Raw genomic sequence first — 96,500 nt, forward strand, 5'->3', positions numbered from 1 at the left:
CCCACCCCACCCGCCCGCCGCCTGCGCCCGGATGCCGGTGTCAGGCAGGACCTGCAGCTCTCTCGCCGAGCCCACGATCACGGAGCGACCTGGCGACCTGGCGACCTGGATCGCTACCTTCCGTGGCCACCCTCTCCAACCCCACAGCCCTACTCGCCTCCTTTGCTCTGCTTCAACCCACGCACAACTTCGCTCTCCGTGGTGATCGGTAGGCCAACCATCCTGGACGCCAATCGCAAAAGCACAGGTGAAGAGCTATTGCGCGGGTTGAAGCAGAGCAAAGGGCTTGCAGGTGATGGAGGGTGGCACGAGAAGAACATCACGCTCTGCAACAAGGCGAGATGGCGCCCGCAATTACCCGCGGTGATGTTCGAAGCAGGTCTCGGCACTGAGGTGACGCAATACGGCGGCGTGGATCAAGTGCCTGGAAGACCTCGGCTGCCGACGGTGCCGGGCCGCATCGGAAAGGCTGCGCTGGGGGCAAGGCAGGGAGTGCCAGGCGGGGAAGGCCAGGCAGTGTGAGGGCCAGGCAGTGAGGGCGAGACGTCGGAGGGCAAAGCGTCGGGGGCCGAGAGAGAGGGTCGAGGGAGAGGGCCGGGGAGGGACAACAAGAACGGGCGCCGGCCCTGGTGGGGGCGGCGCCCGTTCTTTGGGTACGGAGGGTCAGCGGCGGTCGATGTCGCTGGCCACGTCCTCGGTGTAGCTGGCGCCACCGTCGGACTCGCTGGTCAGCGGCTTGGAGCCGCCCTCGGGTGGGCCGGCGATGGTCTGGCCGGCTGCCAGCTCGGGGAACTTCGCGTCGAAGGCGGGGCGCTCGGAGCGGATCCGCGGCATCCGGTCGAAGTTGCGCAGCGGGGGCGGGGAGCTGGTCGCCCACTCCAGCGAGTTGCCGTGGCCCCACGGGTCGTCGACCTCGACCACCGGGCCGGCCTTGTAGGCCTTCCAGCAGTTGTAGAGGAACGGCAGCGTGGAGATACCGGTGATGAACGCGCCGATCGTGGAGATCATGTTCAGCGTCGTCCAGCCATCGATGGCCTGGTAGTCGGCGTAACGCCGGGGCATGCCCTCGTTGCCGAGCCAGTGCTGCACCAGGAAGGTGGTGTGGAAGCCGATCATGGTCAACCAGAAGTGAATCTTGCCGAGCCGCTCGTCGAGCATCCGGCCGAACATCTTCGGGAACCAGAAGTAGATGCCGGCGAAGACCGCGAACACGATCGTGCCGAAGAGCACGTAGTGGAAGTGCGCCACCACGAAGTACGAGTCGTGCAGGTGGAAGTCCAGCGGCGGGGCGGCCAGCAGCACGCCGGTCAGCCCACCGAAGAGGAAGGTGACCAGGAAGCCGATGGACCAGAGCATCGGCGTCTCGAAGCTGATCTGGCCACGCCACATGGTGCCGATCCAGTTGAAGAACTTCATACCGGTCGGCACGGCGATCAGGTAGCTCAGGAAGCTGAAGAACGGCAGCAGCACCTGGCCGGTGGCGAACATGTGGTGCGCCCACACGCTCATCGAGAGGCCGGCGATGGCGATGGTCGCGGCGACCAGGCCCTTGTAGCCGAAGATCGGCTTGCGGGAGAAGACCGGAATGATCTCGCTGATGATGCCGAAGAACGGCAGCGCGATGATGTAGACCTCGGGGTGCCCGAAGAACCAGAACAGGTGCTGCCAGAGCATCGGCCCGCCGGTGTCCGGGCTGTAGACCTGGGCCCCGAGCAGACGGTCGGCGGCGAGCGCGAACAGCGCGGCGGCCAGCAGCGGGAAGACCAGGATCACCAGGAGGCTGGTGACCAGCATGTTCCAGGTGAAGATCGGCATCCGGAACATGGTCATGCCGGGGGCGCGCAGGGTCAGGATCGTGGTGATCAGGTTGACCGCGCCGAGGATGGTGCCCAGACCGGAGATGGCCAGACCCATCACCCACATGTTCCCGCCGACGCCCGGGGCGTGCTCGGTGGTGCTCAGCGGGGTGTAGGCGGTCCAGCCGAAGTCGGCCGCTCCGCCCGGGGTGAGGAAGCCGGCGGTGGCCATGGTTCCACCGAACAGGTACAGCCAGTACGCGAAGCTGTTCAGCCGCGGGAACGACACGTCCGGCGCGCCGATCTGGATCGGCACGATGTAGTTACCGAACGCGAACACGATGGGCGTCGCGAAGAACAGCAACATGATCGTGCCGTGCATGGTGAACAGCTGGTTGTACTGCTCGGGCGACAGGAACTGCAGCCCGGGCCGGGCCAGCTCGGCCCGCATGATCAGGGCCATCAGACCACCGATCATGAAGAACACGAACGCGGTGACCATGTACATGATCCCGATTTGCTTCGCGTCCGTGGTCCGCAGCATCCGCGCGATGGCCGACCCCTTGACCGGCTCCCGGACCGGCCAGGGCCGGGTCACGACCGGCTTGGGTGCGACGGTGGTCACGAGTGGCCTCCGGTTCTGGGTTGTCCCGCTCGGCACGCTGTCGGGGCGGCCGTCATCCGCAAGGAGGATAGTCCCCGGCAGGTGGCAGCGCCGCGTGGGGTCACCGGGCGTGGATCACAAGGGGCCGAGTAGCAACCGATAGTGCTCGCCGAAGATGCGGTCGCCGCGTCCGCGCAGCAGCGGATCGCGCAGCGCGGGCGGTACGTCGCGGGTGCGGTTGCGGTCACGGGTCCGATCCCGCACCCATCGGGTACGCGGCCGGCGGCGACTCTCGTACGCGGTGAGGGCGGCCTCCACGCTGTTCGCGGCGTGCAGCGACTCGGCGAGCACCACCGCGTCCTCCAGCGCCATCGCCGCCCCCTGGGACAGGGTCGGTGCGGTGGCGTGGGCAGCATCACCCACCAGCAGCACCCGGCCCCGGTACCAGCGTCCGAGTTCGACCTCGTCGGTGGTCGAGACGTGCACCTGGTCGAGTGCGTCGAGCACCTCCGGCACCGGCCCGCCGTAGTCACCGAACAGTTCCACGAGCCGAGCCCGGGGATCCGCCGGCACCTCGGTGCCGGCCTCGTCGGCGTAGCAGTGCAGTCGGCCGGCGCCGATCGGCACCACGAGGAAGCCGCTGCGCTGCCCGAGCAGCGCCGTCCACTCGTCGACCGCCGGGCCGTCGCGCACGATGCTGCGGTACACCACCTGCCCGGCGGGTCGGGGCGGGCCGCCGAGGGCGGCCAGAGCGCGGATCGAGGAGCGTGGCCCGTCCGCGCCGATCACCAGGTCGTACTCCGACCAGGTGCCGTCGACGAAGGTGACGCCGACACTTGTCGGCAGCAGGTCGATGCTGCACACCTCGGCGCCGTGCCGGACCGCGCCGCCGGCTCCGCTGAGCAGCACCCGGTGCAGGTCGCAGCGGGACAGTGCCCGACATTCGCCGACCCCGGCCCACAGCGCGTCGAGATCAACCTCACAGAGCGGCAGCCCGGCCGCGTCGAGGAAGCGTTGCCGGTGGATGACCTGACCGAAGGGGCGGACCGGGCCGTCGAGATCCAGCCGGTGCAGCGCCCGGGCGGCGTTGCCGGGTAGGTAGAGACCGCCGTCGTCGAGCTCGTTCGACGGCGCCTTGTCGGTGACATCCGGCCGGAAGCCGGCCAGGCGCAAGGCCCGGGCCACGGAGAGACCAGCGATGCCTGCGCCGACGACAAGGATGCGCAGGGGGGAGCCACGCATGGGGGTGTACGCCTCCCGGAGGGGATTCGGAACGCGTCGGAGGCAAGACACTACTCGGCGCAATCGCCGCACACCAGAGGCAATCGGATTCACCACCGGCGCTCACCGATGGGCCGCGCCGCCCTTCAGACCCCTCCCGATCCGACCAAGGGACAGCGGCGACGCACCGCTCGGACGACGCCTGACACACCTCACTTTCCACCTCATTCTCCCTCGTCGGTTGCGTCAATTGGTCGAGGGATGTAAATGTGACGATGAACATGGGAGCGCTCCCGGACCCCACCACCCGTCGGCGTTCCCCCACCGCTTCGGTCCGCACCTCCCGTCCCCGGCGTCCCTGCGACGCCGCAGCGCAAGGAGCACCCATGAGACGTACCCTGCGAGCCCTCGCGGCCGCCGGCCTGCTCGCCGCGAGTTCGATCGTCGCCGTGGCTCTCGGCGGCACCGCCGCCGCCGACACGGTGATCTGCGAGCAGTACGGCAGCACCGTGATCCAGAACCGCTACGTGGTGCAGAACAACAAGTGGGGCACCACCGCCCAGCAGTGCATCAACGTCACAAGCAGCGGTTTCGAGATCACCACCCAGAACGGCAGCAACCCGACGAACGGCGCCCCGACGGCGTACCCGTCGGTTTTCCTCGGCTGCCACTACACCAACTGCTCCCCCGGCACCAACCTGCCGATCCAGGTCAGCCAGATCAGCAGCGCGACAAGCAGCATCAACTACCGGTACGTGAGCAACGCCATCTACAACGCCTCGTACGACATCTGGCTGGACCCGTCGCCCAAGCGGGACGGGGTGAACCAGATGGAGATCATGATCTGGCTGAACCGGCAGGGCTCGATCCAGCCCATCGGCTCCCCGGTCGGCAACGCCAACATCGACGGCCGCAACTGGGAGGTCTGGCGGGGCAACAACGGCGGCAACAACGTCATCTCGTACGTCGCCCCTTCGGCGATCAGCAGCGCCAACCTCAACCTGCTGGCCTTCATCAACGACACCCGTAACCGGGGTGCGATCACCAACTCCTGGTACCTGACCAGCATCCAGGCCGGCTTCGAGCCGTGGCAGGGTGGCGCCGGGCTCGCGGTGACCAACTTCTCCGCCGCGGTCAACGGCGGCGGCAACAACAACCCGCCGCCCGTCACCACGCCCCCGCCGTCGGGTTCCGCCGCCTGCGCGGTGAAGTACACGGGCAACTCGTGGAACAACGGCTTCACCGCCGACGTGCAGATCACCAACACCGGGTCGAGCACCATCAACGGCTGGACGCTCGCGTACTCGCTGCCGTCCGGTCAGCAGGTGACCAACTCCTGGAACGCCACGGTGAGCCAGAGCGGATCGTCGGTGACCGCCCGCAACGTCGGCCACAACGGCACGATCCCGCCCGGCGGCACGGCCAGCTTCGGCTACCAGGGCACCCTGAACGGGGCGTACGCCAACCCCACCAGCTTCACCCTCAACGGCACCGCCTGCTCGCGCTCCTGACCAGACCGGCCGGGGGTGCGGCGGTTGCCGCGCCCCCGGCACGGTTCAGACCGTGCCGAGGGCGTCGATGTCGCGCATCTCCTCGGCGGTCAGCGAGAAACCGAAGACGTCGGCGTTGGCCCGGATCCGCTCCGGGGTCACCGACTTTGGGATGACCACGATCTCGTGGTCGAGGTGCCAGCGCAGCACCACCTGGGCCGGCGAGACGTTGTGTGCGGTGGCGACCCGGACCAGCACCGGGTCGGACAGGTCGCTGGTCTTGAACGGGCTGTACCCCTCCAGCACCACCCCACGGTCCCGGTGCTCGACGTGCCGCTGCCGGTCGTACAGGAACGGGCTCCACTTGATCTGGTTGACGGCCGGGTTCTCCTCGGTGGACTGGATCAGCTCGTCGATCTGCCCGGTGCTGAAGTTGCTCACGCCCACCGCGCGGGCCAGCCCTTCGTCGCGCGCGGCCAGCACCTCCCGCCAGACCGGGATCAGCGCTCCCGGGTCGCTCGGCGGCCAGTGCACCAGCCAGAGGTCGACGTGGTCGACGCCGAGGGCACGCAGGCTCTCCTCGATGGTCCGCCGTTCCTGGCCGACGCGCTCGGGCGGCAGTTTGGTGGTGAGGAAGACGTCCTCCCGACGCAGTCCACTCTCCCGTACCGCCCTGCCGACCTCCTCCTCGTTGCCGTACATGGTGGCGGTGTCGATGTGCCGGTAACCGGCGTCCAGCGCGGCGAGTACGGCCTTGAAGCCGGCCTCGCCGGTCGCCTGCCAGGTGCCGAAGCCGAGCAGGGGGATCCGGACGTCGCCGGAGAGAAGTGCGGTGGGATGGTGGGCATGCTCCATACTGCCCGTTTTACCCCTGATTGCAGCTACCTCGTGCGGGAACGGAGACGCCAGCCGGATCGCAGGCGGCAACCGGCACCCCATCGGGGTGGGGACGGGCCGAACCGGGCACAACCGGCCGGCGTGGCGGAGAATGCGGGTGTGGCTGACCGGCCCGCACTGGCAGACCCCGCCGTGGTTTCCGGCACCGCGGCGCGTCGCATCGAGGCGAGCTGAGACGGCGAGGAGCATCGTGTACCTGACCCATCTCGAATGCCCGGGCTGCGGCCGGGAACACGACGCCGACGTACCGCAGAACCTGTGCGACTGCGGCTCGCCGCTGCTGGCCCGCTACGACCTGGCCACGGTCGCCGGGGTGCTGCAACCGGAGCGGTTCGGGTTACGTCCGGCCACCCTGTGGCGCTACCGGGAGTTGCTGCCGGTGGCCGACCCCGCCCACGTCACCACCCTCGGCGAGGGGTGGACGCCGATGCTGCGCGCCCCGACGTACGGCGCCTGGATCGGCGTGGACGAACTGCTGGTCAAGGACGAAGGGCTGACCCCGACCGGCTCGTTCAAGGCACGCGGGGCCGCCGTGGGCGTCAGTCGCGCCCGCGAGCTGGGCATCCGCCGGATCGCCATGCCGACCAACGGCAACGCCGGTGCCGCCTGGGCCACCTACGCGGCCCGAGCCGGGCTGGGCGCGATCATCGCCATGCCGGTGGACGCGCCGAGCATCTGCCGCCGCGAGTGCGTGGCCGCCGGCGCTGACCTGCGCCTGGTCGACGGCCTGATCGGCGACGCCGGGCGTCAGATCGCCGCGCTGGTCGCGGCCTCCGCCGGCACCATCTTCGACGCCGGCACGCTGCGCGAGCCGTACCGGCTCGAAGGCAAGAAGACGATGGGGTACGAGATCGTCGAACAGCTCGGCTGGCAGGTGCCCGACGTGATCATCTACCCGACCGGCGGTGGGGTGGGGCTGATCGGCATCCACAAGGCGCTCGGCGAGCTGCGCGAACTGGGCTGGGTCGAGGACCGCCTGCCCCGCCTGGTGGCGGTGCAGTCCACCGGCTGCGCGCCGATCGTCCGGGCCTTCGCCGCCGGGGAGGACCGGGCCGATCCCTGGCCGGACGCGCACACCGTGGCGTTCGGCATCACCGTGCCCGCACCGCTGGGCGATCAACTGATCCTGGCCGCGCTACGAGCCAGCGCCGGCACCGCGATCGCGGTCGACGACGCCGAGATCCTGGCCGACCTGCGCGACTTCGCCGCCCGGGAGGGCCTGCTGCTCTGTCCGGAGGGGGCCGCCTGCCTGACCGCCGCCCGCAAGCTGCGGGCCGGCGGATGGATCCGCTCCGGGGAACGGGTGGTGGTGCTCAACACCGGGGCGGGTGTGAAGTACCCGGACACGGTGGATGTCTCCGACGTGCCGGTGCTGCCCCGCTGAGGCCGCTCACTTCCCGTCCGACTCGGTCAACCGCCACGCGGCGTTGATCAGGCCGATGTGCGACAACGCCTGCGGCGTGTTGCCCAACTGCGCCCCGCTGTCCAGGTCGATCTGTTCGCTGAGCAGCCCCAGATCGTTGACGTGGCCGGAGATCTGCTCGAACAGCCCCGCCGCCCGCTCCCGCTCTCCGGCCATCACCAGGCACTCCACCAGCCAGTACGAGCAGAGCAGGAAGCCGCCGGGTTCGTCCTGCCAGCGGCGGATCAGTCCACCGGGACCGCTCAACTCCCGCTCCACGGCCGCGATGGTGGCCCGCATTCTCGGATCGTCGGCCGGCAGGAAGCCCATCACCGGCAGGTACAGCGCCGAGGCGTCCAGGTCCGGCGAGCCGAAGGCGACGGTGTACGCCCCTCTGCGTTCGTCGAAGCCCTCACGCAGCACCGTGGCCCGGATCTCGTCCCGGATGGCCGCCCACCGGCGCACGTCGGCACGTTCCCCGAGGTGCGGGGCGAGTTGCACCGCCCGGTCCATCGCCACCCAGCAGAGCACCTTTGACGACAGGTAGTGCCGCTCCTGGTCGCGCGGCTCCCAGATGCCCCGGTCCGGCAGCCGCCAGGTGGCAGCGACCTGCTCGGTCAGGCCGACGACCATCTCGAGCATCTCGTCGTCGAACTCGTCGCCGAGGTGATCACGCAGCAGCCAGGCCGCCGAGACGATCTCGCCGGGCACGTCCGACTGTCGCTGCCGCCAGGCATCGTTGCCGACGCGTACCGGTGTGCTGCCCGCATAGCCGGCGAGGCGGGGACATTCGTGCTCGTAGACGTCGCGTTCGCCTTCCAACCCGAACAGCACCGGGATCGGCTCGGCGCCGATGCGCCCGATCGAGCGGGTCGCCCAGGCGAACAGCCGCGACGACTCGGTCGGGCAGGCCGCCACCCACAGCGCGCGCAGTGTCATGGCGAAGTCCCGCAACCAGGCGAAGCGGTAGTCGTAGTTGCGGTCACCGCCGATCACTTCCGGCAGGGAGGTGGTCGCCGCCGCGGTGACCGCGCCGCTGCGGGCGTACGTCAGGCCGGTGAGCACCGTCGCACTGCGGCGTACCAGATCCTGGTAACGGCCCTCGTACTGGTGCAGCTCGCGGAACGCCTGCCAGGCCTGCACGGTGTCGGCCACGGCGGCGACCGGGTCCAGTTCGGCCGGAGGATCGCTGTAGGCGCCGCCGTACGCCAGGTCGAACCCGAGTACCTGTCCCTCGGCGATCTCGAAGGTCTGTCGTACCCGGTCGTCATCGGCGCGCAGCCGCAGGCCGTGGCAGCGCAGCACCAGGTCGACCGAGCCGGCGACCGCCAGCACCGCGCCGTCGGCCCGTTCCTTCAGGTACGGCGCGGTCAGGTTGTACTGCGGTCGCGGCCGGTACTCCACGGTCATCGGCACCCGTCCGGACAGTCCCTCGACCACGCGCACCAGCACCGCAGGTGAGTTCATGCCGAGTTCGTGAGCCCGCACCCCCGGCTCGCCGGCCAGCGCGTCGGTGACCGCGACACTGCCCTCCGGGGTGTCGTGCACGGTGCGCAGGACCAGCGTGTCCGGCAGGTAAGACCGACGCACCCGGTGCCCGGCGGACCCGGCGGCGGCCGGTGCGAGCCGCCAGTGGCCGCCGCCGGGGTCGAGCAGTCGCGCGAAGACCGACGGGGAGTCGAACCGCTGCGGGCACCACCAGTCGACCGATCCGTCCGTGCTCACCAGCGCGCTCGAACGAAGGTCGGAGAGGAACCCGTAATCGGAGATCGGCGGCTGCATCCGGTCTGCGTACCCGGTCTCCGGGACGCTTCACGTCGGAGCCGGACCGGTGCCGGCCGATGCCGAGAGACTCCTGTCTTCGGTCAGGAGGTCGGGGGTTCGTCCTTCCCGGCAGCCTCGGCCGCGTCGGCCTCCTCCTTGGTCCGGTGCACCGCCTGGTCGGCATGCTCCGGCGGACCGTAGACGGTGTAGAGCACCAGCGGGTTCGGGCCGGTGTTGACGAAGTTGTGTTTGGTGCCGGCCGGTACGACCACCAGGTCGCCCTGCACGACCTCACGCTTCTCGCCGGCGACCCGGGCTTCGCCGGTGCCGCTGACGAAGGTGAGGATCTGGTCGATGCCCTCGTGGACCTCCTCGCCGATCTCACCACCGGCGGGGATAGTCATGATCACCAGCTGGGTGTTCTTCCCGGTCCACAGCACGCGGCGGAAATCCGGGCTCTTCTCGGCGACGGTCGCGATAGTGAAGTGCTCCATGCCTGGGCACATACCCCGTCAGCGGCCCTGCCACGCCGGGACTGGCAAATGGTGGAAATGACCACGGATCGAGGGTTTGCCACGCCATCGAACGGGGATCGACACCACGGCCGGCAAGCTCCGGCGATGCCAGGTCCCCGCTGACGTACCGCCGTTGGGCTGCGGTGGCGGGAGACGGCCGAGCGCGGCGACGTTTCGATCTCCCGTCGAACGGCGCCGCGCGCTCGTGTGCGCCTACCGGCCCGGCAGGTCAGGAGAGTACGGCCAGGTGGAACGGTCGGTCGGCGGAAACGCCGGCGCTGTCGTGGGTGGTCACGAATACCGCGTTCGGGATGCCGGTGCGGCCGGCGACGGTGATCTGCCCGGTCGGTGCGAGGCCGATGCTGCCGGACAGTCCGACCGTGCCGACGCAACTGGCCCCGGTCACGTCCTGGTCGAACACCACCTGGTACATGCCGGTGCCGAGGCGGTTGGCGGTGGCCGCTCCCAGCCCGCGAACCAGCACCCCCTGGGCGTTGACTACCGCGAACAGCACCCGGGCGGTCAGTGGCATGCCGGCACCGGCACAGGTGGTGTGTTCGGCATCAGCACGGTCCGTCGCGCCCTCCTTGGGCACGGGTTGCACCCATGACCTGCTTCTTGCTTTCGCGCTGGACATCAGACTCCTCTCCGGCCGGCCGCCGCCTTGGCGGGATGTGTGGTCTGAACGGAAACCAGTTGTTCCTCCCAGCCGTCCGGCCGGGAGGTTCAACGCTGAATAGAGGGTCAGGCGCGCCCCGACACGCCTCGCCTTTCCGGGGCGACCAGGGACAATCGCACCGTTTCCGTCTTCCGAAGGTATGTCGCTCCACCGGCTGGCAGCCACGCGAGGAGCTGTCCGATCAAGGACACCAACCCGAGATGATCACGCCCTTGACCTGGGCGTACGCCCTAGTCGTCGGTCTCCAGGACCGGCACGCCGCCCTGACAGCGCAGCGACAACTCGTGCTCTCCGGTCGGGCCGACGAACGTCACCTCGGCGTCGTCGTCGGGCCCCCGGTCGTAGTCGTCCACCCGGTAGCCCTGCCGCGGCGTCCAGGACACCAGGTACACCCCACCCGGCACGCACTCGGCGACGACACTGCCACCGGGACTGCTGAAGCTGCGCCGGCTACCCGCGTCGGCGCTCGGGCTCACCGTGCCGGGCACACTCGTCGGCGTACCGCTCGGGTCGGTCGGCGTACCGCTCGGGTCGGTCGGCGTACCGCTCGGGCTCGGCGGGGCGGCGGTCGGGTTGGCGGACGGGACGACCGGCGGCGGCTCGGCCAGGGCCCGCGCCACCTCCTGTTGGCTGCGCACACCGCCGGGCGTCCCGGTGAGGCTCTCCCCCACCAGTTGGATCGCGGCGACCCCGATCAGCGTGGCGACCACCGCGGTGGCCAGCCATCCGGCGGCGGCGAGGAAGGTACGACGGCCCATGACCCGACTATCCCCGATCGCCGGTTGGGATGAGCTTCGGGCAACCCTAAGAGTGGGTTAACGCGACCGGCCGTGCGGCGCTGACAGGGATACTCTGCCTGCTGTGGCCCGCCTGCTGCTGATCGAGGACGACCTGACCATCCGTACGCCACTGGTGCGGGCACTGCGTGAGCGGGGCCACGCGGTGGCGGCCGCGTCGACCGCGATGACCGGTCTGCGCGACGCCCTCGACGACCGGCCCGATCTGGTCGTCCTCGACCTCGGCCTGCCCGACCTGGACGGCCGGGAACTGCTGCGGATGCTGCGGGCGGTAAGCGCGGTGCCGGTCATCGTGGCCACCGCCCGCGACGACGAGCGGGAGATCGTCCAGGTCCTCGACGCGGGCGCCGACGACTACGTGGTCAAACCGTTCACCGCCGCCCAACTCGACGCACGGGTACGGGCGGTGTTGCGCCGTGGGCCCGGCGGACCGGCCGACGAGGACCCGACCCTGGTCGTCGGGGGCCTGCGGATAGATCCCCGCTCCCGGCAGGTCAGCCTGGACGGCGCGCCGGTCGAGCTGACCCCCCGCGAGTTCGACCTGCTGCGGCACCTGGCCACCAAGGTCGGTGAGGTGGTGACCAAGCGGGAACTGCTGACCGAGGTGTGGCAGATCCCCTACGGCGGGGCGGACAAGACGGTCGACGTGCACCTGTCCTGGCTGCGCCGCAAGCTCGGTGAGAACGCCCAGCAACCGCGCTACCTGCACACCGTACGCGGAGTCGGGGTGCGCCTGGTCGCCCCGGAGGTGGGCGGGTGAGGGCGCGGCTGGCGCTGCTGGTGGCGGCGGTGAGCGTACTCATCGTGATCGCCTTCCTGGTGCCGTTGGCGCTGCTGCTGCGTACCGCCGCCGAGGACCGGGCCACCGTACGCGCCACCGGGGACGCGCAGAGCCTCGCCACGGTGGTCGGCACCGCCGACCCGGACACCATCCGGCTGACCGTCGACCAACTCGTCGCCGAGTCCGGTCGCCCGGTCAGCGTGTTCCTGCCCGACGGCACGGTGCTCGGCTCGCCCGCCGAGCCCACCCCGGCGGTGCAGTTGGCCGGGCGAGGTCAGAGCCTCACCGCCGATGCGTCCGACGGCCGGGAGGTGGTGATCGCGGTACAGGGCCGAGCGGACGGCACGGCGGTCATCCGCACGGTCGTGCCGTACGCCGAGATGACCGCCGGGGTGGGGCGGGCCTGGCTGGTGCTGGCCCTGCTCGGGGTGGTGCTGGTGCTGATCGGTTTGGCCGTGGCCGACCGGCTGGCCCGGACCCTGGTCCGGCCGATCGGTGAGCTGTCGGCGGTGTCCCACCGGCTGGCCAACGCCGAGTTGGACGCCCGGGTGCAGCCGGCCGGGCCGGCGGAGCTACGCGAGGTGGGCGGCGCGCTCAACCATCTGGCCGGCCGGATCCAGGAGTTGCTGCTGCAGGAGCGCGAACAGGTAGCCGACCTGTCCCACCGGCTGCGGACCCCGCTGACCGCGCTGCGGCTGGAAGCGGAGTCACTGCGCGACCCGCAGGACGCGGCCCGGATCACCGAGGCGGTCGACGGGCTGGAACGGGCCGTGACCGGGTTGATCCGGCAGGCCCGCTGGCGTACCCCGGCCGACGGTGCAGTCGCCACCGACGCCGTGGCGACGGTGGCCGAGCGGGTCGCCTTCTGGTCGGTACTCGCCGAGGACACCGGCCGCGCGGTCGACCTGAACCTGGCACCCGGTCCGCTGCCCGTCGGGGTACCCGCCGACGAACTGGCGGCGGCGGTCGACGCGCTGCTCGGCAACGTCTTCGCGCACACCCCGGACGGCACCGCCTTCGCGGTACGACTCGCCCCCACCGGTCACCACGTCGCGCTCACCGTCGCCGACGAGGGCCCCGGCATCGCCGCCGACTCCGTCCGCCGAGGTGCCAGCCAGGCCGGGTCGACCGGCCTCGGCCTGGACATCGCCCGTCGGGCCGCCCAGGCCAGCGGCGGTCGCCTAGAACTGGGCGAACGCCCCGGCGGCGGCGCCGAGGTGACCCTCCTGCTCGGCGCCCCCAGACCCTGACCTCGGGGCTGGCGCGTGATCGCCTCCGTTGCGCCGAAACGGCGGTATCCCACCGCCTCGGACACCGCCGGTTCGGCGATATGGCGCGCGCAGACCTACCGCCGGCCTACCGCCGGTCGCTCTTAACCCGGCCTTAGCGTTCGGACAGCGCGCGGCTATCCCGTCGGCACCGATCCTCTATGCAAGAACCGAGGAAGGGTGAAGACGATGAAGCGCAACCCCCTGATGTTGGCGTCGGTCGGCGGCGCGGCGGCAGTGCTCGCCGCGACCGGAGTGTTCCTGGGTGTCACCGCCGCCGACAGCGACCGGACCCAGCGGACGACGCTGACCGCCGCGACCAGCGCCCCGACGACGGCAGGGGTTCCGGACGACGACGCCAGCAGCGCCGCGCCCGCCCCGCCGGCCACGCCCAGCGACCCGACTGCCACCGGCACCCCCGTGGCGCCGCAGTCCCCGGCGACGCCGACCGAGGGCGCGACGTCGGGCAGCCAGGACGCGGTGAGCGCCGAGCGGGCCGGTGAACTCGCGCTGGCCAAGGCGGGCGGCGGTCGGATCACCGAGATCGACCGGGACCGGGAGGACGGCCGACCGGTCTGGGAGGTCGAGATCGTCAACGGCGACGTCGAACACGAGATCGACATCGACCGGGAGACCGGTGCCGTGCTCAAGGCCGAGCAGGAGCCGGTCGACGACGATGACGACCAGGACGACGACTGACCGGACCGTCTGATCCGGCCCTCTGATCGGGCCCTCTGAATCGCTGACGCCCCGGCACGGCTCCCGCCGTGCCGGGGCGTCTTTCGGTCCGTCCCACCGGGCCGTGTCCCTGCCCCAGACGAATCCCTGCGGGCACCGGCCCGGTCAGCGACCTCGGTGCAGCCAGGCGAGGAGGTCGGGTGGGGCCAGCGCGGCGGCCCTCGCGTGGTAGCGGGCGCGGTCGGCCGCGCTGAGCAGGGCGCTGCCCTGGCCGGAGCGGCCGGTGCGGAAGAACGCCTGCCGGTCCTTCAACACGCCGGCCGGGTCCGGGGCGAGCAGGTCGGCGTGACTGCGCATCCGGTCGAAGGTGGCGGCTTCCACCAGATCCGGGCCGGGCGGTTCGAGATCCAGCGCCCCGGCGAGGCGACGCATCTGCCCGGCCAGGTCAGCACGGAGGTCGTCGTAGTGGACGAGGTGGACGTTGGGCTTGTCGCGTCGCGCCCAGGCGTCGCGCAGGTGCCACAGGACGCCGGGCAGCGAGTCCAACTCCTCGCGCGGGTCGGGGTCCGCGTCGATCCAGCGTACGAGCGCCTCCTCGACGGACGGGCGACGCCGGTCCGGATCCGGTGGCCCGGGGTGGCCGGTGAGTTCGGCCAGGCGGGTCCGATCGAGGTTTCCGCTCTGGTGGTGCAGGGAGACGGCCATGTCCAGCGGATGGCGGGCCACCACGAGATAGTGCACCGACGGATCGGCCGGTACGCCGTCGAGTGGGGTGTGGGTCTTGATGAACCGGCGGTGCCGCTGGGCGGCCAGCCGCGCGTACACCTGTTCCGCCGGCTCGACAAGCCAGTCCAGCCAGGGTGAGAGCGTGGTCAAGGGTGCCGGCAGATCGGGGGTACGCAACACCAGCAGGGCGCAGATCATCTGCATCCAGGTCGTACCGCTCTTGGACCGAGTGCTGATCACGATGTCGCCGGGGCGCAGCGGGAAGTCGCGCCAGCGGATGCTGTCCTCGTCGGCGGACCGGTAGCGGGTCAACGGATCGGGCACGCGGTGACGATAGTCCGGCAGCTGACAGCAGTCCGGGTATTTCCCCGCCGTTTACCCTGTGAGCTGGGAAATTGGCTGGCTACATTGAATTATGATGCCCGCCCGCGGAGGCCGGGTGACAGAGCCGGTCTACCGTCCGGTGCTCGCCGCCCGGCGCGGTGAGTTGGAGGCACTCGGTCACCTCGACGGCGTCCACGTCCCGCTCGTCGCTCCGATTTTTCAATTGTCCACAACAGATGTGTCAACGGTGGACTCGCTCGGTCGACTGCCGGCGGGTTTGCTGCCGGCAGTCGACGTCAGCGCCCTGCCCGACGGGGCCGAAGCCGAACTGGCCCACTGGGGTGTGCCACTGATGCCGGTGATCTGCCTGACCGACGGTGAGCGACGGCTTGTCGCACACGGGATCACGGCCAGGGCGTACGCCGGACGGGCCGTGGTACGGCTCCGCATCGGTCAGGACCGGGCCGGCCCGCACGCTACGAACGCGGTAGTGGAACGGATCTGGCGGTACGCGCGCCTGACCCCTGAGCAGTGCGATCTGCTTGTCGACTGCGGGGAGGTGGGTTGTCCCGCCGACGTGCGGGCGGTCGAGCCCCGGGCCCGCCGGGCGCTGGAGTGGGCGCGTCGGCACGCCTGGCGCTCGGTGAGCGTGGTGGCCGGGGGCATGCCACCGGCCCTGTCCCGGCTGCCCATCGACGAGCCGGTGCGGTTGTGTCGCTGGGACTGGCTGCTCTGGCAGCGGTTGGCCGACCTCGGCGTCGGCTTCGGCGACTACGGCGTGGCGTCGGCGGCTCCCGACGTGGAGCCCTCCGCCGATCGGCTGCCGACGGTCCGCTACACCGGCGACGACGCCTGGTGGATCTACCGCTGGTCGCGGCGAGGTGGGCGGGGCGACCAGCGGGTGGCTGACCTGTGCCGGGCGCTGGTGTCGGCGCCGCACTGGCCGCCGGCCGGGGCGAACTTCTCCTGGGGCGACCACGAGATCTTCCGGCGGGCCCGACGGGTGGCCGGGGCCGGGTCGACGGCGAACTGGCTGGCCTGGAGCACCTCGCACCATCTCGCTCAGGTGCTGACGGCGCTGCATCGGCCGGCCCGGGGCGGGGAGCCACGGTCCGGCCCGCCGCCACCGCGCAGTCGAGCACCGCGCGGCGGTCAGCCCCGCCCCCGCCGCGTCGGTTGAGCTGCGGCCCTACTGCTTCTCGGTGAACCCGAACTGCACGATGCCCTCGTCGTCGACCGAGGCGTCGACGGAGGCGTCGCCGAGCAGGTCGGCGGCGTCGGAGTCGAGGAAGATCCGGGCGCCCTGCGTGTCGACCACCTGGTCGCCCTCGACGGGCTCGGCGACCAGCTCGACGGTGAGCGATCCGGCCTGGGTGTCGGCGGCGATGCGCACCCCACCGCCCTCACTCACGTCCTGCTGGGCGGCGAGGTCACGGATCACCAGGACTGCGTTGTCGGTCATCGTGAGCATGGTGGGACTCCTCGTTGGCTTTCACTCGGCTCCGGCGCGAACGCGGGCTGCGTCGCCTCGCGGGCGGATCACACCACCACCCACCCCGGAGTTACGTCGGCGGCCGGCGCTGACCACTGCCGGAACGGTCGCCGGACAGCGACCAGCCACCGTCGCATCGGGGCAGCTCAGGGCCCCTTCCACTGCCCACGTTGCCCCTCTGAGGGACATCCGTCAAATAGGCAGTCGCCGATAGAATCGCCGAGTTTGAACCCGCCGCGAACGGGTACCACAACCGGTTCGGTTCAGGCCGGAGTCGAGTTCAGGCCGGTGTCGAGGGCGGCAGCGGCGCAGCGGGGTCGCCACGCTCGATCAGCGCGGCGATGTCGGCGTCGTGCAGGCCGCGCAGCGCCAGCACCCGGGTGCCCCACCGGTGCAGGCGGCACGGGTGCGGGCTGGCGTCGTTGCGGCAGACCGTCCCCCCGGACCACCTCCTGGGGGCGTGCACCACCACGGCCCGTACGGCGAACTGTGCATCCTCGGCGGTCACGTACGGCGGCAGCGGGATCTCCCGCATGGCCGCTCCGGCCGGCTCGCCGGTAGGCGCGGTCGGACGGAGGGTACTGCTGCTTGGCATCGGCCAAACCTCCACTCAGGACGGTATAACCCGGACAGCAGCACGGTACGAGCCGTTCACCGTTGCGCGACGGACAAACTGTCCCGGTAGCCGATCAACTCAGACGCGCTCCAGCACCACCACCGGAATGTCCCGCTCCGTCTTCGCCTGGTACTCGTCGTACGCGGGCCAGATGTCGGTCATCATCGGCCAGAGCCGGGCCTTCTCCTGCGGCGTGGCGGTCCGCGCCCGCGCGGTGAACCGGTCCGCGCCCACCTGCACCTGGGCGGTCGGGTCGGCCTCCAGGTTGAGATACCACGCCGGGTGCCGAGGGTCGCCGCCCTGCGAGGCGACGATCACGTACGCCTCACCGTCGCGCCCGTAGATCAACGCGGTACGGCGCAGCTTCCCGCTGCGTCGGCCCCGCGTGGTCAGCAGCAGCGTGAAGACGCCCGGCTGCCACTCGTGCCCCTCCTCGCCGTCGGTGGCGACGTACCGGTTGATGTGCTCGGCAACCCAGCCCGACGGGCTGTCCAGCACCTGCTCACTCGTGCTCATCGGTCCCCCTGGATGATTGTCGTCATCCCGCACACGCTACTGGGGATTCGACATGTCGACCGGCGGACCGGCGATCACCGCAGCGCCATCGCCTGGAGCCCGACGTTGCCGCAGTGTGGGGTGAACGTCTCCTCCACCGTCCAGGTGAACACCAGCCGGGTCCCCTTCGGCGCCTGGTAGCGGACCGTGACCTGGGTGGAGATGCTGGTGTGCCGTTCCTCCAGCCGCACCGTCCGACCCGGCCCGCCACCGGACATCCGCACGTCCAGCCGACCCCGGGCCATCCACACACCGAGATAGGCGGTGACGGTACGCGGCTGACCGTCGGCGACGACGGCCAACTGGAAGCCGTTGCCCCGACCACAGACGTAGACCCCGTCGGGTGTGGGGTCGGCGGACCTCACCGGCGCGCCGTCGTGCCACCGGAACAGTTCCTGATTGCCGTCCCAGCCGCTGCGTTCACCCTTGCCACCCAGGTCGCGTAGCTCGCCGGAACCGTCGCGCTTGCGTACCGCGACGTCGGCACCGCCCCGCCCCCAGTGCAGCCAGTCGCGCCGGCCGGACCGGGTCAGGTCCACCGTGTCGGGGATGTCCGCCCGGCTCACCGCCAGGGTCATCGGCGCGGCCACCGGGGTCGGGCTGTCGCTCGGACTCGAACTCGGACTCGGACTCGGGCTCGGTGACCGTTCGCGGGGTTGCAGGCCGGGCACCGCCATGGCGGTGGGCACCGGGCTGGGCAGGGTCGGTCGACCGACCACCGCCGGCAGGCCGTCGGGCTCCGCCGGATCCTCCACGGCGGGCTCCGACCACCTGTCGACGAACGCGACAAGGGCCAGCAGCCCGGCGAAGGCGGCAAGGACCTCCACCGCGTACCGGCGGCGTCGGCGGGCCCGCGCCATCCGGCGAGCGACCCGGGTGGCACCGTCCGGCCTGGGTTCCTCGGCCACCGACTCTCCACTTCTGCCGGACCGGAATCCCACCGGCATCCGCGACCCGGATGCGGGGCCGACTCACGTAGACATTACGGACACCTTTCACGCCAGTCGATAGGAAGCGCCCGATACGTCAGGCCCGCACGTCGAACCCGAGCTCCTGCGCCAGAGCCATGGCCTGCCCGACGTCCACGATGGTGCCAACGCGCTGCACGGCCGTCGGATCGAGCCCGGTCAGGTCGCTGCCGCGAAGATCCGCCCGGGTCAACCGGGTGCCACGCCACTGCGCGCCGGACAGGTCACTGCCACTGACCGTCGCTCCGGTCAGGTCGGCACCGGACAGATCCGTCTCGCGCATCCGGACGCCTGTGAAACGGGTGCCGCGCAGGTCGGCCCCGGCGAGCGTGACGAAGGACCAGTCTCCGCCGGTCACGGTCAGGGGACGCATGTCGCAGCGGTCGAAGGTGCTGCCGATGAACTTGCAGCCGGTGAACTCGGCCTCGAAGAGGTTGCACCGGACGAACGTGCAGCGGGTGAAGGCCGAGTCGGTGTGCCGGGACACGTTGAACCGCACGTCGCCGAAGGTGCAGCCGGAGAAGGACGCGCCTCGACTGGTCGCCTCGGTCAGGTCGACCCGGTGGAAGTCGCAGTCGACGTAGTGGCGGTCGCCCAGGTCCTCGGCGTACCAGTCCTCGTCGTGGAAGGTGACACCCTCGATCGGCTCCGGCATTTCCGCAGGCTAACCAAACCCACCGACAGGCACCTTCCCGACGCCAGGGCCGGTCGGTAGGTTCGACCGGGTGAGTATCGCGCGCAGCATCGACCCGGCACAGGTCGGCTTCGACCCGGCACGGTTGGCCCGGATCGACGAACACTTCGGCAGGTACGTCGACGACGGCCGGTTGGCCGGCTGGCAGGTGGTGGTCACCCGCCGCGGCGAGGTCGCGCACTGCTCGACGTACGGGCTACGCGATCGGGAATCGGGTGCGGCGGTGCAGGCCGACACCCTGTGGCGGATCTACTCGATGACCAAGCCGATCACCTCGGTGGCCGCGATGATCCTCTGGGAGGAGGGTCGGTTCGAGCTGACCGACGAGATCGGGCGGTGGCTGCCCGAGTTCGCCGACAATCGGGTCTACTCGAAGGGGTCGACGCTCAAGCCGTACACCGTCCCGGCGGTCGAGCCGATCCGGGTCTGGCACCTGCTCACCCACACCGCCGGCCTGACGTACGGCTTCATGCAGACCTCGGTGGTCGACGGCCTGTACCGCGCCGCCGGCTACGACCTGTACCCGCCGTCGGACGTCGACCTGGCGCAGGCCTGCCGGGCCTTCGGCGAGCTGCCGTTGCTGTTCCAGCCCGGCACCGCCTGGGGTTACTCGGTCGCCACCGATGTGCTGGGCCGGCTGATCGAGGTGGTCTCCGGGCAGAGCCTGGACTCCTTTCTCACCGAGCGCATCCTGCGCCCGCTGGGCATGGAGGACACCCGGTGGTACGTCGACGGTGCCGACGCCGCCCGCCTCGCCGCGCTGTACGCCGCAGACCCGAAGACCGGCCGGGCGGTACGCCACGACGCGCTCGGCGCGTTGGCGTACGAGAAGCCCACGCTGCTCTCCGGCGGTGGTGGCCTGATCTCGTCGGCCGCCGACTACCACCGCTTCACCCAGTTGCTGCTGCGCGGCGGCGAGCTGGACGGCGCCCGGCTGCTCGCGCCCCGCACGGTGCGCTTCATGACCCGCAACCACCTGCCCGGCGGGCGCGATCTGGGCGCCCTGTCCACCGGCGGGTTCGCCGAGACGACCCTGGACGGGATCGGCTTCGGTCTCGGCTTCGCGGTGGTGGAGGACCCGATTCCCAGCCGGGTGCCGAGCAGCGTCGGTGAGTACTACTGGGGCGGCGTGGCCAGCACGGCGTTCTGGGTCGACCCGGTGGAGCAGATCACCGCCATGTTCTTCACCCAGCTGATGCCGTCGAGCACCTGGCCGATCCGTCCCCAGCTGCGGCAACTGGTCTACTCGGCGCTGGTGGGCTGAGCAACGGTCGGTGCCGCATCGGCCGCCGGGCAGCGGCCGGTGCGGCACCGGATCGGGCGTTCCGCCGACGGTGACCCGGCCTGCTCCCTAGCCTGGGATCGTGAGCGACATCGTCGTGTTCGGGGCGGGTGGCACCGCGGGTTCGCGGATCGTCACCGAGGCGTTCAACCGGGGTCACCGGGTGGTGGCCGCGGTACGGCGGCCGGAGGCCACCACCTACCTGCCGGCCGGGGTGCGGGTGGTCACCGGCGACGCCACGAGCGAACGCAGCGTACGGGAGTTGGCGCCGGCAGCGGACGCGCTCGTGGTGGCGATCGGCGGCGGCGACCGTACGCTCTGGCCGGACGCCGCCCGCGCACTGATCGCCGGGCTGCGGCAGATGCCGGCCGCACCCCGGATCATCCATGTTGGTGGCGGGGCGACCCTGCTGTCCCCGTCGGGACGCCGGCTGCTGGACGAGCCCGATTTCCCCGCCCAGTACCGTGACTCGGCGCTCGGCCAAGCGGAGGCGCTGGATGTCTACCGCTCAGATGCCGACGGCGTGAGCTGGACTTACGTCTCGCCACCGCCGTTGGAGTTCCATCCGGGTGAACGTACCGGGCGATATCGCATCGGAACCGACCACCCGGTTACCGACACTTCCGGACGATGCGCACTCAGCTATGAGGATCTCGCTGTCGCCGTCATTGACGAAATCGAAAATTCGCAATTCCCGAATTCTCGTTTCACCGTCGCCTACTGACCCCTGATCTTGAGTAACGGCAGCTCGCGAGTTAGATTCAAGCCTCCTTGGTCCGGGTCGCAAACCCCCTGCGCCCGGTTCCGACCTCAATTCAGGAGGCGCAGTCTTGTCTTCATTCGACGACACCGTGACACCCTCGCACGAATCGTCCAACTCCATCGGGTCCGGGTTCCTCAATCGTCGCCGGGTGCTGACCGTCGCCCTCGGTGGTGCCGCTACCGTGGCGCTGCCCGTGCCGGCGTGGGCCGCCAACGACAAGCGGCCGGGTTCGCACAAGCCGCCGAAGCTCACGCCGGACGACCGGAAGGTCGTCGCGCAGATCTCGTCGCGCCGGGCCCTGGAGCACCTGGTCAAGCTGTCGGAGGACATCGGGCCGCGCATCGGTGGCACCAAGTCGGAGCGGAAGGCCGCCGACTACATCGCCCGCCACTTCGACAAGCTGGGCTACGACACCACCCTTCAGCCGTTCACGGTCGCCGACAAGTTCACCGGCCAGATCAGCACGCCGGCCCGTGGCCGCAAGCTGCCGAAGGACCTGAACTGGCAGACCGGGGCCAGCGCCCACGCGGCGTTGGACACCAAGGTCACCGGTGACGTGGTCGACGTCCGCGCCGGCGCGGCCAGCGACTACCCGGCCGACGTGCGCGGCAAGATCGTGCTGGTGGACTACGTCGCCAACCGGCGCGAGCAGGTCGTCGCCACCGCCGTCGCGGCCGGTGCCGCAGGCGTGATCCTCCTCGCCGCCGACGCCGCGGCGCCGCGTCTGGCCGGGACCTTCTCGCCCACCCTGCCCGGCTCGGCCAACAACCCGGTGCCGATCCCGGTGCTCGGCGTCGCGCAGTCCCAGAAGAACCGGCTGCGTGAGCTGCTGGCCACCGGTCCGCTCACCCTCACCGTCGCCACCACCGCGCACCGCAACCTGACCTCGAACAACGTGCTGGCCGAGCGGCGCGGGAAGTCGGGTGCGAACGGCCCGATCGTCATGATCAGCGCGCACTACGACACCGTCATCGGTGCCCCGGGCGCCAACGACGACGGTTCCGGCACCGCGCTCTGCATGGAGCTGGGCCGGGTGCTGAAGTCGATCCCGACCAACGCCACCATCCGGTTCGGTCTGTGGGGCTCGGAGGAGCAGGGCCTGATCGGCTCGCGCTACTACGTCCGCCAGCTGCCGCAGGCCGAGCGGGACCGGATCCTCGCCGTGTACCAGAACGACATGGTCGCGACCAGCTGGGACCCGGCCACGAGGTACTGGCTGCTCTCCTTCGACGGCCAGGACAACCGGGCCACCGCCGAGGTCGCCGCATCGGCCCGCCGCCTCGGCTACGAGCCGCAGATCTCCCCGGTGACCCAGCGCGGCTCCAGCGACCACCAGTCCTTCCAGGAGGTCGGCATCGCCAGCGCCAACTTCTCCTGGCGTGGCGAGGAGTCCCCGGCGCTGCTGGAGCCTCCGTACCACACCCCGGAGGACACCATCGCCAACAACATCAGCCTGGAGCGTCTCCAGGTGTCGATGGAGCTGATCGGCACCGCAGCGTACGCGACCGCGCGGGCCTGATCTGTTCGTGAGCGGGGGTGCGGCCGGTCGGCCGCACCCCCGCTTCGCGTCTGCCGTAAGGCACCGGCCGCAAGACACCCGCCGCGAGGACGCCGTCCTCAGTCGGCCAGCCGTGCCGGGAACCCGCCGGTGGCCACCGGCCCCCACGAGGTGATGGTGACCCGGATCAGCGACTTGCCCTGCCGGATCATGGCCTGCCGGTACTCGTCCCAGTCGGGATGCTCACCGGAGATGCTGCGGAAGTACTCCACGAGCGGTTCGAGGGCATCCGGCAGGTCGAGCACCTCGGCGGTGCCGTCGACCTGCACCCAGGGGCCGTTCCAGTCGTCGGACAGCACGCACGCCGACACCCGCGGGTCACGACGGATGTTTGCCACCTTGGCGCGTTCCGGATAGGTGGAGATGACCAGGCGTCCGGCGTCGTCCACCCCGGCGGCGACCGGCGAGGACTGTGGTCGGCCGTCGGCGCGGGTGGTCATCAGCAGCACCCGGTGCCGGGGGCGGAGAAACTCGACGAGGCCGTCCCGGTCGACCCGGGTGTTGCGTGCGATCATGCGTGCCATCGCTCGTTTCTACCAGCCTGAGCCAGCGGTACGGTGTACGCAGCGCGGTCGCGTGGTGATCAGCCGGCCCGGCCGGCCGAGGTCTGGCTGGGCACCCTCGGCCGCGCCGACGGCCGCCAGGCCCGGCCGTTGGCGTAGATGATCCGGAAGCCGAGGTACGACGCCAGCGGCGCCCAGTGCGCCGAGCCCATCCGCAGCTCGGCGGCATTGTGCCGCTGGCCGTTGGCGAGCACGTCGAGCAGGACGGTCTCGAACGCGGCGGACTCGACCCAGTCCACCTCGCGGGTGAAGCCGCAGATCAACGCCGCGCCGGTGACGGCGAGGAACTCGCGCAGCGCCGACTCGGGGGCGCGCAGCACCGAGCAGCTGCCGAAGTAGAGCCGCCGCCCCTCGCAGCGCCCGGCCATCCGCTCGGCCACCTCGGTGAGCTCGACGGAGTGCCAGTCGGTCAGGCAGAGCCGGTTCGGCTCGCCATGCATGGCGAAGAAGCCCAACCGGTGGTCGGCGTACTGCTTGAGCAGCCAGCGATCGACGAAGTAGAACAACTCGTCGCGGGTGGCGGCGTCCTTGTGGATGAAGCGGATCTTGCCGAGCCGTTCGAGCAGTTCGAGGGTGGGCAGCACCGAGCCACGTTCGTTGAGATCCCGGTGCCACTGACCCTCGACACAGAAGATGCCACCGCGCGCCACGCCGCCTCCCCGTCGTAACCCGCGCTGACGTTACCGGGATCACTGCGGTCAGGGAACCGCACAAACCCGGTGACCAGCTGCGATGTTCCGCACCGGAAGAGCCGCATCGGGCCGTACCGGGGTCGATGTCCGGTTGCGGAAAAGCGACCAATTCTCAGCAAGTCCCCAGGTACAGCGAATCATGAGGACAATTCTTGTTAATAGCCGCGAACCCTCCCGTCGGGTGTCAGGGTGGATCTGCGGGACCACCCTGACCAAAGGCCCGCACGCCACCCCAATCGCTCTTATCGGGAGGACTTCTGTGCGCGTACACAGCTTGAAACGGGTTCTGGTCGCCCTCGCCCTGGCCGTGCCGGGCGCCGCGATCGCCTCCGTGGTCGCCGCGCCAGCGGCCCATGCCGACGCCTGTTACACCTGGGACCGCACCCTCTCCCAGGGGCGTTCCGGCAGCGACGTGCGTGAGCTGCAACTGCGGGTGGCCGGCTGGGCGGGCAACCGCGACATCGTGGAGCTCGACGGCCGGTACGGCCCGAAGACCGCCGCCGCGGTACGCCGCTTCCAGTCCGCGTACGGCCTCACCGCCGACGGGATCGCCGGCCCGCAGACCTTCGCGAAGCTGTACCAGATCCAGGACAACAACTGCACGCCCCGGCACTTCAACTGGGCCGAGATGGACGACGGCTGCGGCCGGGGCGGCTGGACGGGTGGCCCACTGACGACGGCGCAGACCCGGCAGAACGCGTTGCGCACGATGTGGAAGCTGGAGGCGCTGCGAAAGAGCCTCGGCGACAAGCCGCTGATCGTCACCAGCGGCTTCCGCAGCCGTACCTGCAACAGCCAGGTGGGCGGCGCGTCGAACAGCCAGCACCTCTACGGCAACGCCGCCGACCTGATCTCACGGGACCGGTCGCTGTGCGACGTCGCCCGCGCCGCCCGCAACCACGGGTTCAGCGGCATCATCGGGCCCGGCGTGTCGGGTCACAACACCCATGTCCACGTCGACTCGCGGCGGGAGAACAACCGCGACGGGGTCACGAACAACACCTACTGGGCCGCCCCCAACTGCGGCATTCCCGCCGGTAACCGCTGAGGGGAGCGACGCCGGCCCGGGGTCAGGCGGGGGGAACCAACCCGCACCCCGGGCCGGCGTCGTACCGCCGGCGGGCGAGCCCTCTCAACTCGCCCGTGGCCAGCGCGGCGCGGTGGCGGGGGGTGCCACCGGCCGGCCGGTACCGGCGGTGCGGGCGCCGGCCCGAACCGGGGGAGCCGCCACCCGGGGAACCGGGACACGCGCCGGATGGCCGGCGGCGAGGCCCTGGCGTGGCGGATACCCGGCGGCCCGGTCGGCGGTCCGCCCTGGGTGGGAAGCGGTCCGGTCGCCGCCCGGCGGACGCGCCGCCGGGGTACGTCCCGGGTTGGGTCCGTTCACCAGAAACGGGAACGGCACGTGTACGAACGGGTTGCCGTGCCGGATGAGGGCGTCGAGCTGTCGCTCGTTGAGCCCGTGGTTCAGCAGCACCTGTCGACCCCAGCGGTGCAGGCGGCAGGGGAACCGGGATCCGTCGTTGCGGCACAGCGCCCCGGAGGGCCACTCCTCGGCCGCGTGTACCACCACCGCCCGGACCGCCAGCCGGACATCCTCGGGGGTCAGCGGCGTCGGCACCGGCAACTCACCCAGAATCTGATCGATGGGATCCGTCGACTGCTCATCAACTCGCACGGCAGGCCTCCCGCAACTGAGGTGGCGGTGCGCTTGAGCAGCGCACCTCAACCATTGGTACGGCCCCCGGGGCGGGATAGTTCAACGCCGTTCACCGGCCTTGGCCGATTTCGACTCAGACCAGTCCGGCGTCGTGCACGAGCAGCGCGACCTGCACCCGGTTGTTCAGGTCGAGGCGGGTCAACAGCCGGGAGACGTACGCCTTGACGGTGGCGACGCTCATGAACAGCTCGGCGGCGATCTCGGCGTTGGTACGCCCTCGCCCGAGGGCCACCGCGACGGCCCGCTCCCGTTCGGTGAGCCCGGCGAGCAACTGGGCCGCCCGGTCCCGGCGCGGATCGGCGGCGGTACCCGCCGTGACATGCGCGATCAGGGTGCGGGTGACCGTCGGGGACAGGGTCGCCTCCCCCGCCGCCACCCGGCGTACCGCCCGGACGATCTCCGCGGGCGGCGTGTCCTTGAGCAGGAAGCCACCGGCACCGGCCCGCAGTGCCCGCAGCACGTGCTCGTCCGCGTCGAAGGTGGTCAGCACGAGCACCTCGGGCGGCCTGGGCAGTGCCCGCAGCAGCTCGGTGGCGGCCAACCCGTCCAGCCGGGGCATCCGGATGTCCATCAGCACCACGTCGGGCCGGCAGGCCGCGGTCACGGCCATCACCTCGCTGCCGTCGGCCGCCTCCCCGACGACCGTCAGGTCGGGCGTACCGCCGAGGATCATCGACAGCCCGGCCCGGACCAGGGCGTCGTCGTCCACGATCAGGATCCGCACCGGCCGCAGCGCGGTGTCCGGCGGCTCCGACCGGGCCTGCTCGCCCACGCCTCCGCCGGTCACGTCGCCGGCCAGGGCAGCCAGGCGGCCAGGCGGAAATCGCCGCTGCCGTCACGGCCGTGTTCCAGCCGCCCGCCGGCGAGATGCACCCGCTCGGCGATGCCGATCAGGCCGGTGCCGGCACCGGGGATGCCGTCGGCGTCCGGCTCGCCCACCGGCCACCGGTTACGGATCTCCACGCTCAACCCGTCGGCCGGTGCGCCGCGCAGCCCCACCGTGACCGCCGCGCCACGGGCGTGTTTGCGGGCGTTCGTCAGCCCTTCCTGCACGATCCGGTAGGCGGTCCGGCCGGTCGCGGCGGGCAGCTCGTCGGCGGCGGACACCTCGTCGCGCAGATCGACCCGGACCCCGGCGGCTCGGGATTCGGCGACCAGGGTGGGCAGGTCCGCGATGGTGGGCTGGGGGCGTTCCGGTTCCGTGGCGAGCGAACCCTCGGCCCGCAGCACGCCGATCACCTCGCGCAGGTCCTGCAACGCGGCGTGGGCGCTGCTGCGGATCACCCCGGCCGCCCGCGCCACCTCCTCGGCGGGCGCATCGGGACGGAACTCCAGCGCACCGGCGTGCAGGCTGAGCAACGAGATGCGGTGCGCCAGCACGTCGTGCATCTCCCGGGCGATGCGGGTGCGCTCCACCTGCTGGGCCTGGGCCACCCGCAGTTGCTGCTCGGCCTCGGCCCGCTCGGCGCGCTCCCGCAGCGACAGCACCAACTGCCGGCGGGCCCGCACGAACATCCCCCAGGCCAGCACCAGCAGCGTGATCACCACCCCCCAGGTGGTGGTCGGCCAGTACGCCAGCTCGGGGTCGGGACGCACCAGCGCGAAGAACATGTTCGCCACCAGGCCACCCGCGGTGACCGCCAGCGCCACCGCGGTACGCCTGTGCACCACGACCGTGAAGTAGATGACCAGCAGCGAGACCACGGCGGTTATCGAGAACACCGACAGTGGCAGGGTGGCCACGGCCAGCCCGACCGGCCAGCGGCGGCGGAACCAGAGCGCCACCGCGAAGGCCACCCCGATCACCGCGTCCGCGGTGATCATCCACGGGTACGGCAGCCGCTCGGCGTAGCTCGGTTGCGGGGAGGCGGCATCCAGGGTCGCCGCCACCACCCAGCCGAGGGCCGCCACGAAGCAGAGGCTGTCGACCAGCCAGTCCCGGGCCGTACGCCGGGAGTGCGGGCCCGTCGGGTCGAGCGCCCCGGGCAGCAACCCAGGGTGTTCGAGGACGGCGGCGCTGGTCACAGGCGCAATGGTAGGCAGCCGCCGCAGGGCCGACCAGCTACCAAAGTCGAGACCTCGGCGTCGACCTTGGTCGAGGCGACGGCAGACCCTCGGCCGCTGCGCTCGACCGGATGGCCCGGGCAGGCTGACCGGCATGATCGCGGTACAGCAGCTCACCAAACGGTACGGACGGCACACCGCCGTCGACGACGTGTCGTTCCACTGCGAGCCGGGCACGGTGACCGGCTTCCTCGGCCCCAACGGCGCCGGCAAGTCCACCACGATGCGGATGATCTGCGGGCTCACCCCGCCGACCTCCGGCACCGCCACGATCGCCGGGCACCCGTACCGCCACCTGCCCAACCCCGGCCGTACGGTCGGCGTACTGCTGGACGCCTCCGCGCAGCACGCCGGACGGACCGGGCGGGAGGCGCTGGCCCTGTCCGCCGCCACCATGGGCGTGGACCGGCGGGCCGTCGGCGAGTTGCTCGACCGGGTCGGCCTCAACGGGGCGGCGGCCAGGCGCCGGGTGCGGGCGTACTCCCTGGGCATGCGTCAGCGGCTCGGCCTGGCGCACGCGCTGCTCGGCGATCCTCAGGTGCTGGTGCTGGACGAGCCCGCCAACGGGCTGGACCCGGAGGGCATCTTCTGGATGCGCGGGCTGCTGCGCGACTTCGCCGACCGGGGTGGCACCGTGCTGCTCTCCTCCCACCTGCTACGCGAGGTGGAGGCGGTCGCGGACCGGCTGGTGGTCATCGGGGGTGGCCGGGTCGTGGCGCAGGGCAGCAAGGAGGAACTGCTCGCCGGCAGCGGCACACTGGTGCGCGCCCGCGACCGTGCGGCGCTGCGCGGCGCGCTGGAGCGAGCCGGTCTGCCGGTCGACGACAGCACCGACGGGCTGCTGGTGAACGCGGACAGCGAGGCGGTCGGGCTGGCCGCCGCCGCGGCCGGGGTCGCGTTGACCGAGTTGCGCCCGACCGGCACCGGTGGCCTGGAGCAACTCTTCCTCACCCTCACCGCCGAGACCGCCACCGGCCCGGCCTCGGCCCGGTCCGCCGCCGTCCCGCCCACCGAGGAGATCGTCCGATGACCGCCACCATCGCCCCCGCCGTGGGCCGGGATGTCGCCGCCGGGCAGCCCCGACCGCCGATGAGCCGACTGACCGTGGTCGAGCTGCGCAAGCTCGTCGACACCCGGGCCGGACGCTGGCTGCTGGTCGCCATCGGGCTGGTCGCCGCCGGCATCATCGCCCTGCAACTGGCGTACGCGCCGGACGACGAGCAGACCTTCGCCAACTTCTTCGTCCCGTCGCTGTTCCCGGTCGGGGTCCTGCTGCCGGTGCTGGGCATCCTGTCGATCACCACCGAGTGGTCGCAACGCACCGCGCTGACCACGTTCGCGCTGGTCCCCCGCCGGGAGCGGGTGATCATCGCCAAGCTCCTCGCGGTGGTGCTGGCGGCGTTGGCCTCGGTGCTGGTCAGCCTGGCCGTCGCGGCCGTCGCGACACTTATCGCCGAGGCGACCGGCGGGGCGGGCACCTGGCGTTTCGACGGGATGCTGATCGCGCACGCCGTCGTGCTCCAGGTCTGCACCGCCCTGATCGGGGCGGGCTTCGGCCTGCTGTTGCTGCACACTCCCCTGGCCATCGTGGCCTACCTGGTGCTGCCGATCGCGTGGTCCATCCTGGGCGCTCTGGTCCAGCCGCTGTACCGCGCCGGGGAGTGGCTGGACACCAACCGGACCATGGAGCCGTTGTTCACTGCCGAGATGACCAGCGGCCAGTGGCAGCGACTCGCGGTGTCGTTGCTGGTGTGGCTGGTCGTACCCTTGGCCGCCGGGCTGGTCCGCACGATGCGCCAGGAGGTGACGTGACGGCGTACGGGGAACCGACGGTGGTCGGCGACGGTGTCGGGGAACTGGTGGTGCTCTGGGGCGGATTCCCGATCGTCGGTGCCGCGGCAGGTGGACTGCTGGCCGTCGGGGCGGGCTGGGTGGCGGGCCTGGCCTGGGCACCCGCCCAGGGTCTGTTCCGCCTGGTCGACGGCCTGCCCGACGGGTACGCCCTGGGCGGCGGCGTGGGGCTGGGAGTGCTGGCCGGACTGGTGGTCGCCGCCATGGGCACCGCCGACCGGGTACTGGTCACAGTAGACAGTGCCCGGATCCGGCTGCGTCACGGTGGCACCGAGCAGGAGGTCGCGCGGTCGCGTACCCGGGTGGCGTTCGTCGACGGCAAGGATCTGGTGCTGCTCGACGGCGACGCCGGTGAGCTGGTCCGGCAAAGGTCCGACCTGCCGGCCGACCGACTGGCCGCGGCGTTGAAGGAGCACGGCTGGCCCTGGGCGGACGCCGATCCGCACCGGGACGAGTACCGGCGCTGGGTGCCCGACCTGCCCGGCCTGCCGACCGGCGCGGACGCGCTGCTGCGGGCCCGGCAGGAGGCGTTGGAGCGGGACCGGCGCGACGAGGCTCGGGAGTTGCGCGCGGAACTCGGCCGCTACGGCGTGGTGGTCCGCGACGACGCCAAGCGCCAGTACTGGCGGTTGACCCGCTCGGACCGGTCACCACAGTGACGGTCTGCGCCTAGCGTTACCCGAACGCGTTAAAAAGGGGCCCCTCCTCTGCCGCAGGCGTTAAGAAGGGGCCCCTCCTTTCGAGCTGAGCCGGCCTACTTCCAGTGGTGCTTGTGGCCGTGCTTGTGGTGGTGGTGGTGCTTGTGCCCCTTGCCCTTGCCCTTACCCTTGCCCTTTCCAGGTGCCTTGCCCGGCACGCCGTTCACGGCCGAGGTGTCGAAGGCAAAGGTGATCACCGAGGCGGCGACCGCGTCGGAGTTGACGTCGAGCGCGAACACGTTGACGTTGCCGTGGAGCTTGTACTTCTTGCCCAGCGACTTGTACACCGCCGCGTCGGCCCCGTCCTTCACCGGCGTACGGCTGTCGCAGGCCAGGTGGTAGCAGGGGTCGTAGGCGACTCCCGCCACACCGCCGAAGAGGGCGGCTTCCTCGGCCGTCTTGACGCCTTCCGCCCCGGTGAACAGACCACCGGCGGGGATGTTGACGTCGATGAACGCGCCGTAGTCCGAACGACCGGTGAAGTCGGACGCCACCGTGGGCAGCTTCCGGGAGGCGAAGAACTTCTCGAAGACCTTCTCGATCTGCGCCGAGCCCTCCGGCCCCGGGCCGGAACCCTCCTGCGCCGAGTCGTCACCGTCGTACACCCCGAACACGTAGTTCGGCGAGCCGATCATGTCGAAGTTGAGGTAGAGGGCGATGTCGGCGACCTGCTGCTCGCTCAGGCTGTCCACGTAGTACTGCGAGCCGATCAGACCCGCCTCCTCCGCGCCCCACCAGGCGAAGCGGACCGCGTTGTACGGCTTGACCTTCGCCATCTGGAGTGCGACCTCCAGCAGCGCGGCGCTGCCGGTGGCGTTGTCGTTGAAGCCCGGGCCGGCCGGGTCCGAGTCGAGGTGCGCCCCGGCCATGACGACGTTGTCGGTGCGGCCGTGCTTGCTCTGGGCGATGACGTTCTCGGTGCTGCGGATCTCCGAGGTGGTGTCGGCCTCGATCCGCAGGGTCAGGCCCGGCGTGGTCGCGAACTGCGCACCGGTGTCGTAGGACACCGAGACCGTCGGGATGCCGACCGGGGCGCCGAGGGTGCCGGCGAACAGGTCGTAGCGGTCCGCGTTGGCCTCCGGCGTACCGTTGCCCTGGTTCATCACGATGGCGCCGATGGCACCGGCGGCCTCCGCGTTGACGACCTTGTCGCCGAAGGCGCAGGTGCCCCGCTGCACCAGAGCGATCTTGCCGACGACGTCCACGCCGGCGAAGTCGCTTGCCTCACAGCCCGACGTCGACGCGCGCGGCGGGTCGAGGGCGAGGTCCACCGGGACGACGAGGCCCTGGGCGACGCCGGCGCCGGAGTAGTCCATCAGCGTGTAGTCGACCCCGTCGACGTACGTGGTGGCGGTCGGCGCCACCTGCGCGAACGACGAGCCGAACTCCTCGTAGAACGCGAAGTCGAACTGCTGCCGGCTGACCTGGTAGCCGGCCTTCTTCAGCAGCCCGACCACATAGTCGGCGCTCGCGTCGTAACCCGGGGTCCCGGAGGCACGGGTGTTGTTGTTGGCGTTGGCGATGTCCTGGAACTTGTCGAGGTGCTTGAGCACCCCCTTGACCGTCACCGCCTTGGTCAGCTTGTCGACGGTGTTGTTGTTCGGGCTGGCCTGCGCCGGGCCGGCCAGCGCCATCGTGCCGAGGAGGGTGCTGGCCGCGATAGCGGCGACCACACGCCTACCTGAGAAAGGCACCACGATGTGCCACGTCCTTCCTCTGTGGATATCCGGCTCCCCGCACCCCCGTGCGCCGGATTGTTCGTCAATCCTGCTGCACCGGGGCGGCACCGCAAAGCACCTGTTCAGACGAGTCACATAGACGTTCGTCCCAGGCGCTCATCTGCCCCGATGATTGTTCCGGAGTGACGGTATCCGATGTCACCGATCGGCGCAGGTCAGCGCCGGTTCACCGGTGCGAGGCCCGCAGCCCCGCCAGCAGTTCGTCGAGGGCGTCCGGGTCGGCCCACCCGTTCACCGCGACCCGCCCGGCCGGGTCCACGGTGATCTCGACCCGGTCGGGGTTCACCGGCAGCTCGTCCAACAGATCCGGGAACCGGTCGCCGAGCAGCACGAACTCCTGATTCGTGGAGCCCACCCACGGGCGGCGGATGTCGATCCGATCCGCCTGGAACGGGCCCGCCACCAGCAGGTCGGTCGCCGCGAGCAGCGCGGCGACGTCGGTACGTCCGGCGTCCACCGCCGCATCCAACTGCGACCTGGTGTAGCCGGTGAAGGTCATCACCGAGCGTCCGGCCGCCCCCACCTCGGCGGCCACCCGGGCCAGCGCGGCCGCCTGGTCGAAGGGTTCGCCGCCCAACAGCGTCAGCCCGTCGGTGCCGGCGTCGAGCACCCGGCGGGCCAACTCGTGCGGCGCGACCTGCTCGCCGCCCCGCGATCCCCACAGGTGCGGATTGAAACAGCCGGGGCAGCGGATGGCGCAGCCCTGCACCCAGATGGCGGTCCGCTCGCCCGGTCCCTCGGCTCGGGTGGCGGCGAGGAACCGGGCCAGGGCAACCGTCTCCGCCGGGCCGCGCGGGATCGCAGGGGGCTCAGACATCCAGTACGCGCCCCTGCGGCGGTTGTCCTGGCGTGGGTGGTGCCGGTGGTGCGCACACCAGACGGTCCCGCAGTCGGGCGTACTCGTGCGGGGCAAGTCCGGCGGCGGCGACGAACTCCGACAGGCTGCCGAATCCCCCGCGCCGGTCCCGCTCGGCGAGCACCTGCCGGGCACGCTGCGGATCGAAGCCGGGCAGCCCGGCGAGGTCGTCCAACCCGGCGGTGTTCACCTCCACCGGCCCGGTGTGCGCCACCTGCGGTCCGGCGGCGTCCACCGGCTGGCCCGGCACCGGTCCGGCGCCGAAGTGGTCCGTCGGCGGCAGCGGCGGCGGATAGGCCGCGAAGGTCGGGTCCCCGGCCGAATACGCCGGGGAGGTCGGCGGCGCCGAGGGGTACGCCGCGCTGGTCGGCTGCGTCGGCGGATACCACGCGGAGGTCGGCTGACCCGGCGGGTGGAGCGGCATGGTCGGCGCCTCGGACGGGTACGCCGGAGAAGTCGGCGGGGTCGACGGGTACTCCGGGGCGGTCGGGCTCAGGCTCGGTGGTGGTGCGAGCGGGCCGGGCGGGTACGGGCTGCCCGGCCCCCCGGGTGGCTGCTCGGCGTACCAGGGACGGTGTCCGGCCCGCCACTGCAGCCAGGAGGAGTTGATCAGGAAGGCGTGCAGGATGCTGGCGGCCCAGACAGCCAGCACCAGACCGGCCATCCAGTCGGACAGGGCGCTCTCCGGGTCGGCTTCACCGATCAGGGCGAACACCGTCCACCCGACCAGCAGGTAGCCGATGCCGGCGATCCACCAGGCCGGCCGACGGGCCCGAAGTCCCACGTAGAGGAAGCCGAACCCGCCGAGACAGCTGAACCCGAGAATCGGCAGGAGCAGCCACCAGCTGTGCATCAGACGCCAGGAGAATTTCGCCGCCGGCGACGGCGGTCCGGGCGGCGAGAACCTTGCCGCCGGGTGACCGACCGGTGCCGGCCCGGCCGGATGGTGACCGGCGAACGGGTGGCCGGGTGGCGGGTGACCGGTGGGGGGTGGCCACCGGCCCGGCTCAGGCGCGCTCGACATCACGGTTCTCCTGGCGTACGGCCGTGGGGGTACGGGCGTGGTCGGCGGTGAAGGCGCTGTGCAGCGTACGGGCCGCCAGCAGATCCTCCAGCACGTCGACATAGTCCAGGCACTTGTCGCCGAAGATGTCGTGCGTCTCGGCGCTCACCTCACCCGAACTGCTCACGGTGATCACGATTCGCGGTCGCTCGGCCATCAGGACCGCCCCTCGACGGCGAACACCAGCCGTACGCTGTCGTCCTCGACCACCTGTTCGGACTCCAGCCGCAGCCCGGCGGCGGGGGCCTGCTGGCGCAGCCGCTCCAGCACCGCCCGCTGGACCTGCCGCCCGTACGCGACATCGATGGCCCGGACCACCTCGACGGCCCGCTGCTCGTCGACCTCGCCGGCGAAGTGCGCCGTCCAGATGCCGTCGGCACCGCGCTGGAACCTGGCCCGTACGCCCGTCCACTCCGCGGTGATGGCGTCCTGGTCGACGCCGACCACCGCGGCGGTGTCGTGCAGCGCGGCGGCGAGCAGTGTCTCGTCGCGCATCCGGGTCTGCACCTGGCAGACCACCCGGCCCTGCCCGTCGCGCCCGGCTGAAACGCCCTGCGCCGCCGCCACGGCCGCCACGGCCAGCGGCAGCAGTACCAGCGAGATGCTCATGATCGGTCTCCCGTACTCGGCATGGCACTCAGAATTCCACCGCTCGTCCACCCTGCCCGCGCGCGGCGGGCGGGGCGACGGGCGGGGGGACCTCGTCGCGGGGGCCGGACCGGGCGCCACCGTCCCAGTCCTCGGCGGCGGTGGCGGCGACGGCCCGGGTGTCGGCCCAGGTACGCAGGGCGTCGATCCGCTCGGCCTGGGTGACGCTCAGCGGCACCATGCTCACCACCGACTGGGCCAGGTCGTCGCGGCGCAACGGGCGACGCTCGGAGAAGGCGTCGAAGAGCCCGCCGACCACCGCCTGCTCGATCTCCGCCCCCGAGTAGCCCTCGCTCAGGGCGGCGAGTTCGGCGAGCAGCGGTTCGTCGAGGGTCAGCCCACCGGCGACGGCCGGATTGCGCAGCCGTCGGGCGAGGTGAACCCGCCAGATCGAGGCCCGTTCGGCGCGGGTCGGCAGGTCGACGAAGAAGATCTCGTCGAAGCGCCCCTTGCGGAGCAGTTCCGGAGGCAGCGCCTCGATGTTGTTGGCGGTGGCGATGACGAAGACTGACTGCTTTTTCTCCTGCATCCAGGTCAGGAAGGACCCGAAGACCCGGGTGGAGGTGCCGGAATCGCCGGTGCCACCGGCGAAGCCCTTCTCGATCTCGTCGATCCAGAGCACGCAGGGGGCGCTGGCCTCGGCCGTACGGATGGCGGTGCGCATGTTCTGCTCGCTGGAGCCGACGAGCCCGGCGAAGACCCGACCGATGTCCAGCCGCAGCAGCGGCAACCCCCAGGCGGCGGCGATCGCCTTCGCGGTCAGCGACTTACCGCAGCCGGGCACCCCGGTGATCAGCACGCCCCGCGGCGCGGGCAGCCCGTACGCGGCCGCCTCCGCCAGCCAGGACCCGTCCCGCTTGGCCAGCCACCGCTTGAGGTTCTCCAACCCACCGACGTCGTCGAGGTCGACGTCGGCTTCGACGAACTCCAGCAGCCCCGACTTGCGGACGGTCTGCCGCTTCTCCTCGTGCACCACCTCGAGGTCGTGAGCGTCGAGCATCCCGTCGTTGACCATCGCCCGGGCGAAGGCGTTCTCCGCCTCGTGCAGGGTGAGCCCCAGGGCCGCCTTGGCGAACCGTTCCCGACCGGGCTCGTCCAGCACCATCTGGATGCGTCCGTTGGCGGCGTTGGCGGCGATCATCGCGTCCAGCACCTGCCGGATTTCCGCCTCGGTGGGCAGCGGGAAGTCGACGATCGTCACTTCCTTGTCCAGCTCGGCCGGGATGTGCAGCACCGGCGAGACCAGCACGAGGGTGCGCGGCACCGGGCCGGACTTGAACGCGGCGACCAGATCCCGCAGCCGCCGGATCAGGCCGGGACTGCCGGGTCGGCCGTCGGCGCCGAGCGCCGGATGCAGGTCCTTGAAGATCAGTACGCTCGGCTGGTCGACCCGCAACGCGGCGTCGAGCGCGGCCTCGGGATCGGTGGTGCCCTGGCGGGGCGTGCCGTCGGGCGTCACCAGCCCGGTGGTCAGCGACCAGGTCCAGACAGCGCGGGGCGTACGCACCGCCCTGGCGTCCCCGGCGATGGCGCAGACCTCGGCGACGACCCGCTGTTCCTCGGAGGACTCGACGTAGAGAATCGGAAACCGGGCCTTGAACATCTGGGCCAGCGCATCGCGGAACGCAATTACCACGCCGCATTTCCTCCCCGCAGAGCACCGCCGACGAGGGCAAACCATAACAGCTCTCACCTGTGCCGATACTCGGAAGTAACTCCGCCAGCGGCATCGACAGCGGCGGGTCGACGTGCGAAGTTCGACGTCAACGGGTAAGCCGATGCGATGGCGAACACCATTCCGACCGTCACGCTGAACGACGGCAACACCATCCCGCAGCTCGGCTTCGGGGTGTTCCAGATCTCCCCGGCCGACACCACCGAGGCGGTACGCCGCGCGCTGGACATCGGCTACCGGCACATCGACACCGCGCAGGGTTACGGCAACGAGGCCGAGGTCGGTCAGGGCGTACGCGCCGCGGGGCTGGCCCGCGAGGAGGTCTACCTCACCAGCAAGCTGAGCAACGACGTCCACCGTCCGGCGGACGCCCGCGCGGCGTTCCAGGCGTCGCTGGACGCGCTGCGCACCGACTACCTCGACCTGTTCCTGATCCACTGGCCGGTGCCGACCCGCTACGACGGTGACTTCGTCTCCACCTGGAAGGTGCTGGAGGAGTTCAAGGCCGACGGCCGGGCCCGGTCCATCGGGGTGTCCAACTTCCAGGTGCCGCACCTGGAGCGGCTGGCTGCCGAGACGGAGGTGGTGCCCGCGGTCAACCAGATCGAGGCGCACCCCTATCTCAGCAACGACGAGGTGCGGGCGTACGGCGCGAAGAACGGCATCGTCACCGAGGCGTGGTCGCCCATCGCCCAGGGTGCGGTGCTCGACGACCCGACCATCACCGACATCGCCGCGCAGCTCGGCCGCACCCCGGCCCAGGTGGTGCTGCGCTGGCACATCCAGCGCGGCGACGTGGTCTTCCCGAAGTCGGTCACGCCGACGCGGATGGCAGAGAACTTCCAGATCTTCGACTTCGCGCTGGACGAGGCGACCATGGAACGGATCACCCGGCTGGACCGGGGTGAGGACGGACGGACCGGCCCGCACCCGGACACCTTCGGGTAGATGCCGAGCTGACCTCGAGGTTGTTCGCCGGCCGCCGCTAGATCGGATCTAGCGGCGGCCGGCCGCCGTCTCGCGCCAGTAGGGCGAAGCTGGCTACAACCACCGCCGGCCGCCATCGTTGTAGCAGTGGTCGGCCACGCTGCGAACTGTCGTACGCGTGCGCTGTGGTGGGGCAGCATGCGAGTCGCGCGTACGGGCGTACCGCCGGTGCTCTGGCGACCCGCAGAAGTCCCGGACGGAAGGAAGAACAAGATCATGAGTAGACGCGCCACCGGCCTCGCCATCGAGGCCGCGGGGCTGACCAAGTCGTTCGGCGAGACCCATGCGCTCGCCGGACTGGACCTGGCGGTGCCCGCCGGTGCCGTGTACGGGCTGCTCGGCCCGAACGGTGCCGGCAAGACCACTGCGGTGCGGGTGCTGGCCACGCTGCTGCGCCCGGACGGCGGGCAGGCCCGGGTCTTCGGCCACGACGTTGTCGGCGAGGCCGACGCGGTCCGCGCCCGGGTCAGCCTGACCGGCCAGTACGCCTCCGTCGACGAGGACCTGACCGGCACGGAGAACCTGGTTCTGCTGGGTCGTCTGCTCGGTCTGAACAGGGCGGCCGCCCGGGCGCGGGCCGAGCAGCTGCTGGAGGCGTTCGGGCTGACCGAGGCCGCCGGTCGGCAGGTCAAGAAGTACTCAGGCGGCATGCGGCGGCGCATCGACATCGCGGCGAGCATCCTCAGCACACCCGACCTGCTGTTCCTCGACGAACCGACGACCGGGCTCGACCCGCGCAGCCGCAACCAGGTGTGGGAGATCGTCCGGGCGGTGGTGGCCCACGGCACCACCGTCCTGCTGACCACCCAGTACCTCGACGAAGCCGACAAGCTGGCCAGCCGGATCGCGGTGGTCGACCACGGCCGGGTGATCGCGGAGGGCACCCCGGGCGAGTTGAAGTCGTCGGTCGGCTCCGGCACCATCCACCTACGCCTGCGGGACGCGGCGAAGCGGCCGGACGCCGAGCAGCTGCTGCGGACCACCCTCGGAGTGCCCGTGCAGCTGGATCCGGATCCGGTGGCGATCACCGCCCGGGTCGGCGGGGACGGCAGCGACCTCGACGCCAGTGCCCAGGCGGCCCGGGCGCTGGGCGAGCTGTCCCGCGCCGGGATCGTGGTGGACGACTTCTCCCTCGGCCAGCCGAGCCTGGACGAGGTCTTCCTGGCCCTGACCGACCGTCCCGCCGTGCCGGCCGAAGCCGAGCCGGAAGCCCTGGAGGCAGCCCGATGAGCAGCGACACCGCCACCTCGAGCGGCCGGGCGCCGTCGGTCTACGTGCCGTCGACCGAGGCGTTGGCGACGATCCTCGCGCCGGGGCAGCGACCGCCCCGACCCAGCCCGCTGGCGGCGTCGCTGGCCTTCAGCTGGCGCGCCCTACTCAAGATCAAGCACGTGCCGGAGCAGTTGTTCGACGTGACGGCGTTCCCGATCATCATGGTGCTGATGTTCACGTACCTGTTCGGCGGGGCGCTCGCCGACAGCCCGCGTGACTACCTGCAGTTCTTCCTGCCGGGCATCATGGTGACAAGCGTCGTGATGATCACCATGTACACCGGGGTCGGGCTGAACACCGACATCGAGAAGGGCGTCTTCGACCGGTTCCGGACGCTGCCGGTGTGGCGACCCGCCGCGCTGGTCGGCATGATCGTCGGGGACGTGCTGCGCTACATCCTGGCGGCGGTGGTGATCCTGAGCGTCGGGCTGGTGCTCGGCTTCCGCCCCGACGGTGGGGTGCTCGGCGTACTCGCCGGGATCGGCCTGCTCGTGGTCTTCTCGTTCGCGTTCTCCTGGGTGTGGACGTTCTTCGGGCTCATCCTGCGCAGCGAGAAGTCCGTGATGGGGGTCAGCATGATGGTGCTGTTCCCGCTGACCTTCCTCAGCAACGTCTTCGTCGACCCGTCGACCATGCCGGGCTGGCTCCAGGCGTTCGTCAAGGCCAACCCGATCACGCACCTGGTGTCGTCGGTGCGCGCCGCGATGGGCGGTACGACGGACGCGTCGAGCATGACCTGGATGGTGGGGTGGAGCGCCCTGTTCATCGTGGTCTTCGGCACCCTGACCATGTACCGCTACAACCGCCGCTGAGCAGCACCCGTGCCGTGGCGGGGACCGGCAGACCGGTCATCGTCGCCACGGCACAGGTTCGGTGGGCTGGTAGCGGCAGGCGGCACCTGTGGAGACGGTCTGACGCAGGTGCGCGGCGAGCGGCGGGTGTTGCTGGTCGAGCCGGCGCAGCGTGTCCCGGATCCGGGCGGTGACGGTCTTGCGGGCCCGTTCCGCCTCGTCGCCGAGGCGGCGGTTGCGTCCGGCCAGACCGGCAGCCGAACGCAGTTGGCCGATCAGGGCCCGCCGCTCGTCGTCGAGGGCCGCCACGCGCGCCGTGTCGTCCCGCATCGCCGCCCGGTCGATCTCGTCGTCGAGCAGCGCCAGGTGCCGCCGGTACCGGTTCCTGGCCTCCTCGTCGAGGATCTCGTCACCGCCGAGCCGGCGAGCGGCGACGAGTTCCGGCCCGGCGGCCGGGTCGAGCAGCCCGACCGCCGGCACGTCGACACCGGGACAGCCGAGCAGCAGATGCAGGTCGTTGAGCCCTTTGGTGTCCGGCAGGTACGCGGTGGTGCCGCCGTACGTGAGTCGCCAGACCGCCCCGTCCCGACAGAACTCGTACGCCGGGGCGGTTGTCGCCCCACCCGACTCAGGCTCGGGCAGGGATCCACCGGCCGGCGCCGGAGCTGAGCCGACCGGTGTGGGGTCGGCCAGTCGGGCGAGCACCTGCCGCATGTCGAGGCTGCGGGCCTCGCGCTCGGCTTCGCGGCGTAGGCCGACGGCGACCGCCGAGTCGCCGGGGCCGTCCCGGGCGACAAGCGCGTCGGCCAGTGCGGTGCGGGCGATCAGCGACCAGGGCCGGGAACCCATCCGGTCGGCGTTGTCGCGGGCGGCGGTGAAGCCGGCCACGGCGTCGTCCCAGCGCTTGTCGGCGGCGTCGACCACGGCCAGCCAGTGGTCGACCGGGCCGCTGATGTCGCAGCCGTACACGGCGACCAGCCACTGCCCTTTGTACGGCAGCAGGGCCTGACGGGCAGCCTCGCAGCGACTCGGGTCAGCCACGGTGACCTGAGCCTGCAGTCGCAGCCACAACGGCAGGATCACCGACGGGTAACCGGCGTCGCCGGTCTGGCCGTCCGGGACGCCACCCGCGCCTGCCCGCCGCGCGGCGATCCGGGCGGCGGTGCGGTGATCGCCGCGTTCGGCTGCGGTGACCGCCTGGAGCAGGTCGAGGAACCGGTGCTCGGTCGGATCGAGCCCGTCGAGCACCGCCTGCGCCTCGTCGAGGCGACCACGCAGCAGCGCCAGCGACCAGAGCAGGTGATGACCGATGAACAGGTGCTCCTCGTGATCGGAGTCGTCGAGGCTGCGCAGTTCGGCGTAGCAGGACTCGGCGCCCGCGAAGTCGCCCCGGAAGGCGCTGACGATCCCGCTGTCGATGTTGGTTGCCATCCGGTGCCGGACCTTGCCGATCCGCCGGCCGGCGGTCACGAAGGCGGCGAGCTCGTCCACATAGCGCGGATCACCGAGTTCCAGTAGCGCGACCCAGCGCAGCGAGGTGGCCCAGAGCGGACCTTCCTGGTCACCGGAGCGGCGGGCCACCTCGCGGATCTCGGCGGTGAGCGCGGCGCGTCGGGCCGCCGTCCCCGGCCCCCAGGCGGCGTCGTGGCGGGCCCAGAGGCTGACGCTGAGCGCGTCGTCGTCCTGGGTGCGTCGGGCAAGCTCCTCGGTGGCACTGATCAGGCCGGCTTCCAGGGCCGCGACCGGCACGTCGGCCACCGGCTCCCCGACGAGCCGCCGGTACGCCTCCCGCACCAGCGCCTCCGTGTCGGTCTCCGACCGCCCGTTGAGTTGACAGTGCCGGTGGACGCTGAGCGCGAAGCGGGCCAGCAGCGCCGGTTCGTCGACCGCCAACGCCTGCACGGTGGTCTCGGCGAGCAGTCGACTCGCCTCGGCCCGGTCGCCGGTGTGGTAGAGGCGGTCGGCCAATTCGATCATGATGCGTACCCGTTGCACCTCGTCCCGGCTGACCACCAGCGCCCGGCGCAGGTGCACGGCCGACTCGTCCAACGCGAGCCGGCAACTGGCGTCGCGGGCGGCGGCGATCAGCAGGTCGGCGCAGCGGTACGGATCGAGCCGGTCACCGGCCAACCAGGCGTGCCGGGCCAGGTCGGCGGGGACCAGCCGCTCGGCGAGCGCGGCGTGCTCGTCGACGGCGCGGACCACGGCCGCGTGGTGCTCCTTGCGATCGTCGTCGGCGAGACCCTCGTAGAGCGCCTCCCGGACCAGGTCGTGGGCGAAGGCGTACCCACCGTCGGGCTGGGCGAGCACGAGTCGGGCGCTCACCGCGACGTCGAGCAGCTGATCGAGTCGAGTCGGCGGCAGCCCGGCGCCGGCGGCGAGGACCGCGCGGTGGAACTCCCGGCCCAGCACCGCGGCGACCACGAGCGCGTGGACCACGGCGTCCGGCAGATGATCCAACCGTCTGCGCACCACCTCCCGGACACCGGGCGCGATGCCGCTCGACGCGCCGTCGACGTGCCAGAGCCGAGCGGTCTGCTCGACGAAGAACGGGTTGCCCCCGGTGCGCCGGTAGACGTCGTCGACGCAGTCGGAGGTGGGTTCCTGCCCGGTGATGCGGGCGATCAGCACCCCGACCTCGTCCCGGGACAGGCCGGTGAGGGTGATCGTGGTGGCCTTGGCGGTCAGCGACATCAGCAGCGGGCGCAGCGGATGCTCACCCGCCTCGACCTCGGCGTCCCGGTACGTGCCGACGAACAGCAGCCGCTCGAACCAGGTGTGCTGGGCGGCGAACTGCAACAACCGCATGGACGCCGCATCGGCCCAGTGCAGGTCGTCCAGGACCACCACGACCGGCCGACGTTGGGAGACGGCGACCAGGGCGGTGGTGACCGCGTCGTAGAGCGCGAACGCCTCCTGCTCGACCGTGTCCCCCTCGCGCGACCCGCTCACCATGCGGTGGCCGGCCGGCTCGCCGTGCAGCAGGGCGAGGGCCGGCTCGGCGAACTCCCGGGCCACCGGCCAGTCGGCGGCCGACCGACGCAACCCCCGCAGCACCTGCAACCAGGGCCAGTAACCGGGGGCGCTCGCCGAATCCCAGCAGGCGGCACCGAGGACCAGCGCGCCCTGCCGGCGAGCCTCCTCGGCGACGGCGGTCACCAGCGTCGTCTTGCCGATGCCCGGTTCACCGCCGACCAGCACGAGACCGCCGTGACTGGCGGTGGCGCGGTCCAGCTCCGCCCGGAGCAGGCCGGCCGGATGTTCCCGCCCGATCAGCATTGCGCCGGACTGCGTCCCCATGGAAACCGACGGTATCCGACCGGGCCGACATCGCGGCGCTCCGTTCGGCCGTCCTGCGTCATGTACCGACCCGGTGTCTGCCGGCCTGCGAAGGCGGCGGGCGGGCGTCGTCCGCCGATCCGGTGCGAGCTGCGACATCACCTCAAACGCGCCACCGCCGCAACGGTCGGGACCTACCGTGGTGGTGGGCGGCGCGTCCCACGCGTCCGGTAACCGTTCAGGCGACACGGGGGTGTCCATGCGGCGACCGAAGCGCGGCCCGGTCTTCGAGACCGAGCTGTGGCTACGGCAACGTCGGCGTCGATGGCGGACCCGCAGGGAACGCGCCGACGAGCGCCGCACCCGACGGCGCGTCGACGAACGGACCGCCCGTGCGCCGCGCTGGCGACGCGATCACCGGGGCCTGTGGTGGGTGACCGTCGGCGGTGCCACCCTGCTGGTCCTGTGGTTGCTGTTCTCGCTGACCGGGGCGGTGATCAAACACGATCCGCTCGGTGACTACGGGCCCTCGAACTGGTGCACCGGCTCGGGCGCCAGGCCCTACTACTGCGGGCAGGTGCACGATTTCGTCAAGGGTCTGCTCACCGCGGCCCTCGCCGTGGCGGTGTTCCTGTTCTGGCGATATCGCCGGGTGCTGGGGTCGTATCGGAAGCAGGCCCGCCACAACCAGCAGCTCGCGGTGCCGAGCGCCGAGCAGGACGTCCGCGACATCGAGGTGGTGGGCCGGGAGGACCTGTGCCAACTGATGGTCCGGCGGGTACGCGATCCGCACAACCGTCGGCCGCTGCTGCTGGTGGGCAGCATCGGCACCGGCAAGACCACGACGCTCGTCAAGCTCGCCGAGATGCTGATGGACGTCGGGGTGGTCCCGGTCGGGATCAACCTGCGCGAGGTCCAGAAACCGGCCGACCTGAACTTCCACACGCTGGCCCGGGCTCGTTTCCAGGCGGTCATCGACACCCAGCTGCACGCCGAGGGTGAGGCGGACAAGATATGGCGGCAGCTGTGGCGGGAGAACCGGATCGTGGTGCTCGCCGACGGCCTGGAGGAGGCGTTGGCCGGTACGGACCAGCCCCTCGACCGGGACAGTCTGCTCCGCGAGGCCGTCGGCGAGGCCAAGCGGGAGAACCTCCCGCTGGTGATCACGTCCCGTCCCCAGGACCCGTTGCGCGCCCTGGACGCGATGCTGCTCCAGTTGGAGCCGCTGTCCGAGGGCGCCGCCTTCGAGTACGTACAAAGCCAGGGTCGCCAGGTCGACGCGACGCCCCAGTGGGATCAGGCCACCGCACTGATCAAGATGGCAGATGTCGCCGACTCGCCGTTCTACCTGCGGGTCATCGGCAAGCTCTACCAGGTCAACCGGCTGGATCGGGTGAACACAGGCCCGGGTCGGGCGGTCACCCGCCGACGGTTGCTGGACGAGTGGCACAAGGCACTGGTGGAGGGGGACCTCTACGAGGACTACGGCCTGGCGCCCAAGGAGCGCGGCGAGGCGATCGAGGTGCTTTCCGCGCTCGCCTGCCTCGGCCTGCGCGACAACAGCCTGCGGGTCCTCACCAACGAACTCAGCCGGACCGGAGAAGATGCCGACCCCGGCAGCCGGCATCACACCGATCCGAGCCATCGGCAGGCCACCGACGCGGGTCGACACGGCATCCGGCAGCAACTGAACAGCCGCCTCGACAAGCTCAGCGTGGACAATCCGCAGGATCTCGGGCTGGCCGAGACCACCGGCGGGCGGCTGAACATGGTGGTCAAGCAGCAGGACGGCGTACGGTTCCAGCACGGCGTGGTGCAGGCGTACCTCGGTTGCCGCTATCTCGACGCCGCCCTGCGGGACCGGGACTTTCTGCGCCAGGCACTGCGCAACGGGCCGGGTCGGGAACTGCTCGCCGCCCTCACCCTGTACTCCTGCCAGGAGTTCACCACCGCCCGGTCGACCCGCAACCCACCAGGCGATCCTGACGGGCGCGTGGAGTTGGTCCGCACCCTGGGCCAGGAGGCGGTCCGGACACGCAACCGCACGCAGGCGGTGGAGATGTTCGCCGCCGCCCTGGAGATGGACGCCACCATCGGCCACCGCACCCACCACGAGCTGGCCGGGAAGATTCGCCATGCCTGGCGCCACTATCAGGGTGACGGCTCGATCACCGACCGGCCGCTGGAAGATGCCAAGATCGCGCTGGTGCACCGGTACGGCGACGCCGCCCGGCTGATCGACGTGGCGCACGGGCCCGAGCCGGCGTACCGGTCGCTGTTCCGGATGATGGCGACGGAAACCTCGTACCTCACCAGACTGACGGCGGCCCGCGAACTCGGCAGAGGTGGCGAGCCTGCCATCCGTGCCCTGCGCAGCCTGCTCGCCGACACCGACGCCGACCTGCCCGACGATCCCGACGCCGACGCCGACCTGCCCGACGAAGATCCTCAGGTCCGTCGGGATCGCCTACGGCAACTGCGGGCCTGGCTCGCTCCGTCGCTGTTCCTCTTCGCCGACGACCCGCCCGAGCGACCCGGCCGACGCTCCAGGTCCGAGGCCGAAGAACTCCTCCGCGCCTGGGTGAACCGGCTGCGCACCGACGACGAACCGACCCGGATCTGGGAACTCCAGTTGGCGCAGGGCTTCCGGCTGGCCGCGAACTGCCGGCACTTCTCGACACGCCGCGGTCGACTCGCCGAAGCGGCCGAGGAAGCGCTTCGGCACTCCCGGTTCTGGTACTCGCACCTGACTCTCATCCAAGCGCTCACCCTGCTGGCCCTGCCCGAGAACCCCGCCGAGCCGCTGGGCGAGGTCGGCCGGCACGGGTCCGATCCGCGTGGCCTGGTCGACTACTGGCTCGCCATCGCCGGCGGTGGGACTGCTGCCCCACAGCCGGGCAGCGGATCGACGCACCCGCTGGTACGGACGGTCGCGGACGAGTGTGTCGCCGCGCTGGTCGACCGGCACCCGGAACTGCACTGCTGGGTCGACGAGCATGAGATCGTCGGCCGGGTCGGCTCGGCCAGCCCGCAGCCGGCGATCCGTCGTCAGCAGGCGTCGTGGCTGCCGCCGTCGCACGGTTGGGCGGTGCTGAAGCCGCGAGCCCAACGCCTGCTCGCCGACGTCATGCTGCTGCTCAACCTCGCCGACCGGGGTACGGACGACGCCGAACGCACCCGCCGGCTCGGCCGGTCCAGCCGCTCGGACCTGCCGCCGTGCCTCACCATCGACCGCACCGCCATGCGCGTCAATCTCACCCGCCGGCAGTCCCGTGACGTCCAGCCGGGTGCGACCTGCATCGACGACTGCCCGTTCCGGCTCTGCCCGCTGCCGCCCCGGGGCGAGGAGCTGTCGTACCAGATGGACGAGGCATTCTGCGCGAACCAGGCCGATCTCGTCGGGCAGTGGCAGCGGCCGTCCTACTGGGCCTGGTGGCAGAAGGTGGACGGGGAGGAGCTGCGCATCTTCTGGCGGGACATGTCCGAGCGGATGATCCCGGCCTGGCGGAAGTAGCCCCCCTCACCGCCCGGCGGGATGGGTCACGTCGGCCAGGTGGGCCAGGATGGCCTGGTTGGCCTCCCAGCCGTCGGGGAACTTCACCGGCACGTCCAGTTGCGGCACGTCGGTCGACGGGTGGGCGTCGAGCAGTTCACCGATGCCGGCCCGGGCCACCACCACGCAGGCCTGCCGGTGCCGGGAGGCGAGCACGCAGAGCCGCCCCGACTCCAGGTGGAAGGCGGTCGCGTCGCGTCGGCCGGAGAGCGGGTGCAGCACGATTGTCATGTCGTACTCCCGGCCCTGGAGGCGGTTGGCGGTGTCGACGGTGATGCCCGCTCCCGCCTCGCCCAGCTGGGCCCGGATGGCCGCGACCTGGTCGCGGTGCGCGGCGCCCACGGCGATCCGGTCCGCGGTGACCGGCGCGCCGTCGGGTGCCTGCTCACAGACCGCGACCGCGCCACGCGCCAGCACCCGCAGCGCGAGCGCGGCGCACGCGGCGGCGGCCTCGCCGTCGGTACGCAGCGTGTGCCGCGCCGGCAGCTCGTAGAGCGCCCAGCCGGTGTCGGTCGCCAGCTCCACCGCCCGGTCCACGGCGTCACCGCGCCCGGCCCCGGTGAGCCGCAGGGCCCGGTCGGCGGAGGCGGTGCCGGCCCGGAAGCCGCTGAACGGGTAGAACGCCGTCGACACCACCGGGGCCGCCGAGGCGGGCAGCCGCCAGGAAACCGGCAGCCGGTGCACCGGCAGGTGCGGGTTGTGCCGCAGCAGCACCGCCACCGCCGACTGCATCGGATCCCAGGTCAGCCCCGCCCACCGGCCGACCTCCACTGTGGAGAACGGGTCGAGCTGCCCCGGATCCCCCACGAACAGGGCCCGTTCGAACCTGCCGGCCACTCGCAGCAGGGCGTCCGAGCGCATCTGGTACGCCTCGTCCACGATCGCCCACGGCCAGCGACCCTCGGTGACCGTGGCCCACTTGGCGGCCGTACCGATGATGACGGCCGAGGCAACCAGGTCGGTGACCTTCGCGGCGACCCGGACCTGCTCGTGCGCCCGCACCCGGGCCGACGGTCGGTAGTCACCCGCGGAGAGCCGCCCGACCCGCAGCTCGGGTGCCTTGCGGGCGAGCCGGTCGATCAGGTCGTCCACCTGCTCGTTGGTCTGTGCGATGACCATGAGCGGCTCGCCGGTGCCGGCCAGCTCCACGGCGGCCCGCACCACAAGCGTCGACTTGCCCGCCCCGGGCGGCGAGTCGACCACCACACCCCGATGCTCCCCGGAGCGCAGGTCGGCCAGCACGGCGGTGATCACCCGCTCCGCCTCGACACCCGGCGACACGTCCCACTCGGCCCGCATCCTCGCCCACCTTCCCACCGACTCCTGCCCGCACCATAGTCAGCGGCACCGACATGACCGGGTCCACCAGCGCCTGCATAACCACCGGCCCAGCGGGTAGGCGCGTCGCCGAACCAGGCGGAAGGCGGTGCCGGGATGGCGAAGTTCCTGCTCACGGCGACCTACACGGGCGGCGGGCTGGAAGGGCTGACCGCAGACGGCGGGACGGTACGCGTCGAGGTCGTCCGGGCGCTCGTCGAGAACGCCGGTGGCCGCCTGGAGGCGCTGTACTTCTCGTTCGGCCAGTACGACACGTACGTCATCTGCGACCTGCCCGACGAGGTCACCGCCACCGCCGTGGCGATCGCGGTGCGGGCGGGCGGCCTGGTGAACGCGCGCCTCATCCCGCTGCTCACCCCGGAACAGGTCGACGCCGTCGTCAACCTGCCCGTCGCATACCGACAACCCGGACACTGAACCCGCTGCAGATCCTGGTACGCGGCCCTGCGAGGGCGGTCGTACCAGGATCTGCGCGTCAGGTGTGCAGCCCTCTGATCAGGATGGCGACCAGGGGGCGGGGGTCGTATCGGGGGTCGGCGCCGATGCAGAGGTTGCCGATGCCGCGTAGCAGGGCGAACGGCTCGATCGGGGTGATCTGACCGGCGTCGACGGCGGCGTCCAGCAGCAGTGTCGCCGCGGGGATCAGGTGCTCCAGGAAGTAGGCGTGCAGGGGCTCGAAGGCGGCCGCGTCGGAGCGCATCGCCTCGGCCAGGCCGTGCTTGGTGATCAGGAAGTCGACGAACAGGTCGACCCAGGCGGCGAGCGCGTCGTACGGGGTCGGGCCGGTCGCCAGCAGGGTGGGGGCGGCCTCGGCGCAGGCCTGCACCTGGTGCCGGTAGACGGCCACGATCAGATCGGCACGGGCCGGGAAGTGGCGGTAGATCGTGCCCACGCCGACACCGGCCCGGGCGGCGATGTCACGGACCGGGGCATTGACCCCGGCGTCGACGAAGGCGGCGGCGGCAGCCTCCAGGAGCGCCTGCTTGTTGCGCTCGGCGTCCGCCCGTTTGCGCGGCGGCGATGAGTCGGTGTTGCGGGCCGGCACGGTCCTGTGGCCTCCGTCACGATGGTTGAACAAACGGAACCTGGTTCCGTATCGTCTAAACGGAACGCTGATCCGCTTGCCTCTCTGCTGAGGAGTAACAGTAATGAGCATCCCCCAGCACCTGCCCAACCCGGTGCTCTCGGTACGCCCCGTGGTGCTGCCGGCGCCGGCCCGGGGCACCGACCTTCAGGTCCGCATCACCGCCCCGACCTCCGGGACCGGACTGCCGATCATCGTCTTCGCCCACGGCTTCGGCGCCGACATGGACAGGTACGCACCGCTCGTCGATCACTGGGCGGGCCACGGCTTCGCCGTCATCCAGCCCACCCACCTCGACGCGCGGACCCTCGCCATCGGCCCGGACGACCCGCGGTACCCGGAGATCTGGCGCATCCGGGTCACCGACCTCACGCAGGTCATCGACTCGCTGAAAACGATCGAGGCTGCCGTCCCCGGCCTGGACGGGCGACTCGACCACCAGCGCATCGCGGTCGCCGGCCATTCCTGGGGCGGCCAGACCGCAAGCATGCTGCTGGGCGCCCGGGTCCTCGACGCCGACGGCGTACCCGGCGAGGACATGACCGACCCACGGGTCACCGTCGGCGTACTGCTCGCCACCACCGGCACCGGCGGCACCGACCTGTCCCCCTTCGCCGCCGAACACTTCCCCTTCATGAGCCCCGACTTCGCGGACATGACCACGCCCGCCCTGATCGTCGCCGGCGACCAGGACGACTCACCGCTGTCGGTACGCGGACCCGACTGGTTCACCGACCCGTACCACCTCAGCCCGGCACCGAAGAGCCTGCTCACCGTGGTCGGCGGCGAACACTCGCTGGGTGGCGTCTCCGGCTACGGCGTCACCGAGACCACCGACGAGAGCCCGGAACGGGTCGCCCTGATCCAGCGGGCCACCACGGCGTACCTGCACAGCGCCTTCAACCCGCAGGACCCGGCCTGGTCGACAGTCGATCCCGGCCCGCTGGGCCAGATCGAATCCCGCTGACCCGTCGCCGCGTCGCTGGTGATCTCGGCTGTTCCGCCGATGAGATTCCCCAGCGACGCGGCGACGATCAACCGATGCGACCAGAGCACCCGCAGCACGTACCCGATCGCGCCGGCCCGTCCGGCGTCGAGGGCAGGTGGCAGGTCGTCCGCTGGCGGCGCGCCCTGGCGGTTCCCGCACCGCTGATCGCGATGGTTCTCGGCGCCGCGATGGCCACCCAATGGGAGGTCGGCGGCGGCCGAGACATCTGGTCCCTACCCGCTCCGGCGCGATGGATGGCCGAGAACCTCCCGTTGTTCGCGGGGTCGGAGCCGGCGTGGATCTGGCACGGGCCCTTCTTCGTCTCGATGCTGCTGACGCTGCCGCTCGTCTGGACGGTGACCCGCCACGCCACCGCGGCACCTCGACGCCTCACCAGGTACGGGCTCCTCGCCGCGACCATCGCGATCGGCCTCGAATACAACAGCCCCGGGTACGGGTGGGTGTTCGACCTCGTGGCCCTGTTGACGGCGCTGGTGGGCACCGTCTGGTGCGGGGTGCAGGGGCTGCGTCGCGGGGTGCTGCCACGCCGGGTCGCGTGGGCGCTCGTCGCCGCACTGCCGCTGACGCCACCGGCCGGCTTCCTCACGTTCTGGTACCTGCCGCCCGGCCTGACCATGGGCATCCTGCTCGCCTGGGCGGCTGCCGCCATCGCCGCCGGTCGCGACGAGCGCGACACCCCTAACCATTGATAAACATGCATGTAACTCTCTAGCATTCTCACCATGCGTGCTCGTCGCTTCACCCTCGTCGCGTTCCTCGCCGCCACGCTGGGGCTCACCGGCACGGCCATCGCGTACGCGGCCGACGACCCGGTCATCCTCACCACCCCCGGCGCACCGGTGGTGGTGACCAACGAGCCGCACCTGCTCACCCTGAGCTGGGCACCATCGACCTGGATCGGCGAGCCCGGCGCGACGCCCATCCGGCACGAGGTCCGGGCGTGGCTCGGCCCCAACACCTACCGCAGCCTCGGCACCACCACCGGCACCGAGCTCACGCTCACCGACCCGGCACCCGGCACCGAATACCGGCTCACCGTCTGGGCCTCCACCAACGGCGGATACTCCCTCGACTCACCGCAGATTCCGGTGCGCACCGCGTACGGGAAGGCCAGAGTGAGCTACCACAACATGGACTGGTCACCCACCGACAACCAGATCCAGCACGCCCTCCAGATCGTCAACACGGGCACCACCCCGCTGGACCTGACCGAGGTGCGGGTGCGTTACCACGTGACGTTCGAGGGCGGGAACACCTCACTTGTCACCAACTGCGACTGGGCCGCGATCGGCTGCGCCAACGTACAACGCCACGTCCAGTTCTTCCCGCTGCCCCAACCGCCACCGCCGCCGACCCGCACTCCGACCCCGACTCCGACTCGGACGGTCCTGCCGCCGCACGGTACGTCGATCCCCGGCTGGATCGAGCTGACCTTCGCCAGCGGGACACTGGCCCCCGGCGCCTCGACCGGCCCCATCCAGCTACGCCACCACCGCCAAAACTGGACGGCCATCGACGAGCGCGACGACCCCAGCTGGCAGCAGAGCACCGGCGGCTGGACCGAGAACAGCCGCATCACCCTCGACGTCAACGGCACCCGCGAATACGGCGACACCAACGCGTAAACCGCTTCCGTTCGCAGTCGTGGGCCAGGCGGCGGCTACGACCAGCGCCCGAGGGCTCCTCTACCATCCACCGGCTGACAGAGCCTTGAAGCCCTTGAGGTTTGTCGCTGAGCTTGACGATATCCACCAGGATGTCGAGCTTCGTCCGGGTCAGCAGGGTGGAATCGATGCTGGTGGCGTAGCCGCCGTCGCCCACACGAAGGCGACGGTGGTGAAACGCCTCGGCAGCCGTGCCAGGATCCGTCGGCCACCGGGGTGTTGTTGACGGAGGCGGAGGTGATCACCACCGGGATCAGTCCCGTCCCGTCAACGACCAGATGCCGTTTGCGGCCGGTGGTCTTCTTGCCAATGTCGAACCGCGAGACTCTCCGCCTTCACTCGATTTGATCGATGAGCGTCCAGCACCGCGGCCGTCGGCTCCGGCTCCCGACGGCCGCCACCCGAACCCGCCGACGAAGCTCGTAGTGAACCCGGCTCCATGTCCCGTCCTTGCGCCACGTCGTGAACCGGCTATGCGCCGCATCCGGCGGCGCCTCACGCGGCATCATCCGCTACGCAACTCAGCCGCGGCACGCAGAAGATCGAGTCGAGGATCAGTCAATCGTCGTAGATCCGAGGCGCCTGCCGCCGTTGCGCAGGTCACGCACCGGTAGCAGCGACGCGAGGACTACCCACATCACAGCCGGTCAGACTCGGCGGATAGCATGAACGGGCGTCATGCCCGCGGCGATTTGTTGTACAGACACTAAGATCATGGCTGGGATGATTTACCTTTCGAGCACCCCACATCGACGCATCTCGCCATAACAAGTGGAATCGAGCCGGTTACCGAGAGTTTCTCAAGGGCACGTGGCATGGATGGCGCCGATATGGACTCCGACGTGGCGGCGTACCTTGCCAGGAAGCTCATGCCAGTTGTGGTGGCGGCGCGGCATGCAGGGCCCTCCGGACAACGAGCGACAGTGTCTGGCCGAGACTTTCGTAAGGTCGACCCGGCCGTCCCAAGCCACGGGGTTGGCGCCCTGACTAACCGTCAAGCAGCAGGCGGGTCCCTCGCCTGTCGCTGGTCAGACTGCACAGCGTGTCGCAGGCCTTACCCACAGCCGATGGTTCGGGGGACACACCTTGATGCCTTCCAACAGCACACAGTAATCGGGTAACCTGACGCATCCTACGAGCGAAAAACTGCACCCGGCTGACCCAGCAGGGCACTGCAGTTTTTCGGCCACCCGAGGAAGCAAGGAGCCTCAAATGTCAGCAGTCAAGCCTCAGGCGGTGGTGCTGCTGAGCGGCGGCCTGGACTCGGCCACGGCCCTTGCTGTGGCCATGAACGAGGGGTTTGAGGCCAACGCGCTCAGCTTCAGGTATGGACAGCGGCATACGGTGGAACTGGGAGCGGCCGCACGGGTCGCCAAGGCACTAGGGGCTACCCGCCATGTGGTCGCCGACATCGATCTCCGGGTCTTTGGCGGTTCTGCGCTGACCGACGACGATTTCGCGGTGCCTCACCACGACAGCGCAGATGAGATCGGGAGCGAAATCCCTGTGACGTACGTGCCCGCGCGGAACACGATCTTTCTCTCGTTTGCGCTTGCCTGGGCCGAGACGCTTGGATCGTCGGACATATATATCGGAGTCAGCGCCCTTGACTACAGTGGCTACCCCGACTGCCGGCCGGAGTACATCGAGGCCTACGAGCATATGGCGAACCTTGCCACCAAGGCGGGCGTCGAGGGCCGCCAGCGGATGAAGATCCACACCCCGCTCATCCACCTAACGAAGGCGGACACTATCCGGTTGGGCCTCAGTCTAGGTGTGGACTACGCGCTCACGCATAGTTGCTACGACCCTGTCAACGGCCAGCCGTGCGGCAGTTGCGACTCTTGCCTGCTGCGTACCCGCGGCTTCGCCGAACTCGGCATGTCGGATCCCGTCGGCGGCGCATCTTGAGGTCTGCGTACCGCGTCAAGGAGATCTTTTACACCCTTCAGGGCGAGGGTAAACATGCCGGGCGGGCTGCCGTCTTTTGCCGGTTCACCAGTTGCAATCTCTGGACGGGTAGGGAGAAAGACCGCCGCCGGGCCATCTGTCAGTTCTGTGATACCGACTTTGTTGGGACCGACGGGCCGGGAGGAGGACAGTTTCGATCAGCTAAGGACCTAGCCGCCGCAGTGGCCAAGACTTGGGCGGGCGCAACCCACTCGAGGGGTAAGCCGTACGTCGTCTGCACCGGTGGCGAACCGTTGCTGCAACTCGACACCGCTGCCGTCGAGGCGTTCCACGAGGAAGGCTTTGAAGTCGCCATCGAGACCAATGGAACGCGACCCGCACCGACCGGAATCGATTGGACCTGCGTCAGTCCGAAGGCGGGAACAGACCTGATTCTCAAGCGAGGCGACGAACTCAAGCTCGTGTATCCCCAGCGCGGTGCAGAGCCTGAACGATTCGAAGGCTTGGACTTCGATCATTTCCTCCTGCAACCGATGGACGGACCTAACCAGGCAGCGAACACCCGGGCCGCTATCAACTACTGCCTTGCTCACCCGCAATGGGCGTTGAGCCTTCAGACGCACAAGTACATCGGGATTGCTTGATGGAAATCTTCCGTGAGTTTACCTTCGAAGCCGCTCATCGTCTGCCACTTGTGCCTGAGGGGCACAAGTGTGCTCGTCTCCACGGCCACTCCTACCGTGTTGAACTGCACGTGCGAGGCGAGGTGGAGGCGTCGTCGGGTTGGGTGATGGACTTCGGTGACATCAAGGCGGCGTTCCGCCCCATCCTGAATCAACTTGACCACTACTACCTGAACGAGGTGCCAGGCCTCGAGAACCCAACCAGCGAAGTACTGGCCCAGTGGATCTGGACGAGACTCGTCGATCAGTTACCACTGTCCGCCGTCGTGGTCAGAGAGACCTGCACGTCGGGTGCGGTCTATCGAGGCGATGCCTCATGACGGAGGCATCTTCCGACGAGCATCCCCTGGGTGTCACCGTCGATGGCAGCGAGCCATTGCAGGCGTCACCGCGCGTTCATATCATTGTCACCTGCGCAAACCGCAAGAATCTGACGGTACCCGCAGCTCTGCATGTAGGAGCCCTCTCGAATTACCCTCTCAAGCAGAAGCTCACGGAGTGGATCCGCAGGCTGTCCGAACCCGGCCCGCCCTCAACTACCGCTACAGCGCTCTATGCTGGCGAACATTGGGCGGCGGCGCGCTCACTGGCCAAGCTGGCAAGCGTCGAGGCGAGACTCTGGGTGTGTTCTGCGGGTTACGGCTTGATACCCGCCACCGCATACGTACGCCCCTATGCTGCGACTTTCGCATTACGGGAGGGAGACTCGGTCGGACGGAGTTTGATCGACAACCGCGACTGGTGGTACAGGTTGAGCGAGTGGGTCGGCCCGGAACCCGGCAAACCGCGGTCGCTCTCCGACCTCGCACGATCGAACCCTGACGACATGATCATCGCCGTCCTGTCTGACGCATACCTGCGAGCGTGCAGTGATGACCTGCGAGCAGCGGCGGGGCAACTACACGACCCGCAACGACTGGCAGTCATCGGGCCGGCCCAGTCGGATCCGGAACTGAACGAACTCATAGTCGGCGTGACGGCCCGCATGAGATCGGCAGTCGGCGGTAGTCTCCTCGCCCTCAATGTCCGGGTCGCACAGCGGCTCGTGAGCGGCCTGACCTTGGATCCTACCACTCAACGCCGCTCCTACCTCCGGAACTTGGCACGGGAACTGGCAGCCACAGCCCCCAAACCGACACCGCAGGCCCGCGGCGAGCGCATGACCGACGAAGAGGTCCGGGCCTTCATCCGACCACTGGCGGCATCGGGGCCAGCCTCAGCAACACGCCTACTCCGACAACTACGGGACTCCGGTAAGTCATGTGAGCAAGCGCGCTTCAAGCAACTGTTCGATGAGATCTCGCTGGAAGTGCCCTTCTGATGCCGCCCCCATACGACTCAAAGACCATCGCACGCCGTGCCTTGCGAATCGCCCAGCCGGGCACCCCTGCCCTCTATCTCTTTGCGTTGCAGGCGGAAGAGGTCCTGCAAATCGCAGACATCTCCCGGGTCAGCCGCGACGACGCCGGGAAGTTGATTGGCTACCAACGCCCACAGGTGCGGAAGCACATACAAGAGATCGTCGAGTACCTCGACACCGAGGCCGCTGTCTTCCCCAATCCCATCATCCTGGCTCTCTCGTCCAACGTCCGGTTCCAGTCGAGCAGGGGACCCGGTGCCGGCGACGGACTCGCCACCTCCGGGCTACTCAGTATCCCTTTGCCGCAATCCGGCAAGCCGAAGCCCGCATGGATCGTCGACGGACAGCAGCGAGCCCTCGCGCTGTCCCGTACCCAACGGCAGCAGTTTCCGGTGCCAGTAACCGCGTTTGTGGCGGACAGTGTCGGTGTTCAACGCGACCAGTTCCTCCGCATCAACAACACCCGTCCACTGCCGCGTGGTCTGGTGACCGAACTCCTGCCCGAGGTCGACAGTCCGCTACCTCCCCGACTCGCCATACGGAAGGCGCCCTCGGCACTGTGCGACGTACTAAACGCCGACAAGGCATCTCCCTTCTGCGGGCTGATCAAGAGGGCGTCGACCGACCGGCAGAAAGCACCGAACGCGGTGATCACCGACACCGTCGTCGTCGAGATGATCCAGGAAAGCCTCACCTCACCGGCCGGCTGCCTCTTCCCCTACCGCGACGTCACCCGCAACGAGACCGACTTCGACGGCATCCTCCAGGCGCTCTACACCTATTGGTCAGCGGTCCGGGATACCTTCCCCGACGCATGGGGCAAGCCGCCCACCAAGAGCCGCCTAATGCACGGGGCAGGCATACGGGCCATGGGAAGGCTGATGGATAGGGTGTTGGGCACGGTGGATCCCCGACTCCCCGAGGCCCCGGAACTGGTCAGCAAGCACCTTGCGGTGATCGTGCCGCACTGCCAGTGGACGGCAGGAAGATGGAACGAACTGCACCTCCGCTGGAACGAGATTGAGAACGTATCCCGCCATGTGCAGGAATTGTCCAATTACCTCATCCGCGTCTACCTGAACGAACGGGCGGGAATCCGATGAAGTTTTTCTTCCCTGACAGCCAAGACCAGGTAGACCCTACATTTGACTTCCTCAGCGAGGAACGCGACCCATTCCGCGTCCGTCAACGGGACGATCTCTACGCCCACGAAGTGTTGAAACCGCCGCCATTCAACGGCCTCCTGGTCTCCAAGGCCATCGTGGACGGGACCGCAGGATCCAGCACCGGCAAGTACACACTGCCCCAGCGCCACCGCCTGTACCGCGAAGGGGCACGGAAGTTCTTCCGCCTCGATAATGGCAGTGCTCCGTTGAGGATCATGGGCGACTGTGGAGCCTTCTCTTACGTCGGCGAAGAGTATCCGCCCTACACTGTCGAAGAAGTAATCAGCTTCTACGAAGGGTGCGGCTTCGACTACGGAATCTCCGTCGACCATGTCATCTTCCAATACGAGCCGAAGGTCCTTCGTACCGATGAGGCAGCCAGGGAGTGGGTCCGCCGGCAGCAGATAACGCTCGAACTTGCCGCGGAATTCTGGCAGCGCTGTTCAGCAAGCGACGTTCACTTTACGCCCCTCGGGGTGACCCAGGGTTGGAGCCCGGAGTCATACTCCTATGCGGTGGTAGAACTACAGCGCATCGGGTATCGACGAATCGCGGTCGGGGGCATGGTCCCGCTGAAGACGAAGGAGATCCTCGCCTGCCTCCGCGCCATCGACGATGTACGAGAGCCTGACACGCAATTGCACCTCCTGGGCATCAGCCGCGTCGATGAAATCCCGACTTTCGCAGGCCATGGGGTGACGAGTTTCGACAGCACGTCTCCCTTCCGGCAGGCCTTTAAGGATGACCGGGACAACTACTACGCACTCGACCGGACCTACGTGGCGCTTCGCGTCCCCCAAGTCGACGGGAACGCGAAGCTCAAGGCACGGATTCGTTCCGGCGAGATCAGCCAAGGGCGGGCTATGCAGTTGGAACGTGCCGCACTCACACACCTCCGCGAATTCGATAGGGGCGAGGTCAGCGTGGAGGTCGCACTGGAGGCGCTCATGGCCTACAGCTCCGTGTGGGACGGCAAGGCGGACAGGAGCAACCAGTACCGCGACACACTCGAGAATCGACCATGGCAGTCCTGCGACTGCTCGATCTGCAACAAGGCCGGCATCGAAACAATCGTCTTCCGTGGAGCGGAACGCAACAAGCGTCGCGGCTTCCACAACCTACATGTATTCGGGCAGCGATTGCGCCGGCAGCTTGGAGATGACGACCGTGACTAACCAGGGAGACGAGAGCACCATGGCAAAGAGCCACCGGAGGACGCTACGTCTACCGGCTCTCGAGATCACGCAGGGGCCGAATCGCCGCCTCTACACCTTCGCGGTGGACGGCAAGCAAGTCCCGTCCTTCGCCGCCGTCTCCCGGGTCCGACGCGACAGCCAACAGCAACTGCACGGCTACCAACGGCCCGAGGTGCTGGCGCACGTGGCGGCGATTCGCCGCTACGTAGAGTCCGACGACAGCCCTCTACTGCCCAACGCGATCGTCGTCGCCTTCGACGATCGGGTTCGCTTCGTCCCAGCCGACGCCGAAACCGACGGCCCCGGCTACGTCCGTGCGGGCACTCTCCTCGTGCCCGTAAGCGACGGCTGGGAGGACGCCGACAAGCCTGGGTTCATCGTGGACGGCCAGCAGCGTTGCGCGGCAATCCGCGACGCGGACGTGGCAGCCTTCCCGATCTGTGTCACCGCCTTCATCACTGCCGATCAGGCAGACCACCGGTCACAGTTCATCCTCGTCAACTCCACCAAGCCGCTTCCCAAGGGCCTGATCCATGAGTTGCTCCCCGCCGCGTCCGGCCCCCTGCCCAACCAATTACGCGTGCGGCAACTCCCCGCGACGGTTCTCGAGCGGCTCAACTTCGACGAGCGGTCGCCGCTGCGTCATATGATTCAAACGCCAACGAATCCGACGGGCGTCATCAAAGACAACTCCATGCTGCGCATGCTTGAGAACAGCATCTCGGATGGGGTCCTGTACCGGTTCCGCGGAAGCGACAGCACCCTGCCCAACATTGGTCTGATGGTAACCGTGCTAAGTGACTTCTGGACAGCAGTGCGGGAAGTGTTCGGTGAGGATGCGTGGGGCAAACCACCTCGCAAGTCGCGATTGATGCACGGCGCCGGCATTATCAGCATGGGCTACCTGATGGATGCCATCGCCGACACGAACGGCAGTGGCGAGGATGTACCAGATACTCAGGGATTCGCCACGGGACTGAAGACCGTCAAGGATTACTGCCGCTGGACCGAAGGCACGTGGGATCTGGGTGACGGCATTCCGCGTCGCTGGAACGACGTTCAGAACACGCCTCGCGACATTCAAAGGATCACGGATTTCCTAGTCTCGAAATACTACGCAAAGCAGGGGAAACGACACGACCGGTCGAGTCGGCTTTTTTGAGTCGACTTACTCAGCTAGAGCGCTGGCGCGGCCCCAAGCTTTTAGCGCGCCAATACCGCGCCAGCGCAAACTTCCTCGGATACAGCCAACAGCACGCGAACGAACTGTGACACTATCTGCTCATCGAAGCCACAGAGAGCGACTGCTCCAACGCCTGCAGGAATGCCGTCACCCCTCGGCCCTGAGGCAGAATCTGCATGTTCCTCGCGCGCACTGCGTCGATGGCACCGGTGGCCGCATGTGATGCATGCGAGGTGTCCACAATTAGATAGTCAGCGCGACGAGCGAGCGATTGGAGTGCAGTGGTGGACACGGTGTCGGCATTTCCCTCAACTGCCCTAGGCGAACAAAGTCGAGATAGGCGTTTTTCCAGCGATTCCGCAGCTCGCGGCAGAAGGGAATAGAGCCCTATTGTCCGGCCGTCAAGCTGGCGCCATATTTTCTCTGTCTCCCCCGCCGGCTCTTGCACGATCTGAAGTGGCAGGCCAAGCTCTTCGGCCAGCGCCTGCAACTCTGAGCGTTGCCTCAAGCTAAGCCGCTTCTGGAAGTCCTGCCCTCTGCTCAGAACCTCGATTACGACTGCAGCTCGGCTGTCCGTGTTTGGGGCAGGAGCACTCAGCAGGACCTCGGCGAGAGCAAGCGCCCAGTCGAAAACAATCGGTGATGCCACCCGCCGCCAGACACTGGCCACTTGGTGCAGCAACTCCCGATAACGAGCCGCCGCTGGCGCCGCCTGTAGCAACTGGTCAAGCAGAATCAGGTATGCCTCACGTACCGGCCCGCTCATGTTCTGCTGGTCCGCTAGCACTTCTAGGACAGTGTCACAAAACTCTGCCCCCTGTCCTGTCTTAGCGGCATCGGCAGCGGCCAGGCACAGGAGATCAAGAACCATGGCCATCTGATCTGCGTTGACACCTGCCCAGGCATCCAACACGTCGTCCGCGAGTTCGATGAGCTTGGAAGCCGGAATCGTTCGCAGGCTTTCCCACTGTGCGTGCTGCGTACGGAGGACCTCCGCCGCTTCGGGCCAGCGTTCGTCCCGGCTCAACCGCGCACACCAGTCGATCCAGCCGTCACAGGCCCCGTCGACGAGGCGGGAAAGGTCATCGACATCCCTGCGTAGCCGACGGTTGAGGCTTAACCGTTCCTGCTGAACGAGTGCCTGGACAATCTCAAGTACAGCGGAGCCGTTGCCGCTGTCCTGCTTGTCGAGGATGGCCTGTACAGCGAATTCGGCGATGTCGGGTTCGGCGGTGTTGAGGAAGGCCTGAATGACCGCATCGTACTGCCCGTCCTCGAACAACGCTCGAGCGTCGCCGCCGCAACTCGTTGTCGGCTGCGTTGCAGGCTGGGCGATCGCTGCTAAGCGGTACAGGCGCTCGCGTTCGACGCCGTCAGCGGCGCGCAGCAGTCGTTGAAATCGGGCACCGTCACCCCGCGTCAATGCGTCGACCGCCGCGACCCCACGGCCGCCGGGGGTGCCGGGTACATCGACCGCAGCTAGGAGGACACCGTAGCGGGCGGCAAGTTGGGCATCCTCGTATACCTGCTGTGGGGTGAGACCTGCCGTGCACAGCTCGGCTACCTCGGTCCACCAGAGCATTTCGAGGAGGACCTCGTTAACCCTACGGGACCGGCGCGTACGCAGCATTCCGGTCAGATACGGCAGCGCTCGGAGCTCGCGCCACCGCCCCAGTTCGCCGAGAAGTTCGGTGTTCAAGAATCGGAGGTTCTCGGCGCTGAGTTGTCCGGTGAGGCGAAGGTCCTCCAGCGCCTGATCGGCGAGTCGACTGTCCCGCTGCAATAGGGCAAGTCGGAAGTCACGCAGCAGGTCGACATGCGAGGGTCGGATCGGACGCACCCGCGCGTCCCGTCCCCTAACCGTCGCGACCGCATCCTCCAGGCGATCGAGTAGTTCCCCGGGGGTGACAGTGGCACGGCGGACGTATGACAACTGCACCAGGCCCGCCGCCTGCAGGGACCGATCGGACTGCGCCGCGCTTGGAGAGAACTGGACCGCCTCGATGGTCGCGGCCGCTGGACCGAGGAACGCCTGTAACACCTCGCGCCCCCGGCGCTGCCCCTCCCGGTCTTCGGACAGTAGATAGAATCCGGCAGGGTTGCGATGGAGTGGGACGACCAACCAGCCACTGGAGCCGCTGACCCAGTCCTTCGCCTGTCCCTCTACGAGCAACTCCACTCGCTGGCGCAGCCCTTTAAAGCGGGCCGCGTCTCCGACGCTGTGCTGCAGCGCCTCCAGCACCGTCACAGCACACCCCCAAAGCGGTCGAAGGCGTCCATCCGCGCCTGGGCTACATAGGAGGATTCGAGCCTTAACTCCACCTGCTCCTCGTTGAGGAGGATGCCCCTGTAGGTGATGTTCATACTGCCAACGAGGGCGTAGTCGTCGCCGGTCAGCGCTTTAGTGTGTAGACCGCGAGTGCCGTCCACGACCATTGTGACTTGGTCCTTGATCCGCCTATCCACGGTGAGCCGTTCGATGCGGCGGAGGAAGGTGTCGTTGTGAGCGTCGGACGTCGTGGCGATCACCACCCGCGTCCCTTCGGCAGCCAAGCTGGTGAGGACCTCAGCGAGCCGAATCCGTCGGCGTCCATAACAGGTCAGGGCCGAAAAGGTGCCACCGCGGTTGTCGACGACCTCAACGTCGGAGATCCACGGCGACACCAGCCACAGACACTTGCTGGGACTGACGAGTTCCGCAGCGATCAGAGCGCCGAGCACGTCTAGTACCTCGCTCGCGCTCTGCGCCTTGGATTTGCGAATCACCCTGTTCACGGCGCCTCCCGCAGCAGCACCCGGGCTTCCAGGAAGCGAATGGTCTTCCGTACGCCGAAAACCATCGGATGACACAGGAGCGCCCCGACTTCGACCGGTTCGGTTTGTAGCTCCAGGAGGACGGATCGCAGTACCGCCCCATCGCCGTGCTCGACCCGCAGCGCCACCTCACGGTGCTCGATCAGCATTTCGTGGAGTTCCTTACGCCGTTTGTCATCCCACGGCGCGACGTCGAACACGACCGGTCCGAGGTCCACGTGCTCCCGCACAAGGGGGAACGACGCCCCGAGGCGGGGAGCATAGGGGTTTGAGGAGATAGTCGGCTGGGCGGTCTGGCCCCATGGCCACAGCACGTTGGATACCGCGCGGGCCCGCCGCTGTGCAGTCACCCGGGCTCCAAGGTGCAGCACCTCGTCGAGGTCAACGTGGTCGGCCATCAGCGCCCCGAGCGTCCGTGTGCTCACCTCGATCCCAGTTTGCTCGGCAACCCGATCCCGCAGATCCAGCCACGAAGCGACCTCCGACAAGAGGCGAGGATGAGCACCAGGACCAGCAAGACGGGTGCTCAGCGCGGAGCGAGCCGCACCGCCCAGGGCCAGACCGTGCGCCTGTGCCGCCTCTTCCACGCGTTCGGTTGCTCGGGCGACGACAGCATGCCCTTTTGGCCAAGAGAGCCGCAGTTGGTCAAGCGCAGTCCGGACCTCAGCTGCCTCCGTGCGCACCAGCAGGCTGAGTTCCTCGTCCATCGTTTCGGTCTCCGACGGGATGAGGGCGTCCTCGAGCGCATGAGCGAACGCCTCCGGCATTTCTACGAGTAGCCGCTGGAACGCCTCAACGTGCCCTGTCCCACCGGGCGAGGGCTCCGAAATCCAGAACACGGCGTCGTCTTCGGGCGACATGTCCACCATGAGGTCATCGGTGTCGACCCCGGGACATAGCGCCGAGAGCGCGGCCAGGGCAAGTTGGGCCGCTGACAGGGTGAACCGCCTTCTCCACCAGGTGGCCCAAGCCGGTGACCGACCATTGCCCGTAATCTCGCGCAACGCGTCCTGCACAGCAGAGAGCACGGCGGGGTCGCCGAGCCAACTCTCCCAGCGTCGCTCGTCGTTTTCGTTCAGCTCGCCGGTTTCGTGGGCTGCGGTCAGCCCCAACGTCTCGGCTGCCTGCCGCAACCCACCCGCCAGGCCCGGCTGGTCCAACGGCTTCCCTCTGGTGACCTGATCAGATGTGGCTGCCAGCAATACCACGTCGACAAGGGTGTCTCGGTCGAAGACCGACATGTCGTTCGGGAGGTCAGCTTCGACCTCGAGCCGGTGACGTAGGCGCTGTGACCTTTCCTGGGGTGTGGGCGGCTGGATGTCGTCGGGGATCCTGACCCTGCCCTCCAAGGCGTCACACTGCACATCCACACCCACGGCTGCCGGCAGCCACCTCTGCTCTCCGGCAAGACCGAAGCTGAGGGTGACCGGTCGGGGCCGGGGCTCCCACACCGTCCCGCGTGCTGTCCTGGCGTACCGCACGCTCCGGATCCCACCGCCTTGGACGTGGAGGTGAGCAGTGAGCGCCTCGAGCAACCGGCTAGCTTCCCGCGCCAGCCGGACCGGGGAGCCAACGCCGAGGGTCGACACGTGAAACCGCCATTCGGGGCGGACGCTGGATGCGTCTCGGACGCTGTCCAAGACAGGCTCCAGGGTTGCTGCCACCGGCGAGTAGACGGCGACCCGGTCGTCGCCATCGTCGATCAGGTCTATCAGCACAGCACGGTAGGTGCTGCCCACGTCGACCAGCAATTCATGCTCCCCGGCAGCATGGGTAGGCAGCGGCAGCCAGTGTCGCTTGTTCGTCGCCCACACGCCGAAGTGCCTGCTCACGTTGCCCGGGCAGAATTCGTTCAGCACTCTCAGCGCCGAGAGGTGCGCGACCTCCACCTCGCCACCACGCCCCGGCACCTGCAACTCGACGTCCGGGACCAGGAGATCGTCGAAGAGATTGCCCGGCACAAACTGCCGCAGAGGGGTGCGCGTCCGCAGCCCGGCATCGTCGTCAAGTGGCTCCTCGCCACGCCACTGGTCCCGTAGTTGACGACGCATCGTCGGCACTACGGCCAGCAGCAGGGGCCTAGGCGCGTCCCATAAAAGAGTGTCGACCACAGAATCCGCCCACTCGCCCTTGCCGATGGCGAGCGCCTCCCGCAGATGACGCCGGAGCCGCTCTCGTTCCGGACCGGGCCGTAACAGCCGATCGAGCAGGGCCGACAGAGCAGCCTGTCGGCTACGCACCTCGGTCTGCTTCATTAGGTTCACACCGAACAGTGCCGAGGCAGGGCCTGCCAGGTCTTCCCAGGTGGAACCGCCGCCGGAGTAGTCCAACTCTATGGATAGCCAGTCGAGCAGTGCGTAGACCGCCTGGATTCTTAAAACGTAGAAGTTCTCGATGGGGAGGTTTCGCGGCGGAAGGTCCGGGTCGAACAGGGCGTCATAGGCCTCCCACGCTTGGCGATCCCGGCCCCAGTCGCTGAGTACCACCACTGTCCACGGCCGCATCGACGGCATACGTCCCGCACGACCCTTGCGCTGCAGGAACTGGGCGGCGTCGTGTGGTGCCTTGTGTTGGAGGACCGCGCCTACCCGGTCGTCGTCAAACCCGACCTCTAGGGTGGCGGTAGCGACGATCACCTGAGCTCCAGTGGCGACTCCCCGGTCCTGCGAGCTGGTGCGCCCGATCTCCAATGGTCGGTCCGCCTCGACACCATGACCAAGGTGGTCTGGCAGCCACCACCATTGCCCCTCCGGATCGCGGTCACCGGCGGCCTCCCGGCGGTCCGCTCCCAGCCTTCCCTGCTTTCCCCCGCGTAGGTGAGCGAGAGTCTGCGGCCGGCGTGTGAGCTTCCTTCCGGGCCACTTCCACCCTTCGGCGTCCAGCAGGTCCCAGTAGAGGCGGTTGGTGCTGTCAAGCTTGTCGGTGAAGGCGAATAGCCGACTCCCGAAGGCGCCGCCGGACGAGGGTGGTGGATTGAACGGGTCATCCGCGCTGGAGTCGAGGCAGCGGGCGAGCGCCATGCACGCCTGGATCGTGGTGGAGAGCGTGCCCGTTCCGGAATGCGGATCGTGGCGAAGCGCCAGGAGGTACTCAGCCCCTGACTCCTCCAACTCGCCGGCGTCTGGCTCAACGACCGTAACGGAGCTAGGCGGCAGGTCCACGAGTTGGGAGAAGAATTCCCCCGCATTCTGCAACGTCGCCGACAGGCCGACCCACACCGGAGTACGGCCCAACCGGTGTTTGAGCCGGCGCAGCAGGAGGGCGTTTTGCGCGCCAGCAGTGCCCTCATACGTGTGCACCTCGTCCAGTAGGACGGCGGCGAGGGTCGCCGGACGAACGCCGAACGCACCGAGGTTGCTTGGAGCAGCGAGTTGCCGGTTGAGCGACTCTGTCGTGCTGAGCATGAGATCGGCAGGCTGCTGCCGTGCACGATCGCGCGTCAACCTCAGGTACTTCCCCTCCACCTCCGCCTTGCAGGAGGAGGAGGTACAGACGAGCCGCTCGTCACCAGCACGGCAGTCAGCTTCGGGCCATACGAGTTCCGCGCCGCATTCGAGACACCGCAGGTACGGACAGACGTAGCCCTTTCCGCGCTTCTCCCAGCCCTCGGCCCAGCCCTTCTGCACGTGGTAGGCGGAGGCGGGGGTGGGACCAAACCAGGTGGCGACACTCAGCGTCGCGCCCCGCGAACGGCCGGTTTCGCCGAGGCGCTTCGCGTATCTCACCAGCGTGCGCAGTTGATCCTTGAGCAACTCGTTACGGGGATATAGGGCCAAAGCCAAGGTGCCGTGCGGGGACCCACTCCGCCTTGTGGCCGTTTGGTTCGCCAACCAACTGATCAACGGGAGGTAGAAAGCTAACGACTTCCCACTGCCGGTCCCAGCAGTAATCATCGCCCCCGCCTGCTGACCGCTGATCAGCGCCTCCAGCACCGTCACCGTGCTACGCCGCTGAAATCCGGACAATGTCACGGGGATGAGATGCCTTGCCGCGGCGAGGCCCGCCTGACCCAGCGCCCCGCGGATCTCCGCGAGCACCTGAATGGCGGCTACGTCCCGTTTGGGGCGCCTTCGTGGCCGATGGAGAAACCGATGATCCAAGACAAGCGGCCGGCCGTCGGTGACACGCCTACCCGGGAACGCCTGACGCAACGTGGCGAGCAGACGTACGGTCTCGGCCACGCGAGATCGGTAGCCGCCGTTCGGGGAGCGGATAACGAGCGCGGCGTCGAACAGTTCACGGAGCAGCGCGGTCGGTTCACCGTGGCCCGCCAGCAGCACCAGGAGTTCGTCTTCGGTCCACTCGGCGCCAACCGCTCCCCACGCGAGCAGTTCCGCCTCGCGTAGTTCGATGGTCGTGAGCGCATCGAGCGCCGGTTCACCCACTGTTGCCATCCTGAGGCCGCCCCGGCACCACCCGGAAATTGTGCAAAGCACTGTTGTCTACAAGCCAATTCCGCACTTCATCGTCGAGGAGATCAAGTGCGGCGCCGCCCCGTGTCGCTGCAGAGACAAACCCCTTCACCGCTGCAGGGAGCCGCTGCTCAAGGAGCGCCAGCAGTTCCGTGACCTCCGCGAGCACCCGCACCGAGTCAGCATCGGGCGACTTTCCCTGCAGCCGCGCCAGGTGGCCGAGAGCCCCGTCCATCTTGGGCGCCACATCTTCGAGACCCTCGACGCCGGCGAGCGCCTTCACCAGTTCCCGGAGTTCTACGGCATTCCCAGCCTGCGACGCCACATGATTGCTCCACCCGTCCCGTACAGCGTCTCGCACCCGGCTAATCAACCCGCTGAGTAGGCGTACGACTGAACCTAGTTGTCGTGCGTTCAGCTCGCGTTGTGCCGACCTCAGTTGGGTCCAGAGTTCCGGTATGGCGTCCACCCCGGTCCACCAGTCACCATGGCCGAGGGATGCAGCGCCCGCCAAAGCGGTGAGCTCCTGTAGGGCATCGTCGAGTTGCTCATCGAACTGGCCAAGTGCGTCAAGGTCGGCCTCCTGCCGCCGGGTGTCGCTGGCCTGGTCGACCGCTACGCGTGCCTCCCTGATCCACGTCGTGCCCTCAGCCATTCGCCGCCTCCGAGGTACTCAGCGCCTGCAGCAGGACCTCAACCTGACCGAGCTTCCGCCGCACCGTCGCCGACAAGTGGTCGAGATTGCCGGCCTGTCCTCCGCTGCGGGTGCACTCCTGGCGGGTCGCTGTAAGGGTTTGCCGGACGAGGTGGAGGTCCTTCGCTCCCAGCACCGCCTTTCGTGCCCAATGTTGGACGCGAAGTGCCTCTTGCACGGCTGACTCTCCGCGGTTTGGCTGCCAGTCAAGTGGAAGGTCAACTGGAAGGTCCTCGAGCCGGTCAAGCATGTTACTGAACGCGGACCAGCCGTCATGAGGACGGAACAGGTGGTTGGTAAGCGCTCGTTTTCCCACCTCCCTTGCGGCTTGGGCAACCGACCTCGGCGTATGCCCTTCGAGGCCATCTGCCAACTCCTTGACGGCTGCAGCAACTACCGCCAAGAAGCTTTCGGCTTCCTTGTCTATGACGGACAGCAGATCCCGTGCCGCCTTGGCGAGGACCGGCGCAGCGTCGACGTACCTCGTTGCCACCGTACTAAGGTTCTCTCCTGGTGCCCTGAGCACTCGTTGAAGCCCGGCCTCAAGCGCGGCGGCATCTATGAGCTGTGGTTTGCCTGTCGGCCCCTGTCGCACCGCGGCGAGTTGTCCTACTAGGTCAGTCGCTCGTACATCGCGAAGCACATCACGTGCCACGCTGTCTACCGCCGCCCAACCTGGCGTGCTCGTGGTGATGGCTCCAGCGGTACCAGCCAGCACAGCCCCGACGTCGCGAAGTTGGTCGGGCGAGACTCCAGTGGCGAGCAGTGCTACTGCTCGGACGCCCACCGCCGCGCACGCCAACTCCCGTCCACCGACGTACTCCCGAAATGCCGCTTGAACGAGCCCCGCCCAATAGTCCAGCCGCTCTTCGAGGCTGAGCATCATCTCAACCGGATCGTAGCCCACTGGCCACGGCCATCTGCCCTTGTCTGGGAGCCAGTGCCCATGGTCCACGAACCATCGTGCGGAAATCAGGACCCGGATGTCCTCCGCAATACGACTTAGTCCGAAGCTAAGTTTCCCGGTGCCGGCGGATCGACCACGAGCGTCTGGCCCAAAGTCAAACGTTTGCCGGCTGAGGAGGGTGCTCAAAATCTCAGCACCCGAACTGCTCGCAGTCGCAGTGTGGAATAGGTCCTGATCCAGGTCGAGACGCGAGGACACGAGGCGGTAAAGGATATCCCGGTAGAGGTCTACTTGGCTATCCGGAAGCCGCTCACCGTTCTGCCATTGAAAGAGGCCCGAGAGGGGACTTGGTTCCATCTGCGGGAGTTCCTCGCGCTGCTTTCGGGGGATGGCAGGCGGTCGCTGCTTCTGGCGTGCTGCGCCGCTGTCGAGCCTGAACGCCTCGGCAACAGCAGGCGGTAGAGGCTCTTCGTCTCCCCAAATCACAAGGGCTCGGTACAGTCGTTCTGCTTCATCACCGGTTCGACCGCCGAGCAGGACCTCCTTCCCCCGTAGAACTTTGAAGTCGAAACGTTCGCGCACGCGCTCGTGGGGATAGGTGCCGCGTGCGATGTGGGGTTCAGCCTCAACGAGCGCCTCTGAGACAGAGGTATCCAGGATCTGCCTCGGCGTTGCATGAGAGCCGCGGGCTTCAAGAGACCGCCGTAGTGCGATGTCGTTGTACGGGTACAGCCCAACCTCACCCAGTCCCGGAACGTCTATGCTGCCGAAGCCTGCGTGGCACTGACTGCGAAACCGGCACGGCAACCCCTCCTCGCGAATATCACAGGCGTTGGGAACCCAGTCCACTGTTCCACTACTGCGCGCGGAAGCCCAAGCGGACTCGACGTTCTTACGCCCGAGGCGGACAAGGTTCAGATAGCGAGCCACGAAGGCGTCTCGGTCCTTGACCGCGACGGCGCCAACCTTGAACTGATGCGTGATCCGCGTGTGTACCGTTTCTGGGAAGTCTGCGTAGCGGTGCTCTGTCACCGCAAATAGAACGCGTAGCGGAGCCAGGTCGGGCCCGGGTTGAATGACGAACTGGTCGTACAGTTCACCATCGACCAAGCCGAATTGGGCGAGGTCCTCGAAGAGAAGGACCAATTCGCGCCCCTGTTGGCGGAGCGCTTGCCGGGAACGCTGAAACAGCAGGCTGAGGGTCTCACCGGTGTGGTCGTACAGGCCGATAGTCCTGGGCAGAGCCTTGCGCAGTGCCTCATCCAACAGCCGCAACGCCGGTTCGGGATCCAGCGTAATCTGATCCCACAGGACGCGAAGGTTCCCGTTTCGACCCAGTTCTCGGCGTACACCCGGCACACGCAGTGGTAGATCTGAATCCTCGAAGCGCTCCTGCTGTTCGTCCCGTCGAGAGGTCTGCGCAAAGATGGACTGCACAACGCCGTCCAGTAAGCCCCCTGACCGGAGGAGGACCCGGTTAACCTGGGGTAGGGCCAAAAGATCAGCCAACCCGTCCCGCCGTTTCCCATTTTCATCTGGCTCTCCCAGGAGAGAGTTGCGCTCCTCCCTGGCACTCCGCCTGTCCGGGTCTTCGTCGTTACTTCCTGCTCTTGTCTCGAGCGTCCAGGTGAGGGCGAGCCGCATTTCCTCAAGCAGGCGGTCCTGCAACTCGGCAGGCGTCGTCCTCCCAACTGCCGCGTCGATGCGGCTCATCAGTTCCTGCCCGCCGCCACCGGGAAGACCTACCACGATACGCCGCAGTAACTCGCGGACGGTCTGCACTGCCCGTGGCACATAGAGGACGTGGTACCGAGGATCCGGGTCTAGGTGTGCGTTGACCCACCTGACCACATGACTCTTGCCCGCTCCAGACTCACCAGTGACCGCGATCAAGGTATTCCGATCGGGATCTCCAATGTGCGCCTGGAGTGCCGTCAGCACTTGGCGCTCGTCGGAGCCGTCGCCGGGAACCTGTTGGCCCTTGGGGTGTGACACGACCGTGGGCGCGTGCGCGGCGAGAAAGACTGCGTCTGCGTTGCTGGGCAATGCGCCGATGTCGGAGTAGACCGTTTGCCGCACGCCCGCGTTCGTCCAGCAACGGAAGCCCTTCATCGTGCTGGTCATTCGACCACCTCCGCAACATTTACCTGACCAATCCGCCAACTCTGGCCACCGATCTGCAGGACGGCTGCGGCGCTTGCGTCGGCGGATAGGGCGAGATCAAGCATTCCTCGACGTTTCAGTTTCTGTGCGGCTAGCGCAACCGATGCGGATATGCCATATGGTCGCGCACTGCCCTGCGGCAAGGCCGAAATGATGGCCGGATGGCCGAGCACCGGAAGGATCTCATGTAGTTGACGGAACCACTGCTCCGCACCTGCCTGCTGCGGCAGTTTGTCGAGTACGTCAAGCAGTGCCCTGGTGGGGTCTACCAGCAGGTAGGATTCCTGCCTGCCAACCTGTGCAACTGTCGCTACACCGAGTGATCGAGCCCACCGCCGAAAGGCTCCCCACTGCTCGCCGTTTTCAACGGCGTTGCGCATGCCCGCCTTATCGAACGCACTCTCCGGCCCCTTGTCCCAACTGCTCGAAAAGGGTTCTAGCGGATCCCGCTGCAAGAGCCAGGTTAGGGCGAGCGCAACGTCGGAGGGCCTGTTCCCGGCCCTAACCTCTTCCAGCGCTCGCGACGAGAGCAGTCGGAGGACGAGACTGCGGAAGATGCGGGAGTCTGCAGATGGGAGCTTCTCAACTTCCATTCGGATGCTGTCTCTGAGCTTCCATACGCGTCGTCCACGCCCGCTGCGTTCGCACTCGAACAGCCCCAAGTCCTCGCCGACGCTCAAAGATGAGGTGAGGACGTTGGATGCCTCGTCACCCGCTGATGAGACGCCACGCCTCTCGGCCACGGCCTCTGGCCGCAGCGCCTTCTGCAGATCGTTCTCTTCCACATCGCGGAGCTGCGTCGCCAGATATCGGCTGATCACCAGGAGGGCAGGAACGCTGGCGAGCATGTGCCGCTTCAGATAGTCCACGAATAACTCCCCAGGATGTGCAGGGCGGTGTCGGCATCGAGCGCCGGGAGATCCCGCCCCACCTCACTACTTCCGATGGTCGCCCCACTTGGCACCAGCAGCACATCGAATGCCGGAGGAGCGGCGAACCGCTGATACGATCGTGCTCGCGGGTTCAGCCAGGATCTCGGGATGCGGTGTCCTGGTGCCCAGACCACAAAGGCAGAGCAGGGCGTCAAATCACTCGGGGCAATAGGTGACGCGTCGACAAACAGCCAGTCACCGTCTTCTACCCGACTGCCAACAGCCCCGGCGATGTGCCGCACGCCTCGGCGGACCAATGCACGAGTGAGCCGGGGAACGACTCGCTCATGGTCGTTTGTCATAAGGAGGATGAGCCTGTCCCGCGCGCCCGACGCGTCAGCGAGGTCCTCGAGGTCGGCGGTCATACCGCTCGGAAGCGGCCAGGCCTGGGGAGGCCACGGCGGTCGTTCGTCCGCCCTGGCCTCTCCGCCAGCGCGGCAACCTGGGCAACGCCCACACGGCCAGGCGGGCTCGATGAAGTGGGTTGCCTGGCCGAATAGCGCGTCGAGGTCGTCATCTGGCCGGTACGACTGTGCGATCGCCTCGCAGGCACGGACGTCTCGCTTGGCGACCGACTCCATGAGTGCCAGGGCTCGAGTGGAACGCGCTACTTCCCGCTTCTGCCATGGCGTCCACTCCTGCGACCAGAACCGAGGGGTAGCGAGGTCGCCCTGAGTCAACTCCACGGCCGCCCAGTCGGCCTGCTGGTCGTCGCCCTCCCCGACCAACTCGGCCAGATCCTCCACGTCGACCTGAAAGCGGCCAAGCCGGCACAACTCTACGAGACCCTGAACGAGTTGGGCGTTCCAGCGACGGTTGTACGATCCCCGGGAGACACCGCGACTGCCTTCCAAGTCGAGGAAAGCTCTCCCACGCAACTCTCGGCGATGGCGCCAGAGGTCTAACCATCGCTCGCGAGCAGTATCGGCGGCGAGCACCGTGATCCCGAGACTTGCTGCCTCTCGACGGTCCTGCGGGGCGATCAGCAGCAGCGCTGCCGAGACATAGCCGTCGCGCCCGCCCCGACCCACCTCCTGGTACCACCGGTCCACCGTCTCGGGTAGGCATGCATGCACGACAGTACGAACATGTCCGTAATCGATCCCGAGGCCGAAGGCCGACGTGGCGACGACGAGGTCTATCTTGCTTGGATGACCATCGGTGGTACGGAGATCGGCCAACACCTGGGCGCGATCGTCAGATCTAGTCTCGCCTGTCACCATGGCAACCCGTCGATACCCCGCATCGCGCAGCCGAGTCAACCAGCGCTGGGCGGCTTCCGGAGAGGTGACATAGAGCACGGCTGGTCGCGGTAGGTGGGCCAGTGCCTCAAGCACCCACCCCTCACGCTGCTGATCGTCCTCGGCTGCGCTGATCCACATATCGGGCTCTGCCCGAAGGGAGTTGGCCGCGATCAAGGTGCACAGCTCCCCGGATCCGAAGAGTTTCCGCAGGTCCCGCAGCTCATGTGAACCCAGAGTGGCGCTGAGCAGCAGCGTCGTCGGGCTGGGGTGTCCTGCCTCGCCGGCTCGCCTTACAAGCTCGTCCCGAAGGTTGCCAAGCGTCCGGAACTCAGGGCGAAAGTCTCGCCCCCACTGTGTGACTAGATGTGCCTCGTCGACAACGAAGCCTCCGACGCGACCACCCGATGCCGCCTCGATCAGCAGTGAGCGCAGTGCCCGGCTGACGGACTCTGGCGAGGTGACGAGGATCGGTTGAGTGCCGTCAAGGACCCGACGCCGCAGTCTTTGCCTCAGATTCTGGTTCGTGCTGGCAGTCCACGCGAAGTGCAGGGCTGACTTGTCCACCCGGGAGTTCCTGCGCGCATAGTGATCTCGGAACCGGCGTTCGAAGTCGTAGGCCAGTGCCACAGTCGGCACGACGATGACGGTTACGGCGTCCGGGTACCGTGCCGCCAAGCAGAGCGCTACCTCGGTCTTGCCGGAGCCCGTGGGCAGCATGGCAATGATGCTGCTGCCGTCTGGAATCGACACTACGGCCCGGCAGGCGGCACGTTGGCCAGCCGTGCGGTAGCGCATATGCCCCGTAATGCGTTCGAAGAACGGATCGGCGGGCAGGTCGTCCTGGTGAAAGCGTTGCGCCAATTCCGTGCCAGCCGCAGCGGCGGCGTCCGGTGCGGCTCCCGACAGATCGAGCCACTTGGGCTGCCAGGCGGGCGCGAACCAGATGCCGCCCTCGACCTTTCGTAGGCCAACGATCTCAGCCACTCGGTCCAGCCGGGCGGAGATCTCTGGGGAGACGCTAACTCGTACGTTTCGATTGGCTACCAGAGACCACCGTCGCAGGAGATGTCGGACGAGTACGGCGAGGTCGAGATCAGCGCTCGTGGCGTCGCGGACAAGTTGCGCCACCCGAACATAGAGATCGTCCTCGAATACTAGTACGTCCATGGAGGGGGAGACGAGAAGCTGGCGAAGCAGTTCGTCCCGATCCGGTGGGGGCGAGTGCTCTGTCATGAGGATGGCCAGAGGACGATGCCGCCACAGGCTGTCATTGAGACAGCGGGTGTGCTGACGCCTTGCGTCAACGCCTGACCGATTGCTTCCTCGCGCTCAAGGTCCAGTTGGGCGCTCAGACGTTCAGTAGCTGACCGCAGCCGCTCCGATCTGGCACGCAGTACGGCGAGGCGAGCGCCTACCTCGTCATGTGCCCGCTCTGCTGCAGCCGCCGGCGCAGTCGCCAGCGTGGAGGAGGTTAGCAGGAGGTCTTGCGCGATCGCCCCAGCCATGTAGCAGAGCTGCTGCCAGTCAGGAAGAGCGAACAAAACCCTCTCCCACAGGTCGCCCCTCAACACCTGATCGGATCTCGGGTCGAACGGTAATCTCAGGACATCCCGCACCAGGTTTGCTGGCGCAGGACCGGAGGCCCCCGTCCAGGTACGAACCATGGTTGGCGGCAATAGCGCGTCGGCCCTCCGCCGCAAACGCCGGCGGTCAGCTCCGCTGGTGACCTGTACGTGCGAAGCGTCGAATTCCACCAGGAAATCGCAGTGCAGCCAAAGAGTAGGTACTTCGACCGCCGAGCACGCTCGGACGAAGGCGTATGCCCGTCCCCTCTCGTCTCTCTGAAAATATCCGGAGAGCCAGTCAACGAGGGGATCCCCGAGGCGGAGCAGAGCAGCACCTCTTCGGGCGATGGCAGCCTCGCGCGCGTACGCCCGGGGCCGTTTCAGTAACGGACGAAGTTCCTCTACAGCGTCCGCTGGAATTCCCTGGATTTCCGGTCCGAATTGCACCAGGCCCTTGTCCGGATCATCATACGCCCGAAGCCCGACACCTCCCCGCCTCCCGACAAGCCGTGAAAACGCCTCACGCAAGTCGGTGACGTCCTGCTCCGATTCGCGGAGTTCAAGCACAGACGCCTGATCGAAGTGCGATGGAAGGGCGCCGGATTCGACCTCCTCGAGAAGGTCGACCTCCTCGCGCTCCTCCTCAAGGTTAGCCCGCAATTCGGCTAGGTCAAACTCGAACGCTCGCCTGCCGGACTGCTGCAACCGCTGGGTGATTTCCTCCAGAAGTTCGGCCAACCTGTGCTGTAGCGTCGCCGCAGATTCCTCGAAGATTCCGATGCCGTCCGTTAGTAGCCGCAGGTGTGCGCTGACCCAGTCGCTGTCGGGTTCGATGAAGACCACGATCTCCGCAGCCCCGGGTCGCTGACTGTATCGATCCAGGCGCCCGATTCTCTGCTCCAGTCGATTCGGGTCGAGCGGTAAATCCAAGTTCACGAGCACGTGGGCATCCTGCAGATTCCTGCCCTCCTCGAGTGACTGGTCCCCGACCAGTACCTGGCCCTCTCGCCCTGACAAGAAGTTCCAGACAACCTCTTCGTGATCGCTCCGATCCGCACCGCCGAAGTGCCTGCCGACTCGGCCAGGCCAGCGACCGGCGGCGTGTTCGTAGAACTCTCGAGCAGTGTCGGGCGATGTCCCGAGGACCACCACCTTCAGGCCATGGTCAAGCCGATCTTGTACTACCTCTAGGCTAGAACGCAGGCGGACGTTTGTATCCATCAACTCCAGTCGAGCCACGGCCGCCTTCAGCAGGGGCCGGTCGTTCGGGGGTACGAAGCCGTCAGTCCCGGGCGACGCCGCGAGCCGTGACTGCAGGTGACGTAGGAGCGCCCGCGGCCCACCCAGCCCATTGAGGACGGCCTTCGCGTATGGATTTCGACTAGTTCGGGAGCCAAGATGCTCCCGGTATCGCTCCAGGAATGAATCAACTGCCGGACGGGCGGGATCGTTGAGTGGGACGAACACTGTTCGCCGGCCGGCCACTGGATACTCTTCGGTCGCCGGCGTATTCCTGCGATGCCGGACCATCCGCCTGCTGACACGGTAGGTCTCCCGCACATAGTTCGCCAACTCCGACCAACGGGGGGATGCGCCGTCCTCCTCCGATCGGCACCCCTGCACGAGGCGGAGAACAATCGGGTCTGTCCCGTGCACCAACTCCAGATTGTTTAGAACACTTAGACGGTGACGCCTAGCAGTTCGCGGCGAGGCGAGCAACTGAAGTCCCGTGGCTTCTCTCTCACGCTGTTCTACTCGCTGCCGAAATCCCTCAATGTCATCCCTCGGGAAGGCGACCGGATCAACAAGGTTTAGCAGGTTGAGGAACGTAGCATAATTCCTTCGCATCGGCGTCGCCGACACCAGCAGGAGGGCCTTGGTCTCCAGCAGATTCTGACGGAGGGCGGGCAACTGGTCGAGAAGATCAGCTACTCGATGAGCTTCGTCCACCACAACAAGCGCAAACTGGTCGAGTGAAGGACACTCCGCTAGTTGCTGGTGGGAGGCTAGCCGCAGCCTGCCCTCGTCGACCTCCGCATCGAGGAGGAACCGCTCATACAACTCCTCCTCCCATTGACTCGTCAACTCGGCTGGCGCGGAAACCAATACGGTTGCCTCGGGGTCGTCGAGGAGCATCTGGCGAATGACCAGACCGGATTCTATTGTCTTGCCAAGCCCGACCTCGTCTGCCAAAAGATAGCGCGGCACGGGATCTGCCAGAACCCTGGCTGCGGTATCGAGTTGGTGCTGGTAAAGGGCAATAGGGGCGGACAAGGCAGCGGTGAATCCGCGAGAAACACGGCGCTGGTGTATCAACTGGTCGAGGAACCGGTAACGCGCCTCGTAGTACTCGGGTGAATCACAAAATCCCTGCGCCACCGCGGCGGTGGGATCAGTCATTGGCCTGTTCCACCGCACCAACAGGTGCTGCTCTTCTAGGGGGATGTCCCCTGACACCCCCGGTAGCCGTACCAGGTATCGGCTGCGACTCAGATGGCCCGCTACCTCGCCTGCCATCCAGCCGTATACTGTGCTCCTAACCCACACTCGCGCTCCGTGGCTAAGCCTGGCTATGCGAACTCGGCCGACGGGTACCTTGCGGACCTCCTCGCGCACACCAGGCAAGTCGACGTAGCGGAGACGCGCATTTCCGCCCTCAATGGTCTCGCACCAGGCGAAGCCGTCATCGCTTTCAACATCGTAAACAATGCGCCCGACTAGGTGAGATTTACCCTGGTGTGTATTGCTCATATGCCGATCCCGAGCCGCGGAATTCGATGCTGGGGGCAGTCCGGACAAAGCTACCTTCCATCGATCGCCGATGTATGACATCGCTGTTCTTGTAAGCCGGGTCAGACAACAACTACGCGGGGAGATCAGCACCACCCTCCGGCAGCCGTCAGACAGGCCAGAAAGCCGCGCAAAGGCCAGTCGCTACGTCCCTTGACGGCAACCGACAGGCTCATGCCCACGAGTCGACCTCACCTCCCCACAAGGTGCGCCGCGGACATTACCGGCAGGGGCCCCACGAGCGGGACCCCTGGGTGTTCACCCGATCAGTCGGTCTTCACTGGCCTATTTGAGCTGTCAACTACCTGCAAGTTGCCATTACCCATCGACGATGACTGACCATAAACGCATGATCTGTGCAGGTCAGGACTGGTTCTGCGAACGAAGAACTCGTCGACTTGGGCCTCAACTCGGCACCAATACGGCCCACGCCTGTCGTAGATCCGACAGAAGCAGCGAGCTCAGTAACTCGTTGTTGGCAGGCTAAGTTGCCCACGTGACGGATCTTGACCGAGGTGTCTACGAGCACATCGTCACGGGCGACCTGGCCGGTCGGCTCCAGCGCATCGACCCTGGACTGATCCAGTACGCGAACCTCGACCCGGCTGATGCCCCGAACACCCTCGCCCGTCACATCGCCACCCTGGCTAACCGCGCCCTGCACGCCGTTGCCGACGTTGACGACAAGCTCGACCGCCAGGTCGAGTTGGCCAATCTCATCGCCGACACCATCGCCGCTCTGAGCCCGCAGGCCGCCACCATCGACGACCAGGTAACCGACGCAAGGCGCTTACTGCGGGCCATCGCCGCACCGCCAACCCTTCCAGCCGCACCGACGTTCCCGCCACGACCCACCACTCCGCTCTCCAGCGGTGCCCTGTTGGTTAATGGTCGCCACCAGCCGCGCATCGGCCACGAGGTCACACACGAGATGGCCTCGGCTGACCAGGTGGACCTGCTCTGCGCGTTCATCAAATGGCACGGCCTTCGCCTCATCGAGCCCGCCATTCAAGAGCTGACCGCTCGCGGCGGCCGCCTCCGCGTCATCACCACCACCTACATGGGTGCCACCGACCAACGGGCCCTCGACCGGCTCGCCGAGTTGGGCGCCGACATCAAGGTCTCCTACGAGACCAGGACCACCCGCCTGCACGCCAAGGCATGGCTGTTCCGCCGCAACAACGGCATGACCACTGCCTACGTCGGTTCCTCGAACCTGTCGAAGTCCGCGCTGGTCGATGGCGTCGAGTGGAACGTCCGGATCTCGAACGTCGAGCAGCCGCACGTCATCGACACGTTCACCGCCACCTTCGAGGACTACTGGAACGACCCTGCGTTCGAGGCGTACGACCCGGCGAAGGATGGCGAGCGGCTGGGGTATGCGCTGCGGGGCGAGCGCGCCGGCGAGGCCCCGACCGAAATCGCCAACCTGGACGTACGGCCGTACCCGTACCAGGCGGAGGTCCTGGCCGACCTGGATGCCGAGCGGCGCGTGCACGGCCGCTGGCGCAACCTCGTCGTCATGGCCACCGGCACCGGCAAGACCGTAGTGGCCGCGCTGGACTATCGCCGGCTCCACAAGGCCGGGGACGTCGACTCGCTGCTGTTTGTTGCGCACCAGGAGCAGATCCTGAGGCAGAGCCGGTCGACCTTCCGGCAGGTCATGGGGGACGGCAGCTTCGGCGAGACGTTGGTCGCCGGGGACAAGCCGAAGCAGTGGCAGCATGTGTTCGCCTCGATCCAGTCGCTACACCGGCAGGAGATCGACCCCGAGCAGTTCGACATGGTGATCGTGGACGAGTTCCACCACGCCGAGGCCAAGACGTACGCCCGGCTGTTGGAGCGGCTGCGGCCACGCGTACTCCTCGGCTTGACGGCGACCCCCGACCGAGCCGACGGCCGCGACGTGCGGCGGTGGTTCGACGGGCATGCGGCCGTAGAGCTGCACCTACGGGAGGCGCTTGACCGTCAGTTGTTGGCGCCCTTCCACTACTTCGGCCTGCACGATGACGTGGACCTGTCACATCTTCAGTGGAAGCGCGGGCAGGGTTACGACCGATCGGAATTGGAGAACCTCTACACCGGCAACCAGGCGCGGGCGCGGCTGGTGCTACGGGCTGCCCAGAGGCTCGTTGACGTGGGGCGGATGCGGGCGCTTGGGTTCTGCGTGAGCATCGGGCACGCCGAGTTCATGGCTGACTGGTTCACCCAGCGGGGCGTATCGGCGGCGGCCGTGACGTCGGAGGTCAGCCGACCGGAGCAACGCGACCTGATCCGGGACTTCAAGGCCGGCAAGCTGCGCGTGCTCTTCACCGTCGACCTGTTCAACGAGGGCGTCGACCTGCCGATGGTCGACACGATCTTCCTGCTCCGGCCCACCGAGAGCGCCACGATCTTCCTTCAGCAGCTCGGCCGTGGCCTGCGCCTGGACGACGACAAGCCCTGCCTGACCGTGCTCGACTTCATCGGCGCGCAGCACGCCAACTTCCGGTTCGACCTCCGCTGGCGGGCGCTGACCGGGGTCAGCCGCCGCCAGGTGCACGGCGCGGTGCAGCAGGACTTCCCGATGCTGCCGAGTGGGTGCCACATCGAGCTGGACCGGGTCGCCAAGGAGGTGGTGCTCCGCAATCTGGAGCGGGCGGTCCCGTCCTCGAAGAACAGCATGGTGGCTGAGCTGCGGCAACTCGGTGACGTGACGCTGGCCGAATTCCTGCGGGACACCGGCCTGGAGGTGGGCGACGTGTACCGGTCGGCGACGCTGGGCGGCTGGACCGGACTACGTCGGCTCGCCGGGGTGGAAACCTCGAAACCGGGGGCGTACGACCGGGAGTTGGGGCGGGCGATCGGCCGGATGCTGCACACCGACGACCTTGACAGGTTGGCGTTGTGGGAGCAGGTGGTGGCCGGGGAGCCCGTGGCCGATGGGCGACTGCTGGACATGCTGCACTTCAGCCTGTGGGGGCCAAACGTGCCGCTATCGCAGCGAGACGAACGGCTGGCGCGGCTGCGGGCTGAGCCAGCTCGGTGCGTCGAACTGCGCCAAGTCGCGGAGGTGCTACGAGAGCAGATCCACCGGGTTACCGAGCCGGTCGGGCTTAATCAGGTGCCGCTGCGGGTGCACGCCCGCTACAGCCGCAACGAAGCCTGCGCGGCTTTCGGCATGCCGAACCCTGGGTCGCTGCGAGAGGGCGTGAAGTGGTTGGAGTCCGAGCAGGCGGACATCTTCTTCGTCACCCTGGTCAAGTCCGAGCAGCACTACTCCCCCACGACCATGTACGCCGACCGGGCGATCACCGACACGCTGTTCCAGTGGGAGTCACAGAGCACTACCTCGTCGGCATCGGCGACCGGACAGCGGTACATCCACCACGTCGAACGTGGCTCGACGGTGCATCTCTTCGTCCGCGAAACCAGGGTGGCCGACCGTGACCTGGGCGCACCGGCCTACCTGTACGCCGGACCGATGACCTATCAGGAGCACAGCGGTGACCGCCCGATGCGCATCATCTGGCGGCTACAACACCCACTTCCCGCCGACATGTACGCCGCCGCCCGCGCCATCGCCGCCTGACGGTCCACCACACCTCCACGGCCGCGCCCGCAGCGACGACCGAGGCGCACCTTCCCATGCAGATGAGGGCAGATCAGCACCGTGGCGACTAGCCGGATCAAATCCTCGCCAGCCCAACATCAATAGACGATCGTTGCCAAATCGGGCTATGAGTGGCAGACTCGCGGAAGCGCTCCCATCGACGTCCATGGATGTCTAGAACGGAGGATGCAAGTGCGATCACTCGAGTCCGAACAGTCCGGCCAGCGATCCCGGTCCGCTGCTCGCCGGCCCGCACGAGCGCTCGTCCTGCTGCTCGCCCTGGTGGTGGGGATGCTGCCCTGGGCCGGTACGGCCCAGGCCCACGGCACCATCGTCAACCCGGCCTCTCGTGCGTACCAGTGTTGGAAGACCTGGGGCAACAACCACATGAGCCCGCAGATGCAGCAGCAGGACCCGATGTGTTGGCAGGCGTTCCAGGCCAACCCGGACACCATGTGGAACTGGATGAGCGCGTTGCGCGACGGCCTCGGCGGGCAGTTCCAGGCCCGTACTCCTGACGGCCAGTTGTGCAGCAACGCCCTGTCCCGCAACAACAGCCTGAATCGTCCCGGGGCGTGGAAGACCACGAACATCAGCCGTAACTTCACCGTCCAACTGCACGACCAGGCGAGCCACGGTGCTGACTACTTCCGGGTCTACGTGAGCAAGCAGGGATTCAACCCCGCTACCCAGCAACTCGGGTGGGGAAACCTCGACTTCATCACGCAGACCGGGCGCTACGCACCGGCGCAGAACATCTCGTTCAACGTCTCGACCTCCGGCTACACCGGACACCACATTCTCTTCGTCATCTGGCAGGCATCGCACCTCGACCAGGCGTACATGTGGTGCAGTGACGTGAACTTCGTCTGATCCACAGATGCCGATACATTCGGCGCGCCGCCGGCCCGGGACCTTGGCCTCCTGGGCCGGCGGCGTTTTCTGCGGTAGCCGATTCCGGCGGACCCGGGCGGGGCCCTCTTGCCTGATCGATGTGCATGTGTTGAGGTCACGGAGATGCTCAATCAGCGTGCGTAGATCCACTTAATGCCTGGTCGACTGTGACAGGACCTGGGCGGATCTTCCATCGATGAGGAGGTTCCATGGCACGTCGCCGCTTTGCGGGGATAGCAGCAAGCGCCATTGTCCTACCGTTTATCTATGTCGTCGCCGCACCGGCGACCGCGTCGGCCGCTCCCGGCCCGCAGGTGGCGCCCAGCGCCGCGGACACCGGCGGGCTCGTCAGTGACATCCGCGAGTTGACCCGCAAGGACTTCACCTTCAACGGTAAGAAGGTCGAGGTGCCGACCCAGTACCAGCCGAAGGCGCAGTCGCGCCGGACGCAGGCCGCGGCCGAGACCCCGCCGGTCGGGACCGTACGCAACTGGTTGGCCCTCGACGACTACCAGGGTGTCATCTACCTGAAGCCGTACACCCTGCGTGGGGTGGGCGACAACATCGAGGTGTGGGTAGCCAACGACACCGAGTTCCCGGAGGGCGACTGCCGTCAGCAGATCCCCAACTCGACGGTGATCACCGATGCCCAGGTCAACCGCCTGATCAGCGAGTTCGACACGAACATGTACCCGAAGTCGATCGCGGCGTTCAGCACCCCGCCGGAGCGCGACGGCACCAACGCGGAGTTGGCCGGTGACTTCACCGGGGCCGGCAACCGTACGGTCACCCTCGTCGACAACGTCCGGGACGACAACTTCTATGACTTCCCGGCCGCCGCCAGCTACATCGCCGGGTTCCACTTCTCGCTCTTCGACGAGCTGCTCGACCGCAACATCATGACGGTGGACGCTTTCGACTGGGCGCACCGCACCGGCGAGAACCCGCCGAACGAGCCCACGGACGACGTGTGCACCTCCCGGCCGGCCCGGCCGAACCTCTACGAGGGCGTCTTCGTCCACGAGTGGCAGCACCTGGCGCACTACCACGCCGACCCCTTCGAGTCGGTGTGGCTGAACGAGGGACTGGCGGACTTCGCCCAGACGCTCGCCGGCTATGTGGACGCCCGGGCCCGGATCGACCAGCCCGGCACGGACAGCCACATCTACTGCTTCCAGGGCTTCGGTACGGTCCAGACGCCGTACAACACCAACCCACGTGACTGTGGTGGCCCGGAGAACTCGATAAACCTGTGGAACGAGGGCAGCAGCGGCAGTGGGGTGCTGGCCGACTACGGCAACGCGTACTCGTTGATGCTCTTCCTCTACGACCGCTACGGCCTGGACTTCATCTCCCGGCTGCACCAGGACGGCGACCTGCAGGGGTTGGCCAGCCTGAAGGCGGCGCTCGCCGACGAGGGCGCCAAGGACATGTACAAGGTGCTGCACGACTACCAGACGATGAACCTGGTGGACCGGGTCGTGGGCAACTCGAAGCTGGGCATCATGCTCGGTGTCGACAAGCGGCGGGTCACCACGGACAGCCTGAACGCCACGGTCAACCTGGACAACCCGGCCTCCTACGCGACTCCGGGAGCGGCTCCCAACGGTGCCGACTACGTCCAGTTGCGCAAGGCGAACGGCAAGCCGCTGGGTCGGGGCGACCTGCGCTCGATCAAGTTCCAGGGCGCGAAGTCGCTACCGGCGATCCCGCTGGCCTGGACGACGGTGAGCAACGACCCGGATCGTCCGGGCAACTCGGTGATCTGGTCCGGCAACGGCAACAGCACCGACGCCGCCGCCGTCGCCCCGGTCACCGTACCGGCCGCCAACCCGACGCTGACCTTCCTCGCGAAGTACGGCGCCGAGGTCGGCTACGACTACGGCTACGTCAGCGTCTCCACCGACGGCGGCAAGTCGTACACGCCGATCGCCGGTGACAAGACGGTGAGTGGTCCGCTGGGCCCGGCGCTCAACGGCACCACGAGCGGGTTCGAGCCGCACTCGTTCGACCTGTCGGCGTACGCCGGTCAGCAGATCCTGCTCAGCTTCCGGTACGTCAGCGACGGCGGGGTCAACGAAGGTGGCCTGCTGATCGACGACATCACCGTGGGCGGCACGCTGGTCAGCGACGGGTCGAGCCTGGCGCCGTTCGACTCGCCGTCGGAGATCTACCCGACGCCGGTGGCGAACTGGAACGTCCGGTTCGTCGGCCTCGACGAGAAGAACAAGATCGCTTACCAGTACGAGGTGAACGGCAAGTCGAGCTTCACCCTCGGTACGCTCCCGACGCTGGCCCTGCTGACCTTCCCGAAGGTGGTCGCGATCGTCGCGTACGACGAGCCGACCGAGCAGGTCACCCAGTACGCGCCGTACAAGCTGACGGTGAACAACGTGGTCCAGCCCGGCGGCGGCCCGCTGAGCTGATCCATCCGACGAGGAACGCCCGGTACCGCGACCAGCGGTGCCGGGCGTTTCCTTTCCGGGGACCGGGGGCCGAACCGGCGGCGCGCACCTCGCGCGCTGCCTACCCTGACGGGCGAGGGCATCGTCGCAGGGCAAGCTGCCGGAGGACACCATGACAAACGCGATCGGTGAGGCACTGTCGGGCGTACAGGAGGTCGAGCTGACCGTGACCGGCCGCAGGAGCGGACGGCAGATCGCCCGCCCGGTGTGGTTCGTGCAGGACGACGACAACGTCTTCCTGATGCCGCTGACCGGCTCGGACACCCAGTGGTACAAGAACGTCCAGCAGACCCCGATGGTGCAGTTGGCGGTCGACGGCACCTCGTTGAGTTCCAGCGCCACCCCCATCACCGACACCCGGCAGGTCGAGAACATCGTGGCCATGTTCCGCGACAAGTACGGCCCCGACCAGGTCGAGTCCTACTACCCTAAGCACGACGTGGCGGTGCAGGTCCCCCTCGGCTGAGGCTGGGCAGGGATACTGGTGGCCGGCGGTGGCCGGCGATCGGGGGCCTGCGATGGATGTGAGACAGAAGCGGGCTCCGCTGCTGCTGGCTGGCGTGTTGTTCCTCTTCGGCTTGTCGGTACTGGTGCTGGCCGATGAGCCGAGCCTGCTCGCCGTCGTCGGCGGCGTGTTGTTTGTGGCGTTCAACGGGTGGCGGTTGGTCACCGCCGTGGTCCGGCCGTTCCGGTTCCGGATCGACGCCGACGGGCTGGACGTACGGGTCGCCGGGCTGCGCCGCACGCTCGCCTGGCACGAGATCGACGCGATCGTCCTGTGCCGGCCGGCGGCCACCGGCCCGGCACCGTGGTTGCTGCTGGTGCCGGCGGGCGGTGTCCTCGATCGTCCGCTCACCGAGCCCAGCCCCGTCGACGGTCGCAAGGGCCTGCTCCTGCTCGATCTGGGCACCGTACGGCAGTCGGTCGACGAGGTCACGGCTGCCCTGATCCGCTTCGGCGGTGGCCGGTTCGTCGATGGTCGCCAGCACCGCCGACCGGCGTCCGAGCCGCCGTCGTTCACCACCTCGCTGCGCGGCTACGACAGGCGTCAGATCGACGAGTTGGTCGGGCAGGGCCTGGAGGCGTTCGCCTCAGGCGTGCCGGCGCAACGCTCCGCGGTCCGGGCGCGGATCGACTCGGCCCGCACCGACCTCGCCGTCAGTCTGCGCGGGTACGACATCGCCGAGGTCGACGCCTATCTGGATCGCCTGTCGGCCGACCTGGCCGACGAGCCGGGGCCGCGAGCCGGCTGAGCCTGGCCTGCGGAGCAAAGCGCCGGCGGAGCAAAGCGCCGGCGGAGCAAAGCGCCGGCGGAGCAAAGCGCCGGCGGAGTCAGCGGCGGCGGGCCAGGGTGAGCACCACCAGCAGTGATCCGGCGGCCGCACCGGCGATCACCAGGGCCATCGGCAGGGCGCTGCCCTCCCCGCCGATGCCGACCAACGGCGCGGCGCCGGCGGCGACCACGGCCTGGATGCCGCCGAGCAGTGCGGCGGCCGTCCCCGCGTGGGCACCGTGTCGGTCCAGGGCCAGGGCGGTGCCGTTGGGCATCACCATGCCGAGCGAGCCGAGGAACACCAACATCGCGACGATGACCAGGGGCAGAGCCTCCAGCAGCGCCCCGGCGATCAGGCCGAGCGCGGCGAGCAGCCCGAGGCCGAGGGCGGTGATCAACAGTTGGCGGGGGCCGTGCCGGTCGAGCAGTCGGGCGTTGAGTTGGCCGACGGCGACGAAGGCCAGGGAGTTGACGCCGAAGATGAGGCTGTACATCCCGACGGAGAGGCCGAAGACGTCCTGCAGGACGAACGAGGAGCCGGAGAGGTAGCCGAGCAGTCCGGCGAAGGCGAGGCCCTGGGTCAGCGTGTAGCCGAGGTAGATGCGGTCGGTGATCAGCACGCGGGCGATGCGGGCGATCGAGAGCAGGCCGCCGGTGTTGCGCCGCGCGACGGGCAACGTCTCGGGCAGCCGCCAGGTGACGACGGTCGCGAGCAGGGCACCGATGACGGTGAGGGCGACGAAGATGACCCGCCAGTCGCCGAAGTTGAGCAGCAGGCTGCCGAACGCGGGGGCGATCATCGGGGCGAGGCCGAAGATCAGGGTGAGTCGGGAGAAGTACTTCGCGGCGGCGCGACCGGCGTAGAGGTCACGCACGATGGCGCGGGCGACGACCGTGCCCATGCCGCCGGCGAAGCCCTGGAAGAAGCGGGCCGCGGCGAAGGTCTCCGCCGACGGCGCGAGCGTGCAGAGCAGCGACAACAGGGTGTACGCGGCCAACCCGACGATCACCTGCCGACGCCGTCCCCAGCGGTCGCTGAGTGGACCGGTGACGAGTTGGCCGACGGCCACGCCGATCAGGCAGGTGGTCAGGGAGAGCTGGATGCGCGCCTGGCTGGCGGACAGGTCGCGGGTCATGTCGGGCAGCGCCGGCAGGTAGGTGTCCAGCGACAGCGGCCCGATCGCGGTGAGGCAGCCGAGCAGCACCAGCAGCCCGATGGCGGCCCGGCCGGTCGGTACGGCGACTCGGTCCGGCGCGGTCGGGGGCGTGGCGGTCTGCGGCATGGCGGCTACGATAGCTCTGCCTACAGAGGCATTTGATCCGGACGGGGGCGCATTGTGACGGAGGAAACCCTCGCCGAGCTCGGCGCGGCCCTGGGTGACCTGCACCGGGTGCTGCGGCGTACGGCCAGCCAACGGACGGGTCGGGTGGCCCTGCCGGACGCTCAGGTGGAGGTGCTGCGTCTGGTGCAGCGGCAGCCCGGCATCAGCGTCCGGGAGGCCGCCGAGCGCCTCGGCACCGCACCGAACACGGTGAGCACCCTGGTCGGTGAGCTGACCTCGGCGGGCCTGCTGAGCCGGGAGCGGGACCCGGGTGACCGGCGTACCGTCCGGTTGGAGTTGACCGACGCGGCGCGGGACCGGACGGCCGCCTACGGCCAGCACCGCAGCGAACTGCTCGCCGCCGCCCTGGCCCAGTTGGACGCCGCAGATCGGGAACGGCTGCTCGCCGCCGCACCGGCGCTGTCCCGGCTGGCCGACCAGCTCGCCCAGCAACGCTGACCCGTCGACAAAGGGCCGAGCGGCCGGTGACGAGCGGGACCGGCCCGGCCGACGCGCGGCCGAGCCGGTCCGGTCCCACGGCGGTCAGGCCGACGGAGTCAGGTCCTCCCACTCGGCGACCCGGCGGACGTCGACCTCGACGTCGATGTCGGCGGCGATGAAGATGTCGGTGAACTTCTGCGCCCAGTGCATCGCCTCGGCCTTGTCCCGGACCTGCAACAGCGCGAACCCGGCGATCAGCTCCTTGGTCTCGGCGAACGGCCCGTCGGTCACCGTCGACTTGCCCCCGGTGACGGTGATCCGGCCGGCGTCCACACTGCTCGGCCGCAGTCCTTCACCGGCGAGCAGCACACCCGCCTGGTTCGCTTCGCCCATGAAGGCGCCCATCCGGGCGATGAAGGCCTCGTCGGGCTGCCACAGCTCGGGCCTGGTGTCGTCGAGCTTGTGCATGACCATGAAACGCATCGATGTCGTTCCTCTCCTGTTGGGCCGGCCGGTCAGACCGGCTGTCACTGACGCGTCGGGCGACCCGACCGGGATTCGACATCGCGGCGGGATTTTCCCAGAAGGTTTTCTCAGTGCCGCGGCGGCATCCCGGCGGCGCAGTCGGCGGCCCGGTCGCGCAGCAGCGCCTGTTCCCGGGCGTTGCCTGTCAACTCGGCCGCGCGGGTGAACTCGGCGGCGGCCTCGTCGTAGCGGCCGAGCTTGGCCAGCAGGTCACCGAGCACCGCGGGCAGCAGGTGGTAGCGGGCCAACGCCGGTTCGTCGGCCAGCGGACGGGCCACCGCCAGGCCGGCCGCCGGCCCTTCGGCGAAGGAGACCGCCACCGCCCGGTTCAGCTCCACCACCGGCGACGGCGCGACCCGTGCCAGCTCGGTGTAGCTGGCCGCGATCCGCGCCCAGTCCGTCTCCTCGGCGGTACGCGCCCGCGCGTGACAGGCCGCGATCTCCGCCTGGAGGGTGTACGGGCCGGCCTGCTCACTGCTGGTCCGGGCCCGCTCCAGCGCCGCCAGGCCCCGGCGGATCAGCAGGTGGTCCCAGCGTCGCCGATCCTGTTCCAGGAGCAGGACCGGTTCCCCTGCCGCGTCGATGCGCGCCGCGGTCCGGGATGCCTGGATCTCCAGCAGCGCGGCCAGCCCGTGCACCTCGGCTTCGTCCGGCATCAGCGTCTGCAGCATCCGGGCCAGCCGCAGCGCGTCCTCGCAGAGCGCCGGGCGCATCCAGTCCTGCCCGGCGGTCGCCGCGTACCCCTCGTTGAAGATGAGATAGGTGACCTCCAGGACGCTGGCCAGCCGCTGCGGGCGTTCGGCCGCACCGGGCACCTCGAACGGCACCCCGGCCTCGGCGAGCGTCTTCTTCGCCCGGGTGATCCGCTGTGCCATGGTGGCCTCCGGCACCAGGAACGCCCGGGCGATCTCCTCGGTCTTCAGGCCGCCGACCATCCGCAGGGTCAGCGCGGCGCGGGCCTGCGGGGTCAGCACCGGATGACAGGCAGTGAAGATCAACCGGAGCAGGTCGTCGTCGATGGTGTCCTCGAAGGCCGCGTCGAAGTCCGGGGTGAACGCCTCCCCGCCGAGGTCACGGCCGAGTTCGGCGACCTTGCGGTCGCGTACCTGCCGGTGACGCAGGCCGTCGATGGCCCGCCGCTTGCCCACCGCGGTCAGCCACGCCCCCGGATTTGTCGGTACGCCGTCACGCGGCCACTGCTCCAGTGCGGCGACCAGCGCGTCCTGGGCCAGTTCCTCGGCCCAGGAGACGTCGCGCACCAGCCCCGCCAGGGCGGCGATCACCCGCCCGGACTCGATCCGCCACACCGCGTCGATGGTGCGGTTGACCTCGGCAACTCCCATTGGCGCATCAGACCAAACCGGTCCGCCCCGGGCAACCACCGCCGTGGGTCGGCGCCCGGCGTCGCGTCAGGCAGTCAGTGCCACACGGTACGGCGTACGCCGCCGTGCAGTCCGCACGCCCGCGGGCTGCCACCGGCCAGACTGATCTTGCCGTTCGCGCACTGCACCAGGTAGCCGCGCCCCTCCCAGAACCCCGGCACGCAGTCGAAGTGCTCGCACACCTGCGGGTCGGGCTCTCGGATCCGCTCACCGGAGCAGAAGTCGTACCCCATCGGGTTGGTCGGGGCGCCGCACCGCCGCTCGGGGGTGGGGCTGCTCCGATCCGCCTTCGGCGAGCCGCTGGCCCGAGGGGCCTTGGGTCCGGTGACCCGCAGTGCCTTCGGGGAGCCGCTGGCGCGGGGTGCCTTGGGCGCGACGGTGGCGGCGACCGGTGCCGGGGTGGCGGCGACCGCCGTCTCCCGGCCGGTCGGATCCGACGGGCCGGAGTTCGCCAACGCCAGCGGCACCAGTACGGCCAGGGCAGCCGCGACGACCGCGGTCCGCCGACCGCCGGGCAGCAGCGCCACCAGCCGGGCCTGTGCCGGCGTGGCGATGCCGGGCCGGGACGGGCGCGCCCTGGTGTGCTCGGCGATCAGCTCGTCGAGTTGGGCGATGACCGCGTCACGCTGCTCGATGGCGTCGGCGAAGGCCAGGGTGAGCAGGAACCGGAACTCGGCCGCCGCGTCGGCGGGCACCAGCACCCCGGAGGTACGCCGCCGGTCGAGCACCTGGATCAGGGAGACGGGCGCCCGCGGGTCGTGGGCCAGGCCGGTGATCCGCCCGTACGCCCAGTCCCGTCGACCGCGTCCACCGAGCAGCACGAGCCGCCGGTTGGTGATCACCGCCATGCCGGCGTCGGTGACCCGTACGCCGTCGGGTAGGCGACGGTGCAGCCGGCCGTGCTCCACGCCGACTGTCAACTCGGGGGCGGGCAGTACGGCGGTGTGCCGTACGTCCACCAGTTGGGCCGCCGGCACCACCCGGAGCACGATCTCGTCGGGGCCCAGTTCGAGCAGCAGACCCTCGCCGGCCGCGGCGGAGCCGTGGCACTGCTCGGCGAGCGTACGCAGTCGGCGCAGTTCGTCGTCGCGTCGCCGCCAGGCCCCCTCGGCGCTGCGGAACAGCCGCAGCCGGCGCTCGTTCTGCCGGCGCGCCCACCGGTACCGCCATGTCGAACCCGTCGAATCAGTCCTCGCCACGCCGACTCCTTCGCCGCGCATGCCACCAACCGCAGGCCATTCAGAGGGGTGTCACAGTGATTAACGGCACAAGGCGGCACCATGGACACGGCCGACACCGGGCGAACTACCCGATCGGTGGACCAATACGGACGAGTTGGTGGTTTTGCTGCGGCCGTCCCGCGTGCCGACACCACCTCACCGGACCGGTGAGCGACGGTCAGGTGTGACGCATCCAGCAGCGCTGACGCCAATCAATTCAGACGAGTTGACGGGACCGACATCGAGGCTGACGGGATGATGACGAACGGGGCCACGAGATGAGCAGCCCGACCCGCCAGATCGACCGGGACACCGCCGACCTGCTCCTCGACGGCGACCCGGTCGCCCTCAACCGGGTCGGACGGCTCGCCGCCACGCTGCGTGCGCTGCGCGGGCCGGCCCGCCCCGGCGAACTGGCCGGGGAACCGGCGGCGGTGGCCGCGTTCCTGGCCCGCCTGGCCCGACGCCCGCGGTAGCGTCGTCGTACGGCAGGCATCGGGGTGATCGACCGCGACCGGCGTGCGACCGCCGGGGCGGGGTCAGGGGGACTCGACCGCGCTGATCCGGAACTTGTGCACCTCGGCGCCGACCAGAGCCACCTGCTGTTCCGGCTCGGGACCGGAACCGCGGAAGTCCAACAACTGCTCCTCGGACTCCCACCGCTCGTAGACGTTGATCCGGCCCGGCTCGACCAGGTCGGCGCTGATGGCGAAGTCCACACAGCCGGGCGCCGACCTGGCCTGCCGGACGATCTCGGCGCAGGTGGCCAGGTAGTCGTCCCGCTCGGCCGGATCCACATAGAGCGTGCCGGCGACTATCAACACGAATGACCTCCGCAGATCAGGACATGACCCCGTCAGTCATACTCCCCCGCACCGACAGTTCCCGCCCGTCGAACCACCGACGCGCGGAGCCTGTCACGCCCGGGTGATCGCGTTGGCGTGGATCGCCTCGTGCAGGTACTGGCCCAGCCCCGGCGCCATCGCCTCGTAGTGGGCCAGGAACCGCTCGTCGGCCAGGTACATGTCGGCCAGCCCGGTGTGGATCTCGTACGAGCACTCGTAGAACCACCGGCTGATGTGCTGCCGGTGCTCCTCGGCCAGCTCCATCGCCGCCGGCCCGTCCGCCGGGGCACCCGAGGCCATCAGCGCGACGATCCGCTGTCCCCAGTCGTCGGTCTCGCCCTTGATCCGCAGCCAGTCGTCCTTCGAGTAGCTCGACGCGCGCCGGTTCGACTCCCGGTACGCGTCGGTGCCACCCCAACGCTGCTCCGCCTCCTCGGCGTACGCCTCCGGCTCGAAGTCACCGAACACCTCGAAGCGCTCCTGCGGGGTGAGTGGGATGTTCAACTTGTTCGCCTCCATCGCAAACTCGATCGCCGTGACCATCTCCTGCAACCGCTTGATCCGTACCGTCAGCAGTTCGTGCTGGCGGCGCAGATGCGCATCCCGGTCACCGGCCGGGTCGTCGAGGATCTCGGCGATCTGTTCCAGCGGGAACCCCAGCTCGCGGTAGTACCGGACCAGTTGCAGCCGCTCCAGGTCCGCGTCGCTGTAACGGCGGTAGCCGGCGCCGGTGCGCCCGCTGGGCGACAGCAGCCCGATCTGGTCGTAGTGGTGCAGCGCCCGCACGGTCACCCCGGCGAGCCTGGCCACCTGGCCGACGGTGTACGCCATGGTTCCCTCCCTTCCGGGAAACCACGGTCCCGCCTGCCGTTACGTGAGGGTCAAGCCCGATTCTGCGACATCGGACACCGTCGCGGGCGCGGAGCCGGCCAGCACGGTACGCAACTCGTCCAGGGCGGCGGGCCGCCCGTACCGGTAGCCCTGCCCCTGCACGCAGCCGATCGCGGCGACCGCGTCGTGCTGCCGCTCGGTCTCCACCCCCTCGGCCACCACACCCAGGCCGTACGCCCCGGCCAGCCGGGTCACCATCTCCACCGTCGCGTACGCCCGGGTGTCCTCGGAGAGCCGGGCCACGAACGACCGGTCGATCTTCAGCTCGGTGGCCGGGATCCGGTGCAGATAGCTCAGCGAGGAGTAGCCGGTGCCGAAGTCGTCGATGGCGATCCGGATGCCCAGCTCACGGAGTTGACCCAGCCTGTCGATCACCGCGTCGCTGCCCTCGATCAACGCCGACTCGGTGAGCTCAAGGGTCAGCGCACGCGGCGCCAGCCCGGCCCCGGCGGTGGCCTCGGTGACCGTGGCGATCAGATCCGGCCGCTGCAGGTGCGCCGCCGCGATGTTCACCGCGACCGTGGCCGACGGGACCTGGGCCTGCCAGGTGGCCGCGGCCCGACACGCCTCGTGGATCACCCACCTGTCGATCGGCAGGATCAACCCGGTCTCCTCGGCCAGCGGCAGGAAGCACGCCGGGCTGAGCATGCCCAGCCGGGGATGCCGCCACCGCACCAGCGCCTCGGCGCTGCGTACCGTGCCGGTGGACAGGTCCACGATCGGCTGGAACTCCAGGTGCAACTGCTGCTCGTCGACCGCCCGCCGCAGGTCGGCGATCAACTCCGCCCGGCCGACCGCGGACTCCCGCAGGGCCGGCGTGCAGCGCCGGTACGCCGACTTGCCGGCCGCCTTCGCCGCGTACATCGCGATGTCGGCGTCGCGCAGCAGATCCGTGTAGGTGACGTGTTGTGGTCCGTACTCGGCGATGCCGATGCTCGCCGACGGGTGAACCCCGACGACCTCCTCGCCGACCGACGGGTGCAGCGACGCCAGCAGCCGCTCCGCCAGCCGCTCCGGCGCGGCGGTACGCCCGGTGACCAGTACGGCGAACTCGTCGCCACCGATCCGGGCGATCATGCCGTCGTCGGCGACCGCGCGACGCATCCGCCGCGACAGACCGGTCAGCAGGGTGTCGCCGGTGCTGTGCCCGAACCGGTCGTTCACCTGTTTGAAGCCGTCCAGGTCGAGCAGCAGGACGGCGACCGGCTGGGCCCCGCCGAGGGCGCTGCGCAGCCGGCGGGTGAACGCCAGCCGGTTCGGCAGCCCGGTGAGCTGGTCGACGTAGGCGAGGTGCCGCAGCCGCGCCACCAGGCGCAGGTTCTCGTTCGCCGCCAGGATCTGCCGCAACGCCAGCGCCGCCAACAACCCCAGCAACGCCAGGAAGACCGGCAGCGGGCTGTGCCCGGAGGCGTCCCGGGCCAGCAGCGCCGCCGCGATCACCCCGCCCACCGGCAGGTACGGCAGCGCCACCCGCCACCACGGCGGCAGCGGCACCTCAGCGACGTCGTCGCCGCGCTGACAGTGCTGCGGTGGAGCGAGCCGGGTCGCCACGCCGATCAGCAGGTAGCTCAGCGGCCACAGCACGTCGATCAGGGTGCCGGACTGATAGGTGCCGGCAGCCGCCATCGACACGTACATCGAGTCGGCCACCACACGAATGGTCAGGCTCACGCCGAGCAACGCCAGCGGACGCCACACCGGCCGGCCCGGCCCGATGACCAGGATCAGGACGGTCAACTGCATCAGGTCGAGCAGCGGGTAGAGCAGGCCGGCATAGCGCAGCGGCTCGTTGAGGTCCGCCAGCGCGACGTTACGAAACAGCAGCAGCCAGCCGATCGGCATCAACGTCAGCGCGACGATCACCCCGTCGAGCACGGCCCGGGCGCGCCCCAGCGAGGTGCGGGGCGCGGTCAGCGCACACAGCAACGCGCCGGTCCCGGTGAGCAGACTCGCCGTGAAGATCAACCCGATCGGCAGGGTGTGCGGCAGTTCCTGACCCGCGAGCCGCTGCGACGTCCACAGGGCACGGCCGGCGAGGGCGAGCAGCATGGTGGTGGCGAGCAGGAGCCAGAACCGGCGCAGGGGCCGGGGATGCCGGCGGGCCACCCCCACACAGGCCACCGCCGCCCAGCCCGCCACGGTGATCGCACCGAGGTCGCTGACCAGGGCCGACTGCGGCAGTTCGAGGGCCAACCAGACGGTCTCGACGGCCACTACCGCGCTGGCGGCGTACACACCTGCCCGGCCGACCCGGGTCTGCCCGGCCGGCCGCACGGTGGCCTGTTCGATGTCCTTTCGCGACACAGCGATCGCTCTGGCTTTCTCTCGTTCGCGCACCCTCGACGGCGAAGACCGATCCCGGCAAACCCGGAAAGACTAGCCACGCGATCGACCGCACCGCCAGATCCAGCCGGACGGAGTCCGCAACCCGACGGCCAGACCAAGCCATCCACATCCATCAGCAGCCGGCCAGCCGGCCACAAAGGACACACTGCGCGACGAACACGCGACCCAGTGTCTAGGTCCACTCCTCGTCGGGCACCGGTGCCGCACCTTCGCCGGCCGGCAACGGATCGACGGGCACGCCGGCGGCGGGCGGACCGCCGTGGGTCCACGGGGTCTCCTCGACCGCCGGGAAGCTTCCCGCCGGCACGTACGCCTCGCTGAGCGTCGTGTAGCACAGCCGCTCCCCCACCTCGGGCACGCTGCCCGGTGCGGCGGTCAGCCCCCGACCCATCCCCCCGGAGAGCTCCACCACCACCTCGGTCTTGCCGTCGGCCACCGGCGTCACGAAGACCACCCGCGCCTTCTGCGCCGGCCGGGCCGGACTGGACAGAACCGCGCCCACCGGCACCAGCACCGGGTCGGTGGTCACCAGCTGGATCCGTGGACGCAGCACCGGCCGCCGGCCACTGTCGTCGATACGTGCCGCATCGGCCAACACCACCTCGCCGACGAACGCCTCGCCGGTCAGCCGGTACTCGGCCATCACCAGCGGATCGTCGTAGGCGCGTTGCACCGCGTACAGGTCGGCGGCCCGCTCCAGCCGGTGCAGCCGGGCGGCGGCGGCCACCGCACCGTCGCGGCGTGGCTGGGGCGCACCGTCGGCGTCGACATGATCGGCGTACGCGGTGAAGGCGTCCCGGTCACCGTCCCAGCGGCCGGCCACCCGGGCGCCGGGCGGCAGCGCCCGCAACAACCCCACGCCGCGCCACATCAGCTCCCAGGTGGGCGTCAGCTGATCGCGCAGCAACTTCTCCAGCTCCGCGTACGCCTCACCCCGAGCCACCTCGTCCGACTCGGCGGCAGCGTACGCCTCGATGGCCGGGGCGAGCCGCTCGTTGTCGAAGCTCGGGTCGGTCGCCGGGCCGGCCGGCGGACACCTCTGCGGGTCCTCGGCCCAGGCCGCCGTCTCGGCGCCGCTGCGACCGGCCGGCGGCGCGATCCAGCCGAGCAGTGCCGGCAGATGCAGGTCCTCCACCGCGCTCTGCCCGGTAGCCCAGTGCAGACTCAACGCCTGCGTCATCGCCACCAACGCCGACGAGCCCGGATGCTCAGCCCGCTCGGCGAAGAAGGTCAGCCACCGGCCCAGCAACGGCACCTGCGGCGGCACCGGATAATCGCCGTCGATCCGCCGGAACCGGGTGGCCCGGCCCAACAGCCGCAGGAACGTCACCCCGGCCGGATTCGGCACCAGCAGCTGCGGGGCATCGAGGTAGCGGTACCGCACGTCCCGCCCCCGGTCGACCGGAACCGCCTCGTTCGCCCCACGATGGGCGTCCACATAGGGCAGCACGGTGGCCGCCAGTTCGGCGACGAACGCGAACCGCTGGTCCCGGTTACGTGGCTGCGGCACGATCAGCAGCCGCGCCTCGCCCGGTGCCGCGCCGACCATCGCCGCCAACGGCGCGTTCGCCTCACCCGCCATGGCCAACGGCACCAGCACCAACGGCCGCCGGGACAGATGCAGGTGCCGGACGGTGGCCACCGGTTGGGCCACCCCGGCAGCCACCGCCTGCGCTGCCGCCAGCGCCCGCAGCGTACTCACGCCGCCCCGCTGAGGGCCTCGGCGCGCAGGCGGGCAGCGGTACGCAACAGCGCCGCCGCCTCGGCCCGCTGCGGATCGGCGACCGGCTCACCGGCGGCGAGCGCCAGCACCTCGGCCACCCTGTCGATGCCACCCAGCGCCTCACGGACCGGCCGACCCAGCGCGGCCGTGTGCCCGCCCGCCTCCTGCCGACAGAAGTACGCCAACTCGCAGCTGGCCAGGCAGTCCGGGGCGTAGCGGGCCGGCACCTGCGACAGGGACGCCACCAACGTCGCCGGCTCCGCCGCCGGGTCGGCGGTGAAATCGGCAGGTACGCCGGCCAGCAGCTCGTCGAGCTGCGCCATCCGGTCCAGTTGCCGGCGTACCACCAGCAACTGCTTCCGCACGTCCAGCAGGTGAGCCACCGGCCGGTTGGTGAAATCGCGCGGGCAGATCAGCACCACCTCGTGCGACACCAGATCCGGATCGAGTCCTCGCATGGCGAACAGGTCCCGCAGCGCCAACACGTACACCGCCGACTGGACCGCCGCGGCGGCCAGCTTGGCCGCATCGGCCTGCCCGTCGACCACCGGAAACGACTTGATCTCGACCACGTGGAACCGGCCGCCCAGCCGCGCGGTCACCAGATCCGGCTCCAGATGCACCCGCCGCCCGGCAACCTCCAACCCGAGCAGCGGATGATCGAACAACGCCGCACCCTGATCCACCTCGTGGGGACTCCCCGCGTGGCCGGGGTCGGTCGGCTCGTGGGCCGTGACTGCGGCGGTGAGCAGCGCGGCCGAGCGTTCCACCCGGCCGGTCAACTCGTCCCCGTCACCCAGGTCGGTCCAGCTCGCCACCGCCGGCACCGGGACACCCAGCCGATCGGCAACCAGGCGCAGCAGTTCGGCACCGCCGTCCGCCTTCACCTGCGCCTCGAACGTGTTGCCCCGGGTGATGGCGAATCGGGACTGCCCGAACCTGGCGGGAAACCCGACCCGCTCGGCCAGCGACGGCTTGTCCACCCCCGCACCGTCCAGGACGGCTCGGCGTGTGCAACCCGGGTTACCGGTCAACGCCGCGATCGTCCGCGCGTTGTGCCGCCGCGGCGGCAGCCCACCCCGAATCTCCGCCAGCCGCTGCTCGCTACTCGTCACGACACGCCACCATAGCCCCCACCCCCACCC

At 68.9% G+C, this 96,500-nt stretch carries 80 protein-coding genes; 36 read left to right on the plus strand and 44 right to left on the minus strand.

Annotated features, from left to right (window positions below):
- Positions 1-198 precede the first annotated feature (198 nt).
- A complete protein-coding gene (locus C1A38_RS30785; protein WP_146017515.1) occupies positions 199-522 on the plus strand; it encodes a hypothetical protein in 324 nt (107 codons plus the stop codon).
- Between the two features lie 141 nt (positions 523-663).
- Here C1A38_RS30785 and ctaD read toward each other — a convergent pair whose 3' ends face one another.
- Both ctaD and C1A38_RS11085 read right to left on the minus strand, forming a co-directional pair.
- Positions 664-2,421, minus strand: a complete 1,758-nt coding sequence (gene ctaD / locus C1A38_RS11080) for an aa3-type cytochrome oxidase subunit I (RefSeq protein WP_102657761.1) — start codon at positions 2,419-2,421, stop codon at positions 664-666.
- A gap of 114 nt (positions 2,422-2,535) precedes the next feature.
- A complete protein-coding gene (locus C1A38_RS11085; RefSeq protein WP_102657762.1) occupies positions 2,536-3,642 on the minus strand; it encodes an FAD-dependent monooxygenase in 1,107 nt (368 codons plus the stop codon).
- A 365-nt stretch (positions 3,643-4,007) separates the two neighbouring features.
- On the opposite strand from C1A38_RS11085, the gene C1A38_RS11090 reads away from it, so the two are divergent.
- Complete coding sequence (locus tag C1A38_RS11090) at positions 4,008-5,132, plus strand: glycoside hydrolase family 12 protein (RefSeq protein ID WP_102657763.1); 1,125 nt, start codon at positions 4,008-4,010, stop codon at positions 5,130-5,132.
- A 45-nt stretch (positions 5,133-5,177) separates the two neighbouring features.
- On the opposite strand, the gene C1A38_RS11095 is transcribed toward C1A38_RS11090, so the two are convergent.
- Positions 5,178-5,966: an aldo/keto reductase gene (locus tag C1A38_RS11095; RefSeq protein WP_102657764.1), complete on the minus strand. Its 789-nt coding sequence runs from the start codon at positions 5,964-5,966 to the stop codon at positions 5,178-5,180.
- Between the two features lie 232 nt (positions 5,967-6,198).
- Here C1A38_RS11095 and C1A38_RS11100 point away from each other — a divergent pair, with 232 nt between their 5' ends.
- On the plus strand, positions 6,199-7,392 hold the full coding sequence (locus C1A38_RS11100) for a threonine synthase (protein ID WP_102657765.1): 1,194 nt from the start codon (positions 6,199-6,201) through the stop codon (positions 7,390-7,392).
- Between the two features lie 6 nt (positions 7,393-7,398).
- Here the strand turns inward: C1A38_RS11100 and C1A38_RS11105 are convergent, their stop codons facing one another.
- The 4 genes from C1A38_RS11105 to C1A38_RS11120 form a co-directional block, all read right to left on the minus strand.
- Entirely contained in the window at positions 7,399-9,192 is a 1,794-nt protein-coding gene (locus tag C1A38_RS11105; RefSeq protein ID WP_102657766.1) for a glycoside hydrolase family 15 protein, read from the minus strand.
- A gap of 83 nt (positions 9,193-9,275) precedes the next feature.
- Positions 9,276-9,668, minus strand: coding sequence for a cupin domain-containing protein (locus C1A38_RS11110; RefSeq protein ID WP_102657767.1), 393 nt, complete (start codon positions 9,666-9,668; stop codon positions 9,276-9,278).
- A 250-nt stretch (positions 9,669-9,918) separates the two neighbouring features.
- A complete protein-coding gene (locus C1A38_RS11115) occupies positions 9,919-10,293 on the minus strand; it encodes a hypothetical protein (RefSeq protein ID WP_013731847.1) in 375 nt (124 codons plus the stop codon).
- 305 nt (positions 10,294-10,598) lie between these two features.
- Positions 10,599-11,126 (minus strand): septum formation initiator, encoded by a 528-nt coding sequence (locus C1A38_RS11120; RefSeq protein WP_102657768.1) that lies wholly within the window; start codon positions 11,124-11,126, stop codon positions 10,599-10,601.
- 103 nt (positions 11,127-11,229) lie between these two features.
- Here C1A38_RS11120 and C1A38_RS11125 point away from each other — a divergent pair, with 103 nt between their 5' ends.
- The 3 genes from C1A38_RS11125 to C1A38_RS11135 all read left to right on the plus strand — a co-directional run bounded on the left by C1A38_RS11125 (position 11,230) and on the right by C1A38_RS11135 (position 13,913).
- On the plus strand, positions 11,230-11,925 hold the full coding sequence (locus C1A38_RS11125) for a response regulator transcription factor (protein ID WP_102657769.1): 696 nt from the start codon (positions 11,230-11,232) through the stop codon (positions 11,923-11,925).
- Positions 11,922-13,196, plus strand: coding sequence for a sensor histidine kinase (locus C1A38_RS11130; protein WP_102657770.1), 1,275 nt, complete (start codon positions 11,922-11,924; stop codon positions 13,194-13,196). Before C1A38_RS11125 ends, C1A38_RS11130 begins: the two co-directional genes overlap by 4 nt.
- Before the next feature lie 207 nt (positions 13,197-13,403).
- Positions 13,404-13,913, plus strand: a complete 510-nt coding sequence (locus C1A38_RS11135; protein ID WP_102657771.1) for a PepSY domain-containing protein — start codon at positions 13,404-13,406, stop codon at positions 13,911-13,913.
- A gap of 144 nt (positions 13,914-14,057) precedes the next feature.
- Here C1A38_RS11135 and C1A38_RS11140 read toward each other — a convergent pair whose 3' ends face one another.
- Entirely contained in the window at positions 14,058-14,942 is an 885-nt protein-coding gene (locus C1A38_RS11140; protein WP_102657772.1) for a sulfotransferase domain-containing protein, read from the minus strand.
- A gap of 115 nt (positions 14,943-15,057) precedes the next feature.
- Between C1A38_RS11140 and C1A38_RS11145 the strand changes: the two genes are divergently transcribed.
- On the plus strand, positions 15,058-16,122 hold the full coding sequence (locus C1A38_RS11145; protein ID WP_502696930.1) for a beta family protein: 1,065 nt from the start codon (positions 15,058-15,060) through the stop codon (positions 16,120-16,122).
- 9 nt (positions 16,123-16,131) lie between these two features.
- Here C1A38_RS11145 and C1A38_RS11150 read toward each other — a convergent pair whose 3' ends face one another.
- From C1A38_RS11150 to C1A38_RS11170, 5 genes are all read right to left on the minus strand, one after another.
- A complete protein-coding gene (locus tag C1A38_RS11150; RefSeq protein WP_013731840.1) occupies positions 16,132-16,413 on the minus strand; it encodes an adhesin in 282 nt (93 codons plus the stop codon).
- A 301-nt stretch (positions 16,414-16,714) separates the two neighbouring features.
- On the minus strand, positions 16,715-17,029 hold the full coding sequence (locus C1A38_RS11155) for a hypothetical protein (protein ID WP_013731839.1): 315 nt from the start codon (positions 17,027-17,029) through the stop codon (positions 16,715-16,717).
- Between the two features lie 99 nt (positions 17,030-17,128).
- Positions 17,129-17,566 carry a nitroreductase family deazaflavin-dependent oxidoreductase gene (locus C1A38_RS11160; RefSeq protein ID WP_102657775.1) on the minus strand — a complete coding sequence of 146 codons (438 nt, stop codon included), beginning with the start codon at positions 17,564-17,566 and terminating at the stop codon, positions 17,129-17,131.
- 74 nt (positions 17,567-17,640) lie between these two features.
- A complete protein-coding gene (locus C1A38_RS11165) occupies positions 17,641-18,513 on the minus strand; it encodes a hypothetical protein (RefSeq protein WP_102657776.1) in 873 nt (290 codons plus the stop codon).
- Between the two features lie 118 nt (positions 18,514-18,631).
- Positions 18,632-19,228, minus strand: a complete 597-nt coding sequence (locus C1A38_RS11170; RefSeq protein ID WP_102657777.1) for a pentapeptide repeat-containing protein — start codon at positions 19,226-19,228, stop codon at positions 18,632-18,634.
- A gap of 70 nt (positions 19,229-19,298) precedes the next feature.
- Between C1A38_RS11170 and C1A38_RS11175 the strand changes: the two genes are divergently transcribed.
- The 3 genes from C1A38_RS11175 (at position 19,299) to C1A38_RS11185 (ending at position 22,831) form a co-directional block, all read left to right on the plus strand.
- Entirely contained in the window at positions 19,299-20,531 is a 1,233-nt protein-coding gene (locus C1A38_RS11175; RefSeq protein ID WP_102657778.1) for a serine hydrolase domain-containing protein, read from the plus strand.
- Positions 20,532-20,631: 100 nt separating this feature from the next.
- Complete coding sequence (locus tag C1A38_RS11180; RefSeq protein ID WP_013731834.1) at positions 20,632-21,273, plus strand: NAD(P)-dependent oxidoreductase; 642 nt, start codon at positions 20,632-20,634, stop codon at positions 21,271-21,273.
- Positions 21,274-21,379: 106 nt separating this feature from the next.
- Positions 21,380-22,831, plus strand: coding sequence for a M28 family peptidase (locus C1A38_RS11185; RefSeq protein ID WP_233196767.1), 1,452 nt, complete (start codon positions 21,380-21,382; stop codon positions 22,829-22,831).
- A gap of 98 nt (positions 22,832-22,929) precedes the next feature.
- On the opposite strand, the gene C1A38_RS11190 is transcribed toward C1A38_RS11185, so the two are convergent.
- Together C1A38_RS11190 and C1A38_RS11195 are read right to left on the minus strand one after the other, a co-directional pair.
- Positions 22,930-23,394 carry a PPOX class F420-dependent oxidoreductase gene (locus C1A38_RS11190; protein ID WP_043719790.1) on the minus strand — a complete coding sequence of 155 codons (465 nt, stop codon included), beginning with the start codon at positions 23,392-23,394 and terminating at the stop codon, positions 22,930-22,932.
- A gap of 59 nt (positions 23,395-23,453) precedes the next feature.
- Positions 23,454-24,083, minus strand: a complete 630-nt coding sequence (locus tag C1A38_RS11195; protein WP_102657780.1) for a DUF6642 family protein — start codon at positions 24,081-24,083, stop codon at positions 23,454-23,456.
- Between the two features lie 301 nt (positions 24,084-24,384).
- Between C1A38_RS11195 and C1A38_RS11200 the strand changes: the two genes are divergently transcribed.
- Entirely contained in the window at positions 24,385-25,173 is a 789-nt protein-coding gene (locus C1A38_RS11200) for a M15 family metallopeptidase (RefSeq protein WP_102657781.1), read from the plus strand.
- An 84-nt stretch (positions 25,174-25,257) separates the two neighbouring features.
- On the opposite strand, the gene C1A38_RS11205 is transcribed toward C1A38_RS11200, so the two are convergent.
- From C1A38_RS11205 to C1A38_RS11215, 3 genes are all read right to left on the minus strand, one after another.
- The gene (locus C1A38_RS11205) at positions 25,258-25,803 is read right to left on the minus strand and encodes a hypothetical protein (protein WP_102657782.1); all 546 of its coding nucleotides are present in this window, start codon (positions 25,801-25,803) and stop codon (positions 25,258-25,260) included.
- A 115-nt stretch (positions 25,804-25,918) separates the two neighbouring features.
- A complete protein-coding gene (locus C1A38_RS11210) occupies positions 25,919-26,653 on the minus strand; it encodes a response regulator (protein WP_373306990.1) in 735 nt (244 codons plus the stop codon).
- The gene (locus tag C1A38_RS11215) at positions 26,629-27,870 is read right to left on the minus strand and encodes a sensor histidine kinase (RefSeq protein WP_102657783.1); all 1,242 of its coding nucleotides are present in this window, start codon (positions 27,868-27,870) and stop codon (positions 26,629-26,631) included. The genes C1A38_RS11210 and C1A38_RS11215 overlap by 25 nt, the downstream gene beginning before the upstream one ends.
- 133 nt (positions 27,871-28,003) lie before the next feature.
- Here C1A38_RS11215 and C1A38_RS11220 point away from each other — a divergent pair, with 133 nt between their 5' ends.
- The 3 genes from C1A38_RS11220 to C1A38_RS11230 are packed head-to-tail and all read left to right on the plus strand — an operon-like array spanning position 28,004 to position 30,419.
- On the plus strand, positions 28,004-28,939 hold the full coding sequence (locus C1A38_RS11220) for an ABC transporter ATP-binding protein (protein ID WP_102657784.1): 936 nt from the start codon (positions 28,004-28,006) through the stop codon (positions 28,937-28,939).
- Complete coding sequence (locus tag C1A38_RS11225; protein WP_102657785.1) at positions 28,936-29,721, plus strand: ABC transporter permease subunit; 786 nt, start codon at positions 28,936-28,938, stop codon at positions 29,719-29,721. Before C1A38_RS11220 ends, C1A38_RS11225 begins: the two co-directional genes overlap by 4 nt.
- Positions 29,718-30,419: a YqeB family protein gene (locus C1A38_RS11230; protein ID WP_102657786.1), complete on the plus strand. Its 702-nt coding sequence runs from the start codon at positions 29,718-29,720 to the stop codon at positions 30,417-30,419. The genes C1A38_RS11225 and C1A38_RS11230 overlap by 4 nt, the downstream gene beginning before the upstream one ends.
- Before the next feature lie 95 nt (positions 30,420-30,514).
- On the opposite strand, the gene C1A38_RS11235 is transcribed toward C1A38_RS11230, so the two are convergent.
- The 6 genes from C1A38_RS11235 to C1A38_RS11260 form a co-directional block, all read right to left on the minus strand.
- Complete coding sequence (locus C1A38_RS11235; protein WP_199180176.1) at positions 30,515-32,131, minus strand: M28 family metallopeptidase; 1,617 nt, start codon at positions 32,129-32,131, stop codon at positions 30,515-30,517.
- A 232-nt stretch (positions 32,132-32,363) separates the two neighbouring features.
- Positions 32,364-33,014 (minus strand): 4Fe-4S cluster-binding domain-containing protein, encoded by a 651-nt coding sequence (locus tag C1A38_RS11240; protein ID WP_102657787.1) that lies wholly within the window; start codon positions 33,012-33,014, stop codon positions 32,364-32,366.
- Entirely contained in the window at positions 33,007-34,077 is a 1,071-nt protein-coding gene (locus C1A38_RS11245; protein ID WP_146017516.1) for a ComEA family DNA-binding protein, read from the minus strand. The genes C1A38_RS11240 and C1A38_RS11245 overlap by 8 nt, the downstream gene beginning before the upstream one ends.
- Positions 34,061-34,273, minus strand: a complete 213-nt coding sequence (locus C1A38_RS11250) for a DUF2997 domain-containing protein (protein ID WP_102657789.1) — start codon at positions 34,271-34,273, stop codon at positions 34,061-34,063. Before C1A38_RS11250 ends, C1A38_RS11245 begins: the two co-directional genes overlap by 17 nt.
- A complete protein-coding gene (locus C1A38_RS11255) occupies positions 34,273-34,725 on the minus strand; it encodes a hypothetical protein (protein ID WP_013731818.1) in 453 nt (150 codons plus the stop codon). The genes C1A38_RS11250 and C1A38_RS11255 overlap by 1 nt, the downstream gene beginning before the upstream one ends.
- A 28-nt stretch (positions 34,726-34,753) precedes the next feature.
- Positions 34,754-36,400, minus strand: coding sequence for a Ycf46 family AAA ATPase (locus tag C1A38_RS11260; protein ID WP_102657790.1), 1,647 nt, complete (start codon positions 36,398-36,400; stop codon positions 34,754-34,756).
- Positions 36,401-36,547: 147 nt separating this feature from the next.
- Between C1A38_RS11260 and C1A38_RS11265 the strand changes: the two genes are divergently transcribed.
- From C1A38_RS11265 to C1A38_RS11275, 3 genes are all read left to right on the plus strand, one after another.
- Positions 36,548-37,387, plus strand: a complete 840-nt coding sequence (locus C1A38_RS11265; RefSeq protein ID WP_102657791.1) for an aldo/keto reductase — start codon at positions 36,548-36,550, stop codon at positions 37,385-37,387.
- 255 nt (positions 37,388-37,642) lie between these two features.
- Entirely contained in the window at positions 37,643-38,656 is a 1,014-nt protein-coding gene (locus tag C1A38_RS11270; protein ID WP_102657792.1) for an ATP-binding cassette domain-containing protein, read from the plus strand.
- On the plus strand, positions 38,653-39,510 hold the full coding sequence (locus C1A38_RS11275; RefSeq protein WP_102657793.1) for an ABC transporter permease: 858 nt from the start codon (positions 38,653-38,655) through the stop codon (positions 39,508-39,510). Before C1A38_RS11270 ends, C1A38_RS11275 begins: the two co-directional genes overlap by 4 nt.
- 36 nt (positions 39,511-39,546) lie before the next feature.
- On the opposite strand, the gene C1A38_RS11280 is transcribed toward C1A38_RS11275, so the two are convergent.
- Positions 39,547-42,789 (minus strand): ATP-binding protein, encoded by a 3,243-nt coding sequence (locus tag C1A38_RS11280; protein ID WP_102657794.1) that lies wholly within the window; start codon positions 42,787-42,789, stop codon positions 39,547-39,549.
- Between the two features lie 238 nt (positions 42,790-43,027).
- On the opposite strand from C1A38_RS11280, the gene C1A38_RS11285 reads away from it, so the two are divergent.
- On the plus strand, positions 43,028-46,282 hold the full coding sequence (locus C1A38_RS11285) for an NACHT domain-containing protein (RefSeq protein ID WP_158244884.1): 3,255 nt from the start codon (positions 43,028-43,030) through the stop codon (positions 46,280-46,282).
- A 6-nt stretch (positions 46,283-46,288) separates the two neighbouring features.
- Here the strand turns inward: C1A38_RS11285 and C1A38_RS11290 are convergent, their stop codons facing one another.
- Complete coding sequence (locus C1A38_RS11290) at positions 46,289-47,620, minus strand: AAA domain-containing protein (protein WP_102657796.1); 1,332 nt, start codon at positions 47,618-47,620, stop codon at positions 46,289-46,291.
- A gap of 135 nt (positions 47,621-47,755) precedes the next feature.
- On the opposite strand from C1A38_RS11290, the gene C1A38_RS11295 reads away from it, so the two are divergent.
- Entirely contained in the window at positions 47,756-48,076 is a 321-nt protein-coding gene (locus C1A38_RS11295; RefSeq protein WP_102657797.1) for a GYD domain-containing protein, read from the plus strand.
- Between the two features lie 58 nt (positions 48,077-48,134).
- On the opposite strand, the gene C1A38_RS11300 is transcribed toward C1A38_RS11295, so the two are convergent.
- Positions 48,135-48,704: a TetR/AcrR family transcriptional regulator gene (locus tag C1A38_RS11300; RefSeq protein WP_102657798.1), complete on the minus strand. Its 570-nt coding sequence runs from the start codon at positions 48,702-48,704 to the stop codon at positions 48,135-48,137.
- A 103-nt stretch (positions 48,705-48,807) separates the two neighbouring features.
- Here C1A38_RS11300 and C1A38_RS11305 point away from each other — a divergent pair, with 103 nt between their 5' ends.
- The 10 genes from C1A38_RS11305 (at position 48,808) to dbpB (C1A38_RS11350) (ending at position 58,894) form a co-directional block, all read left to right on the plus strand.
- A complete protein-coding gene (locus C1A38_RS11305; RefSeq protein ID WP_102657799.1) occupies positions 48,808-49,710 on the plus strand; it encodes an alpha/beta hydrolase family protein in 903 nt (300 codons plus the stop codon).
- 74 nt (positions 49,711-49,784) lie between these two features.
- The gene (locus tag C1A38_RS11310; RefSeq protein ID WP_102657800.1) at positions 49,785-50,441 is read left to right on the plus strand and encodes a hypothetical protein; all 657 of its coding nucleotides are present in this window, start codon (positions 49,785-49,787) and stop codon (positions 50,439-50,441) included.
- Between the two features lie 33 nt (positions 50,442-50,474).
- Positions 50,475-51,377 (plus strand): cellulose binding domain-containing protein, encoded by a 903-nt coding sequence (locus tag C1A38_RS11315; RefSeq protein ID WP_102657801.1) that lies wholly within the window; start codon positions 50,475-50,477, stop codon positions 51,375-51,377.
- Between the two features lie 1,251 nt (positions 51,378-52,628).
- Positions 52,629-53,327, plus strand: coding sequence for a 7-cyano-7-deazaguanine synthase QueC (gene queC / locus C1A38_RS11320; protein WP_102657802.1), 699 nt, complete (start codon positions 52,629-52,631; stop codon positions 53,325-53,327).
- The gene (gene queE, locus C1A38_RS11325; RefSeq protein ID WP_233196768.1) at positions 53,243-53,971 is read left to right on the plus strand and encodes a 7-carboxy-7-deazaguanine synthase; all 729 of its coding nucleotides are present in this window, start codon (positions 53,243-53,245) and stop codon (positions 53,969-53,971) included. Before queC ends, queE begins: the two co-directional genes overlap by 85 nt.
- A complete protein-coding gene (queD, locus tag C1A38_RS11330) occupies positions 53,971-54,330 on the plus strand; it encodes a 6-carboxytetrahydropterin synthase QueD (RefSeq protein WP_102657804.1) in 360 nt (119 codons plus the stop codon). Before queE ends, queD begins: the two co-directional genes overlap by 1 nt.
- Positions 54,327-55,331 (plus strand): hypothetical protein, encoded by a 1,005-nt coding sequence (locus C1A38_RS11335; protein WP_233196769.1) that lies wholly within the window; start codon positions 54,327-54,329, stop codon positions 55,329-55,331. The genes queD and C1A38_RS11335 overlap by 4 nt, the downstream gene beginning before the upstream one ends.
- Positions 55,332-55,372: 41 nt before the next feature.
- The gene (gene dbpB / locus C1A38_RS11340; RefSeq protein ID WP_233196770.1) at positions 55,373-56,473 is read left to right on the plus strand and encodes a DGQHR domain-containing protein DpdB; all 1,101 of its coding nucleotides are present in this window, start codon (positions 55,373-55,375) and stop codon (positions 56,471-56,473) included.
- Positions 56,470-57,711, plus strand: a complete 1,242-nt coding sequence (dpdA, locus tag C1A38_RS11345; protein ID WP_102657806.1) for a tRNA-guanine transglycosylase DpdA — start codon at positions 56,470-56,472, stop codon at positions 57,709-57,711. Before dbpB (C1A38_RS11340) ends, dpdA begins: the two co-directional genes overlap by 4 nt.
- On the plus strand, positions 57,695-58,894 hold the full coding sequence (gene dbpB, locus C1A38_RS11350) for a DGQHR domain-containing protein DpdB (protein ID WP_102657807.1): 1,200 nt from the start codon (positions 57,695-57,697) through the stop codon (positions 58,892-58,894). Before dpdA ends, dbpB (C1A38_RS11350) begins: the two co-directional genes overlap by 17 nt.
- A 112-nt stretch (positions 58,895-59,006) precedes the next feature.
- Here dbpB (C1A38_RS11350) and dpdD read toward each other — a convergent pair whose 3' ends face one another.
- From dpdD to dpdE, 8 genes are read right to left on the minus strand one after another with little or no spacing between them, the layout of a single operon-like run.
- Entirely contained in the window at positions 59,007-61,163 is a 2,157-nt protein-coding gene (gene dpdD, locus C1A38_RS11355; protein ID WP_102657808.1) for a protein DpdD, read from the minus strand.
- Positions 61,160-61,690, minus strand: coding sequence for a phospholipase D-like domain-containing protein DpdK (dpdK, locus tag C1A38_RS11360; RefSeq protein WP_102657809.1), 531 nt, complete (start codon positions 61,688-61,690; stop codon positions 61,160-61,162). Before dpdK ends, dpdD begins: the two co-directional genes overlap by 4 nt.
- Positions 61,687-66,114, minus strand: a complete 4,428-nt coding sequence (gene dpdJ, locus C1A38_RS11365; RefSeq protein WP_158244885.1) for a protein DpdJ — start codon at positions 66,112-66,114, stop codon at positions 61,687-61,689. The genes dpdK and dpdJ overlap by 4 nt, the downstream gene beginning before the upstream one ends.
- Entirely contained in the window at positions 66,107-66,796 is a 690-nt protein-coding gene (locus C1A38_RS30790; RefSeq protein WP_146017518.1) for a hypothetical protein, read from the minus strand. The genes dpdJ and C1A38_RS30790 overlap by 8 nt, the downstream gene beginning before the upstream one ends.
- Entirely contained in the window at positions 66,789-69,866 is a 3,078-nt protein-coding gene (locus C1A38_RS30795) for an ATP-binding protein (RefSeq protein WP_146017519.1), read from the minus strand. Before C1A38_RS30795 ends, C1A38_RS30790 begins: the two co-directional genes overlap by 8 nt.
- Complete coding sequence (gene dpdG / locus C1A38_RS30800; RefSeq protein ID WP_146017520.1) at positions 69,863-70,774, minus strand: protein DpdG; 912 nt, start codon at positions 70,772-70,774, stop codon at positions 69,863-69,865. Before dpdG ends, C1A38_RS30795 begins: the two co-directional genes overlap by 4 nt.
- Positions 70,762-73,314, minus strand: coding sequence for a protein DpdF (dpdF, locus tag C1A38_RS11390; protein ID WP_102657815.1), 2,553 nt, complete (start codon positions 73,312-73,314; stop codon positions 70,762-70,764). The genes dpdG and dpdF overlap by 13 nt, the downstream gene beginning before the upstream one ends.
- Positions 73,311-76,478 carry a protein DpdE gene (gene dpdE, locus C1A38_RS11395; RefSeq protein WP_102657816.1) on the minus strand — a complete coding sequence of 1,056 codons (3,168 nt, stop codon included), beginning with the start codon at positions 76,476-76,478 and terminating at the stop codon, positions 73,311-73,313. The genes dpdF and dpdE overlap by 4 nt, the downstream gene beginning before the upstream one ends.
- A gap of 454 nt (positions 76,479-76,932) precedes the next feature.
- Here dpdE and C1A38_RS11400 point away from each other — a divergent pair, with 454 nt between their 5' ends.
- The 5 genes from C1A38_RS11400 (at position 76,933) to C1A38_RS11420 (ending at position 84,640) form a co-directional block, all read left to right on the plus strand.
- Positions 76,933-80,007, plus strand: coding sequence for a DEAD/DEAH box helicase (locus C1A38_RS11400; RefSeq protein WP_102657817.1), 3,075 nt, complete (start codon positions 76,933-76,935; stop codon positions 80,005-80,007).
- Between the two features lie 207 nt (positions 80,008-80,214).
- The gene (locus C1A38_RS11405; protein ID WP_043719779.1) at positions 80,215-80,901 is read left to right on the plus strand and encodes a lytic polysaccharide monooxygenase auxiliary activity family 9 protein; all 687 of its coding nucleotides are present in this window, start codon (positions 80,215-80,217) and stop codon (positions 80,899-80,901) included.
- A gap of 230 nt (positions 80,902-81,131) precedes the next feature.
- Positions 81,132-83,348 (plus strand): choice-of-anchor J domain-containing protein, encoded by a 2,217-nt coding sequence (locus tag C1A38_RS11410; RefSeq protein WP_233196771.1) that lies wholly within the window; start codon positions 81,132-81,134, stop codon positions 83,346-83,348.
- Positions 83,349-83,499: 151 nt separating this feature from the next.
- Positions 83,500-83,853, plus strand: a complete 354-nt coding sequence (locus C1A38_RS11415; protein ID WP_102657819.1) for a nitroreductase/quinone reductase family protein — start codon at positions 83,500-83,502, stop codon at positions 83,851-83,853.
- Between the two features lie 52 nt (positions 83,854-83,905).
- Positions 83,906-84,640 (plus strand): DivIVA domain-containing protein, encoded by a 735-nt coding sequence (locus C1A38_RS11420; protein WP_102657820.1) that lies wholly within the window; start codon positions 83,906-83,908, stop codon positions 84,638-84,640.
- A gap of 79 nt (positions 84,641-84,719) precedes the next feature.
- Here the strand turns inward: C1A38_RS11420 and C1A38_RS11425 are convergent, their stop codons facing one another.
- The gene (locus tag C1A38_RS11425) at positions 84,720-85,943 is read right to left on the minus strand and encodes a multidrug effflux MFS transporter (RefSeq protein WP_102657821.1); all 1,224 of its coding nucleotides are present in this window, start codon (positions 85,941-85,943) and stop codon (positions 84,720-84,722) included.
- Between the two features lie 54 nt (positions 85,944-85,997).
- Between C1A38_RS11425 and C1A38_RS11430 the strand changes: the two genes are divergently transcribed.
- Entirely contained in the window at positions 85,998-86,441 is a 444-nt protein-coding gene (locus C1A38_RS11430) for a MarR family winged helix-turn-helix transcriptional regulator (protein WP_102657822.1), read from the plus strand.
- Positions 86,442-86,525: 84 nt separating this feature from the next.
- On the opposite strand, the gene C1A38_RS11435 is transcribed toward C1A38_RS11430, so the two are convergent.
- The 3 genes from C1A38_RS11435 to C1A38_RS11445 all read right to left on the minus strand — a co-directional run bounded on the left by C1A38_RS11435 (position 86,526) and on the right by C1A38_RS11445 (position 89,529).
- Entirely contained in the window at positions 86,526-86,906 is a 381-nt protein-coding gene (locus C1A38_RS11435; protein WP_102657823.1) for a YciI family protein, read from the minus strand.
- Between the two features lie 110 nt (positions 86,907-87,016).
- A complete protein-coding gene (locus tag C1A38_RS11440; protein ID WP_102657824.1) occupies positions 87,017-88,291 on the minus strand; it encodes an RNA polymerase sigma factor in 1,275 nt (424 codons plus the stop codon).
- 74 nt (positions 88,292-88,365) lie between these two features.
- Complete coding sequence (locus C1A38_RS11445; RefSeq protein WP_102657825.1) at positions 88,366-89,529, minus strand: hypothetical protein; 1,164 nt, start codon at positions 89,527-89,529, stop codon at positions 88,366-88,368.
- 299 nt (positions 89,530-89,828) lie between these two features.
- On the opposite strand from C1A38_RS11445, the gene C1A38_RS11450 reads away from it, so the two are divergent.
- On the plus strand, positions 89,829-90,026 hold the full coding sequence (locus C1A38_RS11450; protein WP_102657826.1) for a hypothetical protein: 198 nt from the start codon (positions 89,829-89,831) through the stop codon (positions 90,024-90,026).
- Between the two features lie 63 nt (positions 90,027-90,089).
- On the opposite strand, the gene C1A38_RS11455 is transcribed toward C1A38_RS11450, so the two are convergent.
- The 5 genes from C1A38_RS11455 to C1A38_RS11475 all read right to left on the minus strand — a co-directional run bounded on the left by C1A38_RS11455 (position 90,090) and on the right by C1A38_RS11475 (position 96,470).
- Positions 90,090-90,374 (minus strand): putative quinol monooxygenase, encoded by a 285-nt coding sequence (locus C1A38_RS11455; protein WP_102657827.1) that lies wholly within the window; start codon positions 90,372-90,374, stop codon positions 90,090-90,092.
- 93 nt (positions 90,375-90,467) lie between these two features.
- Positions 90,468-91,226: a MerR family transcriptional regulator gene (locus tag C1A38_RS11460; protein WP_102657828.1), complete on the minus strand. Its 759-nt coding sequence runs from the start codon at positions 91,224-91,226 to the stop codon at positions 90,468-90,470.
- Between the two features lie 39 nt (positions 91,227-91,265).
- On the minus strand, positions 91,266-93,590 hold the full coding sequence (locus C1A38_RS11465) for a putative bifunctional diguanylate cyclase/phosphodiesterase (RefSeq protein WP_199180177.1): 2,325 nt from the start codon (positions 93,588-93,590) through the stop codon (positions 91,266-91,268).
- A gap of 214 nt (positions 93,591-93,804) precedes the next feature.
- Complete coding sequence (locus C1A38_RS11470; protein WP_102657829.1) at positions 93,805-95,334, minus strand: hypothetical protein; 1,530 nt, start codon at positions 95,332-95,334, stop codon at positions 93,805-93,807.
- Complete coding sequence (locus C1A38_RS11475) at positions 95,331-96,470, minus strand: hypothetical protein (protein ID WP_102657830.1); 1,140 nt, start codon at positions 96,468-96,470, stop codon at positions 95,331-95,333. The genes C1A38_RS11470 and C1A38_RS11475 overlap by 4 nt, the downstream gene beginning before the upstream one ends.
- Positions 96,471-96,500 lie beyond the last annotated feature (30 nt).

It is taken from the genome of Verrucosispora sp. ts21 (assembly GCF_002879555.1).
In the GTDB taxonomy this organism is placed as follows: Bacteria; Actinomycetota; Actinomycetes; order Mycobacteriales; family Micromonosporaceae; genus Micromonospora; species Micromonospora gifhornensis.

What these genes read in the sequence shown, in the direction of transcription:
- C1A38_RS11190 (WP_043719790.1), bottom strand. Translation starts at nt 23,394, where the DNA reads ATGGCACGCATGATCGCACGCAACACCCGGGTCGACCGGGACGGCCTC.
- C1A38_RS11275 (WP_102657793.1), top strand. Translation starts at nt 38,653, where the DNA reads ATGAGCAGCGACACCGCCACCTCGAGCGGCCGGGCGCCGTCGGTCTAC.
- dpdE (WP_102657816.1), bottom strand. Translation starts at nt 76,478, where the DNA reads ATGTCATACATCGGCGATCGATGGAAGGTAGCTTTGTCCGGACTGCCC.
- dpdF (WP_102657815.1), bottom strand. Translation starts at nt 73,314, where the DNA reads ATGACAGAGCACTCGCCCCCACCGGATCGGGACGAACTGCTTCGCCAG.
- C1A38_RS11255 (WP_013731818.1), bottom strand. Translation starts at nt 34,725, where the DNA reads ATGAGCATCTCGCTGGTACTGCTGCCGCTGGCCGTGGCGGCCGTGGCG.
- C1A38_RS11150 (WP_013731840.1), bottom strand. Translation starts at nt 16,413, where the DNA reads ATGCTCACGATGACCGACAACGCAGTCCTGGTGATCCGTGACCTCGCC.
- C1A38_RS11335 (WP_233196769.1), top strand. Translation starts at nt 54,327, where the DNA reads ATGACGGAGGCATCTTCCGACGAGCATCCCCTGGGTGTCACCGTCGAT.
- C1A38_RS11425 (WP_102657821.1), bottom strand. Translation starts at nt 85,943, where the DNA reads ATGCCGCAGACCGCCACGCCCCCGACCGCGCCGGACCGAGTCGCCGTA.
- C1A38_RS11285 (WP_158244884.1), top strand. Translation starts at nt 43,028, where the DNA reads ATGCGGCGACCGAAGCGCGGCCCGGTCTTCGAGACCGAGCTGTGGCTA.
- C1A38_RS11135 (WP_102657771.1), top strand. Translation starts at nt 13,404, where the DNA reads ATGAAGCGCAACCCCCTGATGTTGGCGTCGGTCGGCGGCGCGGCGGCA.
- C1A38_RS11240 (WP_102657787.1), bottom strand. Translation starts at nt 33,014, where the DNA reads ATGTCTGAGCCCCCTGCGATCCCGCGCGGCCCGGCGGAGACGGTTGCC.
- dbpB (WP_102657807.1), top strand. Translation starts at nt 57,695, where the DNA reads ATGACGACCGTGACTAACCAGGGAGACGAGAGCACCATGGCAAAGAGC.
- C1A38_RS11460 (WP_102657828.1), bottom strand. Translation starts at nt 91,226, where the DNA reads ATGGCGTACACCGTCGGCCAGGTGGCCAGGCTCGCCGGGGTGACCGTG.
- C1A38_RS11420 (WP_102657820.1), top strand. Translation starts at nt 83,906, where the DNA reads ATGGATGTGAGACAGAAGCGGGCTCCGCTGCTGCTGGCTGGCGTGTTG.
- C1A38_RS30790 (WP_146017518.1), bottom strand. Translation starts at nt 66,796, where the DNA reads ATGGCTGAGGGCACGACGTGGATCAGGGAGGCACGCGTAGCGGTCGAC.
- C1A38_RS11250 (WP_102657789.1), bottom strand. Translation starts at nt 34,273, where the DNA reads ATGGCCGAGCGACCGCGAATCGTGATCACCGTGAGCAGTTCGGGTGAG.
- C1A38_RS11440 (WP_102657824.1), bottom strand. Translation starts at nt 88,291, where the DNA reads ATGGGAGTTGCCGAGGTCAACCGCACCATCGACGCGGTGTGGCGGATC.
- C1A38_RS11170 (WP_102657777.1), bottom strand. Translation starts at nt 19,228, where the DNA reads ATGCCGGAGCCGATCGAGGGTGTCACCTTCCACGACGAGGACTGGTAC.
- C1A38_RS11160 (WP_102657775.1), bottom strand. Translation starts at nt 17,566, where the DNA reads ATGAGCACGAGTGAGCAGGTGCTGGACAGCCCGTCGGGCTGGGTTGCC.
- queC (WP_102657802.1), top strand. Translation starts at nt 52,629, where the DNA reads ATGTCAGCAGTCAAGCCTCAGGCGGTGGTGCTGCTGAGCGGCGGCCTG.
- C1A38_RS11435 (WP_102657823.1), bottom strand. Translation starts at nt 86,906, where the DNA reads ATGCGTTTCATGGTCATGCACAAGCTCGACGACACCAGGCCCGAGCTG.
- C1A38_RS11280 (WP_102657794.1), bottom strand. Translation starts at nt 42,789, where the DNA reads ATGGGGACGCAGTCCGGCGCAATGCTGATCGGGCGGGAACATCCGGCC.
- C1A38_RS11090 (WP_102657763.1), top strand. Translation starts at nt 4,008, where the DNA reads ATGAGACGTACCCTGCGAGCCCTCGCGGCCGCCGGCCTGCTCGCCGCG.
- C1A38_RS11155 (WP_013731839.1), bottom strand. Translation starts at nt 17,029, where the DNA reads ATGCCAAGCAGCAGTACCCTCCGTCCGACCGCGCCTACCGGCGAGCCG.
- C1A38_RS11315 (WP_102657801.1), top strand. Translation starts at nt 50,475, where the DNA reads ATGCGTGCTCGTCGCTTCACCCTCGTCGCGTTCCTCGCCGCCACGCTG.
- C1A38_RS11310 (WP_102657800.1), top strand. Translation starts at nt 49,785, where the DNA reads ATGCGACCAGAGCACCCGCAGCACGTACCCGATCGCGCCGGCCCGTCC.
- dpdA (WP_102657806.1), top strand. Translation starts at nt 56,470, where the DNA reads ATGAAGTTTTTCTTCCCTGACAGCCAAGACCAGGTAGACCCTACATTT.
- C1A38_RS11405 (WP_043719779.1), top strand. Translation starts at nt 80,215, where the DNA reads ATGCAAGTGCGATCACTCGAGTCCGAACAGTCCGGCCAGCGATCCCGG.
- C1A38_RS11305 (WP_102657799.1), top strand. Translation starts at nt 48,808, where the DNA reads ATGAGCATCCCCCAGCACCTGCCCAACCCGGTGCTCTCGGTACGCCCC.
- C1A38_RS11270 (WP_102657792.1), top strand. Translation starts at nt 37,643, where the DNA reads ATGAGTAGACGCGCCACCGGCCTCGCCATCGAGGCCGCGGGGCTGACC.
- C1A38_RS11410 (WP_233196771.1), top strand. Translation starts at nt 81,132, where the DNA reads ATGGCACGTCGCCGCTTTGCGGGGATAGCAGCAAGCGCCATTGTCCTA.
- C1A38_RS11105 (WP_102657766.1), bottom strand. Translation starts at nt 9,192, where the DNA reads ATGCAGCCGCCGATCTCCGATTACGGGTTCCTCTCCGACCTTCGTTCG.
- C1A38_RS11095 (WP_102657764.1), bottom strand. Translation starts at nt 5,966, where the DNA reads ATGGAGCATGCCCACCATCCCACCGCACTTCTCTCCGGCGACGTCCGG.
- C1A38_RS11085 (WP_102657762.1), bottom strand. Translation starts at nt 3,642, where the DNA reads ATGCGTGGCTCCCCCCTGCGCATCCTTGTCGTCGGCGCAGGCATCGCT.
- C1A38_RS11415 (WP_102657819.1), top strand. Translation starts at nt 83,500, where the DNA reads ATGACAAACGCGATCGGTGAGGCACTGTCGGGCGTACAGGAGGTCGAG.
- C1A38_RS30795 (WP_146017519.1), bottom strand. Translation starts at nt 69,866, where the DNA reads ATGACCAGCACGATGAAGGGCTTCCGTTGCTGGACGAACGCGGGCGTG.
- C1A38_RS11295 (WP_102657797.1), top strand. Translation starts at nt 47,756, where the DNA reads ATGGCGAAGTTCCTGCTCACGGCGACCTACACGGGCGGCGGGCTGGAA.
- C1A38_RS11110 (WP_102657767.1), bottom strand. Translation starts at nt 9,668, where the DNA reads ATGGAGCACTTCACTATCGCGACCGTCGCCGAGAAGAGCCCGGATTTC.
- C1A38_RS11220 (WP_102657784.1), top strand. Translation starts at nt 28,004, where the DNA reads ATGATCGCGGTACAGCAGCTCACCAAACGGTACGGACGGCACACCGCC.
- C1A38_RS11265 (WP_102657791.1), top strand. Translation starts at nt 36,548, where the DNA reads ATGGCGAACACCATTCCGACCGTCACGCTGAACGACGGCAACACCATC.
- C1A38_RS11290 (WP_102657796.1), bottom strand. Translation starts at nt 47,620, where the DNA reads ATGCGGGCCGAGTGGGACGTGTCGCCGGGTGTCGAGGCGGAGCGGGTG.
- C1A38_RS11225 (WP_102657785.1), top strand. Translation starts at nt 28,936, where the DNA reads ATGACCGCCACCATCGCCCCCGCCGTGGGCCGGGATGTCGCCGCCGGG.
- C1A38_RS11245 (WP_146017516.1), bottom strand. Translation starts at nt 34,077, where the DNA reads ATGTCGAGCGCGCCTGAGCCGGGCCGGTGGCCACCCCCCACCGGTCAC.
- C1A38_RS11450 (WP_102657826.1), top strand. Translation starts at nt 89,829, where the DNA reads ATGAGCAGCCCGACCCGCCAGATCGACCGGGACACCGCCGACCTGCTC.
- C1A38_RS11120 (WP_102657768.1), bottom strand. Translation starts at nt 11,126, where the DNA reads ATGGGCCGTCGTACCTTCCTCGCCGCCGCCGGATGGCTGGCCACCGCG.
- queD (WP_102657804.1), top strand. Translation starts at nt 53,971, where the DNA reads ATGGAAATCTTCCGTGAGTTTACCTTCGAAGCCGCTCATCGTCTGCCA.